Below are 90,027 nucleotides of genomic sequence, written 5' to 3' on the forward strand. Positions count from 1 at the left end.
CATGCCGGGCCCGGAGGCCAGCGGCCCTCTTGCAGGACCGCGAAGAACATAACGGGGGGGGCCGCCCGCAACCCCAGCGCGGGCGGCTCCCCACGGTCCTCGAACCGAGGCCGGTCCCACGGCCTCAGTCCGAGGAGGTCATCCCATGGCCTCGACGATGCCGTCCCACAGCCGGATCCTCGCCTCCAGGGCGAGCTTCGCCGTCTCCGCCGCCTCCTGCCAGCGCGTGTCGGCCTCGCCGCAGAGGTCGGCGACCATCTGCATGGCCATCGGGGTGTGTTCCTCGCCGTCGACCTCGATGTGGCGGGCGAGGTAGTCGCAGAAGAGGGGGAAGCGGTCGGTGCCCTCCTTCTTGATCACCTGGTCGAACATGTCCGGGATGAGGTCCTCCCGGGAGAAGGCGAACGCGGCGGCCCGGCAGTGCAACGGCCGGTCGGAGATGATCTCGAAGGTGGTGCGGACGAACTCGGCGGCCGGGGCCGGGACCTGGGCGACGCGCAGCGCGGCCGGTACGTCGTGGCCCTCCTTGACCAGGGCGAGGAAGGTGTCGATGCGCGTCGTGTCCGCGTCCGCCTCCGCCATGCCCGCGCGGTACAACTCGAAGTGGCTGGTGAAGCCGCCGTTCAGCTCGTCGCTCTCCTCGACCAGCACGATGTCGTTGATGAGCCGCCGGCTCACTTCCGACCCGAGCGGCACCCAGGGGACGTCCACGCAGGTCAGTTCCCGCTGAAGGGACTTCAAAAGCGACATGAAGTCCCACACCGCGAACACATGGTGTTCCAGGAAGGTCGCCATGTCCGCTCGGCTGTTGATGCGCTGGTAGATCGGGTGCGCGGTCACTTCCTTCCGTGTGGGTTCGATCGCCGCGCGCGCCCGATCAATTCCCTCGTGGTTCATGTTCCAGTCGTAGCGGGACATGGCTCTCCTTTGCTTTCTTGCCGAGCCGGATGGCGAGATCGTGCTCCTTTCTTTCTCGGCCCGGCAACCGCTTTCGTGAATTCCGGGGAAGTTACCCGCGGTATGGCTTGGCGGATGGCGTCAAGTCGGACGAAAGGATGACATAGGGTCCCGTTTCAGGCAGCTGAAAATTCTTCGTTGAATCTTTGAACGTGACCTGGTTGTTATGCGTACTCGACGGGGTGAGCAGGAATCCCGTTACCGTCACCGTGGCGTACCACGTGACGCCGGGCCGTGAGGCCGACTTCCACTCCTGGGGGTGGGCCGTGCTGCGCGAGAGCGCGCAGCAGCAGGGTTTCCTCGGGGGTGGCGTACTGGTCGACGGAGAGGCGGACTGGCATGTGGTCTACCGCTTCGACAGCGATGGTTCGGTCCGGGCCTGGGAGAACTCGGTCACCTGGGCCCAGTGGGCCGCCCGCCTTGAGGGCCTGGGACGGGAGACCGGGCGGCGGAGTATCAACGGCTCCAAGGCGTGGTTCGACTCCCAGACCGTGACCCCGGCCGCACCCCGTCCGCCACCGAAATGGAAACTCTGGTTCGTCAACATGAGCGCGGTCTTCCCGCCCGTGCTCCTTTTCAATCTGACCGTGCTCCCTTATCTCGAAAGTCTTAATCCTCTTTTCCGTACACTGCTGCTGTGTCTGTCCGTGACAGCCATTGTCACGTGGATTCTCATGCCGAGACTTCAGCGTTTCTTCAAGAAATGGCTGTACCCGCCGCTCCAGGCGCTCCGCGGACGGCACAAACGACGGACCGCTTAGGTCCGCGAACGATCAAAGGGGGGTGGGCGGGTGAAGACCCTGCTCATCGACAATTACGACTCGTACACGTACAACCTGTTCCAGTTGATCGCCGAGGTCAACGGTGAGGAACCGGTGGTCGTCCTCAACGACACCCCGCCCGACGGCGTCCCGGACCTTCGGGAATTCGACAACGTCGTGGTGTCGCCGGGACCCGGACACCCCTCGGATCCGCGTGACTTCGGCATCGCCGCACGGGTCATCGCCCGGGCCACGGTCCCCGTCCTCGGCGTCTGCCTGGGCCACCAGGGCATCGCCGTGGGGGAGCGGGGCACCGTGGCTCCCGCGCCCGAGCCCCGCCACGGGTACCTCTCCACCGTCCGGCACGACGACCGGGACCTGTTCCAGGGACTGCCGCAGAACTTCACCGCCGTCCGCTACCACTCGCTGGCGGTGAGCGAACCACTGCCCGAGACCCTGGAGGCCACCGCGTGGTCCGAGGACGGGGTGGTCATGGGGCTGCGGCACCGCACCCGGCCGCTGTGGGGAGTCCAGTTCCACCCCGAGTCCGTGCTCACCGACTACGGCCACCGGATGCTCGTCAACTTCCGCAACATGACAGCGGAACGAGCCCTGAGCCCACGGACGAAGAACACCGCGGTCACCCCCTCCGCGGCGGCGATCCCCCGCCAGCGACGAGCCCCCAGCCCGGCCTACCGGCTGCACACCCGCCGTATCGCCACGGCGATCGACGCCGAGGCCGCCTTCACCCGTATGTGCACCGACGCGCCCCGCGCGTTCTGGCTCGACAGCTCCCAGGTGGAGGAGGGCCGGGCCCGCTTCTCGTTCTTAGGCGACGGCAACGGCCCCCTCGCCGAGTTCGTGCGCTACGACGCCACCGCCGGGATCTGCGAGGTCGAACGGCCCGGACTGCCCCCGCGCAAGGTCCGGGCGAGCATCTTCGACTACCTCAAACGGCAACTCAAGACCCGTCGCGTCGACGGGGCCGGACTGCCCTTCGACTTCACCGGCGGCTACGTCGGCTACTTCGGCTACGAGACCAAGGCCGACTGCGGTTCCCCGAACCGCCACCGGGCCGAAACCCCCGACGCCTGCTGGCTGTTCGCGGACCGGCTGATCGCGGTCGACCACGAGGAGGGCTGCACCTACGCCGTCTGCCTCGCCGAGGACACCCCCCAGGCCGCCCGCGTGGCCGCCGACTGGCTCGACACCGCCACCGCCCAGCTCACCTTCGTGGCGTCCGCCGACCCGACCCCCACCCCGCCCACGCCCACCGAGCCGAACCCCGCCGCCGCCGAACCCTGGCTGGTCCGCGACCGGACGACCTACCTCGCGGACATCGAGGCCTGTCAACGAGAGCTCAGGGCGGGCACCAGCTACGAGATCTGCCTCACCAACGCCGCCCGGCTGCACGTGCCGTACGACCCGTACGACTACTACCGGGTGCTGCGCCGCCTCAACCCGGCTCCGTACGCGGCGTTCCTGCGGTTCGGGGACCTCGATGTGGCCGGCGCGTCACCCGAGCGCTTCCTGCGCATCACCCCGGACGGCATCGCCGAGGCCAAGCCCATCAAGGGGACCGCGCCGCGCGGCGAGACACCCGACGAGGACGCACGGCTGAGGGACGAACTGGCCGCGGACGCCAAGACGCGCGCCGAGAACCTCATGATCGTCGATCTGCTCCGCAACGACCTCGGCCGTGTCTGCGCCACCGGCAGCGTCCGCGTCTCCCGCCTGATGGCCACCGAGACGTATGCCACCGTGCACCAGCTGGTCTCCACCGTCGAGGGACGGCTGCGCGACGGCACCGGCGCCGTGGACTGCGTACGCGCCTGCTTCCCCGGCGGATCGATGACCGGCGCACCCAAGCTGCGCACCCTGGAGATCATCGACGAACTGGAGACCGAGGTCCGCGGCGTGTACTCCGGAGCCCTCGGCTACTTCGGGTGCGGCGGCGGCGCCGACCTCAACATCGTCATCCGCACCGCCGTGTTCACCGGCGGCCGCATGCACCTCGGCGCCGGTGGCGCCATCGTCCTGGACTCCGACCCGGTCGCCGAGTACGACGAGATGCTGCTGAAGACCGCGGCCCAGATGCGGGCCCACCATCACACCGAGCGCTCCGCCCTCCCGGCCACCGCCAAGGAGCACGCCCGATGACGACACCGCAGTCCACCCTCGTCCCCGCCGACATGGCCGCCCCCGGCAACCTCGCCGCCCATCTCGCCGCGCTCGCCGAACGCCGCGAGTGGACCCACCGCATCGCCTTCCACCAGGGCCACCGCGCCTTCACCCACGGCGAGGTGCACGACCTCGCGGCCCGCGCGGCCACCGTGCTCGCCGACCACGGCGTGCGCCCCGGCGACCGGGTGCTCCTCGCCCTGCCCGACTCCGTGGCCTGGGTGGCGGCCTTCCTCGCCGCCGCCCGGCTCGGTGCCGTCGCCGTCCTGGCCAACCCCGAACTCACCCCGGCCGAGCACCAGTTCATGGCCGAGGACACCGAGGCCGCGCTCTGCGTGACCGGGCCGGGACTCGACGACACCTTCCCCCGCCGGACCCGCCTCGGCGCCGACCAGCTCATCGCCCTCACGACGACCGCCGAACCCGCCACCGACGCCCAACCGGTCGACGCGCACACCCCGCTCTACATCCAGTACACCTCCGGCACCACGGGCCGCCCCAAGGGGGTCGTCCACTGCCACGGCGACCCGAAGACGTACCACGACCTCATCGGCAGGCGGCTGCTGCGCATCACCCAGGACGACGTCACCCTGTCGGTGTCCAAGCTGTACTTCGCCTACGGCTTCGGCAACGCCTTCGTCTTCCCGCTCTTCTCCGGATCCTCCGCCGTCCTGGTGGACCGCCGGCCCACCCCCGCCGCCGTGGACGAGATCGTCGCCCGGCACCGTGTCACCCTGCTGTACTCCGTGCCCTCCGCGTACGCCGCGCTCGTCGCCGACCGGGGCAACGGGCACGAGACGTGCTTCGCCTCGGTGCGCGCCGCCGTGTCGGCCGGCGAGGGCATGCCCGCGGGCCTCGGCACGCAGGTCACCGAGCTGCTGGGCGCGCCCGTGCTGGAGCAGATCGGCTCGACCGAGGCCGGGCACGCCTTCTGCGCCAACAGCTTCGAGCACAACCACCCCGGCACCGTCGGCCGCCCCGTCCCCGGCTTCGAAGTGGAGCTGCGCGATCCCGCGGGCAACAAGATCGCGGACGGAGAAGAGGGCGAACTCTGGGTGCGGGGACCGACGTTGACGCCCGGCTATCTGAACCGCCCCGAGGAGTCGGAGCGCACGCTGGTGGGCGGCTGGCTGAACACCCGCGACCGGGCCCGCCGCGAGACCGACGGCACCTTCCGGCACCTGGGCCGGGCCGACGACATGGAGATGGTCGGCGGCATCACCGTCTCCCCGCTGGAGGTGGAGGCCCTGCTGCGCGGCCACCCGGCGGTCCGGGAAGTCGCGGTCGCCGCCGTCACCGACGAGCGCGGCGCCAGCCGGCTGCGGGCCTTCGTCGTCCCCGCCACCCCGATCCCGGCGGGCCTGGAGGCCGAACTCATCTGCCTGGCCCGCGAGAAGCTCGCCGCCTTCAAGGTCCCCCGCAGCGTCAGCTTCGTCCCGTCCCTGCCCCGTACCTCCACCGGCAAGCTCCGCCGCCACCTCGTCCGCCAGGGCGCGTGGTGACCACGCCTCCCGCAGAAAGGATTGGGCTCATGCGACAGCCACAGCCCCTGCTCCCCGCCGACCGTGGCTTCTACCTCGGCTCGATGCTCCGGGAAGCGGCCGACCGCCACGGCGGCGTCTTCGTCACCCTCGACCGCCCGCTCGACGTCAACCCCGACCTCGGCGTCGACCTCAGCTACTCGGTACTGGCCGACGTGGTCGACGAACTCTCCGGCCGTCTCTGGGAGGCCGGGGTGCGGCCCTCGGAGGAGGTGGCCGTCCACAAGACGGACAACGTCGACATCGTCCTGCTGACCTGCGCTGTCTCCCGCATCGGAGCCGTCCCCGTCCTCCTGTCGCCGGGGCTCGCGGGACCGGTCGTCGGCCAGCTCCTCGAACGGCTCCACCGCCCCTGGCTGATCACCGACAGAGCCAAACTGGAGGGCCCCCTCAAGGACGTCGAGCTCACCGACGTCGTACGGCGGACGCTGTCCGTGGACGAGGCGCCCGGCGCCGAGCCACTGGAGAAGTACACGGGTGCCGCGACCCCAGCCCCCATACGGCTCCACCCCAGGGAGGCCTCCCTCATCACCCACAGCTCGGGCACCACCGGCCTCCCCAAACTCGCCGTGCACTGCCCCAACACCATGTGGAACCGGCTCGTCCCGCAGAAGGCCATGGGCTGGCCCACCCGCGGCGAGACCGCCGCCCTGCACCTGTCGTTCGTGCACTCGCGCTTCTACCACCTGCTCGGCGTCCTGCTGCACTTCGGCAGCCCCCTGGTCCTGATCACCGACCCGGCCCCGTCCTCCGTGGGCCCGATCCTCGCCCGGCACCGGCCCGGCATCGTCGAGACCCACCCCAACACCTTCGTCCTGTGGGAGGAGTTGGCCGACGCGCCCGGAGCACCGCTGTCCCGCGTCCGCAGCTACGGCTCCACCTTCGACGCGATCCACCCCCGCACCGTGCAGCGGCTCCTGGACGCCTCGCGGCGGCGCTCGCCGTGGCTCATCCAGCTGTACGGGCAGAGCGAGACGGGACCGGTCGCCTTCCAGTGGTTCACCCGCCGCAGCGCGGCCCGCGCCGACGGCCGCCGGGTCGGCATCGGCATCCCCGGCTTCACCCGGGTACGGGTCGCGGACGGCTCCGGCCGACGGGTTCGACCCGGCACGGCGGGACGCATCGAGGCCCGCACCCGCGGCCGCATCCTCACCTACCTCGGCGCCCGCGACCGCTATCTGCGCCAGCTCAACGACGGCTGGTGGGAGATGGGCGACATGGGCTACCAGAGCCGCTGGGGCGCCCTGTACCTGATCGACCGTGAGATCGACCAGATCGACTCCGTGCACAGCAACCTGGAGGTCGAGGACACACTGATGTCCCGGCTGGAGGAACTGCGCGAGGTCGTCATCGTGCCGGGCGCGGACCGCGAGCCCGTACCCGTGGTGTGCGTCCGCGGCGAGCAGCCCCTCGACCTGGACCGCTGGCAGGAGGCCACGGCCGACCTGCCCGCGATGGCCGAGCCGCGCCAGTGGAAGTTCGAGGACCTGCCGATGACGTCCACGTGGAAGGTGAAGAGGGTGGAGATCACCCGCATGCTCACCGAGAGCACGGCCGCATGAGCCGGGTCCTGGTCGTCGGCGCCGGACCCGTGGGGCTGTCGGCGGCCCTCGCCCTGCGCGCCAAAAACCTGAAGGTGACGCTCCTGGAGGCCGACCCCGAGGGCCGCCAACGACCCGGCAGCCGCGCCCTGTTCGTCCACCGCGAGACACTCGAACTCCTCGACGGCATGCGCCCGGGACTCGCCGCCGAGATCACCGGCTACGGGCAGACCTGGCACACCAAACGCACCCTCTACCGGGGCCGCGAGGTGTACGCGCGCACCTTCCCGCCGCCCACGGGCATCCCGCCCTTCACCAGCCTGCGTCAGGTGGACACCGAGCGGTTCCTGCTCGCCGCCTGCGAGGACGCCGGCGTGGAGTTCGTATGGGGTGCCCGGATCGCGGGCGTGCGCGTCAACCCGGACCCCCCGGACCACGTCGCCCTCACCGACGACGACGGCCGCGTGTGGACCGGCACACACGCCGTCGCCGCCGACGGCGCCCGCTCGACCCTACGGCGCGAGCTCGGCATCGCCATGGAGGGCACCCACGGGGACGGCTTCCACGTTGTCGTGGACGTGGCCGACATCCCGGGGGCCGAACTGCCGCTGGAGCGGGTCTTCCACTACGAGCATCCGGAACTCGGCGGCCGCAGCCTGATGCGCGTACCGTTCACCGGCGGCTTCCAGGTGGACCTGCAGTGCCGCGACGACGACCGGCGGGAGGAGTACGGCACAGAGGAGGCCGTACGGCGCTGGCTGCCCGCGGCGGTCGGCGACGGGTACGACGAACGGATCCTGTGGGTGTCGACCTACCGCTTCCTGCGCAAGGTCGCCGCCTCCTACACCGACCCCGACCGCCGGGTGCTGCTCGTCGGCGAGGCCGCCCACCTCTTCCCCCCGTTCGGGGCGCGCGGCATGAACAGCGGCATCGCCGACGCGGCGGCGGCAGCAGAGGCCGTCGCCACCGGCACCCCCGACGCGATCGCCTCCTTCGCCGAACTCCGGCGCCAGGCCGGCCTGTTCAACAGTGCGGCCGCGGGCACGGCCCTGGACCACCTGCGGCCCCATCGGCGCATCGTACGCGTCAAGCAGCGCGCGGCGGCGGCCCTCGCCCCCGTGGTGCCGCGGTGCGGCGCCTGGTTGGAGAACGCGCCCTACGGACCCCGGCACGGCTCTGCGGCCGCCGCCGGCCGCACGTACTGAAAGGAACCCCATTGACACAACCGGCCATCGCGGAGGGGCTGTTGGCGTGGTCGCCCGACCGCGGTCTCACCCCCGCACCGGCGCAGGGCGGGCGGCTGCTCGTCGCGGACTCCTGGCTGCTGCGCGACGGACGGGTGCGCGGCTTCGACCGGCACCGTGAACGCTTTCTGCGCGCCTGCGGCGAGTGCGGCGCACCTCCCCTGCGGCGGCTCGTCGAGTTCTGGCACGACATGACCGCCGCGCTGCCGCGCACGGGGAAGTGGTTCCCCCGCGTCGAACTCGCCGCGGGCTCCCTGGAGTTGCGCCTGCTGCTGCGGCACGCGCCACCGCTTGGCACGGACGTACGGGTGTGGGCGGCGGGCCAGCCCGACCCGCGCACGGTGCCGCGCCGCAAGGGACCGGACCTGGACGCGCTGGCCCGGGTCCGCGGCCGGGCCGCCGGGGCGGACGCGGACGAGGCGGTGCTGATCGCGCCCTCCGGGGTGGTGCTGGAGGGCGCGACCTCCAGCCTGCTGTGGTGGGAGGACGACACTCTGTGCCTGCCGCCGCCGCGCCTGCCCGTCCTCCCCGGGGTGACCATGGCGCTCGTCCAGGAACGGGCCACACGCACCGGCATCCGGGTCGCCCACCACGAGCGCACCCTGGCGGAGCTGGACGGCCGTGAGGTGTGGCTCGTCAACGCCCTCCACGGAATCCGTCCCGTGCGCGTCTGGACCGGCCGCCCACTGACCGCCGGGCCCGCCGTGCACGCCCCGGAATGGCGACGGTGGCTGGACGACATGATGGAGCCGCTGCCGGACAACTGACATCACGGGCGGGAAGAAGCACCACGAAGAAACGCCACGAAGAATGCCCACGAAGAAGCGCCGGGCCGAATGCGATACGGCCCGGCGTGATCAAACGTTCCCGGATATGACAGAATTCCCCGACCGGAGATTTCTTCCGGGGAATTATCTCGCTCTTCCGACGGTCAGTCCTTCTTTGGAACGGGCTGGTAGGCGCCCGGCACCATCCGCGTGGCGATCGCGATCCGGTTGTACGCGTTGATGACGGTGGCCGCCCAGATCAGCGCCGCGATCTGCTCCTCGTCGAACACCTCCGCGGCCTCCGCGTACACGGCGTCCGGGACGTGCCCGTCGTGCACCAGCGTCACTGCCTCGGTCAACGCCAGCGCGGCGCGCTCCCGCGCGCTGAAGAACGGAGTCTCCCGCCAGGCGTTCAGGGCGTAGATCCGCTGCTCGGTCTCGCCCTGGGCGCGGGCGTCCTTGGTATGCATGTCGAGACAGAACGCACAGCCGTTGATCTGCGACGCGCGAATCCTGATCAGTTCCAGGATCTCCGACTCGACCTTCGCGTCCTGGGCCGCGGAAACAGCTGCGGCATGCAGGGAGCCCATTGCTCCGGACACCTGGGGGGTGATTTTCTTCAGGGCCACGCGGGATACGGAATCACTGTTGGTCATGAGGAGACTCTATCTCCGCAATGTTGTTCCGGAACGGAAAAACCAGCGAATTACCGCAGTGTGATCCACGCGACCGGGTAACCGTTCCGTCTCGGCGTGACCCGTCGCGCAACCTTCTCCGCCCAACGCGTGTCCCAACAAGCAGAATCCGCGAGCAGCACGCACAGGGAGGGCCTGCCATGGGGGACATGGGGAGACGCGGCGCGGTCGCACTCGGGATCACCGGACTGGTGGCACCGCTCACTCTCGCACTGGGTACCGCGCCCGCGCAGGCGGCGAGTTGTACCACGTCGACCGGTCCGTATCAGAAGCAGGTCGAGAAGTTCCTCGGCCGGCCCGTCGACGGCAGGCAGTCCGCCGCCGACTGCACGGCGATCAAGGCGTTCCAGACCAAGCACGGCATCACGCCGAACATCGGCTACGCGGGCCCCATCACCTGGGGCGTCATGGACCTCATGCTCAAGCAGAAGGCCGTGGGCGACAAACCCAACAAGAACGGCACGTGCCCCGTCAACAAGGGCCGCATCGCCTGCGTCAACCTCACGCTCCAACTCAGCTGGATCCAGGACGGCGACAAGCTCGTGTACGGACCGGTGCCGGTGCGCACCGGCCGTGACGGCTACGAGACCCGCACCGGGCTGAAGAAGATCTACTGGCGGCACATCGACCATGTCTCGTCCATCTACGACGTGCCCATGCCCTACAGCCAGTTCTTCGACGGCGGCCAGGCCTTCCACTCGGCCGGCGTGAGCATGTGGAACCCACCCGGCTCGCACGGCTGCGTCAACATGACCAAGACCGACGCCAAGAAGTACTGGTCGCTGCTGAAGAAGGGCGACGACGTCTACGTGTACGGCCGCAAGCCGGGCACCTGACGCGGTGCGGGCACCCGGCTCGCGTGCCCGTCACGCCTCGGGCGCGTCCCCGAAGTCGGGGATCTCCAGCCTCGCTCCGCCCTGCTGCGCGGACTCGTGGGCGATGATGCCCGGCAGGGTGTAGCGGGCTGCCACCCAGGCGTTCACGGACGGCAGCGTCCGGGTGTTGACCGCGGTCACGAAGTCGTCGACCAGGAAGTGATGGCTGCCCTCGTGCCCGTTGTGCAGGTGGTCGAACTCCCGTGGCAGGCGCGAGCGGTCGTGCACGGGAGCCGACCCGGAGGTGAAGGCGGCCCGGAGGTCCGGCGCGATGTGCTGGAGTGACGGGTCGTCAGGGGACAGGGTGGGCTTGGGCTCCAGCAGCTCGCTGATGTCCTTCACCCCCGTCTTGTCCTGCCACAGGGCCACCGTGGCGAGCTGCTCCATGCTGGCGTCCGTCCCGAAGAACCGGAAACGCGACTCCCGTATGTGCGAGGGATAGCCGACACGCCGGAACTCGTTCGTACGGAAGGAGCCGCCTCCCGCCACCTCGAACAGCGCGGTGGCGTTGGAGAAGTCGTTCCCGAACTGGCTGACGCCCTTGTCGAAGACACCGTCGCCGCGCCCGTCGACCACACCGATCGCGGACACGCTCACCGCGTGCGTCTGCCAGGCCCCGAGTACCCCGCCCACCGAGTGCGTCGGGTACAGCAGCGGCGGATAGCTGGCGGTCGCCTTCCAGTTCTCGCCGCCGCTGTACTGGTACGCCTCGTAGAACCCGAGGTCCATGTCGTGCACATAGTCGCCCTCGGCGTAGAAGATCCGGCCGAAGGCGCCCTGGGCGATCTGGTTGCGGGCATGGACGGTCGCCGGGTTGTACTGACTGGTCTCACCCATCATGTACGTCAGCCCGGTCGCCTTGACCGCGTCGATGATCGCCGCGATCTCCTCCGTGGTGACGGCCATGGGGACGGCGGAGTAGACGTGCTTGCCGGCGCTCAGGCCCTGGACGACCAGCGGGCCGTGCGTCCAGCGCTGGGTGAAGATCGCGACCGCGTCGACCGCGTCCGACTCCAGCATGGCCTCGTACGACGGGAAGGTGCCCGTGAGGCCTTCGGAGGCGGCGAGCTGCTCGGCCCGGTCGGGGAGCAGATCGGTGACGTACAGGTCGCTGACGCCGGGGTGGGCCAGGAACAGTTTGGCGAACTGGCCCGAGAACTGTCCGGCGCCGACGATGCCGAGGGAGAACGTCATGTAAGGCGTGCCCTTCACTGGTCGAGAGATCACTGCGAGAGGATCAGGTTGATCTGTTCGTTCGTCTGGTCGAGGCTGCTCACGGGTTTTCCGTTGCCGTAGATGTCCTCCATCGCGGGCGCCATGAGCGCCGTCATGTCCGCCGAGTAGCTGGCGATCGGATACGAGAAGGTCCTGAAGTGCTTCTTGTCGGCGACGGGTTCGGTGAAGGCCGAGACGTCGACGCCCTTCTTCTCGTAGGCGGCGACGGCGGCCTCGGTCCCGGCCCGGGTGGCGGGAAAGACGACCCCGTGACTGCCGACCACGGTCTGGCATGCGTCCGAGGCCAGATACGCCACCCACTTGCGGGCGCCCTCCTTGTTCCTGGCGGCCTTGGTGATGGAGTCGGCGAGACCGTTCATCATGGTGGCGCGCCGGCCGGTCGGGCCGACGGGCGTGAGCGCGGTCCTGATGTCCTTGCCCTTGAAGCCCGCGTAGGTGGAGATCATCCAGGCGCCGTCGAAGGCGGCGGCGGCCTTTCCGGCGGCGACCTGCGTGTTCGCCTGGTTGGACTGGATGTTGTAGTCGGAGAGGGGAGCCATGTAGCCCTTCTTCGCCAGACCGAAGTACCACTGGATGACGGACTGGAAGGTCTCGCTGTCGTACTGGTACTTCGTGCCCCAGCGCGGCTTGTCCAGGTAGCTCCACCCGGCGGAGGCGGCGAAGTTGCTCCACTGGGTCTGGCCGTCGCCGAAGCCGCCACCGTTGCTGGCCAGGCCGTACACCTTGACGTTGTTCTTGTCGAAGCCCGGCTCGTCGCCGCGCTTGCCGTTCCTGTCGATCGTGAGGTGGGCGATGGCCTTCTCGAAGGTGCCGCCGTCCTCCGGGTTCCAGGACAGGTTGCCCAGTCGATCGGCGGTGAGCCCGGCGTCCTTCACCATCGTCTCGTTGTGGAAGAGCGCGACCGTGTCCCAGTCCTTGGGGGCGCCGTAGCGGTGGCCGTCCTTGCCGATCCAGTTGGCGGCGAGGCCCGGCTGGTAGTCGGAGTCCTTGATGCCCAGGTCGTCCAGTGGCTCCAGCACCTTCAGATCGACGAACTGGCCGAAGTTCTGGATGTGGTCGGTGAACACGTCCGGCTGGGTGCCCGCGATGAAGCCGGCCGTCAGCTTGGTCCAGTAGTCGCCCCAGCCCAGCTGGGTGATCTTGACCCTCAGCCCGGGGTTCTCCTGCTCGAACCCCTTGGCACAGGCCTGGTAGGCGGGCAGCTGGTTGGCGTCCCAGAGCCAGTACGTCACCGTGTTCGCGGACGCCCCCGTCGAGTCACCCTGCGCACAACCGGTCACCAGGGACAGTGTCAGCGCTCCGGCCAGCGCGGTCAGCGTACGACGTCGCATCAGTTCTCCCTCACTTGATCCCGGTGAAGCCGATGGAGCTGACGATGCGGCGGGCGAAGCAGGCGAAGAGCACCAGCATCGGCAGCGCGGCGATGAGCGTCGCGGCCGTGAGCCCCGACCAGTCGACGCCGGCCGCCGGGGTCTGCGCCCGGAAGATCGCCAGCGCCACGGTCAGCACACGCGAGCTGTCGCTGTAGGAGACCATCAGCGGCCAGAAGTAGTCGTTCCATGCGGTGATGTACGTCAGCACGGACAGCGTGATGATCGGGGTGGACGCCATCGGCAGGACCACCCGGAAGAAGATCTTGACCTTCCCGGCGCCGTCCAGCAGCGCCGCCTCCTCGACCTCCCGGGGGATGTTCATGAAGAACTGCCGCAGGAAGAACACCGCGAACGGGGTCATGAACAGGCTGGGAAGCGCGATGCCGAGCAGCGTGTCCACCAGGTGCAGTTGCTTGATGAGTACGAAGTTCGGCAGCAGTGTGAAGATGGTCGGCACCATCAGCCCCGCCAGGAACAGGCCGAACACCGTGTCCCGGCCGCGCCAGTTGAGCCGTGCGAAGGCGTACGCGGCCATCGCCGAGAAGAAGATCTGGCATCCGGCGATCAGAGTCGAGACGATCACCGAGTTGAGCAGATAGCGCCAGAAGCGGAGCCCGCCGCCCGCGCCACCCTGCGCGACCACTTCCTCGGCCGACTGCAGACCGAGGGCGCGCTCGAAGCCGGTGCCGGTGAGGTCGACCGGCAGCGGGTTGGTGGGGTCGGCTCTCAGGCCCGCATTGGTGGACAGCGCGGTGCGCAGGATCCAGTAGAACGGCAGCAGGGTGATGAGGACGATCAGCCCCATCACGGCCCAGGCGGCGACCCGCCCGAGGGAGAACCTGCGCCTGACGGGCCGTACGGCCGGCGGTGTTGTTGTCGTGGCGGTCACGGCAGCCATGTCGGTGTCTCCCTTCCCTCAGCCGAGGTCGGTCTGGCCGGCCCGGGTGAGCCGGTACTGCAGGACGGTGATCGCGCTGAGCACGACCAGCAGCGCGACGGACATCGCCGAGGCGTAGCCGAACTGGAAGCGGCCGAAGGCGGATCCGTAGATGTAGTACTGGAGCACGTTGGTCGCGTTCGCGGGACCGCCCGCGGTGGTGACCGCGATGGTGTCGAACACCTGGAACGACCCGATCACGGTCATGATCAGCACGACCGCGAGCACCGGCCGCAGCAGCGGCATGGTGATCCGCCAGAACATCCGCCACTCGCTCGCGCCGTCGACCTTGGCCGCCTCGTACATGCCGTTCGGGATCGCCTGGAGCCCCGCGAAGAGCAGGAGGGCGGTGTAGCCGACGTGACGCCAGACGTTGATCAGGGCGATGGTGGGGATCGCCCAGGTCTCGTCGGCGAGGAAGGGGACACGGTCGAGTCCGACGGCGCTGATGATCTCGTTGCCGATACCGAGCTGGGTGTCGAGGATCCACAGCCAGACCAGACCGGCGACGACGTTCGACATCAGATACGGGGTGAGCACGATGCCCCGCAGCACGGCCGACTGGGTGAGCCGCTGGAGGAGGACGGCGATGGCGAGCGCCGACACCGTCTGGATGCCGATGTTGATGACGACGTACTCGACGGTGACCTTCAACGAGTCCCAGAAGATGGGGTCGTTGACCATGCGGACGTAGTTGTCGAGACCCACCCACTCCGCCGGGGTCAGCAGGTTGAAGCGGGTGAAGCTCAGATAGACGCCGCGGAGCGTCGGCCAGAGCAGGAACACCAGGAAGCCCAGCATCGCCGGAGCGACGAAGACGGCCGCGAGGGCGCCGTCACCGCCGGGGCGGGCCTTCGCCCTCAGGAGGCGTGATGGTGGACTGCTGGAGGCGACGGTCATCGGGGGGCTCCCTCATCGGCGGCTCGTCCTCAGGCCACTTACTTTTGAGGCGGAATAATTCTGGCGTCAAGAGTCCTGCGGACACCTTTTCGCCAGCGGTGATCGCGACATAGACTGCGGTCGTTACTTCCGCAGTGAAAGAAACCTGGGAAGAGGTTGGGAGAGTCGGACGTCCATGACCACACGGACCGCCAGTTGGCTGCCGCTCAGCACGGGTGAACGCGCGGTGGCGCTTGAGGTGCTCGTGCACGGCCCGCTGTCCCGCGCCGAGATCGCCCGGCGGCTCAGTCTCTCGGCGGGAAGCCTCACCCGGCTGACCAAACCGCTGCTCGAATCGGGCCTCCTCGTCGAGGTTCCCGAGGGCGCCGCGCTCGCCGGGGTGCGGCAGGGGCGCCCCTCTCAGCCCCTCGACATCGTCGCCGAGTCCCGCTCCTTCGTGGGCTTCAAGATCACCGAGGACATGGTGTACGGCGTCGTCACCACGCTCCGCAGTGAGATCGTCGCCCGCCACGACCGCCCGCTCACCACGCACGACCCGGACCGCGTCGCCGACCAGCTGGGCGAGATGATCGCCGAGCTGGCCCGCGCGCACCACGGTCTCGCCGGCGTCGGCATCGGGGTGGGCGGTCTCGTCCGGGACAGCGCCGTGGTCGGGGAGTCTCCCTTCCTGTCGTGGCGGAACGTACGCCTGGCCGAACTCGTCGAGGAGCGGACCGGGCTGCCGGTCGTCGTCGAGAACGACGTCGGCGGGCTCGTCGAGTCCGAGATCTGGTTCGGCGGCGGGCGCGGACTGGAGCGTTTCGTCGTCCTCACGATCGGCGCGGGCATCGGCTACGGACTCGTCCTGGGCGGCAGAAGGGTGCCCTGCGCCGAGGAGGACCGCGAGTTCGGCCGCCACTGGATCGTCAACCCCAACGGCCCGCTCACCCCCGAAGGCGCACGCGGCAGCGCTGTCTCCCTGCTGACCATTCCCAGCATCCGCTACCAGATCCGGGCCGCCACCGGCCGTGACCTGACGTACGAGGAGATCCTCGATGCCGCCGCCGCGGGCGAGCCCATGCCCGCACGCGTCATCGACGAGGCGGCGCGCGCCCTGGGCACGCTGGTGGCCCAGATCTCCAACTTCGTCATGCCCCAGAAGATCGTGCTCGCCGGGGAGGGCGTCGGTCTGATCGACGTGGCCGGCGACGCGGTGTGGGAGACCATTCGTGCCCACCGTCACCCGCTCGCCGAACCGGTACCCCTGGAGACCAAGGTGTCGGACTTCCACGACTGGGCGCGCGGAGCCGCGGTGCTGGCGATCCAGGTCCTGGTGCTCGGCACGGCCCAGGGCGGTGCGAACGCGGAGTGAGCAGCTTCACGTTCCGTAATGCCCGAAGCGTCGGCTTTACTCACACCGGCTTCACGTGTGACCACGTATGGTTCACGGCATGCCCACCAGCGCTGAAGTCGCCCTGGAAAGACCGGAAAGAACAGCAGCCGAGGTCAACGAAGAGATCCGGGCTCTCTTGTCCCGGAGTGGCGGACTGCTCAGCGGGGAACAGCGGCGCGCCTATCAGCGCCTGGTCAACGAGTGGGCCGCAGCTTCTCCGGGGTCGGCTGCCTGAGCGCGCTCCGCAGGGGGCGCCCCATAGGGGCGCGGGGCTGTGACATTCTGCGGCTCCGCCGCGTGGGCGCGACCAGCCACGGAGGACCCGCAGACGGCAACGAACCCTGCCCGGCAGACGGGACCCGAAACCCGGTAAGTCACCCCCAGCTCCGCGCATACTGCCGACGGTAAGCGTTCCTCTCCTGCTCCGTACGGATGTACCTCGTCGCGACCAGCGCCACCAGACTCCCCGCGATGACCAGCAGCCCCGGTCCCACGTTCCGCGGGTCCGTGAGCCGCTCCACCAGTGAGGTCACCGCTTCCGACGGCTCCACGGGCTGCACCGCACCCGGCTGTGCCGCCCCGGGCTCCACGGCCCCCTCTTCCGCGCCCTCCGACGGCGAGTTCTGATCCGCGGGGGTGTCGGACACCCCGGTCAACGTCACGTTCAGCGCGGTGAGCGCCTTGGTCAGCGGCTGGAAGAACGTCGTACCGCCCGACTTGCAGTCCCCGTTCCCGCCGGATGTCACTCCGAGAGCGACACTCTCGGAGAAGAGCGGGCCGCCGCTGTCGCCCGGCTCGGCACACACCGTGGTCTCGATCAGCCCGGTGACCGTGCCCTCCGGATAGTTCACCGTCGCGTTGAGGGCGGTCACCTCGCCCTCGGCCAGCCCGCTGGTGCTGCCGCTGCGGAACACCTTCTGGCCGACCGTGGCATCGGCCACCGACGTGATGCGCACACCGCGCCCCTCGCCGATGGCCACCACATTGGAGGCCTCGCTCTCGTCCTCGTTGTCGTACTGCACGAGGGAGTAGTCGGCACCCGGGAAGTTCGACGTGATGGTCCGGCCGATCTGCCGGGTGCCCTGGGTGTCGTCGAACCACACGGAACCCGCCGGCCCGCAGTGTCCGGCCGTGAGCATGAACCTGCTCTGCCCGTTGGTCACGTTGAAGCCCACGGAGCAGCGCCCGCTCGTCGAGAAGATCGGCTGGGCGCCGTTGAGCCGGGTGGTGAAGGTGCCCTCGGTGCGCTCCATCCGCACCGAGCCGCCGATCTCCTCGGCCACGCGGGTCATACGGGACCAGTCGTCCTTGGAGACCGTTTTGTCGGCGCGCACCACGACCTCGTTGGACGAGGGGTCGATGGCCCACGAGGTGCCCGCCACCCGTGGCGCCGAACGCAGTGCCTTCGTCGCGGAGTTGAGGTCGTCCATGCTGTAACGCACCTTCTTCGGGCGTGCTCCCGCGGCCTTCACCTCGGCCGCCGCCTCCTCGTCGGTGACCGCGACGACCGGTTCTCCGTCGGACCCGATCCACGAGCCCGCCGTGCGGGAGTCGCCGAGTCCGGACACCAGCCCCGAGCCGGTGTCGGCCACGGCGCGGGCCGTGCTCGTCGGGGGAGAGGTCGCGGTGGCCGGTGGTTCGCTCGCCATGGCCTGCGTGACCATCAGTCCTCCGCAGAGCAGTCCGCCGACGGCCGCCAGCCGTGCCACTCGCCGGACGACCCGTCGTCGTGCGTGCCTCATTCCATGGCTCCCGAACACCGAACCGCACGGCGTCAACCACCGCCAGGACCCCCGTCGTTGAGCGCCCTTCCCTCATACGTGCAGCAAGGCCCGTGTGTTCACCGCATCCCAACGCGCCCGGTCGCCGCTTCCGGCACAGGCCCCAGCACCGCCCAGCTGCGGTCGTCGCCCCACACGGAGTACGGGTCGACGTACGGGCGCAGGAGCGTGGTGAGCCGGGCGTCGCCCCGGCCGCCCCGCTCGTCCGAGGCGATCTTGCGTGCGATGCCGGCGAGGAAGTCGGCGAGTTGCACCCGTGGATCCGAACGCGCGGCGACGAGCCGCAGCCCGGCGAGCCGGGCCGTCTCCTTCAGCCAGGCGATGCGGTCCTCGGTCAGCATGTTCTGGCGGTCGTGCACGAGCGACACGGGCCGGCCGCCACCGCTCCAGTGGGCCGCAGTCCGCACAATGGCCGGCAGAAGTGGATTGAGCACGGGGTAAATCGCGGGTGTTTCGGCGATCCGCGCCCGATAGGCGTCGGCGCGGGAGCGGGCCGCGAGCAGCGCGGCCAGAATGTCCCCCAGCCCGTTTCCGCTCGGGTCGCCGGAGTACGTCCAGGACAATGCGTCGATCATGTGGAAGAAGGCGTCGACCGGGGCGCCGGCCTCACCGTTGTTCCGCACCCGCAGCAGACGGTTGGAGGATTCCAGAAAAGCCCGCCACCGTTCGTCGCCGAACGAATTCCGGCCCTCCCGGTAGAGGGTGGCGGCTGTCGTTCCCGTCTCCCCGAGGAGCAGGTCGACCATGCGGTCCACCACGAAGAACGACTTCTCCGTCAGGTGCACATGGGCGTGTCCGTACAGCGGTCCGTCGGTGTCGAGCAACCACTCCAGCACCGCCCTGTGTTTCTCCCGCAGCAGGTGGTTCGCCTTGTACTCCTCGGCGGGGGACCGAATCCGGTCGCGTATCACCTGGACGGAATGTGCGGCGAACTCGACGGGCAGATGCACACTCGCGTGCGCGAACACATCCGTGTTTCCGCTGGTGAGGTTCTCGCCGTCCGATCCTGATTCGTCGCAGGCGATTTCGACAGGCCGCCCGCCGGGAACGCCCCGTACCGGGTCCGCGCGCACATGAGCCACAGCTCTGCCCCCTGCCTGTCCGCCCGAGAACATCATCGCGCACCCCCCGGGGCCTGGCGAGGCAATTACGGTCCCGTCCCGGCCGGGCGACGCCTGCTCCGGCTGACGCACAAGACGTCGTCTACCAATCGGTAACTTCCGTGTTGACTCCGCGCCACCGGTGGGCATGACCATGACCAGTGCGGCGAGGGTGGACCCCGCCGCCGCTTCCATCGGACATCGGAGAAGGGGACGGACATGAGAACACGCGGTGTGGCGCGCCGGATCGGGGCGGTCTCCGTGGTCGTGGCGTTAGGCGTCGGGGGAACCCTCGGCACCGCGGGACCCGCCGCCGCGGCCCCGGCCGAAGCCACGGCGAGCGTGGCCGCGGCCCAGGCCGCCGCCGAGGTCGACTACGACACCTGGCAGCGCGACGTCAAGGCCGTCATCGACCAGGCCAGGCCCTACATCCAGCAGCGCACCCAGGACACCGCGGGACAGAAGCTCGCCGTCGTCTTCGACATCGACAACACCACGCTGGAGACCGACTTCCACCCCTGGTACCAGCTGCCCACTCCAGCTCTCAAGCCCTCGCTCGACCTGGCCGCCTACGCCCGCTCCCGCGGCGTCGGCATTTTCTACGTCACCGCCCGGCCGGGCATCATCGAGAGCCTCACCGAATGGAACCTGAAGAACGTCGGCTACCCCGTCTCCGGTCTCTACGTGCGCGATCTCCCGGACCTGTTCGACGAGGTCAGCGCCTACAAGACCAGCAAGCGCGCCGAGATCGAGGCGAAGGGGTACACCATCATCGCCAACATCGGCAACAACGAGACCGACCTCGTCGGCGGCCACGCGGAACGCACGTTCAAGCTGCCCGACTACGGCGGCCAGTTGTCCTGACGGCCGACGCGACCGGACGGGCCGGGCGATCCCCGGCCCGCCTACACTCCCGTCATGGACGAGACCACGCTGGACGCGCTGGGCGCGGGCAAGTACGTGCTGATCACCAGCTACCGAAAAAACGGTACACCCGTGGCGACACCGGTGTGGGTGGTACGGGACGAAGAGGCGCTCGGTGTCTGGACGACCGCGGACTCCTGGAAGGTCAAGCGGATCCGCAACCACGCCGACATCCTCGTGGGCCCCTGCGACCTGCGAGGGAACCCGACAGGCCAACAGATCCCCGGCCGCGCCGAGATCGCCGACCCGGCCACCACCGAGCACTACCGCCGGCTCATCGCCCGCAAGTACGGACTTCTCGGCCGCCTCACCCTCCTGGGCAGCCGAATGCGCCGCGGCAAGGCCGGCACGGTCGGACTGCGCGTCTCGCTCACGCCCTGAACCACGTGCCATCCCTGTCTTCAACTGGACGGCCTCGTGCGGCGGTTGGGAATATGCCGGTGGATACTTCTGACGTCAACTGACGTCACCACCAGCTCGTCCCAAGGAGGTTGTCGGGTGTCGCAGGAATGGTCCGCCCCTGACACAGCAGCGTTATCGAAGATCGACTCGACGGTGCCGCATTCGGCCCGGATCTGGAACTACTGGCTGGGCGGCAAGGACAACTACCCCGTCGACCACGAAGCGGGCGACGCCTTCATCAAGATCTTCCCCGGCATCACCGACCTGGCCCGCGACTCACGAGCGTTCCTCGGCCGCGCCGTGCGCCACCTGGCCGGCGCGGCCGGCATCCGCCAGTTCCTCGACATCGGCACCGGCCTGCCGACGGCGGACAACACCCACGACATCGCCCAGCGGGTGGCACCCACGGCGCGCGTCGTCTACGTCGACAACGACCCCCTGGTGCTCGCCCACGCCCACGCCCTGCTCACCAGCACGCCCGAGGGCGTGACCGACTACATCGACGCCGACCTGCACGACCCCGACCTGGTGCTGCGGGAGGCGGCCAAAACGCTGGACCTCTCCCAGCCGGTCGCCCTCACCCTGATGCAGGTCAGCGGGCACATCGCCGACTACGACCAGGCACGCGCCATCGTCGGCACGCTGATGGGGGAACTGCCGCCGGGCAGCTACCTCGCGTTCAACGACAGCGTGGACACCCATCAGGGGAACGCCGAAGCGACCCGGCTCTACAACGAGACCGGTGCGGCCGCCTACTACCTGCGCAGCCCGCAGCAGCTCGCCGGCTTCTTCGACGGCCTGGACCTCCTGGAACCCGGAGTCGTTCCCCTCGCCGACTGGCGCCCCGACCCCGGAGCCGCCCCCTCCCAGGGCGAGGTGATCGCCCTGGGCGGCGTCGCCCGCAAACCCTGAGACGACGCGCTCGCCCTCTGGATCCGCGGCCCGGGGGCGGCACCCGAACGGGTGCCGCCCCCGGGCCGCGCGAGTGTTTCCGGGAGCCGGGGTACTCGTCCCGCGGCTCGGCGGCAAGGGATGACGAGAGGCGAGCCGGTCACGACGGGCAGGAGGAGGCGATCCGTGGAGCACGAGCGCCATGAGGAGTCCACAGGCCTGGGGCGTGTTTCGAAGGTCCCGTCGTCCGCCCGGCGGGCGGGCCGAACGGCAGCGACGGGGGTGCCCCCGCGCGAACTCGGGTTCGAGCGTGGGGGAGCGTGCTCTCGGCGTGCCGGGCGGAAGACCCCGTTCACGGACCGGATGTACGTGGGCTTTCGCCCGGTGCGGCGAGCGGGGGTACCTCCCACGCCCTGGAGGCGGTGGGGGAGCGTGCCAGGCGTCGGGCGGCAGGCGGGACTTTCGCAACACGTCCCGCTCCTGGACGTGACGTGACGGCGGAACCCCGGTCCCCGGCCCCGCGACGGCCGTCGGCCGACGCCGCCCCGCCTCCCGGTGAGCGTCTCGCCGACGCCGTCGACGCCCGGCTGCCGGTGCTGGACGGTGCCGGCGGGCTGCTGCGCAAAGCCTTCCCCCATCACTGGTCGTTCTTCCTGGGCGAGATCGCGCTCTACAGCCTGATCGTGCTGGTGCTCACCGGCGTCTATCTGACGTTCTTCTTCAAGCCGGCCATGGGCCAGGTGATCTACGACGGCAGCTATGTGCCCCTGCGCGGCGTGCTGATGCCGCAGGCCTTCGACTCGACCCTGAGCATCAGCTTCGACGTGCGCGGCGGCCTCCTCATCCGGCAGGCGCACCACTGGGCGGCCCTCGTCTTCGTCGCCGCGATCGGTCTGCATCTGCTCCGGATCTTCTTCACCGGCGCCTTCCGCCGGCCCCGGGAGGCGAACTGGGTCATCGGCGTCACCCTGTTCGCCCTCTCCCTCGCCGAGGGCTTCGCGGGCTACTCGCTCCCCGACGACCTGCTGTCCGGCACGGGGCTCCGCATCGCGCAGGGCATCATGCTGTCGATCCCGGTCGTGGGCACGTACGTGAGCATGTTCGCGTTCGGCGGCCAGTTCCCCGGCGAGGAGATCGTCCCCAGGCTCTACAGCCTGCACATCCTGCTGCTGCCCGCGGCCCTGATCGCCCTGGTCACGGTGCACCTGATCCTGGTGGTCTATCTGAAGCACACCCAGTGGTCGGGCCCCGGCAAGTCGAATCGGAACGCCGTCGGCAAACCCTTCTTCCCGTTGTTCATCGCCTCCTCCAGCGGCCTGTTCTTCACCGTCTTCGGCGTGCTCACCCTGCTCGGCGGGCTCGTCCAGATCAACCCGGTGTGGACGTACGGGCCCTACCGGCCGGACATGGCGTCGACCGGTTCCCAGCCGGACTGGTATGTCGGGTTCCTGGAGGGCGCGCTGCGGCTCGTCCCTCCCTGGGAGACGAACGTCGCCGGACACACCATCATGTGGAACGTGTTGCTCCCGGCGGTCGTCCTGCCCGGACTGCTCTTCCTCGTCCTGTACCTGTACCCGTTCGCCGAACAGCGGCTGACCGGGGAGTGGCACCAGGAGCACCACCTGTGCGACCGCCCGAGGGAACGCCCCGTCCGCACCGGTCTCGGCGTCGCCGGCGTCACCTTCTACGGCGTCCTGCTGCTGGCCGGTGGCAATGACATCGTGGCGGCGACGTTCCGTATCTCGCTCAACACGCTGACCTGGGTGCTGCGCATCGCCCTGGTGGTGGCGCCCGTCCTCGCCTTCCTGATCACGCGCCGACTCTGCCACGGCCTGCTGCATGCCGAACAGGAGCGCCTGGAGAAAGGTGACGAGACCGGCGAGGTGCGGCAGACCCTGGAGGGCGGATACGAAAGCGGTCACCGGCCCGTCGACACGTTCCGTCCCGGCGCACCGAGGGCTCCGCTCACTCCCGGCGATGGACGTACTGGAACACCATCCCGAGAACCCCCCGAGCCAGCACGCCGACGCCGATGACGAACAGCCACAGCCCGTACACCACACCCGTGGCCGTGATCGCGGCTCCGAGAGCGGTGACCAGCGGCCAAGGACTGTTCGGCGGGAAGAACTCCAGCGGTCCGCTGGCATCGGCGACTTCCGCGTCACGGCGGTCCTGCGGGCGGCGCCCCTTGCGCCGGTACTGCACCGCGCAGAAGAAGCTCACCACGCCGCCCATCAGGAAGGCGATCACCAGCGCTGCCGTGCCGGCGGGCTCGCCGGACCACCAGCCGTAGAGGCCGGCGCTGACGGCGAAGAACGCGGCGACACCGGCGAAGAGGAACGCCTCGACCTTCATCGCAGTCCCTCCTCCTGCGCCTGCCTGACGATCCGGGGATGGTGCAGGTCGAACGCCGGGGCCTCCGACCGTACGCGGGGCAGCGCCACGAAGTTGTGGCGGGGCGGTGGACACGACGTCGCCCACTCCAGCGCGCGCCCGTACCCCCACGGGTCGTCCTCGGTCACGGGCTTGCCGTACCGGGTCGTGCGCCAGACGTTGTACAGGAACGGCAGCGTGGAGATGCCGAGCAGGAAGGCGCCCGCGGACGACAGGGTGTTGAGGAGCGTGAAACCGTCGGTCGGCAGATAGTCCGCGTACCTGCGCGGCATGCCCTGCTCGCCCAGCCAGTGCTGCACCAGGAAGGTCAGCTGGAAACCGGGGAACAGCAGCCAGAAGTGCACCTTGCCGAGCCGCTCGTCGAGCATCTTCCCCGTGATCTTGGGCCACCAGAAGTAGAACCCGGCGAACATCGCGAAGACGACCGTGCCGAACAACACGTAGTGCAGATGGGCCACGATGAAGTACGAGTCGGTGAGGTGGAAGTCCAGCGGAGGCGACGCGATCAGCACCCCGCTCAGTCCCCCGAGCAGAAACGTCACCAGGAAGCCCAGGGACCACAGCATCGGCGTCTCGAACGACAGCGACCCCTTGTGCATGGTGCCGATCCACGCGAAGAACTTGATCCCGGTGGGCACCGCGATCAGGAACGACATGACGGAGAAGAACGGGAGCAACACCGCACCGGTGGCGAACATATGGTGCGCCCACACGACCGCCGACAGCATGGTGATCGCGATGGTCGCACCGATCAGCGGGAGATACCCGAACAGGGGCTTGCGTGAGAACACCGGAAGGATCTCCGAGACGACCCCGAAGAAGGGCAGCGCGACGATGTAGACCTCCGGGTGACCGAAGAACCAGAACAGGTGCTGCCACAGGAGGGCCCCACCGTTCGTCGCGTCGAACACGTGCGCCCCGAACTTGCGGTCCGCCTCCAGCATGAGCAGTGCGGCCGTCAGCACCGGGAACGCCGGCAGCACCAGGATCGATGTGAAGAGGATGTTCCAGGTGAAGATGGGCATCCGGAACATGGTCATCCCCGGAGCCCGCAGAGCCAGGATCGTGGAGATGAAGTTGACCGCGCCGAGCGTCGTCGACACACCCGTCACCACCAGGCCCATCACCCACAGATCGCCTCCCGCCCCCGGGGAGCGGTAGGCGCTGTTCAGCGGCGCGTACGCGAACCACCCGAACGCCGCGGCACCACCCGGTACCACGAAGCCCGCCACGACCATCAGCCCGCCGAACAGGTACATCCAGTACGACAGGGCGTTGAGGCGGGGGAACGCCACGTCCGGAGCGCCGATCTGCAGCGGCATCACCGCGTTCGCGAACCCGGCGAACATCGGAGTCGCGAACAGCAGCATCATGATCGTGCCATGAATCGTGAACAGCTGGTTGTACGTCTGCTCGTTCATGAACTGCAGCCCGGGGCTCATGAGTTCGGCCCGCATCCCCATGGCCAGCAGTCCGGCGAACAGGAAGAAACAGAAGGCGGTGACCATGTAGAGGCGTCCGATCACCTTGTGATCGGTCGTGGTGGCCAGGCGCAGGAGCGTGCGGCCGAGAGGCGCGGTCGGGGCGGTCCTGCGGCGGGCTGTGCCGAAGCGCTCTGACAGTTCGGTCATCGTCCTCCTCCTCGCGGCCCGCCCCGGGGCCGCGAGTGCCCTGGCCCTTCGGAAGGAAACCGGCGGCCACCGGGCCCGGGAGCGGCGTGGCGACGCTATCGCCGAGACGAGGGAAACCCGCCCGCGCCACGCCCCTGTGTCCGCCGTCAGAGGGGTGACCCACCCCGGCGGAGTCCCAGCCGTGAGGCCATGGTCCGATGTCAGGCCGGTGGTGTCGGCGTCCCGTCGGGGAGCAGCCCCCTCGCCTTGACGGCCGCCCAGAAGCCCGCCGGTACCGGGAGGTTCAGGTATGCGACGCTGTCGGTGACCTCCTGCGGTGAGCGGGCGCCGACCACCACGCTCGTGACCGCCGGGTGCCCGAAGGGGAACTGCACGGCCGCCGCCAGCGGCGGCACCCCGAACTCCGCGCACACGGCCCGCAACGCCCTGACCTTCTCCGCCAGTTCGGCGGGAACCTTGCCGTACCCGTGGGGTGCGCCCGGACGAGGGTCGGCGAGCAGCCCCGACTGGTAGACGCCCGCCGCCATCACGGCGACACCGCGCTCGGCGCACAGCGGCAGCAACTCGTCGAGCCCCGACTGGTCGAGCAGGGTGTACCGCCCGGCCAGCAGCACGCAGTCGGGCCCCGGCACAGCGGCCGCACGCAGGAACGCCGCGGCGTCCGGGTCGTGGACATGGAGCACATCGACGCGGTCGAGCCCCAGCCGCTCCAGGCTCTCCTCGACACAGCGCAGCACCCCGGCGTACGAGTAGTCGAGGCGGGGCCCCACGCCGGGCGGCGGGTCCGCCCAGATCGGCTGGGTGTCGGTGCCTCCCGGCTCGATGATCCGGCCGACCTTCGTGCACAGCACATACGTGTCACGTGGCCGCGTCGCGAGGGCCATGCCGGTACGGGTCTCCGAACGGCCGTAGCCGTACACGGGTGCCGTGTCGTAGAGCCGTACACCCAGCTGCCAGGCACGGTCGAGGGTGGCGGCGGCCTGTTCCTCCGGGACGGGTGCGAACAGTCCGCCCAGTGACGCCAGGCCCAGACCGAGACGGCTGACCCGTAGTCCCGTCCGGCCCAGTGGTACGAGATCGTCGGCTCGCATGAGGGCCACAGTGTACGAACGGAACCTGAGGACCGTTTGAACTCTCGGGTCGGCGGCCTCGTATCACTCCACGGGGATGGCGGGAGACCGCGTGCATGGAAGGAGAGCAGTGTGTCGACACCGCCCGAACCGGAACAGACGGTGAGGCGTCGCCCGATCGAGCCCACGTATGTCATGCGCCGCCGCCGGACGGAGGCGCTGGCGGAACTGCTGCGGGAGATGGAGCAGGACCGCGCGAAGGCCGAACTGGCGGGCCACCCGGGACCCGATCCGACCGAGGCGTACGAGGCCGTTCCCATCACGCCGGCGCCGGAGCCCGTCCCGCCCCGGCTGGAGGAGTCCGAGACCGAGGAACTCCCGCCCGTCCGGACGGGGGAGAGCTTCAGCGCGTACCCAGGTCCCGGACCCGGGCATGAGCGGCCCTCCGCACGCCGGGCCGGCGGCGTGGATCTGTGCCGCGCCGCGGTCGTCGTCGGTGTGGCCGCGGCGGCCCTGATCGGCTTCGGCTGCGCCCTGCTGGTGCCCGGCGGCGGCGCGAGCGACGAGGCGCGCACCGTCACCCCGACCCCGGCCCCGACGTCGACGACACCCAGCGCGGCACCACCACCCCAGCGGGCGGTCGACCCCGACGGGCCCGGCACCCTCCGCGAAGGTGACACCGGACCGGAGGTCATCGAACTCCAGCAGCGGCTGCGCAGGATCCCGAACGTGTACGACAACGGCGCGACCAGCGGCACGTACGACGCCACGCTCACCGAAGCCGTCGCCCGTTTCCAGCTCTGGTACGGCATCCGGGGCGACGAGACGGGCGTCTACGGCAACGACACCCGTCTCGACCTGGAGTCCCGTACCCAGACTTGATGCGGCGTCAGCTGCACCGCTTCGGAACCGCGCGGCGCGTGCCGGAGGGCAGGGCGTCGTGATCGGCGCGGTCAGCCACGCGGCGGTGGCCACCGGGTCGTGCGCCGCCATCCGCTGACCCTGCGGACGTGACAGGCGTGGCATCCCGCACGGAGCCTCTTTCGTCGTCGCGTTGGCCTGCGACGGCGGGCGAACCGTGCCTGGACCCCTGGGCCCTGTCGTCAAACTCCCTCCCCCACTGCCTCAAGGGCGTGGGAGGTGCCCCCAGCCGCGCGATGCCATGCACGCACTCTCGCCGCACCGGGCGAAAGTCCACGTACATCCAATCCAGTACGAGGGCTTCCGCCCGGCACGCCGAGAGCACGCACCTGACGCCGCGCGGCCCGCCCTTCGGGCGGACGACGGGAGTTTGACGACAGGGCCCAGGACTGAGGGGTGCTCGGGAAGCCCCGGGACGGGCCTCGGCTGGGTGCGGCAGGCGAGTACCGCTTGACTTCGTTAGGAAATTAACTAACCAATTAGGGTGCGTCAAGCGTTCGGACCCGAATGCCGAACGAACCCGTGCGGCCGAACGCCGAGGTACGACTGGGGAGACCATGCACCTGAGCGAGAGCGCCCGCGCCGTGTTCGCCGTACTGGCCGCGGCGGGCACGGCCACCCGACCCCAACTGGCGGCCGGGGCGGGCCTTTCCAAACCGACGGTCTCCTCCGCCGTGGCCGAGCTTGAGGCCGCCGGACTCGCCGCCTGCTCGGGTACCGCCTCCGGCGGCACCGGCCGTTCCGCCGCCGTCTACGCTCTCGGGGCGGCCGCCGGCGCCGTGCTCGCCGTCGATCTCGGGCCCAGCCGTACCCAGGTGCGCGGCTGTGCTCTGGACGGGACCCTGCTCGCCCAGGGCACCGGCTCCCGGCCGGACGCCGCCGACGTCGTCTCCAAGGTCCTCTCGGAGCTCCCGGCCTCAGCCCCGCTGCGCGCCGTCGTCGTCGCCGTCGGCGACGTCACCACGCGGGGCCGGGAGGGCACCGGGGAGCGCCCGGCGACCGCCAAGGCCGGCCCCGCCTTCGACGCCATGGCCGTCGCCCTGCCGCCCGGAGTGCCCGTCCACCTGGAGAACAACGTCAACTGCGCCGCGCTCGCCGAACTGCACGAGGGCGCCGCCCGCGGCCGCGACACCTTCGGCTATCTGCGGATCGGCGTGGGCATCGGCCTCGGCGTCGTCATCGGCGGCCAGGTGCTGCGCGGAGCGAACCACGCCGCCGGTGAGGTGGCACGGCTGCCCTACCCGTGGGACGAGGACCGCGCGCCACGCCACGAAGGGCTGGAGGAGCATCTGGGAGCGCGTTCCCTGCTGCGCCGGGCGGCGGACGCCTGGCCGCAGGCAGACGGCCCATGCCCCCGTACCACTGAGCGGCTCTTCGCGCTCGCCGACACGGGACACCCCGCAGCGTGCGACGTCGTCGGCCGTCATGCCGCCGACGTGGGCCGGCTCGCCGCCGCGGCGACGGCCGTCCTCGACCCCGGCCTGATCGTCCTCGGTGGTGACGTCGGCTCGAACCCGCAGCTCCTGCCCGGTGTCCGGGCGGAACTGGCCCGGCTGAGCTGGCCCACCGAGGTCGTGAGCAGCGCCCTCGGTGACAGCGGCACCGTTGTAGGGGCCACCGAGCTGGCGGTGGCCCGCGGAATCCAAACCGTGACCGATGGGGTGCCAGTGAAGCATTGACGGACTCCACCGGCGTCTGCCAATGTCCGGGCAAGCGCTTTCTAGGGCCGGCGGGACCCGGCCCCGGGCGAGGTACTCGACCGTACGGTGTACGGCGAGCCGTACGAGGGCGTGCTCGTACGGGCCGGGCCAGGACCACGGCCACGGACCCCTCGCCGCCAGGGCGGCGCGACCGGGCGAGGTCGCATGCCACAGAGCGCAACCCACACAGAGACCCGAGCCGCTGTCCGGCCGGGGGATCCGTCACGCACATCCAGGGAGGACCCGGTGGGTCACCAGATCTCGCGCAGAACCCTCTTCCGCACCGCGAGCGGCCTCGCCGTCGCGGGTGCCCTCGGCAGCTCGCTCAGTGCCTGCAGCGGAGGAACCGGCGCCGGCAGCACCAGCAGCGACCTGACCATGACCTGGTGGGGCAGCGACGACCGTCACAACGCCTACAAGAAGGCGCTGAAGTCGTTCCAGGAGAAGAACCCCAAGATCAAGATCCGCGAGACCTACTCCGGCTACGAGGGCTACTTCGACAAGTTCAACACCAACGTCGCGGGCGGCAGCGCCCCCGACCTGCTCCAGATGGACACCGCCCTCGTCGCGCAGTACGCGCGCAAGGGTGTCCTCGCCCCGCTCGACTCCTACGTCGGCAAGACCCTGGACCTCACGGGCTTCTCCAAGACGCTCCTCGCGGCCGGCACCGTCGACGGCAAGCTGTACGGCGTCCCGTCCGGCATCGGCGTCAACCAGCTCACCGTCAACCGCAGCGGCCTGGAGCAGCTCGGCCTGACCCTGCCCGACCGCGAATGGACCTGGGCCGACCTGAGGAAGACCGCCACCGACGTCTACAAGAAGAGCGGCGGCAAGATCTACGGCGTCGACGACGGCGGCGGCTCCACCCTCCAGTGCTTCGAGATCTTCGCCCGGGAGAAGGGCCAGCAGTTCTTCTCCGACGACGGCAAGAAGGTCGGTTTCACCGCGGACACCCTCCAGGAGTGGTGGGAGTACTGGGCCGAGATGCGCAAGGCCAACGCCTCCCCGCCGCCGGCCATCACCTCGGCCGCGCACAACGACCTCACCAAGAACGCCGTCGTCATCGGCAAGGCCCTGTTCACCTTCGACTCCGGCGTCTACGGCGCGGGCGGCTCCATCACCGACGCGCAGCTGGACTTCCTGCCCACCCCGCAGGGCGACTTCTCCGGCGCCCGCGAGGGCAACTTCGTCAACGGCGGTGTGCTGCTGAGCGCCACCAAGGCCAGCAAGAAGGTCGCCGACTCCGTGAAGATCATGACGTTCTTCGCGCAGGACGAGACGGCGATCAAGGACATGCAGCTGCTGCGCGGCATCCCGCCGACGGAGAAGGCCCGCGACCTGATCGCCTCGGGCCTGACCGAGACGGACAAGCTGAACATGGAGAACGCCGACTACATCTCCCAGCGCGTCGGGAAGGCGACCGACGTCCTCGACGCGCCGCAGCCGCCGCCGCAGGGCGCCGACCAGATCTGGGACCTGCTGTTCCAGGCGAACCTCGCCATCGCCTTCGGCAAGAAGTCGATCAAGGCGCAGCTCGGTGAGTTCTTCGACCAGGCGGAAGGCATTCTGGGCGGTTAGCTCCGCTGGAACTGCCGAGGAAGGAACTGCCGCGAGGTGCCGTCGTTCGTCTGCGGGCATCGTCGTGGCTGGTCGCGCCCACGCGGCGTAGCCGCATATCGATGCAGCCCCGCGCCCCTGACGGGGGCGCGGCAGTACGCACTGCAACACCGGGAGAGGGCCAGGGAGATGAGTATGACCACCGCGAAGACCGACGCGGTCGTGAAGGGGCCGTCGGCTCAGGCGGCCCCGTCCGACCAGCGGGAGCGCGAACGTATGCGCCGCCGTCTCGCCAGACGGCGGGGCGGCGGCTGGTGGCCGTATCTCTTCCTGGCCCCCTGGTTCGCCGGCCTGTTCGGCCTGACGATCTACCCGATGCTCGACTCGCTGTACCTGTCCTTCACCAACTTCGACCTGCTCACACCGGCGCAGTGGGTCGGCCTGGACAACTACGACAGGATGTTCACCGACGACCCGGTCTTCTGGGACTCGGTGCACGCCACCCTCCTCTACGTCCTGGTCTCCGTGCCGCTGAAACTGGCACTCGCCCTCGCGGTGGCCATGCTGCTCAACCGCGACCTGAGGGGCATCGGCCTGTACCGGGCCGCCTTCTACCTGCCGTCCCTGCTCGGCGGGGCGGTGGCCATCGCCATCGTGTGGCGGCAGGTCTTCGGCGGCGAGGGCCTGTTCAACGACGTCCTGGCCTGGTTCGGCATCAAGGGCCAGGACTGGATCTCCAGCCCCGACACCGCGATCTACACGCTGGTCCTGCTGGCCGTCTGGCAGTTCGGCACCCCGATGGTCATCTTTCTCGCCGGTCTGAAGCAACTGCCGAAGGACGTCTACGAGGCCGCCGCGATCGACGGCGCCGGCACCATCACCCGGTTCTTCAGGATCACCCTGCCGCTGCTCACTCCGATCGTCTTCTTCAACGTGGTCCTGCAGATCATCGACGCGTTCAAGACGTTCACCCCCGCCTTCGTCGTCAGCAACGGCACCGGCGGGCCACTGAACTCGACCATGCTGTACTCCCTCTACCTCTACAAGAAGGGCTTCACGGACCTCCAGATGGGGTACGCCTCGGCGCTGGCCTGGGTGCTGTTCCTGGTCATCGCCGGCTTCACGGCGGTCAACTTCATCGCCAGCCGCTACTGGGTCCATTACGACGACTGACGCCGCGTCCCCGTCCGAAGTCCGATGCGCCGCCCGAGCGAGGAGTCCTTCACCCCATGTCCGCCATCACCCCGACCCGATCCCTGAAGTCGCCGCTGCACAAGCTCCGCTCACTCACCGGCTCCCGTCGCATCTTCGTCCACACCCTGCTCATCGGCGTGGCCGTCGTCATGCTGTACCCCCTGCTGTGGATGCTGAGCAGCTCCCTCAAGCCCGACACCGAGATCTTCACCGACCCCGGCCTCATCCCGAACGCGCTGCGCCCCGAGAACTACTCCGAGGGCTGGAGCGGCTCCGGCAACTCCTTCTCCCTCTACATCACCAACTCGCTGATCGTCACGATCGGCGCCGTGATCGGCAACGTGATCTCCTGCTCGCTGGCCGCCTACGCCTTCGCGCGCTTCGAGTTCCGCGGCAAGAAGATCTGGTTCGGGCTGATGCTCGGCACACTGATGCTGCCCACGCAGGCCGTCCTGATCCCGCAGTACACGATCTTCTACAACCTGACCTGGATCAACACGTTCCTGCCGCTGATCGTGCCGAAGTTCCTCGCGGTGGACGCCTTCTTCATCTTCCTGATGGTCCAGTTCATCCGCTCCATCCCGCGTGAGCTGGACCAGGCGGCCATGGTGGACGGCGCCAACCCCTGGAAGATCTACTGGAAGATCATCCTGCCGCTGATGAAGCCCGCCCTGATCACCACCACGATCTTCACCTTCATCTGGACGTACGACGACTTCCTCCACCAACTCGTCTACCTCCAGCAGAACGACCGCTTCACCGTCCCCCTCGGCCTGACCCTGTTCATGGACCAGACCAGCGGCTCCTCCTACGGCGCGATGTTCGCCATGTCGACACTCGCCCTCGCACCCACGCTCATCTGCTTCCTCGTCTTCCAGAAGAGACTGGTGGAAGGCATGGCGACCTCCGGCATGAAGGGCTGAGCAGGTGTACCTTCCCCGACAGCACGGTCCGCTGCACGATCTGCCGTCCCACCCCGCGGCATACGACACGGTCCTCGCCTCCGTCACCGAGGAGGCCCTCGCGCGCATCACGCCGGAGGGCAACCTCGAACACCCTGACGCCCACGACGACATCGGCGACACCTCGCTCGGCATCACCTCACTGCTGGCACTCGCCTGGCAGCGCACCAGGGACCCGCGCCTGCCGGAGGCGGTACGGCGCAGCACGGAGTTCCACCTCCGGCAGCGCGTCTTCACCGAGGACAACCCGGGCTATCCGAACCTGCGGGTACGCGACTCGGGCCTGGCGTACGCCCGTTACGTACTGGAGGCCGGCGCCCATCCCATCGGCGACTGGCCGAGCACGGTGTGGGCACTGCTCCAGACGGTGAACGTCCTCGACACGGCGGAAGGACTCCTCACCCGCGAACAGCGCGCCGAACTGGTGGAGTTGGGCCGCGGCTACTGGCGCTGGCTGACCGAGGCGACCTTCTTCAACCCACAGGAGGCGGGCAACCAGGCCATCGGCTGTGTGGTCGGCGGCCTGATGCTGGCCCGGCATCTCCAGCCCGCCGAGGCCGAGGCGGTCCGCTCGCGCGCCATGAGCCTGTACCTGGACGAGATCCGCGCCCACCGGGTCCGCGACCGGGGCGCGCTGCTGCCCCCGGAGCACCGCGGCGCGTACGACAACAACTACGGCCCGATCTCCCTCTCCTTCCTCGCCCAGGCCCACCGGGTCAGCGGCGAGGAGGTCTTCGCCGAGGACGGGGAGGCACTGGCCCGCTACCTCGACGCACGGCTGACCGGCGGCGGCTTCGACATCGGCGGCCCGCGCTACAGCGAACAGCACTCCGCCTTCGAGTCCGTCCTCGGCCTGCGCTACTTCGGCCACCGCGTCGGCGCCGACCTGGGCCGCTACCGGGGCGACACCCGCTGGGCCCGGCACGCGGTCCAGGCGGACGGCGGGATCGACGGCCACTTCGCCTTCATGCTGGTCTGGCAGATCCAGGACACGACGCCCTGGCACCGCACCCCGTCACCGGAACCCGCCCGCCACCAACTGCGCGCGGGTTCGGTCTCGGTGGCCTTCGACGACAGGCTGACCCCCTCGCTCATCGAGGCGGCGGGCAGCTACCTCCTGCCCGCCGCCGTGGGCCGCCAACACGGCTTCGGGCCGGTCACCGACGGCTTCCTGTTGTGCCGTCCCATGGGTGAGGTACGGGTCCGCGACCTGCGCACGGGCACCCTGAGCGCCAAGCTGGTCACCAAGCCGGTCGTCACCCGCGACCACGTCCTGCGTCACGTCCAGTCCCTGTACGTCACGGACGGCACCCGGCTGTGGATGACCGTCGCCGTCGAACGTCTCGGCGGAGCACCGTACTTGCTCGCCGGACTCCCGTACGCCGCGGACGACGGCGACCACCTGCGCCGGATCGCCGAGGCCGAGGTGACCTCGGCGGGCCCGCTCCGGCTGACCCACCCGCCCACGCGGGGCCCGGACTTCTTCGACGCCCGCTCGGAGACGACCCAGGAACAGGCGGCGTTCGCGCTGGCCGCCGACCCGCGCGGCTACGGCAACCCCGACGAGGGCTGGAGCCACCTCGTGGCCTCCACGGCCTTCGAGGCGGACCCGGCCCCCGGCTCCCCGGACGACCTGGACGTCTTCGCCGTCCGCTACGGCCCCGGCGACACCTTCAGCCCCGTCTTCGAGCGCGTTCCCGGCGGGCTGGCCGTACGCACCGAGGCGTTCACCGCCGTCATCGGTGACCCGGAGGGCGACGCCCGCGGCGAGCCGGTCCTGACGCTGGGCGGCTGAGGACCGGGGGACGCGTCAGCGGCAGGGCGTCGTCACTGGTTCCGCGGTACGTCGAAGTGGGCCGTGGCCAGGACGGAGCCGTCCGCGGCGAGCAGCGTGGCCCCGGACACCGTGTCCGGGGCGACCCGCGCGGGGGCTCCCCAGTGCCCCCGGCCGCTGTCGTCGAGGGAGAAGGTCCCGACGCGGAGCGACGTGCCGTCCGTACGCTCCAGCCGGCAGCTGACCTTCCCGGCCCCCGGGTACCCGTCCCCGCCCCGGGAGCCGGAGCCGGGCCCGTCGTGGCCGAGGTCGACCGACATGTAGACCCAGCCGGGAGATCCGGGGTAGGCGAAGATCCGGCCCACCGGGTGGTGGTCGGGAGCCAGCAGAGAGGCTTCCAGCAGACCGTGCTCCGAGCCGGTGGCCCCGGCACTCCGCGAGGGGGGAGCCGCCGGGCCCTCGACGGCCGTGCGGACGGCCCAGCCACCGAAGCCGAACCCGAGGGCGATCACGGCGGCGGCCGTGACGGAGACGACGGCCCGCGGCTGCCACCGGCGTGCCGACCGGTTCAGGCCGAGCACGTCCGTCACCCGTGTCTCGAAGCCGGCGGGCGGCTCGCTGCCCGGCAGGAGAGCGAGCAGGCCGTCGCCGACGAGCGTCAGCCGCTCGACGTGCTCCCGGCAGGCGGGGCAGCGGTCCATGTGGGCGATGGCCTCGGCGCGCTCGTGACCGGGGAGGATGCCCAGCGCCAGCTCCTCGGCGACGGCCCTCAGCCGCTCGCAGTCCCTGTCAGTCATGATCGGCTCGCTCGGGTCCCAGAACCGTCCGCAGTTTCCCCATCGCCGTCCTGATGCGTGTCTTCGCCGTGCCGAGGGGTATCCCCTCGAACTCGGAGATCTGCCGTGCGGTCATCCCGTAGATCCCGGCCATGACCACGGCACGTGCCTGCTCGCGCGGCAGTTCCGCCACCGCCGCCCGCATCCGTGCCGCCGCCTCGTCGGCCAGCGCCCACTGTTCGGGCGTCCGGTTCACCACGCCGAGGAGAGCGTCGAGGTCCTCGGGGGAGACCGGGGTCGCCCTGCGCGCGCGGACGGCGTCGACCGCCAGGTTGTGCGCGATGGTCCCCAGCCAGGTCCTCACCGATCCGCGCCGGGTGTCGTAGACCTGCGCATGACGCCAGGCCCGTTCGAAGGTCTGCTGGGCGATGTCCTCGGCGAGCTGGGGGTCGTCGACGACGGCGATGGCGATACCGAAGACCATGCGCTGGAACCGGCGGACGAACGCGAGGGCGATCTCCGGGTCGCCCGTCGCCATCCCCGCCAGCAGCGCCTCGTCCGGGACCCGCCCGAGCGGTAGGCCCAATCTCCGCATACCAGTGCATACGGCGGACCGTGCCGAACGGATTCCCCCGGTTCCACGCGGGATCACTCTCCCATTCTCCCGCCTGTTCTTCTGCCTGCCGGAAATCCCCTGACGGCGTCCGCCCGTATCTCAGGGCAGGAACGATTTCTCACGGAGGGCCGAGACATGGCGACGACGCTCATGACGTTCATGCGCAGGGACGTCGGGACCGGGCTGGCCGCCGGAGCACTGGCGGGCATCCTCATGGCGTCCGGAGGCGGAATCGGCAGCGTCGGTGCTTCGGCGTTGTCGGCCCCGGAGCGGAGCGGCGACCCGGGGACCACCCGGGTGGACGTGAAGCTGGTCGACTTCAAGGTGGAGCCGTCCCGGTCGACGCTGAAGCCCGGTGTCTACACCTTCGTCGCCAAGAACGCCGGGCATGAGGACCACGCCCTGGAGATCGAGGGCCACGGCACGGACAAGCGCACGCAAGCGCTGGCCCCCGGCGAGTCGGCGAATCTCACCGTCAAACTGAAGGACGGCAAGTACGAGGCGTACTGCCCCATCGACGCGCACAAGCAGATGGGCATGAAGACGGAGCTCACCGTGAGTGGCACCACCTCACAGGGAGGCGGCACCCACACAGCCGAAGGCCATGGCCACTGAGCGCACGGTCGCGCTCGTCGCCCTGCGGCTGGCCGCGGCGGTGACGGCTGCGGCCATGGGCGCGATCCACCTCTACCTCTGGTACGAGGGGTACCGGTATCTGCACATCATCGGCCCGCTGTTCCTGCTCAACGGGCTCGGGGCCGCACTGCTCGTGCTGTCGCTGCTGATCACACCCACCCGCCTCCTGCCCGTCCTCGCGACCCTGGGAACGCTCTTCACGGCCGGCACACTGGCGGCCCTGATCGTCAGCCTGACCTCGGGTCTCTTCGGTTTCCGGGAGTACCTCGACGCGGATCTGGTCAAGCCGGCCCTCGCCGTGGAAGCCGTGGGGTGCGTCACGCTGGTGGCGCTGGCGTCGCTGAGCAGACGAGGGCGGCCCGACCGATGAGTTTCCGCGTGCCGGCCGGTCCGGCGGACCGGACCGTGAGGGCTCAGGCGCGGTAGGCCACGAGCGCCATCATTCCGGCCTCGCCGTGGTACGCGTTGTGGCAGTGCAGCATCCACTGGCCGGGGTTGTCCGCGTCGAAGACGACGGACACCTTCTTCCTGGGCAGGACGATGGTGGTGTCCTTGCGCGGGCCGGTGCCGCCGAGTTGGTAGGTGTGGCCGTGCAGGTGCATGGGGTGCCACATGTCGGTCGTGTTGACGAAGTCGAGGCGGACGCGTTGCCCCTCCTCGACCAGGAGCGGATGCGCGGTCGGGTCGGCCATGTCGAACCTCTTGCCGTTGACGGCCCAGTCGTACCCGGCCATGGTGCCTGTCAGTTCGACGCGGTGGACCCGGTCGGGCTTCTTCGCCTCCAGCCGTACGTCGTCGGCCGCGCGCAACTGCGAGGCGGTGACGATCTCGCCGTCGAGTTCCTTCGGCCGTACGGTCGGGCCGGGGGCCTGTCCCGATCCGGTGCGCACCAGGGCCATGCCGCTCGCGTCCTTGCCCTCGGCGAGTGCGACGAGCGGGAAGACGCCGTCGTCGAGCGTGACGAGGACGTCGTATCGCTCGCCCATGCCGATCAGCAGGGCGTCGACCTGCCGGTGCTCGACGGGGAAGCCGTCGGTGTGGGTGATGGTCAGCTTGTGGCCGCCGAGCGCCACGCGGTACGCGGTGTCGCCGCCCGCGTTGATGATGCGCAGGCGGACACGCCTGCCGGGCTTGCCGGTGTGGACGGCCGGGTCGGCCGGTATGCGTCCGTTGATCAGGTGGTGCGGGTACCTCACGTCTCCGGCGTCGCCGCCGAGCAGATCGCTGGTGGCGCCCATGAGCATGAACTTCATCGACATGTCGCCGGACACACCGTCGGACGTGCCGTGACCGGAGGACGCGGACGCCGACGGAGAGGCGCCCATCGCGCCCATGTCGTGTCCCGACGAGCCGCCCGTACCGCCCATCTCCATGCCGCCCATGCCCTTGCTGAGTTCGGCGAAGGCGTCGTCCGGCGTCCCGGTCACTCCGTCCAGCCAGTCGTCGAGGACGACGACCCACTCGTCCTCGTACGACAGCGGCTCCTTGGGGTCCTCGACGATCAGCGGGGCGTACAGTCCGCGGTCGAGCTGGACACCGACGTGAGGGTGGAAGAAGTACGTGCCGGGCGTGTCGGCGATGAACCGGTACGTGAAGCCGGCCCCGGCCCGCACCGCGGTCTGCGTGACCGGCGGTACGCCGTCCATGTCGCTGCGCAGGGCGAGGCCGTGCCAGTGGATGGACGTCGTGGTCCTGCCGGGCAGTTGGTTGGAGAGCTCGGCGGCGAGGGTGTCGCCGGCCGTGATCCGGATCTCCTTGCCGGGGGTCCGGCCGCTGAAGGCCCAGGACGTGACCGTGGTGCCGCCGCCCAGATCGAGCCTGCCGGGGGCGGCGGTCAGGTTGAGGCGGTGCACCCTGCCGGTGCCGCCCCGCTTCTTCTCGGTGCGGGCGACGTGGGAACCGGACGGGCTGAGCAGGGCAGGGCCGCCGGAGGTGTCGCCGCTGCATGCGGCGAGCATGCCGGTGCCTGCCGCGGCCAGTCCCGCGAGCAGGACAGAGCGGCGGTTGATGCTGTTCACGATGAGGTCCTCTTCTTGGTGCGTGGGGTGTTCGGGCCGTGTCCGGGCATGGCTCGCACGCGTCACGGGGGACGCGAGGGAGCCGCGGGACACGGCCTAGATGCGCAGTCGGGAGAGGACGGACAGGTCGGGTGGCCCACGGTTCACGGACCGTGCGATGTCCACACCCGCGACTGTCGCGTGCTCGGCCGGGACGGCCGGGACCGGCGACTCGGACGGCGTCGCGAGCTGTACGGCGCTCACGCCGGCGGCGGAACACTCCATGGCCATGGAGGAGGGGCAGGCGGCACCGCCGGCGCCGTGTGCCGCAGTGTGCTGCGCGGCAGCGTCCGGTCCGGTTGAGCCTGCGTGGGTGTGGGCGGCAGAGGCCGAGGTGGGGCCGGGCATGGCGTGCGCTGCGGGTGCCGACGCCGTCGTGACGGGCGCCCCGGGCAGTTCGTGGTGCACCAGGACGGCGAGCACGGCGCACAGCGTGAGGAGCATGCCGCACAGCCGACGGCCGGCGATGCCGGTCCGCGACCAGGGCGACTCTCGTACCGTCATCGCGAGCGTCCGAACTGTGTGCGGGCGTGGAGAGGGAAAAGGCGGGCCGGTATCCGGGCTCCGCAGGGCGCGTACGCGGCGGAGCCCGGGCCCACGGTTGGTGGCGCGGCCGAGCGTGGCCGTGCCGGGAGACTCAGAGCCGGTCGAGGATGCTCTGGAGCTGCTTGACCTCGGCGGACTGGCCCTTGACGATGTCACCGGCCATCTTCACGGCGTCCCCGTTCTTGCCCTTCTTCTGCTCGTCCTTGGCCATGGTGATCGCGCCGTTGTGGTGGTCGATCATCATCTGGGCGAACATCTTGTCGAACTCCGTGCCCTTCATGGCCTTGAGGTCCTTCATGTCCGTGTCGGACATCATGCCGTCGCCACCGTGGTCCATGCCGGGCATCGACTCCATCGCGGTCGGCTGCTTCCAGGAGCCGAGCCAGCCCTTCATCGTCGCGATCTCGGGATCCTGGGCCTTCTCGATCTTTCCGACGATGTCCTTGATCTCCGCGTCGGAGGCACGCCCGTCGGCCAGCCGGGCCATCTCCAGGGCCTGCTCGTGGTGCGGGATCATCATCTGCGCGAAGGCGACGTCGGCGTCATTGAAGCTCGCGGCCCCGGCGCCGTTCCCGGCGGGCGCCGACTCCGATGCCGAGCTGCTGCCGCTGCCGTGGTCCATGCCGCCCATGTCGTCGCCCCCACAGGCGGTGAGGAGCAGGACGCCGGCGGTGACGGCGCCCACGGCGGCGATACGGCGGGAGGGGGTGTGGCGCAGGGCGCGGGTGAAGGAAGTCATGGTTGGTTCACCTCAAGTGTCGGTTCTTGTGGACTGTTCGGGCGTACGCGCATCCGCGGGGTCGCGCCTTGTGCGCGCCCGCGAGAGCGGTCCGGCCTACAGCCGCAGAACTGACAAACGGGCGAGATCGGGTCTGCGTGGCGGGGGATTGGGCCGTATGGCGGCGGCGACCTGGGCGAGCAGTTCGGCCGGCCGGGCCTGGTCCTGGGCGAAGGCCGACCTGAGGAGCGAGGCGAGTACCCACGCGCCGAACAGGACCGCCACGCACAGCGAGAGCATGTCCATCGCCATGGCCGGCTGGTGCGTGGTCCGCGTGGCCGGCGAATGTGACGGATCCGCCGGATCTGTCACGTGACGGTCCGCGCCCGCGCCCGGTGCCGGGGAAGCACTCCCTGGGTCGTGGGCCGCGCCGGCCGGATCCACCGTCATCGCGTGGGACGAGGTGCTCGTCGCGGAGTCGGACGACTCCTGAGGATGCCCCATGCTGTGCATCGCGAAGACACCCAGGGCGAGCACCACGACGAGCAGCAGGTGCCCGAGGGCGCCTCCTGCGCGTACGTACCTGCTCGCCTTCACCGGAATCCCGTCACTGGTCGTTTTCTGGCACCGCCATATTACTAAGCTGTTTGGCATTGTCGGTGCGGGGGTGGGACGGGCGCACCCGGCGACCTACGATGAACCCTCACTGGTGCCGGAGGGTTTGCCGTCCTCCGCAGTCGAGAGGAGCGGCCGTGCGTCGGCTGGGGGAGCTGGAGGCCGAGATCATGCACCGCCTGTGGGCCTGGGGGCGTCCGGCGACCGCACGCGACGTGCTGACGGACATCAACAAGCAGCGGCCCCTTGCCTACAGCACCGTCAAGACCGTGGCCGACATCCTGCACGGCAAGGGCATGCTCAAGCGGCACAAGGAGGGCAGGGCCTGGGTGTACGAGCCCACGTGCACGCGCCAGCAGTACACGGCGGCCCTGATGCAGGAGGCCCTCGGCAGCAACCCGGACCCGGCCGGAACCCTCGTCAGTTTCCTCGAACAGATGACGCCGGAGGAGACGGACGCCCTGCGTTCGGCCCTGCGAACGGTCAGGAGGCGGAGCGAAGCATGACCACAGCCGTCGCGCTGGCCGGATACGCCGTGCTGGTCGGCGTCGCGGTGCCGCCGCTGCTGTCGCGGGCGCGCTGGGCCCACCGTGCCCCGGTCCTCGCGGTCGCCGCCTGGCAGGGCCTGATGGCGACGTTCGTCATCACCACCACGCTCGCGGTGTACCACCTGGCCATGTCGGAGCAGCACGCGCGCAACGGCCTCGTCGGGCTGCTCACCGTCTGCGGTCTCGTCACCGGCGCCCCGGCGAGCGGGTCCGCGCCCACCTCGGCCGAGGTCCTGGCGCTCGCAGCCCCCGCCGTGGTCGTACTGCTGCCTGTCGGCTGGCTCGTGCGCTGTGCCTGGCGGGCGCACCGGGCCCGGCAGCGCCACCTGGACCTGCTCACTCTCGTCGGTGAGCCGGCACCCGAGTACGGCGCCACCGTCGTCGACCACGACATCCCGGCCGTGTACTGCCTGCCCGGCCGCTTCCGTCGGGTCGTCGTCACCCGGGGTGCCCTGGCCGCCCTGTCCGAGGACCAGTTGCGGGCCGTGCTGGAACACGAGCGCGCGCACATCCAGGGCAGGCACCATCTGCTCCACCTGTTGGCCGACGCGTTCGCCCGCGCCTTCCCCGGTCTGCCGCTTGCCCGCCATGCCAAGGAGCAGACGGCGCTGCTGGTGGAGATGATCGCGGACGACCGCGCCCTGCGCTTCCACCGGCGAGAGGTGCTGGCCGCCGCGATGTGCGAAGTGGCAGCCGGCCGGGTGCCGCAGACGGCTCTGGGAGCCGGAGGGACCGGCGCACTGATCCGGCTCCGGCGGGTTCTCACCCCGCAGCCCCGCCCGCACCGCGTGACACGGCTGGGCGTCGTGGCGGCCACGGCCGCCGCGCCGCTTCTCCCCCTGCTCGTCGCCTGCGGACCCTGACCCCGGGAGTGACTCTGGCGGATTGGCGCCGCGATGGCCCGGTACGGCCGCTACACGACCATCATCAGCAGCATGGCCGACATGGTTCCGCCCATGCCGATGTGCGCGGCGAGGGCCGCCTCCGGCGCGGCGCCGGCCCTGCGACGGCGGCCCCCGTGACGACCTCGTTCCGTCGCGCGGGCCTTGTCCCACACGGAGAGCGTCAGCGACACCAGGAACACGACGACCGTGTCCGGCATGGTGAGCAGCCAACGGCCCCAGCCGCCGCGCCGACCGCTCTCGCGGCCTCCGGGGAGCCCGTTCCCGGAGGTGACGCGGACGCGTGCCCATACGGACGCGGCGATCGACAGCAGGAAATAGGCGGCCAGGGCGGCGATCAGGATGCGCCAGACGGACGACGACGATGCCTCGGCCCCGACGGCCGAGCCATGGGCGTCGCTACCGGCCATGTCCATCCCCGGCATGGACTCCATCCCCGGCATGGACTCCATGCCGGGCATGGCGCCGTGGCCCAGTGCGAGCACCGGACCGGACGACGTGGTGGTCATCGCCAAGGTCATGATCACCATGCCGGCGCTGCCGACGATGAGGTGCACCCAGCGGCGGCCCTGCTTCCAGCCGCGTTCCCGTGTGTGCCGGACGGCCATCGCGACGGCGCCGAGCCCGAGGAGAGCGAACACGACCGCCCACCACATGCCGGACCCCGCGTACCAGGCGGCCGTCGCGGGCAGGGCCATCGCGGCCATGCACAGCCCCATCAGCAGGTCACCGCCCGCCGCGAACCTGGTGCCGCCGCTGGTCGTCATCACCCGGACCGCGCTGACGGCCGCGACCAGAGCGGCGACCGTCGCGATGGACCAGCTCAGAGCCAGAGTTCCCATCTCCGCCCTTCCTCGTTCGTCCCGCTGAGCACTCGGGAGCTGCTTGACTGCTAGGCCTCTTAGTACGTGACGGGCCGAGGGATCGCTCAGGGAACGTGCGGTATTCGCCCAGGACTTGCCCATACGGGAGCGGGGCGGGCGAAGCCCCTGGACGGTGGTGGGGGAAACGAGCGCTCTGCTCAGTCCTCGCCCACCACGGTCAGGTCGTCACCCAGAGCCGTGGCGATCCGGGCGGCGCGGGAGTGGTCGTCCAGGCGGCGGGTGAGGTAGGCGCAGGCGTGGTGGTGCCGCAGCGACCACCACGCCGCGGAGCCGCCGATGCCCCCCTTGGCGATCTTTCCCTTGTCGCGCACCAAGCCGAGAGTCCATGTGATCCGGGTACCGAACACCTCGTCGTGGCCGGTGATCTGAGAGGCGAGCAGTTCCCGGTGCAGCTCCGGCCCCAGCAGGTGGCACACGGGTCCGTCCTCGCTGGTGAGGCGGGAGAAGAAAGCCGCCATCGCGGTGGCCGTGGTGTGCAGATTGACCGCGCCGAACACCGACTGCCGCCAGATCCGGGAGTTCGTCCGCTCCGTTTCCAGGGCACCGTGGGGAATGCCGAGCCAGGGCGCGGCATGGAGTTGTCGCGGCCAGTCGGGGTGCGCGTGTTCGAGGTCGGCGACGCGGTCCAGCGCGAGGTGCGGTAACCCGAACCAGGCATCGAGACCCAGTGCGGGCCGCACGACGTCGTTGAACATCGCCCCCAGCGTCGTCCCCGCGGCCGCGCGCAGGATGCCGTCGACCAGGTGACCGTACGTCAGGGCGTGCTCCCCGAGGGCGGTTCCCGGCTCGTACTCCGGCGCCGCACGCGCCAGGCTGTCCCGCAGCCCGGTGTCGTCCAGCAGGTCGAGGCCCGCGGCGTCGGCCGGGAAACGCGGCTGGCCGGCCTGGTGGGTGAGCACATGACGGAGAGTGGTCCGCTCCTTGCCCCGGACTCCGTACTCCTTCCAGTGCCCGGCGATCGGCTCGTCCAGTGTCAGCGCCCCTTCGCGCACCGCGACCAGAGCCGCGAGCGTGACGAACGTCTTCGACAGGGAGTAGGGCATGACCAGGGTGTCGGCCCGCCACGGACGGCTCCGCCCGGCATCGGCCCACCCGGCGTTGAGCCGGACGACTTCACGCCCCTGGCGCCAGACCGACAGCCCCGCGCCGGTCTCCCTTCCCTCGTCCACCAGTTGCTGGAAGGTCCGGCGTACCTCCTCGTACCCGTCCGCGGTGAACCCCTCGACCTTCATGGTTGCCCTTCCTCCGTTCCAGCGTGCGCCCCACCGCGAACTCCGGTCCCAGGAAGGGGTTGCCGTAGTCGGGCGACTCGTCCATGAGAGTACGGCTCGAAGGCACCGGAGAAAGGGGGTCAGATGCCTTGTAGAGGCCGATGGCGGGGGTACGACCCGGCGGCAGCGGCAGCGGGTGGGGCGATGTCGTGCCGTCTCAGCGGACATCGAGGCACCACTCAGGGGTGCGCGGAACCGCGCGACAAGTCACGGATGCCATCGCCGCAAGGTCGTTGACCTGGCCGGGGAGCGGGCACCGGTTGGCCGGCCGGGGGCCGGACAGGCGTCGCTTCACTCGGACAGGCGTCGCTTCACTCGGACAGGCGCAGTCCGATGCCGCCGTGTGGCGGTCGACACCCACTGGTGCGGGCGGTTCGGGGAACGCGGTTCCTATGACAGAGACGACCGGACTCGGGCTGCCCAAGGGAATCCTGGCCTGCCTCTTCGACCTCGACGGGGTCATCACCAAGACCGCCGTGGTCCACGCGGCCGCGTGGAAGCGGACGTTCGACGCGTTCCTGCGGCAGCGCGACGGCACGGACTTCCGGCAGTTCGACGACATCACGGACTACGACGAGTACGTGGACGGACGCCCCCGCGCCGACGGTGTCCGCACCTTCCTCGCCTCCCGGGGCATCGAACTGCCCGAGGGGGAACCCGATGACCCACCCGACGCACCGACGGTCCACGGCCTCGGCAACCGCAAGAACGGGCTGGTGCTGGAACTGATCCGCGAGGGCGGTGTCGAGGTGTACGAGGGCACGATGCGCTACGTGGCGGCGGTCCGCGCGCACGGGCTGCGCACCGCCGTGGTGTCGTCCAGTGCCAACTGCCGGGAGGTCCTTCGGTCGGTGGGCGCGGAGCACCTCTTCGACGTGCGGGTCGACGGAATCGTGGCGGCCGACCGGGGGTTGCCCGGCAAGCCGCGGCCCGACACGTTCCTCGCCGCCGCGCGGGACCTCGGCGTGGAGCGGCAGGAGGCCGCGGTGTTCGAGGACGCGCTGGCGGGCATGGACGCCGGGCGCGCGGGCCACTTCGGGTACGTCGTCGGGGTGGACCGCGTCGGACAGGCCGACGCCCTGTACGCCCACGGCGCCGACCGCGTCGTACGGGATCTCGCCGAACTGCTGGAGCGCCCGTGATCGCCCACACCTCCTACGCCGTCGAGCCCTGGTGTCTGCGGGAGCGCGGGCTGCACCTCGACGTGCTGCCGCAGAGCGAGTCGGTGTTCGCGCTGGCCAACGGGCACGTCGGCTGGCGCGGCAACCTCGACGAGGGCGAACCGCACGGACTGCCCGGCTCGTACCTGGGCGGCGTCCACGAACTCCACCCGCTGCCCTACGCCGAGGCGGGCTACGGTTATCCGGAATCCGGGCAGACGGTCATCAACGTCACCAACGGCAAGATCATCCGACTGCTCGTCGACGACGAGCCGTTCGACCTGCGCTACGGCCGGCTGCGCTCCCACGAACGCGTCCTCGACCTGCGCACCGGACTGCTGCGGCGCACCTGCGAGTGGACGTCGCCGGCCGGGTCCACCGTGCGGGTGCGTTCCACCCGGCTGGTCTCGTTCACGCAGCGCGCGATCGCCGCCATCGCCTACGAGGTGGAGGCGGTGGGCTGCGAGGTGCGAATCGTGACGCAGTCCGAGCTGGTGGCCAACGAGCAACTGCCCGAGCGGAAGGGCGATCCCCGGACGGCGGTCGCCCTGCAGTCGCCGTTGGAGCCGGAGGAGCACTTCGCGGACGGCCACCGGCTGCGGCTCGTGCACCGTACCCGGCGCAGCGGCCTGAGGGTCGGCGCGGCCGCCGACCATGTCATCACGGGACCGGAGCCGACCACGACACGCGCCGAGAGCAGGGACGACGTCGCCCGCCTCACCGTCACCTCGGTCCTGAAACCGGGGCAGAGCCTGCGGATGGAGAAGCTCGTCTCCCACGGCTGGTCGGGCACCCGCTCCCTGCCCGCCGTCAGTGACCAGGTCGACGCGGCCCTCGCGGCGGCCGCGCACGGCGGCTGGCCGGGGCTCGTCGACGAGCAACGCGCCTACCTCGATGCCTTCTGGGCGCGCTCCGACGTCGAGGTCGACGGCGACGAGGAGATCCAGCAGGCGGTGCGGTTCGGCCTGTTCCACGTCCTGCAGGCCGGGGCCCGCGCCGAGCAGCGCGCGATCCCGGCGAAGGGCCTCACCGGCTCCGGGTACGACGGCCACGCCTTCTGGGACACCGAGACGTTCGTGCTGCCCCTGCTCACCTGCACCTCGCCCGGCGCGGTCGCCGAGGCCCTGCGCTGGCGGCAGAACACGCTGCCCGCCGCCCGCGAGCGCGCGGTGCAACTCGGGTTGCGCGGCGCCGCGTTCCCGTGGCGGACCATAGAGGGCTCGGAGGGTTCCGCGTACTGGCCGGCGGGCACGGCCGCGTTCCATGTGAACGCCGATATCGCCGACGCCGCGGTCCGCTACACGGCCGCCACCGGCGACACGGCCTTCGAGCGGGACACCGCCGTCGAACTGCTGGTGGAGACCGCCCGGCTGTGGCGTTCGCTCGGCCACCACGACCCCCACGGGGCTTTCCACATCAACGGCGTGACCGGCCCCGACGAGTACAGCGCCGTCGCCGACGACAACACGTACACCAACCTCATGGCCCGCGCGAACCTGCGGGCCGCCGCCGACGTCGTCGAACGCCATCCGAGGCGGGCCGCGGAACTCGGCGCCGACACCGAGGAGAGTGCCGCCTGGCGGGACGCCGCCGACGCCATGCACATCCCGTACAACCACGATCTCCGCGTCCACGAGCAGCACGCCGGGTTCACCCGCTGCCAGCGCTGGGACTTCGCGAACACACGGCCCGACCAGTATCCGCTGATGCTGCACTTCCCGTACTTCGACCTCTACCGCAAGCAGGTCGTCAAGCAGGCGGACCTGGTGCTGGCGATGTACAAGTGCGGTGACTTCTTCGACGAGGAGCACACGGCCCGCAACTTCGCCTACTACGAGCCCCTGACCGTCCGCGACTCGTCCCTGTCGGCGTGCTGCCAGGCTGTCATGGCGGTGGCGGCCGGGCACCTCTCCCTGGCGTACGACTACCTGACCGAGGCGGCGCTGATGGACCTGGGGGACCTGGAGCACAACACACGCGACGGTCTGCACATCGCGTCGCTCGCGGGCACGTGGATGGCGCTCGTGGCGGGCTTCGGCGGGATGCGTCACCACGGCGACTTCCCGGAGTTCACCCCCCGGCTCCCGGAGCGGCTCAGCCGCCTGGCCTTCCACCTGGAACTGCTGGGCAGCCGGCTACGCGTGGAGATCAGGCCCAGGACCGCCACGTACACGCTGCTGGACGGCGGACCTCTGACGGTCCGTCACTATCAGGAGCCCTTCACGCTCGACGGCGAGAAGCCGCGCGCCTTCGACATCCCCGCACCGAGGCCGCGCCCGGCTCCCGAACAGCCGCCGCACCGGGGGCCGATGCATCCGAGGGGTTCGCGGAGCTGACGGAGGAGGGGGCGGCCCGACCGCGTTCGGTCACCGGTCACGCATGCGTCGGGTGAGGGGGCGGGCGGGCATCAGGAAGCGCCCTGCGACAGCTCCGACCTGGTGATGAGCGCCACATTTTCCCCATACGGCGTGACTTGACATTAGCTCGCCTTATGGGCGATAAAGAATGTGCTTTGGGCATTGACTCACGCAGCGTGACCTTCGTGGCGTGACAGCCGACGAACGTCCTACCTGAGTGAGCGCAGCGTGTCCCACATCGCCGTCCCGGACCAGCAGGCTCCGGACCCCGCAGACGCCTGGAAGGCGTGGCGAGCCGAGCGGCACAGGTCGGTCACCTCACCCACCGGGAACCTCGCCCTCGTCGAAACCCGCTGGTTCCCCGCCGGTGAGCGCCCCGACCTCGACGCGGCCCGTGCCGGGCAGCCGGAGACCGTGAGCGTCACCACGGTCGAGCGCACGGACCTCGTCACCGGGGAGCCCGAGCACGGCCTGCGGTTCTGGGACGCCCAGTCGCCGGCCATCCGGCACTTCGAGCGCACGGACGCCTTCCCGTACGACCCGGCGTGGGTCCTCCAGGCCGCGTACACCCCGGTGACGGACGCCCGACGCGTCGCCTTCGAGCACATCCGGGACAACGGCGGCACCCGCGACCTCGTCGTGCCCGGCGACATCTCGCTCACCGTGGACGGCCGCGCCTACACGCTGAGTGCCTTCGACGACGACGGGACCCTGCTGCTCGTCTTCGGTGACCCCACCAACGGCGGGTCCACCTACGGCGCCGGGCGGTTCCTCTTCGTGGAGCGAACCGCCGAGGAAGGCCGCGTCGTCCTCGACTTCAACCGGGCCTTCGTTCCGCCCTGCGGCTTCTCCGACCAGTACAACTGTCCCATGCCGCCGCGGCAGAACCGTTTCCACCTGCCCGTCGAGGCAGGCGAGACGCGCCCCGTCTTCCGCGGCGGCTTCCTCGCGCAGCACTGATCGACCGGGCTCGGCCCCGACCGGTCGTCGCGCTCACTCCCTGCTCCTCACCTTCCCCCGGGCCCCCGCAGCCTTCCGGCACGGCCGCACGAAAGCGTGTATCCCCATGAGCATCAAGAAGACCTCCCTGTACGGCACCGCCACGACGGCCGTCCTGGCCGTCACCCTCACCGCCTGCGGCGGAGGCTCGGGCGGCGCCGGCGCCTCCGGCGGCTCGTACGACAAGGACGCCACGGTCAACATCGGCTCGCTCTACGAGCCCCAGAACCTCGACAACACCGCGGGCGGCGGCCAGGGCGTCACCGAGGCCCTCAACGGCAACGTCTACGAGGGGCTGTTCAGGCTCACGGACGACGGCGAGGTCGAGAAGCTCCTCGCCCAGGACTACAAGGTCAGCGGCGACGGCCTCACGTACACCTTCACCCTGCGCGACGGCGTGAAGTTCCACAGCGGTAAGACGCTGACCAGCGAGGACGTCAAGTACAGCCTGGAGAAGGTGCTCGCCGAGGACTCGCAGTCCGCGCGCAAGAGCAACCTGGAGGTCGTCAAGGACATCGCCACGCCCGACGCCAGGACCGTGAAGGTCACGCTCTCGCAGAAGTCGATCTCGTTCGTCTACAACCTCTCCTACGTCTGGATCATCAACTCCGAGGCGAAGAACCTGAAGACGACCGAGGACGGCACCGGCCCGTACAAGCTGAACAAGTGGACCCGCGGCTCCGCCCTCAGCCTCGACCGGTTCCCCGGTTACTGGGGCGACGCGGCGGCCAACAAGCAGGTCGTCTTCCACTACTACAAGGACGCCACGGCGCTGAACAACGCGCTGCTGACCAACGCCGTCGACGTCGTCACCAGCGAGCAGTCGCCCGACGCCCTCGACCAGTTCAAGAACAACCAGAACTACAAGGTCAACGACGGCGACTCGACGACCAAGCTGCTGCTCGCCTTCAACGACAAGGCGAAGCCCTTCACGGACGTCAAGGTCCGCCAGGCCGTGTCCTCCGCCATCGACGACAAGAAGCTCCTCGACTCCGTCTGGGGCGGCTACGGCAAGCTCATCGGCTCCATGGTGCCGCCCACCGACCCCTGGTACGAGGACCTCACCGACGTCAACGCGTACGACGTCGCGCGCGCCAAGAAGCTGCTGAAGGAGGCCGGTTACGAGGACGGCTTCACCTTCACCCTCGACACCCCGAACTACGACCCGCACCCGACCGCGGCGACCTTCATCAAGTCCCAGCTCGCTAAGGTCGGCATCACGGTCAAGATCAACACGATCACGGCGGACGAGTGGTACACGAAGGTCTACAAGAACCGCGACTTCACGGCCACGCTCCAGGAGCACGTCAACGACCGTGACCTGGTCTGGTACGGCAATCCCGACTTCTACTGGGGCTACGACAACAAGCAGGTCACGCAGTGGGTGGAGCAGGCCGAGCAGGCATCCAGCACGGCTGAGCAGACCGAGCTGCTGAAGAAGGTGAACCGCAAGACCGCCGAGGACGCGGCCAGCGACTGGCTGTACCTGTACCCGCAGATCGTGGTCGCGAACAGCAAGCTGTCCGGCTACCCGCTCAACGGCCTGAACTCGCAGTTCTTCGCCTACGACATCAAGAAGAAGGGCTGATGGGGCGCTACCTGCTGCGCCGCTTCGCCTTCCTGCTGGTGTCGCTGGCTCTGGCGAGCGTGGTGCTGTTCGTGCTGCTGCGCATGCTGCCCGGCGACCCCGCCAACGCGCTCACCTCGGTGGGCGCGAGCCCCGAGCAGATCGCGGCGGCACGGCACTCCATCGGCTCCGACAGGCCGCTGCCCGAGCAGTTCACGCACTGGATCGGCCAGGTGGCGACCGGCGACCTCGGCACGTCGTTCGTCAGCTCACTGCCGGTCGGGCCCGAGGTCGGCTCGCGCCTGAACGTGACGGTCCCCCTCACGCTCGCCGCGTTCGTGCTGGCGGTCCTCATCGCCGTGCCGGCGGGGTTCGTCGCCGCGTACAAGCGGCACACCTGGTACGGCGCGCTGCTCAGCGGGGCGTCCCAGCTGGGCATCGCCGTACCCGTGTTCTGGCTGGGGATGATCCTCGTCGCCGTCTTCGCGCTGAACGCGGGCTGGCTTCCCGCCGGCGGCTTCCCGCCGGACGGCTGGAACCAGCCGGGCGAGGCCGTCCGCTCCCTGGTCCTGCCGGTCGTGACGATCGCGCTGGTCATGAGCGCCTCGCTGATCCGGTACGTCCGGTCCGCGACGCTCGACGTCCTGGGCAGCGACTATCTGCGTACGGCGCGGGCCCTGGGCTCGTCGTTCGGGCGGGCCATGTGGCGGCACGGGCTGCGCAACGCCTCCGTGCCGGTGGTGTCCGTCCTCGGTATCGAGCTCGCCTCGACGCTGCTCGGCGCCGTCGTCGTGGAGTCGGTGTACGCGCTGCCGGGTCTCGGCTCGATGCTCGCGACCGGCATCGCCCAGCACGACTACCCCGTCATCCAGGGCGTGCTGTTCGTGTCCACGCTCGCCGTCCTGCTGATCGGCTTCGCCGCCGACCTGGTGCAGCGGATCATCGACCCGCGGCTGCGCGGCAGGCTCTCGGGAGGCGCCCCATGACGCAGATCGTTCGGACACCGCATGAAGGACCGCGGGCAGCGTCCGCGAAGCGGCCGGGCAGGTCGGCAGTGAGCCGCCGCTCGGTCACGCTGATCACCGGGTGCGTCCTGTCCGGCATGATCCTCCTGCTCGCGCTGGTCTCGCTCTTCTGGACCCCGTACGCGCCCGACGACACCTCCGGCGGACGGCTCACCGGGCCCGGCGCGGGCCATCTCCTCGGCACGGACAAGCTGGGCCGCGACCTGTTCACGCAGCTGATGACGGGCTCCCGGATCGCCGTCGAGGCAGGCCTTGGATCGGTACTCATCGCGGCCGTCGCCGGGGTCACGCTGGGCGTGCTCGCCGCGTTCGCGCAGGGCTGGCTCGACGACACGCTGTCCGCGTTCCTCGACATCCTGATCGCCTTCCCGACGCTGCTGCTGGCGATGCTCATCGTCGCCGCACGCTCGGCCACCCTGGGATCCGCCGTGCTCGCCATCGGCCTCGCCCAGAGCGCCGTCGTGGCACGGGTCGTCCGCATCCTCGTCAAACGGGTGCTGGCGCAGGACTACATCACGGCCGCCCGCACGTCCGGCACGTCCTGGCCGCGGATCGTGGCCGGGCACGTCCTGCCCAACATCTGGCCCACCCTCGTGGTGAACCTCGCGCTCCAGTTCGGGCTCGCGGTGCTCGCCGAGGCGGGTCTGTCCTATCTGGGTCTGGGCGCGCCGCCGCCCAACGCCTCATGGGGCCGCATGCTCCAGGAGGCCCAGGCCACCTTCACCACGGCTCCCGCGGGCGCACTCGCCCCCGGCGTGCTGCTCGTCCTGCTCGTGATCGGTGTGAACCTCGTCGCCGACGGTCTGCGCGACACCCTCGACCCGGCGACCGGGCGGAGGCGGTCATGACCCTCCTCGACATACGCGGCCTGACCATCCGCACCACGGACGGACACACCCTGGTCGACGACCTCTCGCTGACCATCGCGGGCGGCGAACGACGGGGACTCATCGGCGAGTCGGGCTCCGGCAAGTCGCTGACCACCCTCGCCGTGCTCGGACTGCTCCCCGACGGTATGACCGCCACCGGCAGCATCGAACTCGCCGGCACCCAGATCGTGGGCGCCCGCGAGAAACACCTCACGCGCGTACGCGGCACGGACGCCGCCATCGTCTTCCAGGAGCCGCTGACCGCGCTCGACCCGCTGATGCGCGTCGGCCGGCAGATCGCGGAACCCCTCGCCCGGCGGCGCGGCCTGAAGGGCGCCGAACTCCAGCGTGCGGTCGCCCGGGCTCTGGAGCAGGTGCGGCTGCCGGAGCCCGACCGCATCGCCCGCGCCTTCCCGCACGAGATCTCCGGCGGCCAGCGCCAGCGCGTCGCGCTCGCCATGGCGCTGGCCTGCGAGCCGAAGCTGCTCATCGCCGACGAGCCGACCACCGCGCTCGACGTGTCCGTGCAGGCGGACATGCTCGACCTGATCGACACGCTCGTACGCGAACGGGACATGGCCGTCCTCTTCGTCAGCCATGACCTCGCGGTCGTCGCCCGGGTCACCGACCGCGTCCTGGTCATGAAGGACGGCCGGGCGGTCGAGGAGGGCGACGTCCGCGAGATCGTGCGGCGACCGCGCGAGGAGTACACAGCAGCACTGGTGGCAAGCGCCCGGCGGCTGGAGTCCGCCCTGGACACCAGGCGCGCCCGATGACACCCGTACCAGAGCCTGAGGAGCGCGTGGTGACGCCCGTACCGCAGACGACGCCCGTACTGGAGCTGAGCGACGCCTCGCTGCGGTACCGGGGCAGTGGCGCCCCGGTCGTCCGGGACGTCTCGCTCGCCGTCGAGTCCGGCCGGAGCCTCGCCCTCGTCGGCGAGTCGGGTGCGGGCAAGACGACGCTGCTGCGGCTGCTGCTCGGCCTGGCCCGGCCCACCTCCGGCACCGTGCGCTTCGACGGTGACGTGCTGAGCCTGCGGGACCGTGAGCAGATGCGCCGCTTCCGGCGCAGCGTGCAGTGTGTCTTCCAGGACCCGTACTCCTCGCTCGACCCGCGCCGGCGCGTCGGCGGGATCGTCGCCGAGCCGCTTCGTTCGCTCGGCCTCGACACACGGCGTACCGCGGAGCCCAAGGTGGCCGAGGCCCTGGAGCGGGTCGGGCTGCCGGCCGATGCCGCCGAACGCTATCCGCACGAGTTCTCCGGCGGTCAGCGCCAGCGCATCGCGATCGCCCGCGCCACCGTGTGCCACCCGAGGGTGCTGCTCGCCGACGAGCCGGTCAGCGCGCTCGACGTCACCACCCGGATCAAGGTGGTCGACCTGCTGGCCGAGCTGAAGCAGGAGCGCGGCCTCACCCTCGTCATGGTCTCCCACGACCTGTCGGTCGTCGCCTCCCTGTGCGAACGCACCGCCGTCCTTGAACGCGGTGTCGTCGTCGAACACGGCGACACCGCCCAGGTACTCGGCGACCCCGCGCACCCGTACACGCGCCGCCTCATCGACAGCGTGCCGCGGCTGCCCGCATGAAGCGGCGCGGGGCGCGGCGCCGCCCGCTGGAGTGGCCCAACCACCCTGCGCCCCGTGCCCGTTGACTCCGACACCCACCACGTGCTTGCATCCCGGCTATGCCTCCGCTGGAGCCTCTGACCCGCCGCCGCGCCGTGGATCTCGTACGCGTGGCCGCCGCGCTGTGTCGGCTTTCCGTTTGACCGGCTGTCCCTCGGTTCTCTCCTTCGACGGCCGCGTCCCGTAGGCCCTGCTCGCCGCGGGCCGCGCGTGCGCCGTGCCCTGCCCGAACCTTTCCTTGTACCTAAAATGGATGAGGAGGACCTGCCATGTCCGCTGCCGGCTCCGCCGCCCACCACGAAACCGCCTACGACCGCCGCAGGCTGCGCCAGTGGCTCGCCGGGGAGGCCAGAGCGGACGGGGTCACGCGCCGCAGGCTCCTCACCCTGCTCGCCGCGACCGCCGCCGCCACCACGCCCCCCACGGCGCCTTCGGCTCGCGCGGCCCACTCACCGATCGTCAAGCCGTTGCCCCCCGAGTGGTTCATTCAGCGCGGCACCAACGCCGAGACCCGCTGGGAGGCGCTGCGCGGCACCGGCCCCCACACGCCCAACGAGCTGTTCTTCGTCCGCAACCACACCGCGACGCCCGTCCTGGACGCAGCCGACTGGCGGCTGAGGCTGTGGGGTGACGGACTGCGTGGCGCGCCCGGCGAGGACACACCGGTCGAGTTCGGCTACGACGACCTGCGGGCCCTGCCCTCCGTCACCCGTAGCGTGCTCGTCGAGTGTGCCGGAAACGGACGCAGCTTCTACACGACGCAGCAGGGTGAGACGGTCACCGGCACCGCCTGGACGCTCGGCGCGGTCGGCGTGGCGCGCTGGCGCGGGGTGCGCCTGGCCGACGTGCTGCGCAGGGCCGGACTGTCCCCGCACGCGGTGGACGTACAGCCGCGCGGCCTGGACGCCGCGTACGTCAGCGGTGGCGAGAACCTCGGCCGGGTGCGCCGGCCGCTGCCGTTGGCCAAGGCACTGGACGACGTGCTGCTCGCCTACGAGATGAACGGCGAGCCGCTGCCGTACGACCACGGGTACCCGGTGCGGGTGCTGGTGCCGTCGTGGGTGGGGATCGCGTCGATCAAGTGGGTCGGCGACATCGAGGTGTCCGCTCAGCCGCTGTACTCGCCGTGGAACACCACGTTCTACCGGCTGTTCGGCTCCGCGTACCCGGAGGAGGGCAGTGCGCCGCTCACCCGGCAGACCCCCAAGAGCGCCTTCGAGCTGGCGAGCGGCGCGAGGTTCACGGTGGGCGACGGGCAGGTGCTGCACGGCCGGTCCTGGTCGGGCGCGGGAGCCGTCGCGCGGGTCGACGTCAGCACCGACGACGGGGCGAGCTGGCGGCCCGCCCGCCTCCACGACCGGCCGCGGGCCGACACCTGGACGCGCTGGTCCCTGCCCTGGACGCCCGAAACGCCCGGCGCGACGCACCTGCTGGCCCGCGCCACCGACACGGCAGGCCACACCCAGCCGGTCACCGCCGTGCCCAACACCCAGGGCTATCTGTTCGACGCGCTGGTGCGGCATCCGGTGACCGTGGCGTAAACAGGTCGCGCCGGGTGCGCCGTGCCCGGCGGAGGCGGCCGATCACACCGGAGCGACGGAGTGCCGCTGCGGCTCGGTCACCACCGTGGTCACACCCCGGGCACGCAACGCCTCCAGAACGCCCGGGTCGGCGTCGACGTCGGTCACCAGGGTCCAGTCCTCGCCCAACGGCGTCCAGGTGTGGAAGGGCCGACGCCCCAACTTCGCCGCATGCGCGAGGACATACACATGGTCGGCACGCGCGGCCATCAGCTCCTTGAGACGGGTCTGCCGCAGATCCGCCTCGCAGATGCCGAGTTCGGGCGAGATACCGTCCGTGCCGAGGAACACCCGGTCGAACGTCATCCGCTCCAGGGCCGCTTCCGTCAGCGGACCCACGAAGCCCTGGCTGAGCGGGCGGAGCGTACCGCCGAGGCACTCGACGTGGACGGTCTCCACATCGGCCAGTGCCTGGAGCGCGGTCAGCCCGGTCGTCGCCACCGTGACATCCTCCGCGGTGCGCAACTCGTGCGCGAGCGCGCCGACCGTCGAGCCCGCGTCCAGCAGCAGCGTCTCACCGGGCCGCACCTGCTCGGCGGCCCACCGGGCGATGGCCTGCTTCGCCTCGAACGCCTCACCGGTCCGCTGCCGCAGCGACGCCTCGGGGTGGGCGGACAGCGCCATCGCACCGCCGTAGGTCCGGGCGAGCCGCCCGTCGGTGGTGAGCTTCGCCAGGTCACGGCGGATGGTGGAGGCCGTCACCCCGAACAGCTGCGAGAGCTCGTCGACGCTCGCCAGACCGGTGGTGGTGGCGAGGTGGACGATCTGGTCGCGCCGCGCCTTCGATCCGATCGCAGACATCAGTCCTTGGGTCCTCTGGTGCCTCGTGGTGCCACGGATGGAGTGGACGACCGGGTGGTCAGCGGCCAGCCGGAGCGGTCGACATCTCGGCGGCCTGGCGCAGGGCCTCGACCATGCTACGGGCATCGGCGCGCCCTGTCCCCGCGATGTCGAACGCCGTGCCGTGGTCAACGGACGTACGGATCACGGGCAGTCCGACCGTCAGGTTGACCCCGGCCTCGATACCGAGCACCTTGACCGGGCCGTGGCCCTGGTCGTGGTACATCGCCACGATGAGGTCGTAGTCCCCGCGTGACGCGAGGAAGAACGCGGTGTCGGCCGGGAGCGGCCCCCGGGCGTCGATGCCGTCGGCGCGCAGCACCTCCAGCGCCGGGACGATCTTCTCCTCCTCCTCGCCGTACCCGAACAGCCCGTTCTCGCCCGCGTGCGGGTTGATACCGCAGACACCGATCCGGGGCTGCGGAACTCCCGCGCGCACCATCGCCTCGTGGCCCCGCCGCACCGTGCGCTCGACGAGTCCGGGCTCGATGCGGTTGACGGCGTCGATCAGGCCGATGTGGGTGGTGACATGGATGACCTTCACCTTCGGGGTGGACAGCATCATCGACACCTCCTCCACCCCGGTGAGGTGGGCGAGGAGTTCGGTGTGCCCGGGGTAGAGGTGGCCCGCCGCGTGCAGCGCCTCCTTGTTGAGGGGTGCCGTGCAGATGCCCTGCACGTCACCGCGCATCGCCAGCTCGGCGGCGACCCGCACATAGTGGTACGCGGCGTCCCCGGCCTTCGGGGACAGCTTTCCCCACGGCAGGTCCGCCGGGAGCAGGGCGAGGTCGATGACATTGACGCGGCCCGGTGTGAACTCGGCCTGCGCCGGGCTCTCCACGGGCACGATCGTGCAGTCGACGCCGACGATGCGGGCCGCCTGGCGCAGCCGTTCGGCGTCGCCGACGACCACCGGACGGCAGTCGCGGAGCGTGTCGGGGTGCAGCAGCGCCGGGACCACGACCTCCGGTCCGATACCGGCGCCGTCGCCCATGGTCACCGCGATGACCGGGAGCGCGCGTGGGGTGGCGCCGGTCCGGTCGGCGGTGGGGGCGGTGGGGGCTGCGTTCACAGGACTTCTCCTTGGAGACGGGATCGTACGGAGTGCACCGGGGCGGGGTGCGGGCGCTCGGGGCGCAGGGCCTGAGCGATGCGTGACAGCGAGTCGGCCTCGCCGAAGCTGCCGGGGCGGGTGACGACGGAACGGCCGTCCGGGGCATGGGAGTGCACGGCGCCGTGATGGATCTCGGCGACCGGTCGCAGCTGTGTGATGCGCAGAGCGTCCAGGACGCGGCGGGCGGTCTCGCCTCCGGTGAGAACGAGGTCGCTGTCGCCCGCCACACCGGCGACGGCCGCGGCGAGCGCGGTGACGAGCTCGCGGGAGGAAGCGGGGGAAACGGGTCCGGTGAGGCTGACCACGGTGATGCCGTGCGGTGTGATGTCCAGCCGGCCGGCCGGGGAGCTCGTGAGCTCGCCGGGGGAGAGGGGCACATGCCGGGCACCCACGGCGGTGAGCCGGGCGATCTGCTCGGCGGCGGTGGGCTCGGCGGTACCGACCACGACCAACAGCGGCCGCCGTGCTGTGCCGTTGGGGCGGTGCGTCGTCGTCTGCGGGTCCGGCGCGAGCCGCCGGCCCAGCGCGGCGGCGAGGCCTCCCGTGCCCAGCATCCTTACGTCCGGCCCGAGTTCGTGCGCCGCTCCGGCGATCAGGTTCAGGTCCTCGTCCGTCTCCGCGTCGCACACAGGGTGTTGTCCCTGCGCGAAACACGCACGCAGCTGATCGGTCAGCGCACCCCCACGTACGACGGACAGCGGGACGAGCGCCGTCGGTACGCCGAGCAGCGCGTGGGAGACGGAGCGCGGCGGGGGACGGCCCTCGGCCCGCCAGGCGTCCGTCGTGTGCAGCGGGACTCCCCGCAGGTGCACGACCCCGCCACGCACGGTGCGGCCCGCGACCGGCAGCGCGGGCGCGATCACCACACCCCGGGCCCCGGCCGCGTACGCGGCGGTCTCGGCGGCGAGGTTGCCGCGCAGCAGCGAGTCCACCTTCTTGAACAGCACTCCGGCGTGGGTGGCGCCCGCGGCGACGGCGGCCCGCACCGAGCGCGCGGCACGCGCGGCGGGCAGCTGCCGGCTGTCGAGGTCGACCACGACGCTCTCACCCGCAGGGGGGAGAGCTGCGGTCCCGTCTGCGGCACAGAGGCCGCCGGCGGGCGCCCCCAGCACGATCCGGCTCGGCAGGCGCAGCGCCATCGCGGTCTCCGCGGCACCCGACAGATCGTCGGCGAGCGCGAGCACACGGTGAGGGGACACGGGAACCTCCTCGGACGACCGGGACGGCCTCTCGGGCACCGATGATGACACGAGTTGCGCGATTCGCGCGAGACCCCTTGCGCACTTCGCGCAGCCGTGCCACCTTTTCCGGCGCGACACCTGTTCGTCGCCCGCCGGACCGGATCAGCCCGGCCGGCCCGGCACCCTCGCGAGCCGGACCGGGTGGGAACTACCGGAGCCGGTCGCCCACGGAAAGCAAGAAGGTCGACGATGACCCCATCTCCCCAGAGTGCATCCCCCGAGCACGAGCCGCCGAGCCGCCGCACCTTGTTGCGCTGGGGCGCCCTCGGCGGAGCCGGGCTCGCCCTCGGCCCGCTCAGCGCGTGCGCCGGTCCCACCGGAGCCCCCGGCCCCGGCACCCTCACCCTCGGCCTGAACCGCTCGCTGGTGAGCCTGGACAACAAGCTCAACCAGTTCGACGCGGCGATCACCGTGCAGCGCGCCGTCCGTCAGGCCCTCACCCGTATCGGCCCCCGAATGAAGGTCCAGCACGTCCTCGCCGACCGCTTCGAGATGACGGAGCCCACCGCGTGGACGGTCCGTCTGCGTGAGGGCGTCCGCTACTCCGACGGCAGCCCCGTCACCGTCGAGGACGTCGCGACCGCCCTGCGCATGTACGCCAAGGTCAACGGCTCCTTCATCCTCGGCCTGTTCCCCGAACTGCCCACGGTCGAGCCGACCGGCGAGCGCACCTTCCGGCTGCGCACCGAACGCCCCGTGCCCGTCCTCGACCGCCTGATGGCCAACATCCACATCACCCCGGCCGCCGCCAACCGTCCCGAGGAACTCCAGAGCGGCCTCGGCTCCGGCCCCTACCGGGTGGTGAAGGCCAACGGCGGCGCCGGCGAGTACACCCTCGCCCGCAACACCAGGTACTGGGGGCCCCGGCCGCACGTCGACACCGTCCGCGTGCGCTTCGTGCCCGAGGAGGCCAGCCGGGTCATCGCCCTGCGCAGCGGCGAACTGGACGTCGTCGACACCCTCACGCCCGACTCGGCCGAACAGCTCACCGGTCTGCCCGGCGTCACCGTCCAGGAGACCTCCGGCGTCCGTATCTGCCAGCTCTTCTTCAACTTCCGCAAGCCGAAAGGGCATCCGCTCGCCGACCCCCGGGTCCGACGCGCCCTGACGTACGCCATCGACGGCGAGTCCCTCATCCGCGACGTCCTCACCGACTCCGCCGACCCCGCCGAGGGTGTCGTCCCCCTCGCCCTCGAAGGCGCGGTCCGTACCGGCTCCTACACCTACGACCCCGCGAAGGCGAAGTCCTTGCTGAAGTCGCTGGGCGCGGACGACGTGCGGATCAAAATCATCTGGGAGTCGGGTGAGTTCGCCGCCGACACCTCCGTCATGGAGGCCGTCGTCGACATGCTCCAGGAGATCGGCGTACGCGCCCGGCTCCAGCAGTTCCAGCCCGGCGGCGACATCCTGAAGTGGCGTCAGGGACGTGGCGGCGACTGGGACGTCATCGGCAACGGCTTCCCCGGCACCACCGGCCAGGCCCTCACCTCCCTCCAGGGCATGTACGGCGGCACAGCGGAGAAGGAACGCACCCGTGACACCTATATGGGCTTCGTCGTCCCGCACATCGAGCAGCAACTCTCCGACGCGGCCGTCGAGGTCGACGCCACCGAGCGGAACAAGAAGCTGGTCGCCGTGCAGCACACCATCTGGGACACCTGGCCCTGCCTGTGGGCGTTCGCGCCGAAGACCCTCCTCGCCCGCCGCGACCGTGTGCGCGACCTGGACCTGCTGACGCTCAACTCGTACGACCTGTCCGCCGTACGGCTGGAGGGCTGACCCGTGCCGACCTATCTCGCCCGCCGTCTCGGCCAGAGCCTGCTGACCGTCTTCCTCACCCTGACCACGGTGTTCCTGCTGGTGCGGCTCGCCCCCGGCGACCCGGCCGCCGCGTACGCGCCCCCCTCCGCATCGAGCGCCGACCTGGCCCGCATCCGGGCGGAGTTCGGCCTGGACGACCCGCTGTTCACCCAGTACGGGATCTTCCTGCGCGACCTGTTCACCGGGAACCTGGGAACGAGCTACTCCTTCCACGCCCCGGCCTTCGACGTGGTCATGGACCGCATGCCCTACACCGTCACCCTCGCCGTCGCGGCCCTCGCGGTCACGACCCTCGTCGCCGTCCCCCTGGGTGTGTGGATGGCGCGCCGCGCCGACACCAAGCGGGAACTGGGCGCCAACGTGATGACGATCGCGGGGCAGTCGATGCCGGACTTCTGGACCGGGGTGATGCTGCTGACGGTGTTCGCCGTGCTGTTCCCGGTGCTGCCCGCCTCCGGCTTCACCACCTGGAGCGGACTCGTCCTGCCCACCCTCACCGTCGCCGTGCTCCAGCTCGCCCTGGTCTCCCGGCTGGTGCGGCGCGAGATGGTCTCCGCACTGACCTCCCCGTACGTCACCGTCGCCCGCTCCCGCGGAGTCTCCGAACACGCACTGACCTGGCGCTACGCCCTCGGGAACTCCGCGGTACCGCTGGTCACCGCGCTCGGTACGCGCTTCGCGGCGCTCCTCAACGGTGTCGTGGTCGTCGAGGTCGTCTTCGGCTGGCCCGGCGTCGGCTCGCTCGTCGTGCGTGCCCTGGAGACCCGCGACTACCCGCTGATCCAGGCGACCGTGCTGGTCACGGCCACCCTCGCGATCCTCGTCCAACTCCTCGTCGACCTCGCCTACCCGCTGCTCGACCCGCGGGTACGCCTCGGAAAGGCGGCCTGAGCCATGAGCAGTACGGCCATAGAAACCGAACGGCCGAGCGCCGTCACCCCACGCGACCTCGCCCGCGCCACCGCCACCCGCACCCGGCGCAGCGCCCAGGTCAAGCTGTGGGCCGGAGCGGTCTGCACCGCACTCGTCGTGGTGCCCGTGGCGCTGGCGAACGTGCTGCCCCTGCCGGGCGCGAACGCCCAGGACCTGTCCCGGCGGCGGCTGCCTCCGCTGAGCGAGGGCCATCTGCTGGGCACCGACCAGCTCGGCCGCGACCTGCTGTCCCGCATCCTGCACGGCGGCCAGGTGTCCCTGACGGTCGGCGTCCTCGCCGTGCTCGTCTCCGGGCTCATCGGCATCGCGGCCGGGGCGGCGGCCGGGTTCTTCGGCGGCTGGATCGACGCGCTCGTCTCCCGTTTCCTGGAGGCCCAGCTCGCACTGCCGCTGCTGATGATGCTGCTCCTGGTCGTCGCGCTGTTCGGGCCGTCCGTCACCGTCATCACCTGCGTGATCGCCGTGGCCCAGTGGCCGGAGGTCGCCCGGCTGACCCGGTCGCTCGTCCTGGTCGAGCGGGAGAAACCGTACGTCGCCGCCGCCCGCGTCCTCGGCCTGCGCGCCTGGCAGGTGCTGCTGCGCCACGTCATCCCCAATGTCGTCCGGCCCGCCAGCCTCGTCGTACTGCTTCTGCTGGCGCAGGCCGTGCTGCTGGAGAGCGCGCTCAGTTTCCTCGGCGCGGGACCGCAGCGGCCCTTCGCGACCTGGGGGCGGATCATCTCCGACGGCCAGGCGTACATCACCACCTCATGGTGGCTCGTCACCCTGCCCGGGCTGGTGATCGCACTGCTGGTGGTCGGGGTGAACCTGCTGGGCGACGGACTGCGCGACCGCACACGGCGGAGGAAGGGAGCGGGAGCATGACACAGAGAACGACCGTTGGGCAGGACGACCAGCCGCTGCTGGACGTCACCGACCTCCAGATCGAGCTCGTCACCGCGGGCGGGGTCGTCCGGGCCGTCGACGGTGTGAGCTTCACCGTCCGCCACGGCGAGACCGTCACCCTCATCGGAGAGTCGGGCTCGGGGAAGTCCACCACCGCGATGGGCGTCCTGCGGCTGCTGCCCGAAGGGCTCGCCGTGCTGTCGGGCAGCGTGCGGATCGCCGGGCGGGACGTCCTCGCCGACCCGGACGCCGCCCGTGCCGTACGCGGGCGCACGGTGTCGCTGATCCCGCAGGACCCGATGACCGCGCTCAGCCCGGTGCACACCGTCGGCCGCCAGCTCGGCGACGCGATCCGGCTGCGCCACCCCGAGCTCACCCGCGCCCAGGTCCGCGACAAGGGCGTGGAACTGCTCGGCCGGGTGCGCATCACCAAACCGGAGACCCGCTGGAAGGCGTACCCGCACCAGTTCTCCGGCGGCATGCTCCAGCGCATCCTCATCGCGATCGCACTGGCCGGGGAGCCGGACCTGCTGGTCGCCGACGAGCCGACGTCCGCGCTGGACGCCACCGTGCAGGCAGGGGTCCTCGACCTGCTGATGGAGCTCCAGGAACGCACCGGCATCGGCATGCTGATGATCACCCACGACCTGGGCGTGGCCCGGCTCGTCTCCGACCGCATCCACGTGATGAAGGACGGCCGGTTCGTCGAGTCCGGCCCGGCCGAGCAGATCGTCGCACGGCCCGCCGCCCCCTACACCCGCGACCTCCTCGCCGCCGTGCCCCGCCTGGGCGCCTGGGACGAGGACGAACCCCTCGTGGAGGGAGCAGCCTCATGAACGACACCCTGCTCGCCGTGGAGGACCTCGTCGTCGAGTATCCGACCCGGCAAGGCCCCCTCCGCGCCGTGGACCAGGTCGGGTTCCGGCTCGCGCGCGGCGGCTCGCTCGCGGTCGTCGGCGAGTCCGGCTGCGGCAAGTCGACACTCGCACGGGCACTGGTACGGCTGCTGAAGCCGACGGCCGGACGCATCGTGCTGGACGGCACGGACATCGCGACCCTGCCCGAACGGCGGCTGCGCCCGCTGCGCCGACGCGTCCAGATGGTGTTCCAGGACCCCTACGGCTCCCTCGACCCGCACCTCACCGCCCAGCAGATCGTCGCCGAGCCGCTGCGCCTGGCGGGTGTGTCCCACCGGACCGAACGGGCCCGGCGCGCCGCCGAGCTGCTCGACCAGGTCGGCCTGCCGACGTCCGCGCTCGACCGCCGGCCCGCCGACTTCTCCGGCGGACAGCGCCAGCGCATCGGCATCGCCCGCGCCCTCGCCTCCCGCCCCGACCTGCTCGTGTGCGACGAGGCGACCTCCGCGCTCGACGTCTCCGTACAGGCCCAGGTCCTCGGTCTGCTGCGGGACCTGCAGGAGGAGACCGGCATCGCCTACCTCGTCATCGCGCACAACCTGGGCGTCGTACGCGAGATCAGCACCGACGTGGTGGTGATGCGCTCCGGCCGCGTCGTCGAGACCGGCCCCACCGCGGACGTCCTCGCCTCGCCCGCAGAGCCCTACACCCGGGCCCTGCGCCGCGCCGCTCTCGACCCGACCGCGATCCACGGCGTGAAACCGCGCCGCGTACTGGAAGGAAACCGCACGTGACCACCGGCGTCCCCCTCGCCATCTCCCTGCCGGACCGACCCGTCCCCCTCTCCCGCCTGGTCCTCGGCACCATGACCTTCGGCGACACGGTCGACCGCGCGGGCGCCGCCGCCATGCTGGACGCGGCCCTCGACGCCGGCATCACCGGTGTCGACACCGCCAACGGCTACGCGCGCGGCGAGAGCGAGCGCCTCCTCGGCGAGCTGCTGCCGGGCCGCCGCGACCGGATCGTCCTCGCCACCAAGGCGGGCATCCCGCACCCCGACCAGGGCGATCACGCCCCGCTGTCACCCGCCGGACTGCGCGCCGCCCTCGAAGGCAGCCTCAAGCGCCTCGGCACCGACCACGTCGACCTCTTCTACCTCCACCAGCCGGACCGCGGGACCCCGATCGCCGACACCCTCGCCACCGTCGCCGAGTTCGCCGCCGAGGGCAAGATCCGCGCGCTCGGCGTCTCCAACTACGCGGCCTGGCAGATCGCCCTGCTGGTGCGCACCGCCGACGAGGTCGGCGCCCCGCGCCCCGTCGTCGCCCAGCAGCTGCACAACCTCCTCGCGCGCCGCATCGAGGAGGAGTACGTGGAGTACGCGGCCGTCACCGGCCTCGCCACCATGGTCTACAACCCGCTCGGTGGCGGCCTGCTGACGGGGCGTCACCGGTTCGACAGCGCGCCCGGGTCGGGCCGCTTCGGCGACTCCCGGCTCGCCGGGATGTACCGGGAACGGTACTGGGACGAGCGCCTCTTCACCGCCGTCGCGCAGCTCACCGAGATCGCCGAGGGGGCGGGCCTTCCGCTCACCGAGCTCGCCCTGCGCTGGCTCCTCGACCGCCCCTCCACGGACGCCCTGCTCCTCGGAGGCTCCCGGACCGAACACCTCCGCGCCAACATCGCCGCCGCCCAGGCCGGCCCCCTGCCCGCCGATGTCACCGCCGCCTGCGACGAGGTCGGCGCGCGGCTGAGAGGCCCGATGCCGGCGTACAACCGCTGACCTTCCACCAGCCCACCGTCCCACCGCCCTGTCGCCCCTCCGTTCCAAGGAGCCAGCACGTCATGAACGCCGTTCCCGGCACCCCCGCCCCGGGCACCGCCGCCGCCTTCGCCGCCCTCCTGCGGGCCCGTGAACCGCTCGTCGGCTACTGGTGCGTCCTCGACTCCCCGGTCTCGACCGAACGCATCGCCCGCCTCGGCTACGACTACGTCGCCCTCGACGCCCAGCACGGCCTCATCGAGTACGCGGGTGTGCTGGCCTCGCTGACGGCGATCGACACCAAGGGCTCCACCGCCGTCGGGCTGGTCCGCGTCGAAGCCAACGACCCCATGCCGATCGGCAAGGCCCTCGACGCGGGCGCCGCCGGTGTGATCGTTCCGCTGATCGACAACGCCCAGGACGCCGCCGACGCGGTGGCCGCCGTGCGCTACCCCCCGCTGGGAAACCGTTCGTACGGGCCGATGCGCTCGGGGCTCCGTATCGGCCCCAACCCGGCCGACGCCCACCGGGAGACCGTCGTCCTCGCGATGATCGAGACGGCGGAAGGGCTCGCCAACGTCGAGGCGATCTGCGCCACCGACGGCCTCGACGGCGTCTACGTCGGCCCCTCCGACCTGCGCATCGCGCTCGGCGGGGCGACCTCCACGGACCCCGCGGTCGCTGCCGAGTTCGAGGCCGCACTCGTCAGGGTGCGGACGGCGGCGGCCGCGGCCGGTATCGCGGCGGGCATCCACAACCCGGACGGCACCGCCGCGGCCAAGCGAATCGCCGAGGGCTTCACCTTCGCCACCGTGGCCTGCGACCTGGTGCATCTGGAGCAGGTGGCCGCCGGGCATCTTCAGGCGGCGCGCGCGAAGGGCGAAACCCGATGACGGGCACGGAAAAGGGCACGGAGGCGAGCACGGACGTGGACGCACCCGCACCCGTCGTCGCCGACGGAGTCCTGCGCCCCCACCCCGGCCAACCCGGCCGCGCCGAAGCCCACCTCGCCGCCCCCGCCGTGCAGAACCACGCCGCCAACCTCACCGTGCTGCCCGGCGGCGCTCTGGGGTGCGTCTGGTTCGCGGGGACCCTGGAGGGGGTCTCCGACATCTCGGTGTGGTTCTCCCGGCTGGACCCGGGCGCGGACGCCTGGTCGGACCCGGTCCGGCTCTCCGAGGACGCCGGCCGCTCCGAACAGAACCCGCTCCTCTTCCCCGCCCCCTCCGGCGACCTGTGGCTCCTGCACACCGCCCAGCTCGGCGGCCGGCAGGAGACGGCCGAGGTACGGCTGCGCGTCAGCGAGGACGGGGGCGCCACCTGGGGACCCCCGCGCACCCTCTTCGAGGGAGGCGTCTTCGTTCGCCAGCCCGTCACCGAACTCCCGGAGACCGGAAGGCTGTTGCTGCCCGTCTTCCGCTGCGTCGCGCCACCCGACGCCCCCTGGACGGGCGATCGTGACACCAGCGCCGTGATGATCAGCGACGACGGCGGCACCACATGGCGGGAGCGCCCGGTGCCCGGTTCCACCGGACTCGTCCACATGAACATCCGCCCCCTGCCCGACGGTTCACTCCTGGCCCTCTTCCGCAGCCGCCGCGCCGACGCCGTGCACCGCAGCGTGTCGTACGACGGCGGGGAGACCTGGAGCGAGCCGGAGCCGCTGGCCCTGCCGAACAACAACTCCTCGATCCAGTACGCCGTCCTCTCCGACGGCCGCCTCGCCCTCACGTACAACCACAGCAGCGCGGCGGACGCCGTGGCACGCAGGGTGTCGCTGTACGACGACATCGAGGACGAGGCAACCGGCGAGCAGGAGGGCGGGCAGAAGGGGGAGCAGAAGGAGGCGGCCGAGCCTTCCGGCGACGCCTTCTGGGGCGCCCCTCGCGCCCCCCTCAGCCTCGCCGTCTCCTCCGACGGCGGCCGGACCTGGCCCCAGCGCCACGACCTGGAGACCGGCGACGGCCACTGCCTCACCAACAACTCCCGCGACGGCCTGAACCGCGAGCTGTCGTACCCGTCGATCACCCAGACACCGGACGGCACCGTGCATATCGCGTACACGCACCACCGCCGCACCATCCAGTACGTCCGGCTGAGCCCGCAGTGGACGGACAGGGAGTTCCCCGCATGACCGGCACCGCCCCCACCACCCCCAGGGCCCCCACTGCCTCCTCCACCACCCTCATCACCACCCCCACCTTCGCCCGCCACTCGCCCGATCCCTGGGAGATCCTCGCGTCGGCGGGCGCGGGGCCGCTCCGCCCGTCGGAGGACACCGCGCTGCCCCACGCCGAGCTCCTCGCGCGCATCGGCACGGTGGACGCGCTCATCGTGGGCATGGACACCATCACGGCGGAGGTCATCGAGGCGGCCGACCGCCTCAAGGTCATCGCCAAGCACGGTGTAGGCGTCGACACCATCGACCTCGCCGCCGCCCACGCCCGGGGCATCCCCGTGGTGTGCGCGCCCGGCAGCAACTCCCGCGCGGTGGCCGAGTACACCTTCGGACTCCTCCTGTCCGCGTGCCGCGGCATCACGGCCTCCCACGGCGGGGTCGTGGCGGGGGAGTGGCCCAAGCTGTTCGGCCCCGAACTCGCCGGGCGCACCCTGGGCGTCGTCGGCTTCGGCCGCATCGGAGGCCTCCTCGCGGGTTACGCGGTCGCCTTCGGCATGACCGTGCTCGCCCACGACCCGTTCGTGACCAAGACCCCGGGCGCGGAGAGCGTCGGTCTGGACGAGTTGCTCGCCCGCTCCGACGTGGTGAGCCTCCACCTGCCCGCCGACCCCGAGGCAGGCCCCCTGCTCTGCCGCGAACGCCTCGCCGCCATGAAGCCGGGCGCCCTGCTCGTCAACGCGGCGCGCGGCGGTCTCGTCGACGAGGAGGCTCTCGCCGCGCTGCTGACGGACGGGCACCTGGGCGGCGCAGCACTCGACGCATTCGCCCACGAACCCCTGCCCGCGGACAGCCCGTTGCGCACCGCCCCCAACGTCCTGCTGACCTCGCACATGGCGGCCTGCACCCCCGAGGCCAACCGCGCCATGGGGGTCCTGGTCGCCGAGGACGTCGTACGCGTCCTCGCGGGAGAACCCCCGCTCCGCCCCGCCACCTGATCCCCGACAGGCAGCCCTCGCACTTCACCGGCCCCCTGAGCCCGGCGACGACGCCGGGCCGATCCCGAGGACCAGTCATGTCTCAGACAACGCCGTCGACGCCCCGGACGACACCCGGCGCCACGGCACCCGGCGTCCCCGACGACCCGTACGCCCTGCGTGCCGAGGACGTCCGTGAGGCGCCCACCACCTTCACCGGGCGGCTGCGCCACCTGGGCCCCGGCTTCGTGCTGTCGGCGGCGGTGGTGGGCTCGGGCGAGCTCATCGTCACCACCTCGCTCGGCGCCAGAGCGGGATTCGCCCTGCTCTGGCTGGTGATCGTCAGCACCGCCGTGAAGGTGTGGGTGCAGATGGAGCTGGCCCGCTGGACCATCCTCAACGGCCGTACCGCCCTGGAGGGGTACCGCGAGGTCGCTCCGCGCATCGGCCCCATCGGCTGGATCAACTGGCTGTGGATCGGCATGGACTTCGCCAAGATGTTCCAGCGCGGCGGCATCATCGGGGGCACCGCGGCCGCCTGCTCCATCCTGTGGCCGATCACCGGCGAGGCACTCGGCTTCGGCTCCCTCGCCGTATGGACCGTCATCGTCACCGGCTCGGCCGTCCTCATGCTGCGCACCGGCAGGTACGGCGTCGTCGAGAAGATCTGTGTCACCTGCGTCATCGTCTTCACCATCGCCACGGTCGGCCTCGCCCTCGGTCTGCCGGCCACCGAATTCGGTTACGGGGGAAGCGAGTTGGGTGAGGGGCTCAGCTTCCTCATCCCGGCCGGAACCGTCGGTATCGCGCTCGCCATGTTCGGTATCACCGGCGTCGGCGCCGACGAGATGACGACGTACACCTACTGGTGCATCGAGAAGGGCTACGCCCGCTGGACCGGCCCCGACGACGGCACCGAGGAGCGGGCGCGGCGTGCCGAGGGCTGGCTCAAGGTGATGCGCCTGGACGTCGCCGCCGGCTGGCTGGTCTGCACCCTGTGCACGCTCTCGTTCTACGTCATCGGCGCCGCCGTACTGCACCCGCAGAACCTGGTGCCCGAGGGCAACTCGATGATCACCACCCTGTCCCGCATCTACACCGACACGATGGGACCCTGGGCCGAGTACCTGTTCCTGGCGGGCGCCGTCGCCGTCCTCTTCTCCACCCTCATCGGCTCGACCGCCAGCGTGCCCCGGCTGTGGACCAACACGCTCGGCCTGCTCGGCGTCATCGACTGGCGGAACGTCCAGGTCCGCCGCCGCACCATCCAGATCCTCACCCTCTGCCTGCCGCCCGTGTGGGCCGCGTCCTTCCTGTACGTGCAGTCACCCGTCCTCATGGTCCAGATCGGCGGCATCGGCGGCGGTGTCTTCCTGCTGGCCGTGGTCGTCGCCGTCTGGCGGCTGCGCGCCACGGGAATCGAACGCCGCTTCCGCGCGAGCGCCGGGCTCACCGCGGCCCTCGTCCTCAGCAGCGCGGCCATCGTGTTCCTCGGCGTGTACGGCGTCCTGGACGTCCTGGGGATCAGCCTGACGAGCGACTGAGGCAGGCCGGTTCCAGCGTGCTCGCCGTGGTGGTGAGCACGGTGTCCGTTGTCGGAGGGTGCGGCGAGCGCGGTGTCACCGCGCTCGCCGTCCTTTCGTCGACCGGTTCCGTGGCGGGCGCCGTCCGCCGCTGGTTCTCACTTGCGCAGGGATGTTCCCGTCTCGCTCTCCGGCGCCTGCACCCCGGTCGTCCGCAGGGACCTGAGCGCCAGCAGCAGGACCCCGACGTCGTCCAGGTAGACGGGGTCGGGCAGCAGGTCGGCCGGCAGGACGAGATACAGCACCGCACCCCAGAAGACCCAGCGTGGTCCGTCCGGGAGTCCGGCACGACGCAGGTCACGCCGTGCCCGCACGAGCCGGACCAGCAGCGCCACCGCCGCCGCGAGGACGACGGCCGCGAGCACCGCGGCGACCACGATCACCCACGTCCAGGTATCCATGAGCCCTGCCCCTCGCTCGCCATGAATCACCAGGGAAGCACAAGCGAGGCGCAAGGGGACATGCGCGGATCCCGTTTCGGTCGCACGCTGGGGGTACCCGCACGGTGCCCGCCCACGCCAGGGAGGACTCTCGTGAACCTGACGCCCATGCCCGTGTCACAGGTCCAGGTGGTGCTCAGCGACTGCTCCGCGCATGACGCCGGCCTCCTGTTCGACACCCTGTGCACCTGTTTCTCCTCGGACCGTTGCGTCGGCGAGGAACCGCACGAGGCGGACCGCGACCGCCCGACCGTGTGGACGGGCACCTTCGATCTGCTCGACGACCCCGCGCACCCGACCGGTCACCCTCACGAGCCGCACCCCGTGCCGTTGTCCGGCCCCGTGCTCGCCGACGTCCAGGGCAGCCCGCTCGCGGTGCGGCATCTGCGGGAGGCCCTGGAGGAGTCGTTCACCGTCCAGGAGGTCGGCGCCATCCCCGGTGACCAGGAGGTCCAGGTGCAGCTCGTGCTGGAAGGCCGGGCCGCCCGTACTCCCTTCATGAGATCAAGCGGCTGAGCACGGCCACAGGAGACCGACGCAGCCGGGAGGGACACGGTGTCCGACAGCGCAGACGACATGGCCCGGGGCAGGGGCCGGATCCGGGGCCGCGACGAGACGAAGGAGGAGCGGGCCGACCGCATGTGGAGCGACCTCATCCAGGAGGTCCGCGTGGCCCAGACGGGCGTGCAGATCCTGTTCGGTTTCCTGCTCACCGTCGTCTTCACGGCCCGCTACCCGCAACTGTCGCAGACGGACCGGACGATCTACATCGTGACGGTGGTCCTCGGGGCCTCCGCCACCGGCGCGCTGATCGGTCCGGTCTCCTTCCACCGGCTCGTCTCCGGACGGCGGATCAAGCCCCAGGCGGTGACCTGGGCCTCCCGGCTGACCCTGGCCGGCCTCCTGCTCCTGCTGGCCACGATGACCTCGGCGCTGCTGCTGATCCTGCGTGTGGCCACCCATGGCGACTACGTGCCGTGGGTGGTGGCCGGGGTCGTCGCCTGGTATCTGCTGTGCTGGTTCGTCCTGCCCCTGTGGGTGCGCCGGCGCCACACCATCACCGACTGATGCCTCACCCTATGGCGTGAATGGCGGGGTTGCCCGTGGGTCGGTGATGCGCCAGCGTGCACTGCCATGGACCGTGATCGGAGCACTGCCGCCTTCCGTCCGACGCGCCGTCAGCTCCTCGCCGCCGCAGGCGCCGTCCCCCTCGTGGGAGCGGTCCCGGCCCCGGCGGCGGCACGACCGCGCACCGGCCTCTCCCTGACGTTCACCCGTGCCACCAACGGCTCGGCGACCCTCTCACCCGTCGGCGGCCACCTGGTCGCCGAGGTGCAGAGCGTCCTGTGGTCCCTGCCGCGCACCGGCGGCCCGGCCCGCCCCCTGACCCCTGCGGACCTTGAACCCAACCGGCCCACCCACGCCCCGGACGGCGCGCTCATCGCGTTCTGCGCCTACCGGGGCGGCGGATTCCACATCTGGACGGTCCGCCCCGACGGCTCCGGCCTGCGGCAGCGCACGGACGGCCCGTGGGACGACCGCGGCCCGGCCTGGTCACCCGACGGCACCCGGATCGCCTTCGCCTCCGAGCGCGGCGGCGACCCGGTGGACGGCAGCCCGTACCGCGTTCACGTCCTCCACCTGACCACCGGCAGGATCACTCGCGTCACCGGACTGCCCGGCCAGGACGGGCCCCTCCAGGACGGCCCGTGGGAGGACTTCGACCCCACCTGGTCACCCGACGGCACCCGCATCCTGTTCGTCCGCGCGAAGACGCTCACCACCGCCCAGGGCGTCAGCCTTCAGGCCCGTACGATCGCCGCCGTCCCCGCCGACGGCACCGGCCCGGTCACCGTCCGGCACACCGAGACCGAGACCGCCCAGGTCATGACCCCCGCCCTCGCTCCGGACGGCCGCCTCGCCCACCTGCGCACCACGGCGTCCCCGGACGGCTCCTGCACCCTCGTCGTCGACGGCCGCCCCGTTCCCGTCGACGGGGACATCGCTCCGGTGCCGCCGCGCTGGACACCGGCGGGCGAGCTGCTGCTCACGGTCGACGGCGCCTTCACCTTCGTACGGCCCGACAGACCTCGGGAGCCGGAGACCGTGCCCTTCGAGGGCGTGCTTCCCGTACGACGTCCGCGGTACCGCACCAAGGAGTACGACCTGGGTGAGGGGCGTGTACGTCCCGTGCGGGGCGTCCACCTGCCCGCGCTGTCGCCCGACGGCCGGCAGATCGCCTTCGCGGCCCTCAACTCGCTGTGGCTCGCGGGCAGTTCGGGCGGACGTCCACCCCGGCGGCTGCGGCGGTCGGCGCCCACGCGGTATCTGCTCGCCCCGTCCTGGGCACCCGACGGGCGCTCGCTCGTCCACGCCGACGACCGTGACGGGCTCCTCGGCGTGTACCGGCACGATCTCGCCACCGGCGAGGAGACGGCCCTCGCGACCGGCGGCCGGGTGTTTCCGGCGCTGTCACCCGACGGGCAGCGCCTCGCCTGCCTCGACCTCACCGGGCAGCTCGTCGTCCGTGACCTGGCATCCGGCGAGGAACACGTCCTGGCCTCCCCTCTCGGCGGCGGCGGACTGCCCGGCCGCCCCAGCTGGTCGCCCGACGGCCGCCACCTCGCTCTCTGTGACCGCAACCGGCTGGGCGCGCGCTTCCGGGAGGGCTACAACGTCATCCGGCTCGTCGACAGCACCACCGGCACCGACCGCCTCCACACGGTCGCACCCCACACGTCCATCGCCGACCGGTACGACTCCGGGCCCGTCTGGTCGCCCGACGGCCGCTGGATGGCGGTGATCGTGGAGTCCGCGCTGTGCCTGCTGCCCGTCGAACCCGACGGCACCCCACGAGGCGAGCTGCGCACCCTCACCACCGAACCGGCCGACCACCCCTCCTGGTCCGGCGACTCCCGCACCCTGCTGTACCTGTCCGGCACCCGGCTGCGGCTCGTCGATGCCGACGGCGGCCCCGCCCGCACCGTCCGTGTGCCCCTGGACGGCTCCCGGCCCACCCCAGCCGACACGGTGGTGCATGCGGGGCGCCTGTGGGACGGCACGGGAGAGGACGTCCGGGACGACGTCGACATCGTCGTACGCGGTGGACGCATCGCCGCGGTGGAGCCCCACCGCACGGGCCGGCGCGCCGCCCTCCGGCGCATCGACGCCTCCACACGCACTGTCGTCCCCGGACTGTGGGACACGCACACCCACCCCTGGCAGACCACCTACGGCGGACGCCAGAGTGCCGGCCAGCTCACCTACGGCATCACCACCGCCGTCTCACTCGGCGGCTTCGCCCATGAACAGGCCCGCATCCGCGAGGCGGTGGCCGCCGGGCAGCTCGCCGGACCCCGGCTGCTGACGACGGGTGAACTCCTCGACGGGGCACGCGTCGCCTACAGCATGGGCCGCGCCCACCGGACCCGGCAGGGACTGCGCCGCTCGCTGGAGCGGGCCGCCGCGCTGGACTGGGACTTCGTCAAGACCTATGTGCGGGCCCCCACGTGGGTCATGGAGGAGGCCGCCCGTTTCGCTCACGAGCGCCTCGGCGTGCGGACCGGAGGCCATCTGCTCTCACCGGGAGTCCAGGTCGGCCAGGACCTGACCACCCATCTGCAGGCCACCCAGCGTGCCGAGTTCGGTCACGCCATCACCGCCACGGGCCGCGCCTACCAGGACGTCGTCGAGGTCTACGGCGCACGCGGGGTCGGCTTCTCCCTGATCGCGACCCCCTTCACCTCCGCACCCCTGCTCGGCGCGGACCCCGCCCTCGCCGACGACCCCCGCGTCACCGTCGTGATGCCTCCCTGGGACGCCGCCGCCGTCCAACAGTCGGCCGGTGTCCCGCCCACCGACGCCCAACTCGCCACGCTGCGCACGGAGACCGACATCTACCGGCGGATCCTGGCCGCCGGCGGTCTGGTCGCCCTCGGCACGGACCAGCCGCTGGTCCCCGTGGGCCTCGCCCTCCACCTGGGCCTGCGCGCCCTGCACCGGGGCGGCATGTCCCCGGCCGAGGCCCTGCGCACCGCGACCGTGCTGCCCGCCCGCCTCTTCGGTGTCGACCGTGACCTGGGCACCGTCGAGGAGGGCCGGCTCGCGGACCTGACCGTCGTCGACGGCGACCCGTTCACGGACTTCGCCACCCTCGTCCGCACCGTCTCGGTGCTGCGGGGCGGAGTGCCGTACACCACCGAGGAGTTGGTCACCGCCTTCGAACCCTCTGCCCGCCGGACCGCGGCCGCGGAGGACGACTGGCTCGGGGTGGGGCAGCGGATGCGCAGGGACGGCTGCTGCGACCCCCACGGGTAACCAACGGAACCCGAACTCCGTCCACGTGGGGCCCGTGCGCGCGCCTGGTTGACCGGGCGCCGCACGGCCCTAAAGTGAACGGGCGGCGACTGATTGAAAACCAAACTGCCTGTGCTGAGGAGTTTCACGTGGAACCTGCGGACCTCGCGGCGATCGAGGCGGAACGCGCCCGCATCCGGGACCGCCACCTGACGGCGGACCGGCCGGCGAGCAGCGCCCGCGGTGTGCACCATGTGGCGCTGCTCTCCTCGGACGTGGAGCGGACGGTGCGGTTCTACCAGGACCTGCTGGAGTTCCCCCTCACGGAGATGATCGAGAACCGCGACTACCAGGGCTCCACGCACTTCTTCTTCGACCTCGGCAACGGCAACCTGCTCGCCTTCTTCGACTTCCCCGGCCTCGACCTCGGCCCCTACGCGGAGGTCCTCGGCGGACTCCACCACGTCGCCATCTCCGTCGAACCCGCCACCTGGCACCGCCTGCGCGACAAGATCGTCGCGGCGGGCGTGGACCACCAGGAGGAGAGCGGCACGTCGATCTACTTCCGCGACCCCGACGGCGCCCGCCTCGAACTGATCGCCGACCCGCTCGGCGAGATGTACGGGACGTCGGTGGCCTGATCCCGTACGTCGCGTTCACCGTAGGGCCGGCGGGGGACGGGCACGGCGGAAAACCGGTGGCCCCTCGGCTCCCCGGCCGCCTACCATCCCGCCCGTGACGCAGCTCGACGACGTCCTCCACCTCGTGCGCCGCGTACTCGGCGACGACCTCACCGGCGCCTATCTGCACGGTTCCGCCGTGCTGGACGGTCTGCGCCCGAGCAGCGACCTGGATGTGCTGGTCGTGGCGCGCCGCCGGACGACGGACGAGGAGCGACGGGCCCTGACCACCGGACTCATGCGCCTCTCCGGCCCGCAGGCGGTGAACGGCCCGGCCCGGCCCGTGGAACTGACCGTCGTCGCCCAGGACGACGTCCGCCCGTGGCGCTACCCACCGCGCTGCGAGTTCCTGTACGGCGAATGGCTGCGCGAGGACTTCGAGCGGGGCGTGGTGCCGGGGCCCGCCACGGCCCTCGATCTCGCGCCGCTCATCACGATGACGCTGCACGGCGACACGGCACTCCTCGGCCCGCCACCGGCCGAGGTCCTCGCGCCCGTCCCGCACGACGACCTGCGCCGTGCGATCGTCGCGGGCGTCCCGGACCTCCTGGCCGACCTGGAGTCCGACACCCGCAACGTCCTGCTGACCCTCGCCCGTGTCTGGACGACTCTCGCGACCGGCACCATCAAGTCCAAGGACGCGGCGGCCGCGTGGGCACTCGGCCTCCTCCCGCCCGAGCACCGCCCGGCTCTCGCCCTCGCCCGGTCGGCCTACCGCGGTGAGCAGGCGGACGACTGGCACGCCCTCATGCCGCAGGCCCGCGCGCTCGCCGCTCACCTGGCCGCCGAGATCCGGGGCAGCGCTGACGGGACCGTTCGCTGAACGCCGTTCGCCGTCGTACTCCAGTGCTCCGGGGTCGCGGTACTCCGGTCGGGTGGGCTGTCGCGGCGGGTGTGCGGGCATGCCCGGGGCGGGCGCCGGGTCTGCTTACCGTGCGTATGTGGTGGCTCATCGAAGCCTGCGGGCCCGCTGGCACGACTCGGCCGCCGGACGGCTCTGGCGGCACGGCAGCGACCTGGAACTCCTGCACCGGGCCATGGGTTTCGCGGCGCTCGGCCTGGTCACCCTGGCTCCGCTGCTGATCGTCGTCGCGGCGGCCGCACCCTTCCAGGAACGGGGATTCGCCCTCTGGGTGATCGACGGCATGAGCCTGTCGGGGCGCCCGGCCCAGGCCGTGCGCGAGGTGTTCTCCGCTCCGCGCATCGTACTGAGCGCCACCAGCGCGTTCAGCGTGCTGGTCCTGGCGCTGTTCGGCGTGGCCTTCGCGGCCAGTGTCCAGAACGGCTACGAGAAGATCTGGGAAGTGGCCGCCGGCCCGTGGCACGCCGTGTGGCGCCAGGTGGTGTGGCTCGCCGCGCTGACGGGATATCTGTTCGCCGAGGCGCAGAGCGGCGCGTTGCTGCGGTGGGGGGCGGCGGGGTCCGCTCTGCGGATCACGCTGACCCTGCTGGTCGGTGTGCTGTTCTTCTGGTGGGGGCAGCACTTCCTGCTCGGTGAGCGGATGCCGTGGTGGGCGCTGCTGCCGGGCGCCCTGGCCACCGTGGTGGGCCTGGTGGGCCTGCGCTGGTTCTCGTACCTGGTGTTCTCGCCGCTGATCGTGAACAACGCGGTCACCTACGGCGCCGTCGGCACCGTCCTGGTCGTGCAGTCCTGGCTCATCGGCGTCGGGTTCGTGGTGTTCGGCGGTGCCTTGCTGGGGCGCCATGTCCACGAGGCACGGGAACGGCGGCGGCGGTGACCTCCCGACGCCCCGGTCACCGATGCAGCGCCTCCACCCAGTTCGGCGGGACGCGCCCCTCCGGTCCCGGTACCGGCTGGTCGGCGGGGTGGGCCAGCGGGGGAGCGAGGTCGGGGCCGGACTCGTACATCTGCGAGGTCTCGTAGTTCCAGTACCAGGCCTCGCCGGGCTCATAGCTGCGGATGAACGGATGGTGGGCGTCGCGGGCGTGGGCGCTCGCGTGCCGGGCGGGCGAACTGTCGCAGCAGCCGACGTGCCCGCACTGGGCACAGCGCCGCAGATGGAACCACCATCCGCCTGCCGCGTCGCACTCCGCGCAGCCCGGCCCGCTCGGCGGGACACTCGGGTCGATTCCTGCGGGTATGGTCATGACGCCTCCTCGGGGGCCGTGGATGGTTCGGACCGCCCGGGTGTCCCGGGCGTGTCGGACTCCGTCGCCGTCAGCGGAAGCCGCACCTGGAACCGCGTGTCGCCCGGCACGGACTGCACCTCAAGGCTCCCGTGGTGCTTGTTGACGACGATGCGCCACGAGATGTCCAGCCCGAGCCCCGTCCCCTGTCCGACCGGCTTGGTGGTGAAGAACGGGTCGAAGATACGGCCGCGGATGTCCGGCGGTATCCCGGGCCCCGTGTCGCGGAACTCGACCAGCAACAGGTCCCGGTCGAGCGCCGTGCGCACGGTCAGCCTGCCCGCCCCGCCCGCCTCGTTGATCGCCCCGACCGCGTTGTCGACCAGGTTCGTCCATACCTGGTTCAGCTCTCCCGGGTAGGAGGGGACACGCGGAAGCGAGCGGTCGTAGTCCTTGACCACCTCGATCCGCGGGCCGATCTTCGCCGACAGCATCAGCAGCGTGCTGTCGAGGAGTTCATGCACGTCCGCGACCTGGTACGGGGCCCGGTCGAGCTGTGAGTACTGCTTGGCCGCGTCGACGAGGCTGGAGACACGCGTGGTGGAGTCCTCGATCTCGTTCATCAGGAGTTCGGTCTCCACCGTGTAGTTGAGCCAGCGCACGGCACCTTCGAGTGTCTGCTCGTCCACGGCCGCGGCGACCCGGTCCAGCCAGTCGATGTCGAGGCCGGCCTGCACGAACGTCGGCGCGAGCTGCCAGCCGCCCGCGATGCCGTGATCGTCGAACCACTCCTCCAGCGCGTCCTCCCGGTCGGACGCCTCCAGCGGGCTGAGCGGCGTCGCCTTGGACACCTGCTCGGCCGTACGCTCCTGGATCTCGACGAGCGTCGCCAGCGTCTCGCGCCGGTATGACCCCGAGGCGACGACCCCGAGCTTGTGCCGCATCCCCGCTACCCGTTCCCGCAGCGCCGAGGTGGCCCGGACCGCCGCCGCGGCCGGGTTGTTCAGCTCGTGCGTGAGCCCCGCCGACAGCGAACCGAGCGCCAGCAGCCGCTCCCGCTGCCCGATCGCCCGCTGGGTGGTCTGGGCGCCGTAGAAGAGCCCTTCCAGCAGGTGCACGGCCATGGGGTACCACTCGCGCAGGACGGAGGCGAACGTCTCGGCCGGCAGCACGAAGAACCGTGAGGGCTCGGTGACGCGCACGGAACCCTTGTAGCGGGTCTGGCCCGGACCCGTCAGATAGGCCTGCATGGCCCCCGCGTACACCCCGCGCTGGGAGGTGCGGTTGGTCTCCACGTCGTCGTTCCCGACGCGCCGCGACATCACGAGGGTGCCGTCGAGGAGGACGTAGAAGCAGGTGGCGGGCTCGCCCTCCCGGTAGACATAGCCGGGGGCGAACCTCTCCACGCGGCCCTCACGGCACAGCCGCGCGAGCTGCTCCTCGTTCAGCTTCTCGAACAGGAAGAGTGTGCCGAGCTCCGCCGCGTCACACGGCAGCGGCTGCCCGGTCATGACTGCTCCAGATACCGGTGCACGAGCATCACGGCCATCGCTCCCTCTCCGACCGCGGACGCGACCCGCTTGGCGGACTCCGCCCGCGCGTCCCCGGCGACGAACACGCCGGGCACATTGGTCTCCAGGTGGTACGGCGGCCGGTCCAGCTCCCATCCCGGGGGCGGCCCGCCGCCGTCGGACAGATCAGGCCCGGCCAGGACGAACCCGCGCTCGTCCCGCAGCAAGGTGCCCTCCAGCCAGTCCGTCAGCGGCGCGGCACCGATGAACACGAACATCCACTGCGCGTCGACGAGCTCCGTGCGGCCGCTCGCCAGGTCCCGCAGGGTGAGCTGCTCCAAGTGGTCCGTGCCGTGGGCGCACTCCACGACCGTGCCCGTGCGCACGGTGATGGTGCGCATGGCGTCGATCTGCTGGATCAGGTAGTGCGACATCGACGCCTCCAGCGACTCCCCGCGCACCAGCAGCGTCACCGACTTGGCGTGGCGTGCCAGATACATCGCGGCCTGACCCGCCGAGTTCGCCCCGCCCACAACGTACACGTCATGCCCCTGGCAGGCTGCGGCCTCGGTCAGTGCCGACCCGTAGAACACCCCGCATCCGGTCAGGTCCCCGCAGCCCGGCGCGTCGAGCTGCCGGTACGACACGCCGGTCGCCAGGATCACACTGTGCGCGGCGATCGCGGAACCGTCGGAGAACCGGACCGTGCGTGACGCCCCGCCCACCTCAAGCGCGGTCACCTCGCGCGCGGTGAGGATCTCGGCCCCGAACTTCGCGGCCTGCCGCCGCGCCCGCCCGGTGAGCTGCGCGCCGGACACTCCGTCGGGGAATCCCAGGTAGTTCTCGATCCGTGAGCTCTGCCCGGCCTGCCCACCGGTCGCGGACCGCTCCACGAGCACGGTCCGCAGTCCCTCCGAGGCCCCGTACACGGCGGCCCCGAGCCCGGCCGGCCCTCCGCCGATGACGACCAGGTCGTAGAACTCGGCCGCCGGCGTCGTCGCCAGCCCGACCCGGTCCGCGAGCTCCGTGTCCTCGGGCGCCACCAGCGGCGTACCGTCCGGCGTGACAACCAGCGGCAGTCGCTCACCGTCGGCTCCGGCCGCCGCCAGCAGCCTGCGCCCCTCCGGCTCGTCGGACGAGAACCAGCGGTACGGCACCTGGTTGCGGGCCAGGAACTCGCGTACGCCCGACGATCTCGCCGACCACCGGTGCCCGACCACCTTCGTCACGCCCGCGCACGTCCGGTCCGCCGCCTGCCAGGACTCCAGCAGATCGTCCAGGACCGGGTACAGCTTCTCCTCGGGCGGATCCCACGGCTTGAGCAGATAGTGGTCGAGGTCGATCACGTTGATCGCGTCGATCGCCGCGTTCGTGTCGGCGTACGCCGTCAGCAGCACCCGCCGGGCCCGGGGGTAGATGTCGAGCGCCTGCTCCAGGAACTCTATGCCGTTCATCTCCGGCATCCGGTAGTCGGCCAGCAGCACCGCCACCTGGTCGCCGCGCAGCTTCAGCTCACGCAGCGCCTCCAGGGCACTGGCGCCGGACTCGGCCCGCACGATCCGGTACGACTCGCCGTACCGGCGGCGCAGGTCCCGGGCCACGGCGCGCGACACCCCCGGATCGTCGTCCACGGTCAGAATGACGTTCCGTGCCGGACCGGCGGCCTGTGCCATCTTTCTCCCACCCTGAGCGCCGAACGGTGCTCACCTTCCGCCATCGTATGGTCGATCGTCCCGTTTCGCTCCGAAATGGGGATGCGTCCCTGGTGCGGGGGAAGGAAACGTTCCGTAGGAAGGCGCACCACAGCGACCGAGGCGAGGGAGAGACAGCCGAATGATCCGCCCGATCACCGTAGGAGTGGACGGAACGCCCGAGAGCAAGGCCGCCGCGGCCTGGGCGGGCCGCGAGGCCGTCCGCCGTGACCTGCCCCTGCGCATCGTGCACGCCTGGCAGTGGCAGCCGACGACCGACATCGCCATAGCCGCGGACCAGGACACCCAGGCCGGGTGGGCACGCGACCTGGTGCGAGACGCCGAGCGGACCGTCACCGAACGGCACCCGGCCCTGACCGTGACCGCCGGGATCCTCGACGGGGGAGCGGTCGAGTCACTGGTGGCCGCGGCCGCGGAGGCCGAGACGCTCGTGCTGGGCTCGCGCGGGCACGGTGCGATCGTCGGTTTCCTGCTCGGGTCCGTCGGCCAGCAGGTCCTCGCCGAGACCGAACGACCCGTCGTCCTCGTCCGCTCCGACGACCACCCCGAGGCGGAGGCGGGCGGCCGGGAGATCGTCGTCGGCCAGCACGGCGACCCCGACGACAGCTCCGCCGCCCTCGGCTTCGCCTTCGCGACGGCCGCCGCCCGCGGCGCCGGACTCCGCGCCGTACGGGCCTGGAACCTGCCCCCGGTGTTCGCCTACAGCCCCGGCTCGATGAGGCTCGCGGACCAGGCCGGGGGCCTGGAGCCGTACGAGAAGGAGGCGCTCCGCGAGGCTCTGCGGCCCTGGCGCGAACGGTTCCCCGAGGTGCCCGTGACCGAGCACGTGGAGATCGGCAGTGCGGCCCAGGTGCTGCTGACGGTGGCCGGGCGGGCCCAGCTGATGGTCGCAGGACGGCGCGCCCACCGCCGCGCGGTCGGCTCACGCATCGGTTCGGTCGCCCACGCCCTCGTCCATCACGCGCCCTGCCCGGTGGCCGTCGTACCGCCCTCCTGAACGGCCTCGGCCACGGCGGCCTCGGGGAGCGTCGCACGGACCTTGGGGAGGACGTTCTCGGTGTAGTCCTTCACGGCCGTGTCCAGACCGATGTCGTGCTGGGCACGCTCCGACAGGTACCAGCGGTGTTCCAGCAGCTCGTGGTACAGCTCGGCCGGGTCCATGGAACCGCGCAGCGCCGGCGGTATCGCCCGCACGGTCGGCCGGAACACGTCCCGGACCCAGCGGTGGGCCAGCACCTCCGGGCGGGCCGCGAGGGGATCGCCGGGCGCGTAGTCGTCCTGGGTGGCCATCCAGCTCTCCAGGTCGTTGAGCAGCCTGCGCGCCTGGTTCTCCTCCGCGTCGAGGCCGGTCAGCCGCAGCAGCTGCCGCTGGTGGTGACCGGCGTCGACGACCTTCGGCACGAACGTGACGCTGTCCCCGTTGGACGAGTGGGTGATCTGCATCTCGGCCACGTCGAAACCCAGCTCGTTGAGACGGCGGATGCGGCGCTCGATGAAGTGGTGCTTGCCCGCCGGGTACACCGTCGTGCGGGTCAGCTCACCCCACAGGCTCTGGTACCGGGCGCAGATCTCCGTACCGAACGTGATGGGATCCACGGACGGGTGCAGGGCTCCCGACGCCTCCAGGTCGAGCAGTTCGCCGCTGATGTTCACCCGCGCCAGGTCGAGGTCGTAGTCGCGCTGCCCGTCGCTGAGCCTCGGATGCAGCTCGCCGGTCTCGGCGTCGACCAGGTACGCGGCGTAGGCACCGGCGTCCCGCCGGAACAGGGTGTTGGACAGTGAGCAGTCGCCCCAGGCGAACCCGGCCAGGTGCAGCCGCACCAGCAGCACGGCCAGCGCGTCCATGAGGCGGTGCATGGTCGCGGGCCGCATCGTCGTCTCGAACAGCGACCGGTACGGCATCGAGCCCCGCAGGTGACGCGTGATCAGTACGGGCTCCAGGTAGCCACCGTCCGCGTCGGTGCGGCCCGTGACGACGGCCAGCGCGTCCACCGCGGGGATGCCGAGCCGGTCCAGGTCCCTCAGCAGCTCGAACTCCCGCACCGCGGGCCGCTCGGCGAGCTCCTTCACGGCTACGACCTCCGATCCGGCGTGGGCGTAGCGCACCACGTGCCGCGAGATGCCGCGCGGCAACGGCACGAGACGGTGCTCGGGCCACTCCTCCAGGGGCAGGTGCCACGGCAGGTCCAGCAGCAGCGCGGGGTGCTCCGGGTTCGTGGCGCTGATCTGCAATGCCATCGGTGTCCTGCCCTCGCCTCACGGTCGTGTGCCGGCCGGGCACGGCGCGGTGCCGTGTCCCAGAGCATCTCCGCACTTCGACGGCCGTCACGTCAACATGGGGGGTGGACCGAACCCGTGCAGGGCGTCCAGCACCAGCGGCGCGTCGTCGGACGCCACCAGCGCCCGCAGGGCGTCGGCAGCACCGTCAGCACCCCGTACGTCGTCGGGCCCGCCACGACGGGCACACACCGAACCGGAACGGCAGGCCCGGCAGGCGGCAAGAACGCCTCCGGCGACGTCACCGCACGCGGCGGAACACGTCGTCCGCGTCGTCCCAGCTCATCGATGCCTCCACCGAGGGCAGGCTCCTGCGGACCGCGCGCGCCGACTGGTACATGGCGTCGATCTCCACCTCGTACCGCTGTGTGATGGCGTCCCTGCGCGGTTTCATCGACGGGGTCAGCAGTCCGCCCGCCACGGTGAACGGCTCCGGCAGGATGCGGAACACCCGGATCGACTCCGGGCGCGACACCCTGCTGTTGGCCGCGGCGATGGCGCGCTGCACCTCCTGCCGCAGGGCGTTCTCCTCCCGCGCCCCCAGCCCGGAGGCGTCACCCTGGTCGAACCGGGTCCGGCGCCAGTGCCGCACGAAGTCGGGGTCGAGCGTGATCAGAGCGCCGACGCAGGGCCGGTTGTCGCCGACGACCACCGCCTGGTGGATGAGCGGATGCACCCGCAGGAGTTCTTCGAGCGGTGCCGGGGCGACGCTCTTCCCGCCGTTGGTGACGATGATCTCTTCCCTGCGGCCCGTGATCGACAGATAGCCCTCGGAGTCGAGCCGCCCGATGTCGCCGGTGGCCAGCCAGCCGTCGCGCAGGGCCGCCCGGGTGCCGGGCTCGTCGTTGACGTACCCCTGGAACAGTGACGGACCGCGCACCAGGATCTCCCCGTCGTCCGCGACCCGTACGTCCATGCCCGGCAGCGGGCGCCCCACGGTGCCGGACTTCTCCCGCCCCACGGGCTGTGCCGTGACAGCGCCACCGGTCTCCGTGAGCCCGTACCCGTCGTGGACGAGAATGCCGATTCCCGCATAGAAAAGAGCGAGATCCCGATTCAGCGGAGAACCGCCGGACGCCGCTCCGCACACCCGGCCGCCGAGCGAGGCCCGCAGTTTCCGGTACACGGCCTTCTCGAAGAAGGCGTGCCGCAGCCGCAGATCGACTCCCGGGCCGTGGCCCCGCTCCAGACGGTGCCGCTCGACCGCCAGGGCGTATTCCCGAGCCGTACGCACCGCACGCTCGAACAAGGCTCCCTGGCCCGCCTCCTGGGCGCGCCTCAAGAAGTTCTTGTAGATCTTCTCGAAGACGGCCGGGACACCATAGAGAAACGTCGGCCGGAACGACAGGAAATCGTCGCCGAGAATCTCCTCCCGCAGCTCGGGTTCGTGCGCCATCAGCATCCCGCCCCGCAGACACAGGCCCTGGATCATCAGGCCGTACACATGGGAGAAAGGCAGAAAGACGAGAACCGCGGGCTGGACACCCTCGGGTGCGGTGGTGTGAGCCCAGCCGGCCAGCAGCGTGTCGCAGGGACTGGCCAGACCGCGGTGCGACAGGGCGCATCCCCGGGGACGCCCGGTCGCACCGGACGTGTAGCCGATGACCGCGGTCGAGTCCGGCAGAACGATCCGGCGCAGCGAGTCGACGGTCGCCTCCGGCACCGGCGAGCCCTGCTCGGCCAGTTGCTCCAGCCCCCCGTCGTCCAACTGCCAGACATGCCGCAGCCGGGGCAGCCCGGCGCACACCGAGCCGACCGTCATCGCCCCCTGCCCGTCCTCGACCACGACCCCGGCACAGTCCGCGTCACTGAGGATCCACCGCACCTGCTCCCGCGACGACGCCGGATCGATCGGTACGACCTCGGCGCCCACCGACCACAGGGCGAGGCTGAGCGCGGTCCACTCGTACCGGGTGCGCGCCATGACGGCCACCCGGTTGCCCGGCTGTATCCCGTTCGCGACGAACCCCTTGGCCAGACCGGTCACTTCGTCCCGTAACTCGCGCGCGCCGACCTGCGTCCATGTGCCGGTGGTCCCGTCGGGGCGGCGCGCGATCAAGGGAAGGCCGGGGTCACGGCTCGCCGTCTCGAAGAGACTGTCGGCGAGCCCTCCCGTCAGAAGGGGGGCGACCGGTGGGGCGGCGGTCCGGATGGTCTGCATGCACCCTTCAGGTGTCGTTCCTGCGTGTCGCCGGAGGTGAACTGGCAGTGATCGAAACGTAGCGCATGGGGTGGCCGCCCGTGGGGCGAATGGGCAAGGAGCCGGCCGTCAGGGCCGGGCGTACTCCTGGCGCACGACGCCGGCGAGCTGGGCCAGTGTGTCCTGCGCGCGCGTACGGTCGGCCTCGTCGAGTGCGGCGAGCGCGTCGGCCGCGGCCTCCCTGACCCGGCGGGGCACCTCCTCCAGCGCCGCCATACGGTAGGCGATGGTGCGTCGCGCGAGGCGCTCCTCGGGGGTGACGCCCGCAGGTCCGGACCGGGGGAAGACGGCGGCCTCGTACACGCTGATGTGCAGCAGCACCCCGTGCGCGATCCCCTCCGCGTATCCCCGCAGCCCGGCCTCCCGCTGCGCCAGGGCGAAACCGGCGAGCGCTCGTCTTCGGACGAGGGCCGAGCCGACGAGACCGGCCGCACCCGCGCTCGCGGCCGCGATCAGCGCGAGGAACGCGCCGCCGAGGAGGGCGCCGACGATCGCTCCGGTGGCGGTCATGAGGCAGATCAGTCCGATGGTGAGCAGAAGCAGGACGCGTGCGGGAGCGAGACAAGCCATGCGAGCAGTCTGCCAGCAACCGGTTTCTGCGTACCTGATCACCCAGGACCACTGTGCGCACGGGGTGCCGTGGCGCCGCGGAGGTACTGCCGGAGTGTGATGTGTGGCACGTGGGGGAGCGGGGCCGGAGTCCTGGTGTCGTGAATCGTGGCTGGGCACGGCTTGATCGCTGATCACTGGGCGGAAATACCCAGGCAACGGGATCTCTGGCTCATTTGACAGTGTGTCCGGCGCGTGGATAGGAACCTTTCGCTGAGGCCGGGAGGTGGAGAGTGCGCGTGCCCAATGTGATCGGGGACTGGCAGGAGTGCGACGGTGGGCACGCGGGCCTTCGGGTACGCGTCCACGGTGTGGAGCGGGCGGAGCCTCCACGGGGGCGTGACGACGCCGCCGAGGGACTCGTCTATTTCCGGTTCCGGGTGACGGTGGAGAACCGCGCCGGTACGCCCTTCGGTATTCATGTGGAGGACGGGCAGTTCGACGTGCGGACCGGGCCCGATGGCGAGAGCGCATTCCTCGACTGGCGCAATTCGCAATTCATCGAGGGCTTCGATCTTTATCCCCTGCGCCGCGCCACGGCCGTCATCTACGCCGCGGCCTCCGATACCTCTCTTGCCCGCGTGGACATCCAGATCCAGCTGAGGACGGACGAGGAATGGGCCGACCGCTATCTGTGGGCGGGCGGTATCGGAGTGCACGGGGGCGTGATCGGCGGGGACTCCGCCCTTGACGGAACCGGGGAGGGGCTGGCCTGTCAGGTCAGCAGCTTCCTCCAGCGGGAGGCCGAGCAGGGGCCGGCGTGAGGTGGGGGAGGACCCAGCCCCTCCGGCGTTTGAGGAGCGGGGGTCCGGGGGCGGGGCCCCTTCGGTAAACGCCGCCCTCTACACCGGCCGCAGCCACACCGTCGCCAACGGCGGCAGTGTCAGCCGCACACACGAACCATCGGTGCCGACGCGCACTGGACCGGCACCGACCACACCGCTGCCCCCGTACCGCACGGCATCCGTGTTGAGCACCTCCTCCCAGGGCGGGAACTCCTCGGGAACCCAGAGCCCGTAGTCGTGCCGCACCACGGGCGAGAAGTTCGACACGGAAAGCAGCGGCGCCCCGTCCGCGGCGAACCGCAGGAACGCGAACACGTTGTCCTCGGCGGCGTCCACAGCCACCCACCGGAACCCGCCGGGGTCGCTGTCCCGTTCCCACAGGGCCGGAGCCTCGCGGTAGACCGCGTTGAGGTCGCGGACCAGGTCGCGTACGCCCCGGTGGTCGGCCTCCGCGCCGTAGGCTGGCTCCAGCAGCCACCAGTCGGGGCCGCGCGCCTCCGACCACTCCGCTCCCTGGGCGAACTCCTGCCCCATGAACAACAGTTGTTTGCCGGGGTGGGCCCACATGAAGCCGAGGTACGCGCGGTGGTTGGCGCGCTGCTGCCACCAGTCGCCCGGCATCTTGGAGACCAGGGCCCGCTTGCCGTGGACGACCTCGTCGTGCGAGATCGGGAGCACGTAGTTCTCGCTGTACGCGTACACCATCGAGAACGTCATCTCGTTGTGGTGGTATCTGCGGTGCACCGGATCCTTGGACATGTAGCCGAGCGAGTCGTGCATCCAGCCCATGTTCCACTTCAGCCCGAACCCCAGCCCGCCCCGGTCCGTGGGCGAGGTCACGCCGCCCCAGTCGGTCGACTCCTCCGCGATCGTCACCACGCCGGGCACCCGCCGGTACAGCGTGGCGTTCATCTCCTGCAGGAACCTCACCGCGTCGAGGTCCTCCCGCCCGCCGTGCTCGTTCGGCGTCCACTGCCCGGGCTCGCGCGAGTAGTCCAGGTACAGCATGGAGGCGACCGCGTCCACGCGCAGGCCGTCGATGTGGAACTCCTCGCACCAGTACACCGCGTTGGCCACCAGGAAGTTCCGCACCTCCGTCCGCCCGAGGTCGAACTCGTACGTCCCCCAGTCCGGGTGTTCCGCGCGGCGGGTGTCGCCGGGCTCGTACAGCGGGTAGCCGTCGAACCGGGCCAGAGCCCAGTCGTCCCGCGGGAAGTGCGCGGGCACCCAGTCCATGATCACGCCGATGCCGGCCTGGTGGAGCCGGTCGACGAGGTACCTGAAGTCGTCGGGGGTGCCGAGCCGGGCCGTGGGGGCGTAGTAGCCGGTGACCTGGTAGCCCCACGAGCCGCCGAAGGGGTGCTCGGCGACCGGCATCAGCTCCACGTGCGTGAAGCCCAGGTCCCGCACGTACGGGGGGAGCTGTTCGGCCAGTTCCCGGTACGTCAGGCCGGGCCGCCAGGACGGCAGGTGGACCTCGTACACCGAGAACGGCGCCTGGTGGGCCGGGCGGTCGGCCCGGTGCGTCATCCACTCCGCGTCGCCCCACTCGTGATCGGACACCGTCACGACGGACGCCGTCGCCGGCGGTGTCTCGGTACGGCGGGCCATCGGGTCGGACTTGAGGAACCGGGCGCCGTACCGCGTCGTGATCTCGAACTTGTACCGCCGGCCCTCGCCGATCCCGGGCAGGAACAGTTCCCACACCCCGGACGAGCCGAGCGACCGCATCGGGAACGCCGTGCCGTCCCAGTGTGTGAAGTCCCCGGCGACCCTGACCCCCTGCGCGTTCGGTGCCCACACCGTGAAGCGGGTGCCGGTCACGCCCTGGTGCACCATCGGCTCGGCGCCCAGCGCCCGCCACAGCTCCTCGTGCCGCCCCTCACTGATCAGGTGCAGGTCGAACTCACCGAGCGCGGGCGGGAAGCGGTACGGGTCGTGGACCTCGTGCTCGGCGTCGTCGTACGACACCAGCAGCGTGTACTCCGGGATCGTCTCCAGCGGCAGGACGGCGGAGAACAGGCCGTCACCCTCGCTGTGGAGCGGTGTGTGACACCCGTCGACCACGACGCTCACCGTGTGCGCGAACGGGCGCAGCGCCCGGAACGTCACCCCGTCGGGTCCGGGGTGCGCGCCGAGCAGCGCGTGCGGGTCGTGGTGCGATCCCGACAGCAGACGTGCCCGGTCGGCCCCGTCCAGGGGAGCGGCCCCGGCCGGTACCGGGCTGCCGGGGTCGGACCGGCCGGTGGGCCCCCGGCGGTTGGCGGAGCCGTGCCTGCCGGCCGCCCTGCGACGGTCGGGGCTGGGCCTGCCGGCCGGTCGCAGGGCTTCGGCCGGTGGGGTGTGCGGGGAGCGAGAGGGGTCACGCAGAACCACGATGTCAGCCTCCTCGGGTGGCGAGCCGTCGGATCGCCGCCATCGGTACAGGGAGCCAGCCGGGGCGGTTCCGGGCCTCGTAGACGACCTCGTACACCGCTCTGTCGGTTTCGTAGGCGCGCAACAGCTGGGGCTCGGCCCGCGGATCCCAGCCCGACCCGTCCGCGTAGCCCGCGCAGTAGGCCTCGCGGCAGCGTTCCGCCCACTCGGGATGCCACGGCCGCCTGGTGCGGGCCGCGTAGTCGAAGGAGCGCAGCATCCCGGCGACGTCGCGCACCGGCGACTGGGTGCTGCGGCGTTCGGCGAGCGGGCGGGACGGCTCGCCCTCGAAGTCGATGACGAACCACTCGCGGTCCGCCCGCAGCACCTGCCCGAGGTGCAGATCGCCGTGGATCCGCTGCACGGTGCGGCCGGCACCGCACGCGCCGAACGTTTCGAAGGCGGTCCGCAGCCCGGGAACATACGGCTGGAGCGCGGGCACACAGTGGGCGGCCTCGCCCAGCCGCTCGGCCATCGCGGCCGCGAGGGGCCCGTTCTCGCTCCGGGTGGCGGTGGGAAAGGAGGTGGCCAGCGCCAGGTGCACCTCGGCCGTTGCCTGTCCCAACTCGTACGACTCCGCCGTGAAGTCCCGGCCCTCCGCGAGCGCACGCAGGGCCAGGGTCCAGCCGTCGGACGCGCCGGGCAGGAAGGGCTGGAGCACGCCGAGGGTGGCGTCCGGCCGTGTGGTGCGGATCCACGCCACGGGCGCGGGCACGCGGGTGCAGCCCTGCCGGGCCAGTGCCGACGGCACCTCCAGATCCGGGTTGACTCCCGGCTGGATGCGGCGGAACACCTTCAGGATGAACGCGTCGCCGTAGACGATCGAGGAGTTGGACTGCTCCGCGTCCAGCAGCCGCGGAGCGAGCGCGGCCGGCAGGGGCACCGACGGGTCCCTCTCGAAGGCCAGCGGACCCGCCGTCCCCGGGTGCCGCAGCCGCTCCAGGAGCAGCGCCGCCGAGCGCGGGTCGTGGAACGCGTCGTACACGGCCAGACCCGTCAGCGGGCCGTCCTGTGCCCGTCCGATGAAGGCACCGGCGAGCCGGGGCGGCAGGTACTCCCGTACGCCCAGCAGCAGTTGGTAGCAGTCGCCGGCCGGGGAGGTGTCACCCGGTCCGCGCGGCGCCGAGTGCTCGGCGTGGACCAGCAGATGCAGACAGCCCGGATACAGCTCCGTCATCGACAGCAGCGTCACATCGGTGACGGGCCGGTCCTTCCCTGCGAACCAGCGCTGCCGGGGCAGCCACTCCCGCAGCAACCCGCTGAGCGAAGCCATCGGGTGGAGGCGGTCGGGGCCCCTCGGGAGGAGCGAAACGGTCTCGGTCTTCGCCATGATGACGCGTCCTTTCGCGAGCGCGCTCAAACTTCTTGGCGGGCGCGGGGAGCGACTCGGGAGAGCCGGAACCAGTAGAAGCCGTGGCCTGCGAGGGTGAGGAGGTAGGGGAGTTCTCCGA

81 protein-coding genes and 1 pseudogene are annotated in these 90,027 nt (G+C 70.9%); 50 read left to right on the top strand and 32 right to left on the bottom strand.

All coding sequences use genetic code 11. The features are described 5' to 3' along the window. Nucleotides 1-138: 138 nt before the first annotated feature. Nucleotides 139-918, bottom strand: a complete 780-nt coding sequence (locus IE262_RS35690; protein WP_166681816.1) for a DUF3050 domain-containing protein — start codon at nt 916-918, stop codon at nt 139-141. A 221-nt stretch (nt 919-1,139) separates the two neighbouring features. Here IE262_RS35690 and IE262_RS35695 point away from each other — a divergent pair, with 221 nt between their 5' ends. From IE262_RS35695 to IE262_RS35720, 6 genes are read left to right on the top strand one after another with little or no spacing between them, the layout of a single operon-like run. Then, nucleotides 1,140-1,718, top strand: a complete 579-nt coding sequence (locus IE262_RS35695) for an antibiotic biosynthesis monooxygenase (RefSeq protein WP_373305221.1) — start codon at nt 1,140-1,142, stop codon at nt 1,716-1,718. A gap of 30 nt (nt 1,719-1,748) precedes the next feature. After that, nucleotides 1,749-3,878, top strand: coding sequence for an aminodeoxychorismate synthase component I (pabB, locus tag IE262_RS35700; RefSeq protein ID WP_189879621.1), 2,130 nt, complete (start codon nt 1,749-1,751; stop codon nt 3,876-3,878). Next, nucleotides 3,875-5,401 carry a benzoate-CoA ligase family protein gene (locus IE262_RS35705; protein ID WP_189879623.1) on the top strand — a complete coding sequence of 509 codons (1,527 nt, stop codon included), beginning with the start codon at nt 3,875-3,877 and terminating at the stop codon, nt 5,399-5,401. The genes pabB and IE262_RS35705 overlap by 4 nt, the downstream gene beginning before the upstream one ends. Before the next feature lie 29 nt (nt 5,402-5,430). After that, entirely contained in the window at nt 5,431-7,002 is a 1,572-nt protein-coding gene (locus tag IE262_RS35710) for a class I adenylate-forming enzyme family protein (protein WP_189879625.1), read from the top strand. After that, complete coding sequence (locus IE262_RS35715) at nt 6,999-8,186, top strand: FAD-dependent oxidoreductase (protein ID WP_189879627.1); 1,188 nt, start codon at nt 6,999-7,001, stop codon at nt 8,184-8,186. Before IE262_RS35710 ends, IE262_RS35715 begins: the two co-directional genes overlap by 4 nt. 11 nt (nt 8,187-8,197) lie before the next feature. Next, on the top strand, nt 8,198-8,992 hold the full coding sequence (locus IE262_RS35720; protein ID WP_134042257.1) for an aminotransferase class IV: 795 nt from the start codon (nt 8,198-8,200) through the stop codon (nt 8,990-8,992). 164 nt (nt 8,993-9,156) lie between these two features. Here the strand turns inward: IE262_RS35720 and IE262_RS35725 are convergent, their stop codons facing one another. Beyond that, entirely contained in the window at nt 9,157-9,648 is a 492-nt protein-coding gene (locus tag IE262_RS35725; protein WP_134042255.1) for a carboxymuconolactone decarboxylase family protein, read from the bottom strand. A gap of 179 nt (nt 9,649-9,827) precedes the next feature. Between IE262_RS35725 and IE262_RS35730 the strand changes: the two genes are divergently transcribed. Then, on the top strand, nt 9,828-10,523 hold the full coding sequence (locus tag IE262_RS35730) for a L,D-transpeptidase family protein (RefSeq protein WP_134042253.1): 696 nt from the start codon (nt 9,828-9,830) through the stop codon (nt 10,521-10,523). Nucleotides 10,524-10,553: 30 nt separating this feature from the next. Here IE262_RS35730 and IE262_RS35735 read toward each other — a convergent pair whose 3' ends face one another. The 4 genes from IE262_RS35735 to IE262_RS35750 are packed head-to-tail and all read right to left on the bottom strand — an operon-like array spanning nt 10,554 to nt 15,008. Continuing rightward, nucleotides 10,554-11,756: a Gfo/Idh/MocA family protein gene (locus tag IE262_RS35735; RefSeq protein WP_134042341.1), complete on the bottom strand. Its 1,203-nt coding sequence runs from the start codon at nt 11,754-11,756 to the stop codon at nt 10,554-10,556. Nucleotides 11,757-11,785: 29 nt separating this feature from the next. Further along, nucleotides 11,786-13,129: an ABC transporter substrate-binding protein gene (locus IE262_RS35740; protein WP_189879629.1), complete on the bottom strand. Its 1,344-nt coding sequence runs from the start codon at nt 13,127-13,129 to the stop codon at nt 11,786-11,788. Between the two features lie 10 nt (nt 13,130-13,139). After that, on the bottom strand, nt 13,140-14,069 hold the full coding sequence (locus IE262_RS35745; protein WP_134042249.1) for a carbohydrate ABC transporter permease: 930 nt from the start codon (nt 14,067-14,069) through the stop codon (nt 13,140-13,142). An 18-nt stretch (nt 14,070-14,087) separates the two neighbouring features. After that, a complete protein-coding gene (locus IE262_RS35750) occupies nt 14,088-15,008 on the bottom strand; it encodes a carbohydrate ABC transporter permease (protein ID WP_134042247.1) in 921 nt (306 codons plus the stop codon). Between the two features lie 175 nt (nt 15,009-15,183). On the opposite strand from IE262_RS35750, the gene IE262_RS35755 reads away from it, so the two are divergent. Continuing rightward, nucleotides 15,184-16,359: an ROK family transcriptional regulator gene (locus tag IE262_RS35755; RefSeq protein ID WP_189879631.1), complete on the top strand. Its 1,176-nt coding sequence runs from the start codon at nt 15,184-15,186 to the stop codon at nt 16,357-16,359. A 395-nt stretch (nt 16,360-16,754) separates the two neighbouring features. Here IE262_RS35755 and IE262_RS35760 read toward each other — a convergent pair whose 3' ends face one another. Both IE262_RS35760 and IE262_RS35765 read right to left on the bottom strand, forming a co-directional pair. After that, the gene (locus IE262_RS35760) at nt 16,755-18,122 is read right to left on the bottom strand and encodes a S1 family peptidase (protein ID WP_134042241.1); all 1,368 of its coding nucleotides are present in this window, start codon (nt 18,120-18,122) and stop codon (nt 16,755-16,757) included. A 98-nt stretch (nt 18,123-18,220) separates the two neighbouring features. Continuing rightward, the gene (locus tag IE262_RS35765) at nt 18,221-19,243 is read right to left on the bottom strand and encodes a hypothetical protein (RefSeq protein ID WP_229877843.1); all 1,023 of its coding nucleotides are present in this window, start codon (nt 19,241-19,243) and stop codon (nt 18,221-18,223) included. A 237-nt stretch (nt 19,244-19,480) separates the two neighbouring features. Here IE262_RS35765 and IE262_RS35770 point away from each other — a divergent pair, with 237 nt between their 5' ends. From IE262_RS35770 to qcrB, 4 genes are all read left to right on the top strand, one after another. Then, nucleotides 19,481-20,125: an HAD family acid phosphatase gene (locus IE262_RS35770; RefSeq protein ID WP_189879633.1), complete on the top strand. Its 645-nt coding sequence runs from the start codon at nt 19,481-19,483 to the stop codon at nt 20,123-20,125. A 54-nt stretch (nt 20,126-20,179) separates the two neighbouring features. Further along, entirely contained in the window at nt 20,180-20,566 is a 387-nt protein-coding gene (locus tag IE262_RS35775; protein ID WP_189879635.1) for a PPOX class F420-dependent oxidoreductase, read from the top strand. Between the two features lie 117 nt (nt 20,567-20,683). Further along, a complete protein-coding gene (locus IE262_RS35780) occupies nt 20,684-21,499 on the top strand; it encodes an SAM-dependent methyltransferase (RefSeq protein ID WP_134042235.1) in 816 nt (271 codons plus the stop codon). Between the two features lie 470 nt (nt 21,500-21,969). After that, nucleotides 21,970-23,514: a cytochrome bc1 complex cytochrome b subunit gene (gene qcrB / locus IE262_RS35785; RefSeq protein WP_189879637.1), complete on the top strand. Its 1,545-nt coding sequence runs from the start codon at nt 21,970-21,972 to the stop codon at nt 23,512-23,514. Here qcrB and IE262_RS35790 read toward each other — a convergent pair. The 3 genes from IE262_RS35790 to IE262_RS35800 all read right to left on the bottom strand — a co-directional run bounded on the left by IE262_RS35790 (nt 23,444) and on the right by IE262_RS35800 (nt 26,594). After that, entirely contained in the window at nt 23,444-23,833 is a 390-nt protein-coding gene (locus IE262_RS35790; protein WP_134042231.1) for a cytochrome c oxidase subunit 4, read from the bottom strand. The genes qcrB and IE262_RS35790 overlap by 71 nt on opposite strands. Then, nucleotides 23,830-25,503 (bottom strand): aa3-type cytochrome oxidase subunit I, encoded by a 1,674-nt coding sequence (gene ctaD / locus IE262_RS35795; protein ID WP_189879639.1) that lies wholly within the window; start codon nt 25,501-25,503, stop codon nt 23,830-23,832. The genes IE262_RS35790 and ctaD overlap by 4 nt, the downstream gene beginning before the upstream one ends. 200 nt (nt 25,504-25,703) lie before the next feature. Further along, on the bottom strand, nt 25,704-26,594 hold the full coding sequence (locus tag IE262_RS35800) for an aldo/keto reductase (protein WP_189879641.1): 891 nt from the start codon (nt 26,592-26,594) through the stop codon (nt 25,704-25,706). A gap of 111 nt (nt 26,595-26,705) precedes the next feature. Here IE262_RS35800 and IE262_RS35805 point away from each other — a divergent pair, with 111 nt between their 5' ends. The 6 genes from IE262_RS35805 (at nt 26,706) to IE262_RS35830 (ending at nt 34,702) form a co-directional block, all read left to right on the top strand. Next, the gene (locus tag IE262_RS35805) at nt 26,706-27,455 is read left to right on the top strand and encodes a peptidoglycan-binding domain-containing protein (protein ID WP_134042223.1); all 750 of its coding nucleotides are present in this window, start codon (nt 26,706-26,708) and stop codon (nt 27,453-27,455) included. 596 nt (nt 27,456-28,051) lie between these two features. After that, nucleotides 28,052-29,173, top strand: a complete 1,122-nt coding sequence (locus IE262_RS35810) for an ROK family protein (RefSeq protein ID WP_134042221.1) — start codon at nt 28,052-28,054, stop codon at nt 29,171-29,173. A 267-nt stretch (nt 29,174-29,440) separates the two neighbouring features. Beyond that, nucleotides 29,441-30,772 (top strand): ABC transporter substrate-binding protein, encoded by a 1,332-nt coding sequence (locus IE262_RS35815; RefSeq protein ID WP_189879643.1) that lies wholly within the window; start codon nt 29,441-29,443, stop codon nt 30,770-30,772. A 174-nt stretch (nt 30,773-30,946) separates the two neighbouring features. Next, on the top strand, nt 30,947-31,924 hold the full coding sequence (locus tag IE262_RS35820; RefSeq protein ID WP_134042216.1) for a carbohydrate ABC transporter permease: 978 nt from the start codon (nt 30,947-30,949) through the stop codon (nt 31,922-31,924). Nucleotides 31,925-31,980: 56 nt separating this feature from the next. Continuing rightward, nucleotides 31,981-32,868 (top strand): carbohydrate ABC transporter permease, encoded by an 888-nt coding sequence (locus tag IE262_RS35825; RefSeq protein WP_134042214.1) that lies wholly within the window; start codon nt 31,981-31,983, stop codon nt 32,866-32,868. Nucleotides 32,869-32,872: 4 nt separating this feature from the next. Beyond that, nucleotides 32,873-34,702, top strand: coding sequence for a hypothetical protein (locus IE262_RS35830; protein ID WP_189879644.1), 1,830 nt, complete (start codon nt 32,873-32,875; stop codon nt 34,700-34,702). Nucleotides 34,703-34,734: 32 nt separating this feature from the next. Here the strand turns inward: IE262_RS35830 and IE262_RS35835 are convergent, their stop codons facing one another. Together IE262_RS35835 and IE262_RS35840 are read right to left on the bottom strand one after the other, a co-directional pair. Then, nucleotides 34,735-35,478 (bottom strand): hypothetical protein, encoded by a 744-nt coding sequence (locus IE262_RS35835; RefSeq protein WP_134042210.1) that lies wholly within the window; start codon nt 35,476-35,478, stop codon nt 34,735-34,737. Then, nucleotides 35,471-36,052 carry an RNA polymerase sigma factor gene (locus IE262_RS35840; RefSeq protein WP_134042208.1) on the bottom strand — a complete coding sequence of 194 codons (582 nt, stop codon included), beginning with the start codon at nt 36,050-36,052 and terminating at the stop codon, nt 35,471-35,473. Before IE262_RS35840 ends, IE262_RS35835 begins: the two co-directional genes overlap by 8 nt. Before the next feature lie 156 nt (nt 36,053-36,208). Here IE262_RS35840 and IE262_RS35845 point away from each other — a divergent pair, with 156 nt between their 5' ends. Both IE262_RS35845 and IE262_RS35850 read left to right on the top strand, forming a co-directional pair. Beyond that, nucleotides 36,209-36,688, top strand: a complete 480-nt coding sequence (locus IE262_RS35845; protein WP_134042206.1) for a cupredoxin domain-containing protein — start codon at nt 36,209-36,211, stop codon at nt 36,686-36,688. Next, on the top strand, nt 36,678-37,079 hold the full coding sequence (locus IE262_RS35850; RefSeq protein WP_134042204.1) for a hypothetical protein: 402 nt from the start codon (nt 36,678-36,680) through the stop codon (nt 37,077-37,079). Before IE262_RS35845 ends, IE262_RS35850 begins: the two co-directional genes overlap by 11 nt. A gap of 43 nt (nt 37,080-37,122) precedes the next feature. Here IE262_RS35850 and IE262_RS35855 read toward each other — a convergent pair whose 3' ends face one another. The 4 genes from IE262_RS35855 to IE262_RS35870 form a co-directional block, all read right to left on the bottom strand. Next, nucleotides 37,123-38,727, bottom strand: coding sequence for a multicopper oxidase family protein (locus IE262_RS35855; protein WP_189879646.1), 1,605 nt, complete (start codon nt 38,725-38,727; stop codon nt 37,123-37,125). A 96-nt stretch (nt 38,728-38,823) separates the two neighbouring features. Further along, nucleotides 38,824-39,270: a DUF6153 family protein gene (locus IE262_RS35860; protein WP_189879648.1), complete on the bottom strand. Its 447-nt coding sequence runs from the start codon at nt 39,268-39,270 to the stop codon at nt 38,824-38,826. Nucleotides 39,271-39,403: 133 nt separating this feature from the next. Next, nucleotides 39,404-40,051: a DUF305 domain-containing protein gene (locus IE262_RS35865; protein WP_189879649.1), complete on the bottom strand. Its 648-nt coding sequence runs from the start codon at nt 40,049-40,051 to the stop codon at nt 39,404-39,406. 96 nt (nt 40,052-40,147) lie between these two features. Next, nucleotides 40,148-40,627 (bottom strand): DUF6153 family protein, encoded by a 480-nt coding sequence (locus IE262_RS35870; protein ID WP_189879651.1) that lies wholly within the window; start codon nt 40,625-40,627, stop codon nt 40,148-40,150. 155 nt (nt 40,628-40,782) lie between these two features. On the opposite strand from IE262_RS35870, the gene IE262_RS35875 reads away from it, so the two are divergent. Next, nucleotides 40,783-41,151 (top strand): BlaI/MecI/CopY family transcriptional regulator, encoded by a 369-nt coding sequence (locus tag IE262_RS35875; RefSeq protein WP_131557446.1) that lies wholly within the window; start codon nt 40,783-40,785, stop codon nt 41,149-41,151. Further along, the gene (locus IE262_RS35880) at nt 41,148-42,056 is read left to right on the top strand and encodes a M56 family metallopeptidase (protein ID WP_189879653.1); all 909 of its coding nucleotides are present in this window, start codon (nt 41,148-41,150) and stop codon (nt 42,054-42,056) included. The genes IE262_RS35875 and IE262_RS35880 overlap by 4 nt, the downstream gene beginning before the upstream one ends. A 50-nt stretch (nt 42,057-42,106) precedes the next feature. Here IE262_RS35880 and IE262_RS35885 read toward each other — a convergent pair whose 3' ends face one another. Both IE262_RS35885 and IE262_RS35890 read right to left on the bottom strand, forming a co-directional pair. Next, complete coding sequence (locus tag IE262_RS35885; protein WP_229877845.1) at nt 42,107-42,937, bottom strand: DUF5134 domain-containing protein; 831 nt, start codon at nt 42,935-42,937, stop codon at nt 42,107-42,109. A 179-nt stretch (nt 42,938-43,116) separates the two neighbouring features. Beyond that, nucleotides 43,117-44,211: a serine hydrolase domain-containing protein gene (locus IE262_RS35890; RefSeq protein WP_189879655.1), complete on the bottom strand. Its 1,095-nt coding sequence runs from the start codon at nt 44,209-44,211 to the stop codon at nt 43,117-43,119. Between the two features lie 431 nt (nt 44,212-44,642). On the opposite strand from IE262_RS35890, the gene IE262_RS35895 reads away from it, so the two are divergent. The 10 genes from IE262_RS35895 (at nt 44,643) to IE262_RS35935 (ending at nt 55,395) form a co-directional block, all read left to right on the top strand. Continuing rightward, nucleotides 44,643-45,392 carry an HAD family hydrolase gene (locus IE262_RS35895; RefSeq protein ID WP_189879657.1) on the top strand — a complete coding sequence of 250 codons (750 nt, stop codon included), beginning with the start codon at nt 44,643-44,645 and terminating at the stop codon, nt 45,390-45,392. Further along, nucleotides 45,389-47,746, top strand: a complete 2,358-nt coding sequence (locus tag IE262_RS35900; protein ID WP_189879659.1) for a glycoside hydrolase family 65 protein — start codon at nt 45,389-45,391, stop codon at nt 47,744-47,746. The genes IE262_RS35895 and IE262_RS35900 overlap by 4 nt, the downstream gene beginning before the upstream one ends. 234 nt (nt 47,747-47,980) lie before the next feature. Continuing rightward, nucleotides 47,981-48,727, top strand: a complete 747-nt coding sequence (locus tag IE262_RS35905) for a DUF1684 domain-containing protein (RefSeq protein ID WP_189879695.1) — start codon at nt 47,981-47,983, stop codon at nt 48,725-48,727. Between the two features lie 106 nt (nt 48,728-48,833). After that, a complete protein-coding gene (locus tag IE262_RS35910; RefSeq protein ID WP_189879661.1) occupies nt 48,834-50,354 on the top strand; it encodes an ABC transporter substrate-binding protein in 1,521 nt (506 codons plus the stop codon). Continuing rightward, nucleotides 50,354-51,319, top strand: a complete 966-nt coding sequence (locus IE262_RS35915) for an ABC transporter permease (RefSeq protein ID WP_189879662.1) — start codon at nt 50,354-50,356, stop codon at nt 51,317-51,319. Before IE262_RS35910 ends, IE262_RS35915 begins: the two co-directional genes overlap by 1 nt. Then, the gene (locus IE262_RS35920) at nt 51,316-52,206 is read left to right on the top strand and encodes an ABC transporter permease (protein WP_134042812.1); all 891 of its coding nucleotides are present in this window, start codon (nt 51,316-51,318) and stop codon (nt 52,204-52,206) included. The genes IE262_RS35915 and IE262_RS35920 overlap by 4 nt, the downstream gene beginning before the upstream one ends. Then, nucleotides 52,203-53,003 carry an ABC transporter ATP-binding protein gene (locus IE262_RS35925; protein WP_189879664.1) on the top strand — a complete coding sequence of 267 codons (801 nt, stop codon included), beginning with the start codon at nt 52,203-52,205 and terminating at the stop codon, nt 53,001-53,003. The genes IE262_RS35920 and IE262_RS35925 overlap by 4 nt, the downstream gene beginning before the upstream one ends. Further along, nucleotides 53,000-53,815, top strand: a complete 816-nt coding sequence (locus IE262_RS35930; protein WP_134042807.1) for an ABC transporter ATP-binding protein — start codon at nt 53,000-53,002, stop codon at nt 53,813-53,815. Before IE262_RS35925 ends, IE262_RS35930 begins: the two co-directional genes overlap by 4 nt. 98 nt (nt 53,816-53,913) lie before the next feature. Further along, nucleotides 53,914-53,997, top strand: a complete 84-nt coding sequence (locus tag IE262_RS40655) for a putative leader peptide (RefSeq protein ID WP_373305222.1) — start codon at nt 53,914-53,916, stop codon at nt 53,995-53,997. Between the two features lie 126 nt (nt 53,998-54,123). Next, a complete protein-coding gene (locus IE262_RS35935) occupies nt 54,124-55,395 on the top strand; it encodes a sulfite oxidase (protein ID WP_189879666.1) in 1,272 nt (423 codons plus the stop codon). Nucleotides 55,396-55,437: 42 nt separating this feature from the next. Here the strand turns inward: IE262_RS35935 and IE262_RS35940 are convergent, their stop codons facing one another. The 3 genes from IE262_RS35940 to IE262_RS35950 are packed head-to-tail and all read right to left on the bottom strand — an operon-like array spanning nt 55,438 to nt 58,587. Next, nucleotides 55,438-56,235, bottom strand: a complete 798-nt coding sequence (locus IE262_RS35940; RefSeq protein WP_134042803.1) for a DeoR/GlpR family DNA-binding transcription regulator — start codon at nt 56,233-56,235, stop codon at nt 55,438-55,440. Between the two features lie 58 nt (nt 56,236-56,293). Beyond that, a complete protein-coding gene (gene pdxA / locus IE262_RS35945) occupies nt 56,294-57,346 on the bottom strand; it encodes a 4-hydroxythreonine-4-phosphate dehydrogenase PdxA (protein WP_229877848.1) in 1,053 nt (350 codons plus the stop codon). After that, nucleotides 57,343-58,587 (bottom strand): four-carbon acid sugar kinase family protein, encoded by a 1,245-nt coding sequence (locus tag IE262_RS35950; protein ID WP_229877850.1) that lies wholly within the window; start codon nt 58,585-58,587, stop codon nt 57,343-57,345. Before IE262_RS35950 ends, pdxA begins: the two co-directional genes overlap by 4 nt. Nucleotides 58,588-58,818: 231 nt before the next feature. Between IE262_RS35950 and IE262_RS35955 the strand changes: the two genes are divergently transcribed. The 10 genes from IE262_RS35955 (at nt 58,819) to IE262_RS36000 (ending at nt 69,524) form a co-directional block, all read left to right on the top strand. After that, nucleotides 58,819-60,408, top strand: a complete 1,590-nt coding sequence (locus IE262_RS35955) for an ABC transporter substrate-binding protein (protein WP_189879668.1) — start codon at nt 58,819-58,821, stop codon at nt 60,406-60,408. A 3-nt stretch (nt 60,409-60,411) separates the two neighbouring features. Beyond that, nucleotides 60,412-61,341 carry an ABC transporter permease gene (locus IE262_RS35960; RefSeq protein ID WP_189879669.1) on the top strand — a complete coding sequence of 310 codons (930 nt, stop codon included), beginning with the start codon at nt 60,412-60,414 and terminating at the stop codon, nt 61,339-61,341. A 3-nt stretch (nt 61,342-61,344) separates the two neighbouring features. Next, complete coding sequence (locus tag IE262_RS35965; protein WP_189879671.1) at nt 61,345-62,247, top strand: ABC transporter permease; 903 nt, start codon at nt 61,345-61,347, stop codon at nt 62,245-62,247. After that, complete coding sequence (locus IE262_RS35970) at nt 62,244-63,104, top strand: ABC transporter ATP-binding protein (protein ID WP_189879672.1); 861 nt, start codon at nt 62,244-62,246, stop codon at nt 63,102-63,104. Before IE262_RS35965 ends, IE262_RS35970 begins: the two co-directional genes overlap by 4 nt. Next, entirely contained in the window at nt 63,101-63,919 is an 819-nt protein-coding gene (locus tag IE262_RS35975; protein WP_189879673.1) for an ATP-binding cassette domain-containing protein, read from the top strand. The genes IE262_RS35970 and IE262_RS35975 overlap by 4 nt, the downstream gene beginning before the upstream one ends. Continuing rightward, nucleotides 63,916-64,908 carry an aldo/keto reductase gene (locus IE262_RS35980; protein WP_229877852.1) on the top strand — a complete coding sequence of 331 codons (993 nt, stop codon included), beginning with the start codon at nt 63,916-63,918 and terminating at the stop codon, nt 64,906-64,908. Before IE262_RS35975 ends, IE262_RS35980 begins: the two co-directional genes overlap by 4 nt. A 62-nt stretch (nt 64,909-64,970) precedes the next feature. Next, nucleotides 64,971-65,780, top strand: coding sequence for an HpcH/HpaI aldolase family protein (locus tag IE262_RS35985; RefSeq protein ID WP_189879674.1), 810 nt, complete (start codon nt 64,971-64,973; stop codon nt 65,778-65,780). Then, complete coding sequence (locus IE262_RS35990) at nt 65,777-67,021, top strand: sialidase family protein (protein ID WP_189879675.1); 1,245 nt, start codon at nt 65,777-65,779, stop codon at nt 67,019-67,021. Before IE262_RS35985 ends, IE262_RS35990 begins: the two co-directional genes overlap by 4 nt. After that, on the top strand, nt 67,018-68,001 hold the full coding sequence (locus IE262_RS35995; protein ID WP_189879676.1) for a phosphoglycerate dehydrogenase: 984 nt from the start codon (nt 67,018-67,020) through the stop codon (nt 67,999-68,001). The genes IE262_RS35990 and IE262_RS35995 overlap by 4 nt, the downstream gene beginning before the upstream one ends. 77 nt (nt 68,002-68,078) lie before the next feature. Next, nucleotides 68,079-69,524, top strand: coding sequence for an Nramp family divalent metal transporter (locus IE262_RS36000; RefSeq protein ID WP_189879677.1), 1,446 nt, complete (start codon nt 68,079-68,081; stop codon nt 69,522-69,524). 137 nt (nt 69,525-69,661) lie between these two features. Here the strand turns inward: IE262_RS36000 and IE262_RS36005 are convergent, their stop codons facing one another. After that, nucleotides 69,662-69,964 carry a DUF1232 domain-containing protein gene (locus IE262_RS36005; RefSeq protein WP_134042785.1) on the bottom strand — a complete coding sequence of 101 codons (303 nt, stop codon included), beginning with the start codon at nt 69,962-69,964 and terminating at the stop codon, nt 69,662-69,664. A 132-nt stretch (nt 69,965-70,096) separates the two neighbouring features. On the opposite strand from IE262_RS36005, the gene IE262_RS36010 reads away from it, so the two are divergent. The 6 genes from IE262_RS36010 to IE262_RS36035 all read left to right on the top strand — a co-directional run bounded on the left by IE262_RS36010 (nt 70,097) and on the right by IE262_RS36035 (nt 76,718). Continuing rightward, entirely contained in the window at nt 70,097-70,519 is a 423-nt protein-coding gene (locus IE262_RS36010) for a hypothetical protein (protein WP_134042783.1), read from the top strand. 60 nt (nt 70,520-70,579) lie between these two features. After that, entirely contained in the window at nt 70,580-71,071 is a 492-nt protein-coding gene (locus IE262_RS36015; RefSeq protein WP_134042835.1) for a DUF6328 family protein, read from the top strand. Nucleotides 71,072-71,137: 66 nt separating this feature from the next. Further along, a complete protein-coding gene (locus IE262_RS36020; protein WP_189879678.1) occupies nt 71,138-74,320 on the top strand; it encodes an amidohydrolase family protein in 3,183 nt (1,060 codons plus the stop codon). A gap of 128 nt (nt 74,321-74,448) precedes the next feature. Continuing rightward, entirely contained in the window at nt 74,449-74,940 is a 492-nt protein-coding gene (locus IE262_RS36025) for a VOC family protein (RefSeq protein ID WP_134042779.1), read from the top strand. A 94-nt stretch (nt 74,941-75,034) separates the two neighbouring features. Then, complete coding sequence (locus IE262_RS36030) at nt 75,035-75,802, top strand: aminoglycoside adenylyltransferase family protein (protein WP_189879680.1); 768 nt, start codon at nt 75,035-75,037, stop codon at nt 75,800-75,802. Nucleotides 75,803-75,881: 79 nt separating this feature from the next. Continuing rightward, nucleotides 75,882-76,718 (top strand): YhjD/YihY/BrkB family envelope integrity protein, encoded by an 837-nt coding sequence (locus tag IE262_RS36035; RefSeq protein ID WP_373305220.1) that lies wholly within the window; start codon nt 75,882-75,884, stop codon nt 76,716-76,718. 16 nt (nt 76,719-76,734) lie between these two features. Here IE262_RS36035 and IE262_RS36040 read toward each other — a convergent pair whose 3' ends face one another. The 3 genes from IE262_RS36040 to IE262_RS36050 are packed head-to-tail and all read right to left on the bottom strand — an operon-like array spanning nt 76,735 to nt 80,251. Beyond that, on the bottom strand, nt 76,735-77,088 hold the full coding sequence (locus IE262_RS36040; RefSeq protein WP_189879682.1) for a UBP-type zinc finger domain-containing protein: 354 nt from the start codon (nt 77,086-77,088) through the stop codon (nt 76,735-76,737). Further along, a complete protein-coding gene (locus IE262_RS36045) occupies nt 77,085-78,578 on the bottom strand; it encodes an ATP-binding protein (protein WP_134042771.1) in 1,494 nt (497 codons plus the stop codon). The genes IE262_RS36040 and IE262_RS36045 overlap by 4 nt, the downstream gene beginning before the upstream one ends. Then, a complete protein-coding gene (locus tag IE262_RS36050; RefSeq protein WP_189879683.1) occupies nt 78,575-80,251 on the bottom strand; it encodes an NAD(P)/FAD-dependent oxidoreductase in 1,677 nt (558 codons plus the stop codon). Before IE262_RS36050 ends, IE262_RS36045 begins: the two co-directional genes overlap by 4 nt. 160 nt (nt 80,252-80,411) lie before the next feature. On the opposite strand from IE262_RS36050, the gene IE262_RS36055 reads away from it, so the two are divergent. Next, nucleotides 80,412-81,287 (top strand): universal stress protein, encoded by an 876-nt coding sequence (locus tag IE262_RS36055; protein ID WP_189879685.1) that lies wholly within the window; start codon nt 80,412-80,414, stop codon nt 81,285-81,287. Here the strand turns inward: IE262_RS36055 and IE262_RS36060 are convergent. The 3 genes from IE262_RS36060 to IE262_RS36070 form a co-directional block, all read right to left on the bottom strand. Continuing rightward, nucleotides 81,248-82,528: a DUF4032 domain-containing protein gene (locus IE262_RS36060; protein ID WP_134042765.1), complete on the bottom strand. Its 1,281-nt coding sequence runs from the start codon at nt 82,526-82,528 to the stop codon at nt 81,248-81,250. The two genes, IE262_RS36055 and IE262_RS36060, sit on opposite strands and share 40 nt — an antisense overlap. A 280-nt stretch (nt 82,529-82,808) precedes the next feature. Beyond that, nucleotides 82,809-84,728: an AMP-dependent synthetase/ligase gene (locus tag IE262_RS36065; RefSeq protein ID WP_189879687.1), complete on the bottom strand. Its 1,920-nt coding sequence runs from the start codon at nt 84,726-84,728 to the stop codon at nt 82,809-82,811. A gap of 108 nt (nt 84,729-84,836) precedes the next feature. Next, entirely contained in the window at nt 84,837-85,337 is a 501-nt protein-coding gene (locus IE262_RS36070; protein WP_134042761.1) for a hypothetical protein, read from the bottom strand. Nucleotides 85,338-85,609: 272 nt separating this feature from the next. Between IE262_RS36070 and IE262_RS36075 the strand changes: the two genes are divergently transcribed. Beyond that, complete coding sequence (locus IE262_RS36075) at nt 85,610-86,140, top strand: hypothetical protein (protein WP_134042759.1); 531 nt, start codon at nt 85,610-85,612, stop codon at nt 86,138-86,140. A gap of 78 nt (nt 86,141-86,218) precedes the next feature. Here IE262_RS36075 and glgB read toward each other — a convergent pair whose 3' ends face one another. From glgB to IE262_RS40660, 3 genes and pseudogenes are all read right to left on the bottom strand, one after another. Further along, the gene (gene glgB / locus IE262_RS36080; RefSeq protein ID WP_189879704.1) at nt 86,219-88,360 is read right to left on the bottom strand and encodes a 1,4-alpha-glucan branching enzyme; all 2,142 of its coding nucleotides are present in this window, start codon (nt 88,358-88,360) and stop codon (nt 86,219-86,221) included. A 181-nt stretch (nt 88,361-88,541) separates the two neighbouring features. Continuing rightward, nucleotides 88,542-89,906: a maltokinase N-terminal cap-like domain-containing protein gene (locus tag IE262_RS36085; RefSeq protein ID WP_189879689.1), complete on the bottom strand. Its 1,365-nt coding sequence runs from the start codon at nt 89,904-89,906 to the stop codon at nt 88,542-88,544. A gap of 26 nt (nt 89,907-89,932) precedes the next feature. Then, nucleotides 89,933-90,027: pseudogene (locus tag IE262_RS40660) on the bottom strand (alpha-glucosidase C-terminal domain-containing protein); the annotation flags it as partial.

Source organism: Streptomyces bluensis, from assembly GCF_014650715.1.
Taxonomy (GTDB): domain Bacteria; phylum Actinomycetota; class Actinomycetes; order Streptomycetales; family Streptomycetaceae; genus Streptomyces; species Streptomyces bluensis.

Coding starts and splice junctions, on each gene's coding strand:
- IE262_RS35690 (WP_166681816.1), bottom strand. CDS start 918: ATGTCCCGCTACGACTGGAACATGAACCACGAGGGAATTGATCGGGCG.
- IE262_RS35705 (WP_189879623.1), top strand. CDS start 3,875: ATGACGACACCGCAGTCCACCCTCGTCCCCGCCGACATGGCCGCCCCC.
- IE262_RS35710 (WP_189879625.1), top strand. CDS start 5,431: ATGCGACAGCCACAGCCCCTGCTCCCCGCCGACCGTGGCTTCTACCTC.
- IE262_RS35715 (WP_189879627.1), top strand. CDS start 6,999: ATGAGCCGGGTCCTGGTCGTCGGCGCCGGACCCGTGGGGCTGTCGGCG.
- IE262_RS35725 (WP_134042255.1), bottom strand. CDS start 9,648: ATGACCAACAGTGATTCCGTATCCCGCGTGGCCCTGAAGAAAATCACC.
- IE262_RS35730 (WP_134042253.1), top strand. CDS start 9,828: ATGGGGGACATGGGGAGACGCGGCGCGGTCGCACTCGGGATCACCGGA.
- IE262_RS35735 (WP_134042341.1), bottom strand. CDS start 11,756: ATGACGTTCTCCCTCGGCATCGTCGGCGCCGGACAGTTCTCGGGCCAG.
- IE262_RS35740 (WP_189879629.1), bottom strand. CDS start 13,129: ATGCGACGTCGTACGCTGACCGCGCTGGCCGGAGCGCTGACACTGTCC.
- IE262_RS35745 (WP_134042249.1), bottom strand. CDS start 14,069: ATGGCTGCCGTGACCGCCACGACAACAACACCGCCGGCCGTACGGCCC.
- IE262_RS35750 (WP_134042247.1), bottom strand. CDS start 15,008: ATGACCGTCGCCTCCAGCAGTCCACCATCACGCCTCCTGAGGGCGAAG.
- IE262_RS35755 (WP_189879631.1), top strand. CDS start 15,184: ATGACCACACGGACCGCCAGTTGGCTGCCGCTCAGCACGGGTGAACGC.
- IE262_RS35760 (WP_134042241.1), bottom strand. CDS start 18,122: ATGAGGCACGCACGACGACGGGTCGTCCGGCGAGTGGCACGGCTGGCG.
- IE262_RS35770 (WP_189879633.1), top strand. CDS start 19,481: ATGAGAACACGCGGTGTGGCGCGCCGGATCGGGGCGGTCTCCGTGGTC.
- IE262_RS35775 (WP_189879635.1), top strand. CDS start 20,180: ATGGACGAGACCACGCTGGACGCGCTGGGCGCGGGCAAGTACGTGCTG.
- IE262_RS35790 (WP_134042231.1), bottom strand. CDS start 23,833: ATGAAGGTCGAGGCGTTCCTCTTCGCCGGTGTCGCCGCGTTCTTCGCC.
- ctaD (WP_189879639.1), bottom strand. CDS start 25,503: ATGACCGAACTGTCAGAGCGCTTCGGCACAGCCCGCCGCAGGACCGCC.
- IE262_RS35800 (WP_189879641.1), bottom strand. CDS start 26,594: ATGCGAGCCGACGATCTCGTACCACTGGGCCGGACGGGACTACGGGTC.
- IE262_RS35810 (WP_134042221.1), top strand. CDS start 28,052: ATGCACCTGAGCGAGAGCGCCCGCGCCGTGTTCGCCGTACTGGCCGCG.
- IE262_RS35820 (WP_134042216.1), top strand. CDS start 30,947: ATGACCACCGCGAAGACCGACGCGGTCGTGAAGGGGCCGTCGGCTCAG.
- IE262_RS35825 (WP_134042214.1), top strand. CDS start 31,981: ATGTCCGCCATCACCCCGACCCGATCCCTGAAGTCGCCGCTGCACAAG.
- IE262_RS35835 (WP_134042210.1), bottom strand. CDS start 35,478: ATGACTGACAGGGACTGCGAGCGGCTGAGGGCCGTCGCCGAGGAGCTG.
- IE262_RS35840 (WP_134042208.1), bottom strand. CDS start 36,052: ATGCGGAGATTGGGCCTACCGCTCGGGCGGGTCCCGGACGAGGCGCTG.
- IE262_RS35845 (WP_134042206.1), top strand. CDS start 36,209: ATGGCGACGACGCTCATGACGTTCATGCGCAGGGACGTCGGGACCGGG.
- IE262_RS35850 (WP_134042204.1), top strand. CDS start 36,678: ATGGCCACTGAGCGCACGGTCGCGCTCGTCGCCCTGCGGCTGGCCGCG.
- IE262_RS35860 (WP_189879648.1), bottom strand. CDS start 39,270: ATGACGGTACGAGAGTCGCCCTGGTCGCGGACCGGCATCGCCGGCCGT.
- IE262_RS35865 (WP_189879649.1), bottom strand. CDS start 40,051: ATGACTTCCTTCACCCGCGCCCTGCGCCACACCCCCTCCCGCCGTATC.
- IE262_RS35880 (WP_189879653.1), top strand. CDS start 41,148: ATGACCACAGCCGTCGCGCTGGCCGGATACGCCGTGCTGGTCGGCGTC.
- IE262_RS35885 (WP_229877845.1), bottom strand. CDS start 42,937: ATGGGAACTCTGGCTCTGAGCTGGTCCATCGCGACGGTCGCCGCTCTG.
- IE262_RS35890 (WP_189879655.1), bottom strand. CDS start 44,211: ATGAAGGTCGAGGGGTTCACCGCGGACGGGTACGAGGAGGTACGCCGG.
- IE262_RS35895 (WP_189879657.1), top strand. CDS start 44,643: ATGACAGAGACGACCGGACTCGGGCTGCCCAAGGGAATCCTGGCCTGC.
- IE262_RS35910 (WP_189879661.1), top strand. CDS start 48,834: ATGAGCATCAAGAAGACCTCCCTGTACGGCACCGCCACGACGGCCGTC.
- IE262_RS35915 (WP_189879662.1), top strand. CDS start 50,354: ATGGGGCGCTACCTGCTGCGCCGCTTCGCCTTCCTGCTGGTGTCGCTG.
- IE262_RS35920 (WP_134042812.1), top strand. CDS start 51,316: ATGACGCAGATCGTTCGGACACCGCATGAAGGACCGCGGGCAGCGTCC.
- IE262_RS35925 (WP_189879664.1), top strand. CDS start 52,203: ATGACCCTCCTCGACATACGCGGCCTGACCATCCGCACCACGGACGGA.
- IE262_RS35930 (WP_134042807.1), top strand. CDS start 53,000: ATGACACCCGTACCAGAGCCTGAGGAGCGCGTGGTGACGCCCGTACCG.
- IE262_RS40655 (WP_373305222.1), top strand. CDS start 53,914: ATGCCTCCGCTGGAGCCTCTGACCCGCCGCCGCGCCGTGGATCTCGTA.
- IE262_RS35935 (WP_189879666.1), top strand. CDS start 54,124: ATGTCCGCTGCCGGCTCCGCCGCCCACCACGAAACCGCCTACGACCGC.
- IE262_RS35940 (WP_134042803.1), bottom strand. CDS start 56,235: ATGTCTGCGATCGGATCGAAGGCGCGGCGCGACCAGATCGTCCACCTC.
- IE262_RS35955 (WP_189879668.1), top strand. CDS start 58,819: ATGACCCCATCTCCCCAGAGTGCATCCCCCGAGCACGAGCCGCCGAGC.
- IE262_RS35965 (WP_189879671.1), top strand. CDS start 61,345: ATGAGCAGTACGGCCATAGAAACCGAACGGCCGAGCGCCGTCACCCCA.
- IE262_RS35970 (WP_189879672.1), top strand. CDS start 62,244: ATGACACAGAGAACGACCGTTGGGCAGGACGACCAGCCGCTGCTGGAC.
- IE262_RS35975 (WP_189879673.1), top strand. CDS start 63,101: ATGAACGACACCCTGCTCGCCGTGGAGGACCTCGTCGTCGAGTATCCG.
- IE262_RS35985 (WP_189879674.1), top strand. CDS start 64,971: ATGAACGCCGTTCCCGGCACCCCCGCCCCGGGCACCGCCGCCGCCTTC.
- IE262_RS35990 (WP_189879675.1), top strand. CDS start 65,777: ATGACGGGCACGGAAAAGGGCACGGAGGCGAGCACGGACGTGGACGCA.
- IE262_RS35995 (WP_189879676.1), top strand. CDS start 67,018: ATGACCGGCACCGCCCCCACCACCCCCAGGGCCCCCACTGCCTCCTCC.
- IE262_RS36000 (WP_189879677.1), top strand. CDS start 68,079: ATGTCTCAGACAACGCCGTCGACGCCCCGGACGACACCCGGCGCCACG.
- IE262_RS36005 (WP_134042785.1), bottom strand. CDS start 69,964: ATGGATACCTGGACGTGGGTGATCGTGGTCGCCGCGGTGCTCGCGGCC.
- IE262_RS36015 (WP_134042835.1), top strand. CDS start 70,580: ATGGCCCGGGGCAGGGGCCGGATCCGGGGCCGCGACGAGACGAAGGAG.
- IE262_RS36020 (WP_189879678.1), top strand. CDS start 71,138: ATGGACCGTGATCGGAGCACTGCCGCCTTCCGTCCGACGCGCCGTCAG.
- IE262_RS36035 (WP_373305220.1), top strand. CDS start 75,882: ATGCCCGGGGCGGGCGCCGGGTCTGCTTACCGTGCGTATGTGGTGGCT.
- IE262_RS36040 (WP_189879682.1), bottom strand. CDS start 77,088: ATGACCATACCCGCAGGAATCGACCCGAGTGTCCCGCCGAGCGGGCCG.
- IE262_RS36045 (WP_134042771.1), bottom strand. CDS start 78,578: ATGACCGGGCAGCCGCTGCCGTGTGACGCGGCGGAGCTCGGCACACTC.
- IE262_RS36050 (WP_189879683.1), bottom strand. CDS start 80,251: ATGGCACAGGCCGCCGGTCCGGCACGGAACGTCATTCTGACCGTGGAC.
- IE262_RS36055 (WP_189879685.1), top strand. CDS start 80,412: ATGATCCGCCCGATCACCGTAGGAGTGGACGGAACGCCCGAGAGCAAG.
- IE262_RS36060 (WP_134042765.1), bottom strand. CDS start 82,528: ATGGCATTGCAGATCAGCGCCACGAACCCGGAGCACCCCGCGCTGCTG.
- IE262_RS36065 (WP_189879687.1), bottom strand. CDS start 84,728: ATGCAGACCATCCGGACCGCCGCCCCACCGGTCGCCCCCCTTCTGACG.
- IE262_RS36070 (WP_134042761.1), bottom strand. CDS start 85,337: ATGGCTTGTCTCGCTCCCGCACGCGTCCTGCTTCTGCTCACCATCGGA.
- IE262_RS36085 (WP_189879689.1), bottom strand. CDS start 89,906: ATGGCGAAGACCGAGACCGTTTCGCTCCTCCCGAGGGGCCCCGACCGC.